At 65.4% G+C, this 113,090-nt stretch carries 104 protein-coding genes, 1 tRNA gene and 3 pseudogenes (1 of these 108 running past the window's edge); 66 read left to right on the forward strand and 42 right to left on the reverse strand.

The genetic code is table 11. The features are described 5' to 3' along the window. Positions 1–55 carry the final stretch of a DUF5677 domain-containing protein gene (locus ACW7G1_RS02220; RefSeq protein ID WP_456978141.1) on the forward strand. Its footprint begins 1,493 nt before the window's first position, so the window shows 55 of its 1,548 coding nt (coding positions 1,494–1,548); its start codon lies off the left edge, out of view; its stop codon occupies positions 53–55. Positions 56–107: 52 nt separating this feature from the next. On the opposite strand, the pseudogene ACW7G1_RS02225 reads toward ACW7G1_RS02220, so the two are convergent. Then, positions 108–446: pseudogene (locus ACW7G1_RS02225) on the reverse strand (nucleoside deaminase); the annotation flags it as partial. Between the two features lie 45 nt (positions 447–491). On the opposite strand from ACW7G1_RS02225, the gene ACW7G1_RS02230 reads away from it, so the two are divergent. From ACW7G1_RS02230 to ACW7G1_RS02240, 3 genes are all read left to right on the forward strand, one after another. Beyond that, positions 492–731: a hypothetical protein gene (locus ACW7G1_RS02230; protein WP_456978142.1), complete on the forward strand. Its 240-nt coding sequence runs from the start codon at positions 492–494 to the stop codon at positions 729–731. Positions 732–937: 206 nt separating this feature from the next. After that, entirely contained in the window at positions 938–2,224 is a 1,287-nt protein-coding gene (locus ACW7G1_RS02235; RefSeq protein ID WP_456978143.1) for an SDR family oxidoreductase, read from the forward strand. A gap of 4 nt (positions 2,225–2,228) precedes the next feature. Then, positions 2,229–2,690: a DUF2269 family protein gene (locus tag ACW7G1_RS02240; protein WP_456978144.1), complete on the forward strand. Its 462-nt coding sequence runs from the start codon at positions 2,229–2,231 to the stop codon at positions 2,688–2,690. A 75-nt stretch (positions 2,691–2,765) separates the two neighbouring features. On the opposite strand, the pseudogene ACW7G1_RS02245 reads toward ACW7G1_RS02240, so the two are convergent. After that, a pseudogene (locus ACW7G1_RS02245) lies at positions 2,766–3,029 on the reverse strand (nucleoside deaminase); the annotation flags it as partial. A 204-nt stretch (positions 3,030–3,233) separates the two neighbouring features. Between ACW7G1_RS02245 and ACW7G1_RS02250 the strand changes: the two are divergent. The 3 genes from ACW7G1_RS02250 (at position 3,234) to ACW7G1_RS02260 (ending at position 7,574) form a co-directional block, all read left to right on the forward strand. Then, positions 3,234–3,611 (forward strand): BlaI/MecI/CopY family transcriptional regulator, encoded by a 378-nt coding sequence (locus tag ACW7G1_RS02250; protein WP_456978145.1) that lies wholly within the window; start codon positions 3,234–3,236, stop codon positions 3,609–3,611. Positions 3,612–3,781: 170 nt separating this feature from the next. Next, positions 3,782–5,152, forward strand: coding sequence for a peptidoglycan DD-metalloendopeptidase family protein (locus ACW7G1_RS02255; protein ID WP_456978812.1), 1,371 nt, complete (start codon positions 3,782–3,784; stop codon positions 5,150–5,152). Positions 5,153–5,333: 181 nt separating this feature from the next. Beyond that, positions 5,334–7,574 carry a TonB-dependent receptor plug domain-containing protein gene (locus ACW7G1_RS02260; RefSeq protein WP_456978146.1) on the forward strand — a complete coding sequence of 747 codons (2,241 nt, stop codon included), beginning with the start codon at positions 5,334–5,336 and terminating at the stop codon, positions 7,572–7,574. Positions 7,575–7,691: 117 nt separating this feature from the next. Here ACW7G1_RS02260 and ACW7G1_RS02265 read toward each other — a convergent pair whose 3' ends face one another. Beyond that, on the reverse strand, positions 7,692–8,147 hold the full coding sequence (locus ACW7G1_RS02265) for a nucleoside deaminase (protein WP_456978147.1): 456 nt from the start codon (positions 8,145–8,147) through the stop codon (positions 7,692–7,694). Between the two features lie 165 nt (positions 8,148–8,312). On the opposite strand from ACW7G1_RS02265, the gene ubiE reads away from it, so the two are divergent. The 3 genes from ubiE (at position 8,313) to ACW7G1_RS02280 (ending at position 11,987) form a co-directional block, all read left to right on the forward strand. Beyond that, entirely contained in the window at positions 8,313–9,107 is a 795-nt protein-coding gene (gene ubiE / locus ACW7G1_RS02270; protein ID WP_456978148.1) for a bifunctional demethylmenaquinone methyltransferase/2-methoxy-6-polyprenyl-1,4-benzoquinol methylase UbiE, read from the forward strand. A gap of 73 nt (positions 9,108–9,180) precedes the next feature. Further along, positions 9,181–11,130 carry a M1 family metallopeptidase gene (locus ACW7G1_RS02275; protein ID WP_456978149.1) on the forward strand — a complete coding sequence of 650 codons (1,950 nt, stop codon included), beginning with the start codon at positions 9,181–9,183 and terminating at the stop codon, positions 11,128–11,130. Between the two features lie 134 nt (positions 11,131–11,264). Then, positions 11,265–11,987 carry a hypothetical protein gene (locus tag ACW7G1_RS02280; RefSeq protein WP_456978150.1) on the forward strand — a complete coding sequence of 241 codons (723 nt, stop codon included), beginning with the start codon at positions 11,265–11,267 and terminating at the stop codon, positions 11,985–11,987. A gap of 90 nt (positions 11,988–12,077) precedes the next feature. On the opposite strand, the gene ACW7G1_RS02285 is transcribed toward ACW7G1_RS02280, so the two are convergent. Continuing rightward, positions 12,078–13,010: a carbohydrate kinase family protein gene (locus tag ACW7G1_RS02285; protein WP_456978151.1), complete on the reverse strand. Its 933-nt coding sequence runs from the start codon at positions 13,008–13,010 to the stop codon at positions 12,078–12,080. A gap of 275 nt (positions 13,011–13,285) precedes the next feature. On the opposite strand from ACW7G1_RS02285, the gene ACW7G1_RS02290 reads away from it, so the two are divergent. From ACW7G1_RS02290 to ACW7G1_RS02345, 12 genes and pseudogenes are all read left to right on the forward strand, one after another. Further along, positions 13,286–14,332 (forward strand): rod shape-determining protein, encoded by a 1,047-nt coding sequence (locus tag ACW7G1_RS02290; protein WP_456978152.1) that lies wholly within the window; start codon positions 13,286–13,288, stop codon positions 14,330–14,332. A 37-nt stretch (positions 14,333–14,369) separates the two neighbouring features. Next, positions 14,370–15,314 (forward strand): annotated as a pseudogene (gene mreC / locus ACW7G1_RS02295) (rod shape-determining protein MreC); the annotation flags it as partial. Between the two features lie 14 nt (positions 15,315–15,328). Beyond that, positions 15,329–15,814 (forward strand): rod shape-determining protein MreD, encoded by a 486-nt coding sequence (mreD, locus tag ACW7G1_RS02300; RefSeq protein ID WP_456978153.1) that lies wholly within the window; start codon positions 15,329–15,331, stop codon positions 15,812–15,814. A gap of 3 nt (positions 15,815–15,817) precedes the next feature. Beyond that, positions 15,818–17,764, forward strand: a complete 1,947-nt coding sequence (gene mrdA, locus ACW7G1_RS02305) for a penicillin-binding protein 2 (protein ID WP_456978154.1) — start codon at positions 15,818–15,820, stop codon at positions 17,762–17,764. Further along, a complete protein-coding gene (gene rodA, locus ACW7G1_RS02310; protein WP_456978155.1) occupies positions 17,761–18,873 on the forward strand; it encodes a rod shape-determining protein RodA in 1,113 nt (370 codons plus the stop codon). The genes mrdA and rodA overlap by 4 nt, the downstream gene beginning before the upstream one ends. A gap of 80 nt (positions 18,874–18,953) precedes the next feature. Continuing rightward, a complete protein-coding gene (gene mltB, locus ACW7G1_RS02315; RefSeq protein WP_456978156.1) occupies positions 18,954–20,099 on the forward strand; it encodes a lytic murein transglycosylase B in 1,146 nt (381 codons plus the stop codon). Further along, positions 20,096–21,478 carry a septal ring lytic transglycosylase RlpA family protein gene (locus ACW7G1_RS02320; RefSeq protein WP_456978157.1) on the forward strand — a complete coding sequence of 461 codons (1,383 nt, stop codon included), beginning with the start codon at positions 20,096–20,098 and terminating at the stop codon, positions 21,476–21,478. Before mltB ends, ACW7G1_RS02320 begins: the two co-directional genes overlap by 4 nt. A gap of 78 nt (positions 21,479–21,556) precedes the next feature. Then, on the forward strand, positions 21,557–22,774 hold the full coding sequence (locus ACW7G1_RS02325) for a D-alanyl-D-alanine carboxypeptidase family protein (RefSeq protein ID WP_456978158.1): 1,218 nt from the start codon (positions 21,557–21,559) through the stop codon (positions 22,772–22,774). A 70-nt stretch (positions 22,775–22,844) separates the two neighbouring features. After that, positions 22,845–23,123, forward strand: coding sequence for a DUF493 family protein (locus tag ACW7G1_RS02330; RefSeq protein WP_456978159.1), 279 nt, complete (start codon positions 22,845–22,847; stop codon positions 23,121–23,123). Then, positions 23,111–23,860, forward strand: a complete 750-nt coding sequence (lipB, locus tag ACW7G1_RS02335) for a lipoyl(octanoyl) transferase LipB (RefSeq protein WP_456978160.1) — start codon at positions 23,111–23,113, stop codon at positions 23,858–23,860. The genes ACW7G1_RS02330 and lipB overlap by 13 nt, the downstream gene beginning before the upstream one ends. Then, a complete protein-coding gene (gene lipA / locus ACW7G1_RS02340; RefSeq protein WP_456978161.1) occupies positions 23,857–24,888 on the forward strand; it encodes a lipoyl synthase in 1,032 nt (343 codons plus the stop codon). The genes lipB and lipA overlap by 4 nt, the downstream gene beginning before the upstream one ends. A gap of 240 nt (positions 24,889–25,128) precedes the next feature. Then, a complete protein-coding gene (locus ACW7G1_RS02345) occupies positions 25,129–27,372 on the forward strand; it encodes a carboxy terminal-processing peptidase (protein WP_456978813.1) in 2,244 nt (747 codons plus the stop codon). Between the two features lie 98 nt (positions 27,373–27,470). On the opposite strand, the gene ACW7G1_RS02350 is transcribed toward ACW7G1_RS02345, so the two are convergent. From ACW7G1_RS02350 to ACW7G1_RS02365, 4 genes are read right to left on the reverse strand one after another with little or no spacing between them, the layout of a single operon-like run. Further along, the gene (locus ACW7G1_RS02350; protein ID WP_456978162.1) at positions 27,471–28,781 is read right to left on the reverse strand and encodes an ABC transporter permease; all 1,311 of its coding nucleotides are present in this window, start codon (positions 28,779–28,781) and stop codon (positions 27,471–27,473) included. A 54-nt stretch (positions 28,782–28,835) separates the two neighbouring features. Next, positions 28,836–29,993, reverse strand: a complete 1,158-nt coding sequence (locus tag ACW7G1_RS02355; RefSeq protein ID WP_456978163.1) for an ABC transporter permease — start codon at positions 29,991–29,993, stop codon at positions 28,836–28,838. 7 nt (positions 29,994–30,000) lie between these two features. Next, entirely contained in the window at positions 30,001–30,693 is a 693-nt protein-coding gene (locus tag ACW7G1_RS02360) for an ABC transporter ATP-binding protein (RefSeq protein WP_456978164.1), read from the reverse strand. Positions 30,694–30,747: 54 nt separating this feature from the next. Further along, positions 30,748–31,977 (reverse strand): efflux RND transporter periplasmic adaptor subunit, encoded by a 1,230-nt coding sequence (locus tag ACW7G1_RS02365; RefSeq protein WP_456978165.1) that lies wholly within the window; start codon positions 31,975–31,977, stop codon positions 30,748–30,750. Between the two features lie 131 nt (positions 31,978–32,108). Between ACW7G1_RS02365 and ACW7G1_RS02370 the strand changes: the two genes are divergently transcribed. From ACW7G1_RS02370 to ACW7G1_RS02385, 4 genes are all read left to right on the forward strand, one after another. Then, positions 32,109–33,038, forward strand: a complete 930-nt coding sequence (locus tag ACW7G1_RS02370; RefSeq protein ID WP_456978166.1) for an ABC transporter ATP-binding protein — start codon at positions 32,109–32,111, stop codon at positions 33,036–33,038. Beyond that, a complete protein-coding gene (locus tag ACW7G1_RS02375) occupies positions 33,035–33,817 on the forward strand; it encodes an ABC transporter permease (RefSeq protein WP_456978167.1) in 783 nt (260 codons plus the stop codon). The genes ACW7G1_RS02370 and ACW7G1_RS02375 overlap by 4 nt, the downstream gene beginning before the upstream one ends. Positions 33,818–33,826: 9 nt before the next feature. Then, positions 33,827–35,077 (forward strand): sensor histidine kinase, encoded by a 1,251-nt coding sequence (locus ACW7G1_RS02380; protein ID WP_456978168.1) that lies wholly within the window; start codon positions 33,827–33,829, stop codon positions 35,075–35,077. Positions 35,078–35,159: 82 nt separating this feature from the next. Beyond that, a complete protein-coding gene (locus ACW7G1_RS02385; protein WP_456978169.1) occupies positions 35,160–35,762 on the forward strand; it encodes a response regulator in 603 nt (200 codons plus the stop codon). An 11-nt stretch (positions 35,763–35,773) separates the two neighbouring features. On the opposite strand, the gene ACW7G1_RS02390 is transcribed toward ACW7G1_RS02385, so the two are convergent. Genes ACW7G1_RS02390 through ACW7G1_RS02420 form a run of 7 tightly spaced genes read right to left on the reverse strand, consistent with a single transcriptional unit; the run spans position 35,774 to position 42,036 of the window. After that, positions 35,774–37,153, reverse strand: coding sequence for a leucyl aminopeptidase family protein (locus ACW7G1_RS02390; RefSeq protein WP_456978170.1), 1,380 nt, complete (start codon positions 37,151–37,153; stop codon positions 35,774–35,776). After that, positions 37,150–37,884, reverse strand: coding sequence for an HAD family hydrolase (locus ACW7G1_RS02395; RefSeq protein ID WP_456978171.1), 735 nt, complete (start codon positions 37,882–37,884; stop codon positions 37,150–37,152). The genes ACW7G1_RS02390 and ACW7G1_RS02395 overlap by 4 nt, the downstream gene beginning before the upstream one ends. Next, a complete protein-coding gene (locus tag ACW7G1_RS02400) occupies positions 37,877–39,010 on the reverse strand; it encodes an AI-2E family transporter (protein ID WP_456978172.1) in 1,134 nt (377 codons plus the stop codon). The genes ACW7G1_RS02395 and ACW7G1_RS02400 overlap by 8 nt, the downstream gene beginning before the upstream one ends. Continuing rightward, the gene (locus tag ACW7G1_RS02405; RefSeq protein WP_456978173.1) at positions 39,007–39,444 is read right to left on the reverse strand and encodes a hypothetical protein; all 438 of its coding nucleotides are present in this window, start codon (positions 39,442–39,444) and stop codon (positions 39,007–39,009) included. The genes ACW7G1_RS02400 and ACW7G1_RS02405 overlap by 4 nt, the downstream gene beginning before the upstream one ends. A 53-nt stretch (positions 39,445–39,497) precedes the next feature. Then, on the reverse strand, positions 39,498–40,169 hold the full coding sequence (locus ACW7G1_RS02410) for a phage holin family protein (protein ID WP_456978174.1): 672 nt from the start codon (positions 40,167–40,169) through the stop codon (positions 39,498–39,500). Between the two features lie 9 nt (positions 40,170–40,178). Next, a complete protein-coding gene (locus ACW7G1_RS02415; protein ID WP_456978175.1) occupies positions 40,179–40,565 on the reverse strand; it encodes a hypothetical protein in 387 nt (128 codons plus the stop codon). A 31-nt stretch (positions 40,566–40,596) separates the two neighbouring features. Beyond that, a complete protein-coding gene (locus ACW7G1_RS02420) occupies positions 40,597–42,036 on the reverse strand; it encodes a Do family serine endopeptidase (RefSeq protein WP_456978176.1) in 1,440 nt (479 codons plus the stop codon). 391 nt (positions 42,037–42,427) lie between these two features. On the opposite strand from ACW7G1_RS02420, the gene ACW7G1_RS02425 reads away from it, so the two are divergent. The 4 genes from ACW7G1_RS02425 (at position 42,428) to ACW7G1_RS02440 (ending at position 55,412) form a co-directional block, all read left to right on the forward strand. Then, positions 42,428–44,611 carry an adenosylcobalamin-dependent ribonucleoside-diphosphate reductase gene (locus tag ACW7G1_RS02425; protein ID WP_456978177.1) on the forward strand — a complete coding sequence of 728 codons (2,184 nt, stop codon included), beginning with the start codon at positions 42,428–42,430 and terminating at the stop codon, positions 44,609–44,611. Positions 44,612–44,918: 307 nt separating this feature from the next. Further along, on the forward strand, positions 44,919–45,368 hold the full coding sequence (locus ACW7G1_RS02430; RefSeq protein WP_456978178.1) for a histone H1-like repetitive region-containing protein: 450 nt from the start codon (positions 44,919–44,921) through the stop codon (positions 45,366–45,368). A gap of 77 nt (positions 45,369–45,445) precedes the next feature. Next, positions 45,446–46,297, forward strand: coding sequence for a TSCPD domain-containing protein (locus ACW7G1_RS02435; protein ID WP_456978179.1), 852 nt, complete (start codon positions 45,446–45,448; stop codon positions 46,295–46,297). Positions 46,298–46,718: 421 nt separating this feature from the next. After that, the gene (locus tag ACW7G1_RS02440) at positions 46,719–55,412 is read left to right on the forward strand and encodes a GH36-type glycosyl hydrolase domain-containing protein (protein ID WP_456978180.1); all 8,694 of its coding nucleotides are present in this window, start codon (positions 46,719–46,721) and stop codon (positions 55,410–55,412) included. A gap of 36 nt (positions 55,413–55,448) precedes the next feature. Here the strand turns inward: ACW7G1_RS02440 and ACW7G1_RS02445 are convergent, their stop codons facing one another. After that, positions 55,449–56,816, reverse strand: coding sequence for an APC family permease (locus ACW7G1_RS02445; RefSeq protein WP_456978181.1), 1,368 nt, complete (start codon positions 56,814–56,816; stop codon positions 55,449–55,451). 80 nt (positions 56,817–56,896) lie between these two features. On the opposite strand from ACW7G1_RS02445, the gene ACW7G1_RS02450 reads away from it, so the two are divergent. Further along, positions 56,897–57,670 carry an N-acetylmuramoyl-L-alanine amidase gene (locus ACW7G1_RS02450; RefSeq protein ID WP_456978182.1) on the forward strand — a complete coding sequence of 258 codons (774 nt, stop codon included), beginning with the start codon at positions 56,897–56,899 and terminating at the stop codon, positions 57,668–57,670. On the opposite strand, the gene ACW7G1_RS02455 is transcribed toward ACW7G1_RS02450, so the two are convergent. Further along, the gene (locus ACW7G1_RS02455; RefSeq protein ID WP_456978183.1) at positions 57,667–58,866 is read right to left on the reverse strand and encodes a PQQ-dependent sugar dehydrogenase; all 1,200 of its coding nucleotides are present in this window, start codon (positions 58,864–58,866) and stop codon (positions 57,667–57,669) included. The two genes, ACW7G1_RS02450 and ACW7G1_RS02455, sit on opposite strands and share 4 nt — an antisense overlap. 10 nt (positions 58,867–58,876) lie before the next feature. Then, positions 58,877–59,374: a hypothetical protein gene (locus ACW7G1_RS02460; protein WP_456978184.1), complete on the reverse strand. Its 498-nt coding sequence runs from the start codon at positions 59,372–59,374 to the stop codon at positions 58,877–58,879. A gap of 142 nt (positions 59,375–59,516) precedes the next feature. On the opposite strand from ACW7G1_RS02460, the gene ACW7G1_RS02465 reads away from it, so the two are divergent. The 6 genes from ACW7G1_RS02465 to ACW7G1_RS02490 all read left to right on the forward strand — a co-directional run bounded on the left by ACW7G1_RS02465 (position 59,517) and on the right by ACW7G1_RS02490 (position 62,899). Next, a complete protein-coding gene (locus ACW7G1_RS02465) occupies positions 59,517–59,699 on the forward strand; it encodes a CPXCG motif-containing cysteine-rich protein (protein WP_456962515.1) in 183 nt (60 codons plus the stop codon). A gap of 274 nt (positions 59,700–59,973) precedes the next feature. Beyond that, positions 59,974–60,327: an EF-hand domain-containing protein gene (locus ACW7G1_RS02470; RefSeq protein WP_456978185.1), complete on the forward strand. Its 354-nt coding sequence runs from the start codon at positions 59,974–59,976 to the stop codon at positions 60,325–60,327. Between the two features lie 84 nt (positions 60,328–60,411). Next, positions 60,412–61,152: an HAD family hydrolase gene (locus ACW7G1_RS02475; protein WP_456978186.1), complete on the forward strand. Its 741-nt coding sequence runs from the start codon at positions 60,412–60,414 to the stop codon at positions 61,150–61,152. 100 nt (positions 61,153–61,252) lie between these two features. After that, positions 61,253–61,678, forward strand: a complete 426-nt coding sequence (locus ACW7G1_RS02480) for a hypothetical protein (protein ID WP_456978187.1) — start codon at positions 61,253–61,255, stop codon at positions 61,676–61,678. A gap of 53 nt (positions 61,679–61,731) precedes the next feature. Beyond that, positions 61,732–62,181 (forward strand): hypothetical protein, encoded by a 450-nt coding sequence (locus tag ACW7G1_RS02485; RefSeq protein WP_456978188.1) that lies wholly within the window; start codon positions 61,732–61,734, stop codon positions 62,179–62,181. Between the two features lie 28 nt (positions 62,182–62,209). Then, a complete protein-coding gene (locus ACW7G1_RS02490; RefSeq protein ID WP_456978189.1) occupies positions 62,210–62,899 on the forward strand; it encodes a hypothetical protein in 690 nt (229 codons plus the stop codon). On the opposite strand, the gene ACW7G1_RS02495 is transcribed toward ACW7G1_RS02490, so the two are convergent. The 3 genes from ACW7G1_RS02495 to msrB form a co-directional block, all read right to left on the reverse strand. Beyond that, positions 62,896–63,612 (reverse strand): DUF1499 domain-containing protein, encoded by a 717-nt coding sequence (locus ACW7G1_RS02495; RefSeq protein ID WP_456978190.1) that lies wholly within the window; start codon positions 63,610–63,612, stop codon positions 62,896–62,898. The genes ACW7G1_RS02490 and ACW7G1_RS02495 overlap by 4 nt on opposite strands. Before the next feature lie 88 nt (positions 63,613–63,700). Next, positions 63,701–64,357, reverse strand: coding sequence for a peptide-methionine (S)-S-oxide reductase MsrA (gene msrA, locus ACW7G1_RS02500; protein ID WP_456978191.1), 657 nt, complete (start codon positions 64,355–64,357; stop codon positions 63,701–63,703). Positions 64,358–64,440: 83 nt separating this feature from the next. After that, complete coding sequence (gene msrB / locus ACW7G1_RS02505) at positions 64,441–64,965, reverse strand: peptide-methionine (R)-S-oxide reductase MsrB (RefSeq protein ID WP_456978193.1); 525 nt, start codon at positions 64,963–64,965, stop codon at positions 64,441–64,443. A 345-nt stretch (positions 64,966–65,310) separates the two neighbouring features. Between msrB and ACW7G1_RS02510 the strand changes: the two genes are divergently transcribed. Genes ACW7G1_RS02510 through arsS form a run of 5 tightly spaced genes read left to right on the forward strand, consistent with a single transcriptional unit; the run spans position 65,311 to position 70,804 of the window. Continuing rightward, positions 65,311–67,464: an FAD-dependent oxidoreductase gene (locus ACW7G1_RS02510; RefSeq protein ID WP_456978194.1), complete on the forward strand. Its 2,154-nt coding sequence runs from the start codon at positions 65,311–65,313 to the stop codon at positions 67,462–67,464. Between the two features lie 3 nt (positions 67,465–67,467). Next, positions 67,468–68,235: a glycosyltransferase gene (locus ACW7G1_RS02515; RefSeq protein WP_456978195.1), complete on the forward strand. Its 768-nt coding sequence runs from the start codon at positions 67,468–67,470 to the stop codon at positions 68,233–68,235. Further along, the gene (locus ACW7G1_RS02520; protein ID WP_456978196.1) at positions 68,232–68,918 is read left to right on the forward strand and encodes a TIGR04282 family arsenosugar biosynthesis glycosyltransferase; all 687 of its coding nucleotides are present in this window, start codon (positions 68,232–68,234) and stop codon (positions 68,916–68,918) included. The genes ACW7G1_RS02515 and ACW7G1_RS02520 overlap by 4 nt, the downstream gene beginning before the upstream one ends. A gap of 40 nt (positions 68,919–68,958) precedes the next feature. Then, the gene (locus ACW7G1_RS02525) at positions 68,959–69,837 is read left to right on the forward strand and encodes a sterol desaturase family protein (RefSeq protein WP_456978197.1); all 879 of its coding nucleotides are present in this window, start codon (positions 68,959–68,961) and stop codon (positions 69,835–69,837) included. Further along, entirely contained in the window at positions 69,830–70,804 is a 975-nt protein-coding gene (gene arsS / locus ACW7G1_RS02530; RefSeq protein WP_456978198.1) for an arsenosugar biosynthesis radical SAM (seleno)protein ArsS, read from the forward strand. The genes ACW7G1_RS02525 and arsS overlap by 8 nt, the downstream gene beginning before the upstream one ends. Positions 70,805–70,826: 22 nt before the next feature. On the opposite strand, the gene ACW7G1_RS02535 is transcribed toward arsS, so the two are convergent. The 3 genes from ACW7G1_RS02535 to ACW7G1_RS02545 form a co-directional block, all read right to left on the reverse strand. Beyond that, positions 70,827–71,624 (reverse strand): anti-sigma factor family protein, encoded by a 798-nt coding sequence (locus ACW7G1_RS02535; RefSeq protein WP_456978199.1) that lies wholly within the window; start codon positions 71,622–71,624, stop codon positions 70,827–70,829. Positions 71,625–71,629: 5 nt separating this feature from the next. Next, a complete protein-coding gene (locus ACW7G1_RS02540; protein ID WP_456978814.1) occupies positions 71,630–72,148 on the reverse strand; it encodes an RNA polymerase sigma factor in 519 nt (172 codons plus the stop codon). 140 nt (positions 72,149–72,288) lie between these two features. Then, positions 72,289–73,377 (reverse strand): alkene reductase, encoded by a 1,089-nt coding sequence (locus ACW7G1_RS02545; protein WP_456978200.1) that lies wholly within the window; start codon positions 73,375–73,377, stop codon positions 72,289–72,291. Between the two features lie 171 nt (positions 73,378–73,548). On the opposite strand from ACW7G1_RS02545, the gene ACW7G1_RS02550 reads away from it, so the two are divergent. From ACW7G1_RS02550 to ACW7G1_RS02560, 3 genes are all read left to right on the forward strand, one after another. After that, a complete protein-coding gene (locus ACW7G1_RS02550) occupies positions 73,549–74,496 on the forward strand; it encodes a LysR family transcriptional regulator (protein WP_456978201.1) in 948 nt (315 codons plus the stop codon). A gap of 156 nt (positions 74,497–74,652) precedes the next feature. After that, positions 74,653–75,654 carry a cytochrome D1 domain-containing protein gene (locus ACW7G1_RS02555; protein ID WP_456978202.1) on the forward strand — a complete coding sequence of 334 codons (1,002 nt, stop codon included), beginning with the start codon at positions 74,653–74,655 and terminating at the stop codon, positions 75,652–75,654. A 31-nt stretch (positions 75,655–75,685) separates the two neighbouring features. After that, positions 75,686–75,997, forward strand: a complete 312-nt coding sequence (locus tag ACW7G1_RS02560) for a high-potential iron-sulfur protein (RefSeq protein ID WP_456978203.1) — start codon at positions 75,686–75,688, stop codon at positions 75,995–75,997. Here the strand turns inward: ACW7G1_RS02560 and ACW7G1_RS02565 are convergent. Continuing rightward, complete coding sequence (locus tag ACW7G1_RS02565; protein ID WP_456978204.1) at positions 75,954–76,226, reverse strand: putative quinol monooxygenase; 273 nt, start codon at positions 76,224–76,226, stop codon at positions 75,954–75,956. The genes ACW7G1_RS02560 and ACW7G1_RS02565 overlap by 44 nt on opposite strands. 26 nt (positions 76,227–76,252) lie before the next feature. Then, on the reverse strand, positions 76,253–77,083 hold the full coding sequence (locus ACW7G1_RS02570) for an SDR family oxidoreductase (RefSeq protein WP_456978205.1): 831 nt from the start codon (positions 77,081–77,083) through the stop codon (positions 76,253–76,255). Positions 77,084–77,181: 98 nt separating this feature from the next. Between ACW7G1_RS02570 and ACW7G1_RS02575 the strand changes: the two genes are divergently transcribed. After that, positions 77,182–78,078, forward strand: a complete 897-nt coding sequence (locus ACW7G1_RS02575) for a LysR family transcriptional regulator (protein ID WP_456978206.1) — start codon at positions 77,182–77,184, stop codon at positions 78,076–78,078. 85 nt (positions 78,079–78,163) lie between these two features. On the opposite strand, the gene ACW7G1_RS02580 is transcribed toward ACW7G1_RS02575, so the two are convergent. Further along, entirely contained in the window at positions 78,164–78,865 is a 702-nt protein-coding gene (locus ACW7G1_RS02580; RefSeq protein ID WP_456978207.1) for a response regulator transcription factor, read from the reverse strand. 259 nt (positions 78,866–79,124) lie between these two features. Here ACW7G1_RS02580 and ACW7G1_RS02585 point away from each other — a divergent pair, with 259 nt between their 5' ends. The 5 genes from ACW7G1_RS02585 to ACW7G1_RS02605 all read left to right on the forward strand — a co-directional run bounded on the left by ACW7G1_RS02585 (position 79,125) and on the right by ACW7G1_RS02605 (position 84,481). Next, a complete protein-coding gene (locus ACW7G1_RS02585) occupies positions 79,125–80,555 on the forward strand; it encodes a sensor histidine kinase (RefSeq protein WP_456978208.1) in 1,431 nt (476 codons plus the stop codon). A gap of 144 nt (positions 80,556–80,699) precedes the next feature. Continuing rightward, on the forward strand, positions 80,700–81,722 hold the full coding sequence (gene dusA / locus ACW7G1_RS02590) for a tRNA dihydrouridine(20/20a) synthase DusA (RefSeq protein WP_456978815.1): 1,023 nt from the start codon (positions 80,700–80,702) through the stop codon (positions 81,720–81,722). Between the two features lie 201 nt (positions 81,723–81,923). After that, on the forward strand, positions 81,924–82,286 hold the full coding sequence (locus tag ACW7G1_RS02595) for a PepSY domain-containing protein (RefSeq protein WP_456978209.1): 363 nt from the start codon (positions 81,924–81,926) through the stop codon (positions 82,284–82,286). Between the two features lie 89 nt (positions 82,287–82,375). Next, positions 82,376–83,059 carry a response regulator transcription factor gene (locus ACW7G1_RS02600; RefSeq protein ID WP_456962492.1) on the forward strand — a complete coding sequence of 228 codons (684 nt, stop codon included), beginning with the start codon at positions 82,376–82,378 and terminating at the stop codon, positions 83,057–83,059. Positions 83,060–83,086: 27 nt separating this feature from the next. Next, positions 83,087–84,481 carry an ATP-binding protein gene (locus tag ACW7G1_RS02605; protein ID WP_456978210.1) on the forward strand — a complete coding sequence of 465 codons (1,395 nt, stop codon included), beginning with the start codon at positions 83,087–83,089 and terminating at the stop codon, positions 84,479–84,481. Between the two features lie 52 nt (positions 84,482–84,533). On the opposite strand, the gene ACW7G1_RS02610 is transcribed toward ACW7G1_RS02605, so the two are convergent. Then, positions 84,534–85,286, reverse strand: a complete 753-nt coding sequence (locus ACW7G1_RS02610; protein ID WP_456978211.1) for a M90 family metallopeptidase — start codon at positions 85,284–85,286, stop codon at positions 84,534–84,536. A 3-nt stretch (positions 85,287–85,289) separates the two neighbouring features. After that, positions 85,290–85,556, reverse strand: coding sequence for a hypothetical protein (locus tag ACW7G1_RS02615; RefSeq protein ID WP_456978212.1), 267 nt, complete (start codon positions 85,554–85,556; stop codon positions 85,290–85,292). 229 nt (positions 85,557–85,785) lie between these two features. Here ACW7G1_RS02615 and ACW7G1_RS02620 point away from each other — a divergent pair, with 229 nt between their 5' ends. From ACW7G1_RS02620 to ACW7G1_RS02655, 8 genes are all read left to right on the forward strand, one after another. After that, complete coding sequence (locus ACW7G1_RS02620; protein WP_456978213.1) at positions 85,786–86,778, forward strand: biotin--[acetyl-CoA-carboxylase] ligase; 993 nt, start codon at positions 85,786–85,788, stop codon at positions 86,776–86,778. Further along, entirely contained in the window at positions 86,778–87,539 is a 762-nt protein-coding gene (locus ACW7G1_RS02625) for a type III pantothenate kinase (RefSeq protein WP_456978214.1), read from the forward strand. Before ACW7G1_RS02620 ends, ACW7G1_RS02625 begins: the two co-directional genes overlap by 1 nt. Before the next feature lie 36 nt (positions 87,540–87,575). Beyond that, a complete protein-coding gene (locus ACW7G1_RS02630; protein ID WP_456978215.1) occupies positions 87,576–88,295 on the forward strand; it encodes a hypothetical protein in 720 nt (239 codons plus the stop codon). Between the two features lie 12 nt (positions 88,296–88,307). Next, positions 88,308–88,383: transfer RNA gene (locus ACW7G1_RS02635), tRNA-Thr, on the forward strand. 15 nt (positions 88,384–88,398) lie between these two features. Continuing rightward, positions 88,399–89,322 (forward strand): arginase, encoded by a 924-nt coding sequence (gene rocF / locus ACW7G1_RS02640; RefSeq protein WP_456978216.1) that lies wholly within the window; start codon positions 88,399–88,401, stop codon positions 89,320–89,322. 173 nt (positions 89,323–89,495) lie between these two features. Beyond that, positions 89,496–89,660, forward strand: a complete 165-nt coding sequence (locus ACW7G1_RS02645) for an entericidin A/B family lipoprotein (protein ID WP_456978217.1) — start codon at positions 89,496–89,498, stop codon at positions 89,658–89,660. 212 nt (positions 89,661–89,872) lie between these two features. Next, entirely contained in the window at positions 89,873–90,073 is a 201-nt protein-coding gene (locus ACW7G1_RS02650; protein WP_456978218.1) for a CsbD family protein, read from the forward strand. Between the two features lie 156 nt (positions 90,074–90,229). After that, positions 90,230–91,561, forward strand: a complete 1,332-nt coding sequence (locus ACW7G1_RS02655) for a tryptophan--tRNA ligase (RefSeq protein WP_456978219.1) — start codon at positions 90,230–90,232, stop codon at positions 91,559–91,561. 73 nt (positions 91,562–91,634) lie between these two features. Here the strand turns inward: ACW7G1_RS02655 and ACW7G1_RS02660 are convergent, their stop codons facing one another. The 3 genes from ACW7G1_RS02660 to pdhA form a co-directional block, all read right to left on the reverse strand. After that, entirely contained in the window at positions 91,635–93,026 is a 1,392-nt protein-coding gene (locus tag ACW7G1_RS02660; RefSeq protein ID WP_456978220.1) for a dihydrolipoamide acetyltransferase family protein, read from the reverse strand. 67 nt (positions 93,027–93,093) lie between these two features. Next, complete coding sequence (locus ACW7G1_RS02665; protein ID WP_456978221.1) at positions 93,094–94,125, reverse strand: alpha-ketoacid dehydrogenase subunit beta; 1,032 nt, start codon at positions 94,123–94,125, stop codon at positions 93,094–93,096. After that, positions 94,122–95,195, reverse strand: a complete 1,074-nt coding sequence (pdhA, locus tag ACW7G1_RS02670) for a pyruvate dehydrogenase (acetyl-transferring) E1 component subunit alpha (RefSeq protein ID WP_456978222.1) — start codon at positions 95,193–95,195, stop codon at positions 94,122–94,124. Before pdhA ends, ACW7G1_RS02665 begins: the two co-directional genes overlap by 4 nt. 147 nt (positions 95,196–95,342) lie before the next feature. On the opposite strand from pdhA, the gene ACW7G1_RS02675 reads away from it, so the two are divergent. Both ACW7G1_RS02675 and ACW7G1_RS02680 read left to right on the forward strand, forming a co-directional pair. Beyond that, positions 95,343–96,230 (forward strand): tryptophan 2,3-dioxygenase, encoded by an 888-nt coding sequence (locus tag ACW7G1_RS02675; protein ID WP_456978223.1) that lies wholly within the window; start codon positions 95,343–95,345, stop codon positions 96,228–96,230. A gap of 218 nt (positions 96,231–96,448) precedes the next feature. Beyond that, the gene (locus ACW7G1_RS02680) at positions 96,449–98,068 is read left to right on the forward strand and encodes a peptide MFS transporter (RefSeq protein ID WP_456978224.1); all 1,620 of its coding nucleotides are present in this window, start codon (positions 96,449–96,451) and stop codon (positions 98,066–98,068) included. Between the two features lie 288 nt (positions 98,069–98,356). Here ACW7G1_RS02680 and ACW7G1_RS02685 read toward each other — a convergent pair whose 3' ends face one another. Beyond that, positions 98,357–98,878, reverse strand: coding sequence for a MarR family winged helix-turn-helix transcriptional regulator (locus ACW7G1_RS02685; RefSeq protein ID WP_456978225.1), 522 nt, complete (start codon positions 98,876–98,878; stop codon positions 98,357–98,359). 141 nt (positions 98,879–99,019) lie between these two features. Here ACW7G1_RS02685 and hppD point away from each other — a divergent pair, with 141 nt between their 5' ends. The 4 genes from hppD to ACW7G1_RS02705 all read left to right on the forward strand — a co-directional run bounded on the left by hppD (position 99,020) and on the right by ACW7G1_RS02705 (position 103,520). Next, on the forward strand, positions 99,020–100,111 hold the full coding sequence (hppD, locus tag ACW7G1_RS02690; RefSeq protein WP_456978226.1) for a 4-hydroxyphenylpyruvate dioxygenase: 1,092 nt from the start codon (positions 99,020–99,022) through the stop codon (positions 100,109–100,111). Positions 100,112–100,158: 47 nt separating this feature from the next. Continuing rightward, on the forward strand, positions 100,159–101,463 hold the full coding sequence (gene hmgA, locus ACW7G1_RS02695) for a homogentisate 1,2-dioxygenase (protein WP_456978227.1): 1,305 nt from the start codon (positions 100,159–100,161) through the stop codon (positions 101,461–101,463). A 128-nt stretch (positions 101,464–101,591) separates the two neighbouring features. Beyond that, positions 101,592–102,278 (forward strand): lectin, encoded by a 687-nt coding sequence (locus ACW7G1_RS02700; protein WP_456978228.1) that lies wholly within the window; start codon positions 101,592–101,594, stop codon positions 102,276–102,278. Positions 102,279–102,569: 291 nt separating this feature from the next. Beyond that, positions 102,570–103,520 (forward strand): calcium/sodium antiporter, encoded by a 951-nt coding sequence (locus ACW7G1_RS02705; protein ID WP_456978817.1) that lies wholly within the window; start codon positions 102,570–102,572, stop codon positions 103,518–103,520. Between the two features lie 16 nt (positions 103,521–103,536). Here ACW7G1_RS02705 and ACW7G1_RS02710 read toward each other — a convergent pair whose 3' ends face one another. The 6 genes from ACW7G1_RS02710 to ACW7G1_RS02735 are packed head-to-tail and all read right to left on the reverse strand — an operon-like array spanning position 103,537 to position 109,450. Then, positions 103,537–103,923 carry a Na+/H+ antiporter subunit G gene (locus ACW7G1_RS02710; protein WP_456962474.1) on the reverse strand — a complete coding sequence of 129 codons (387 nt, stop codon included), beginning with the start codon at positions 103,921–103,923 and terminating at the stop codon, positions 103,537–103,539. Beyond that, a complete protein-coding gene (locus tag ACW7G1_RS02715) occupies positions 103,920–104,162 on the reverse strand; it encodes a K+/H+ antiporter subunit F (protein WP_456978818.1) in 243 nt (80 codons plus the stop codon). Before ACW7G1_RS02715 ends, ACW7G1_RS02710 begins: the two co-directional genes overlap by 4 nt. A gap of 53 nt (positions 104,163–104,215) precedes the next feature. Beyond that, complete coding sequence (locus ACW7G1_RS02720; protein WP_456978229.1) at positions 104,216–104,707, reverse strand: Na+/H+ antiporter subunit E; 492 nt, start codon at positions 104,705–104,707, stop codon at positions 104,216–104,218. Further along, a complete protein-coding gene (locus ACW7G1_RS02725; RefSeq protein ID WP_456978230.1) occupies positions 104,704–106,257 on the reverse strand; it encodes a monovalent cation/H+ antiporter subunit D in 1,554 nt (517 codons plus the stop codon). The genes ACW7G1_RS02720 and ACW7G1_RS02725 overlap by 4 nt, the downstream gene beginning before the upstream one ends. Beyond that, positions 106,254–106,622, reverse strand: coding sequence for a Na+/H+ antiporter subunit C (locus tag ACW7G1_RS02730; RefSeq protein ID WP_456978819.1), 369 nt, complete (start codon positions 106,620–106,622; stop codon positions 106,254–106,256). Before ACW7G1_RS02730 ends, ACW7G1_RS02725 begins: the two co-directional genes overlap by 4 nt. Continuing rightward, positions 106,622–109,450: a monovalent cation/H+ antiporter subunit A gene (locus tag ACW7G1_RS02735; RefSeq protein ID WP_456978820.1), complete on the reverse strand. Its 2,829-nt coding sequence runs from the start codon at positions 109,448–109,450 to the stop codon at positions 106,622–106,624. Before ACW7G1_RS02735 ends, ACW7G1_RS02730 begins: the two co-directional genes overlap by 1 nt. 181 nt (positions 109,451–109,631) lie before the next feature. Between ACW7G1_RS02735 and ACW7G1_RS02740 the strand changes: the two genes are divergently transcribed. Further along, positions 109,632–110,489 (forward strand): NAD-dependent epimerase/dehydratase family protein, encoded by an 858-nt coding sequence (locus tag ACW7G1_RS02740; protein WP_456978231.1) that lies wholly within the window; start codon positions 109,632–109,634, stop codon positions 110,487–110,489. A 42-nt stretch (positions 110,490–110,531) separates the two neighbouring features. On the opposite strand, the gene ACW7G1_RS02745 is transcribed toward ACW7G1_RS02740, so the two are convergent. From ACW7G1_RS02745 to ACW7G1_RS02755, 3 genes are all read right to left on the reverse strand, one after another. Continuing rightward, complete coding sequence (locus ACW7G1_RS02745; protein ID WP_456978232.1) at positions 110,532–111,419, reverse strand: DMT family transporter; 888 nt, start codon at positions 111,417–111,419, stop codon at positions 110,532–110,534. A gap of 132 nt (positions 111,420–111,551) precedes the next feature. Then, on the reverse strand, positions 111,552–112,028 hold the full coding sequence (locus tag ACW7G1_RS02750) for an Mpo1 family 2-hydroxy fatty acid dioxygenase (protein ID WP_456978233.1): 477 nt from the start codon (positions 112,026–112,028) through the stop codon (positions 111,552–111,554). Between the two features lie 19 nt (positions 112,029–112,047). Continuing rightward, entirely contained in the window at positions 112,048–112,989 is a 942-nt protein-coding gene (locus ACW7G1_RS02755) for a phosphoribosylaminoimidazolesuccinocarboxamide synthase (RefSeq protein ID WP_456978234.1), read from the reverse strand. Between the last annotated feature and the right edge of the window lie 101 nt (positions 112,990–113,090).

The raw sequence follows: 113,090 nt of genomic DNA on the forward strand, positions 1-113,090 counted from the left end.
CAATGAGAGTTCGATAGGTTCCATCGTAGGATCTCACGACCGCACGGCGGGCTAGAACCGCCGCCTTATCGAGTGTCAGCAACTGGTCGGAAGCAGCCACTCAATAATCACTCCTCCCCAATATCCTCGTTCCACAATTCCGGATTCTCCGCGATATACCCCTGCATCATCTCGATGCATTCCCGGTCCGCGAGGTCGATGACCTTTACGCCGGCTTCGCGCAGCCAGTCGATGCCGCCGCTGAACGTCTCCGATTCGCCGACTACCACGGTGCCGATGTTGAACTGCCGCACCAGGCCGCTGCAGTACCAGCACGGGGCGAGGGTGGTGACCATGATGGTGTCGCGGTAGCTGCGCTGGCGGCCGGCCTTGCGGAAGGCGTCGGTCTCGCCGTGGATGGAGGGGTCGTTTTCCTGCACGCGTCGGTTGTGGCCGCAGCCGAGCAGGGCGTGGCAGTCGGGAGTGGCGATCATTCGGATGGGCCGTATGGAGTGGATGGGCTGATCGTCGTGGTGGTGACGGCATTGGTGATGGCTGCATGGGCATGGAAGGGTGCCGCCGACCTACGCCCATGGTTGCTGGCGGCCAGTGTCGAAGTGGTCGTATGGCAGGCAGGACGGTTGTTGATTCGCCAGCGCTATCGCCTGTTCGGCGCACCCGCGGGCGCCTTGTGGTGGCCTGTTGCTGATTCCGTTGGCGCAGCTGACCATTCCGAGCGTCTATCGCCATGAGTTGCGGACGGGATTGCTGCTCGCCGCCGCCGGGTACATTCCGTATGTCGCACTGCAGATGATGCGCAGGATCAAGCGCCTGCGATCAGAGCGTGTGCGGCCTGCAGGGTGAGGCTTTCTTTTCGATAAAGCCGCCACATGGGCGGGCGTAATTCCGCCAGTCCAATCGGTAAACTGCCGCCATGGATGACGTAGGCGATACGAAAATGGTTGCCCCTCCCGTGGTGCTGGTGGTCGGTGGCAATGGATTCCTCGGGGGATTCGTTGTCGCCGCCTTGCGCGCCCGGGGCTACCGGGTGCTGCGCGGGGTTCGGCCGCGCACGCGGGTGGACGAGGACGAGCGGGCTTGCGACTTTTCCCACATGCACCGCGCCACCGACTGGCATCCGGTGCTGGTTGGCGTGGATGTGGTAGTCAATGTCGCGGGTATCTTGCGCGAAGCGGGGGCGCAGACATTCGAGGCGATCCATGTCACCGGGCCAACCGCGCTGGCACAGGCCTGCGTGGATGTGGGGGTCGCGAAGTTCATCCAGGTCTCCGCACTGGGAGCGGCGGAAGACGGGGAGTTCATCGCGTCCAAGCACCGTTTTGATGCGGTCTTGTTGTCGTTGCCATTGCAGGCAGTGGTGCTGCGGCCGTCGGTGGTGTTCGCGCTGGCCGGTTCTTATGGCGGCACGTCCCTGTTGCGGGCGTTGGCGGCATTTCCGGGGTTCCAGTTGTTGCCGGGTGCTGGCCGCTGGTTGATCCAGCCGGTCGCCGCCGGGGACCTCGGCAAACTCACCGCCCAAGCGATGACGACCGACAAGGTCGGCATCTACGAAGTGGGTGGGCCGCAGCCGATGACGCTGCGTGAGTATCAGTCCCGCTGGCGTCGCTGGTTGCGGTTGCCGGGTGATCGGGCCTGGTGCGTGCCGGAGGCGTGGGTGTCGATCCAGGCCTGGATGGGCGAGCGGCTGGGCCGTGGACCGGTCGGCGAGACCATGTGGAACATGCTGCGCCGCGGGAACATCACCGCGCCGGATGCAGGCACGCGTTTGCACGAGGATTTCGGGTTCACGCCGCAAGGGTTGGCGGATGCGCTGGCGCAACGGCCGAGCCAGGTCCAGGACCGCTGGCAGGCGCAGTTGTATTTCCTGGCGCCGGCACTGCGTCTGTGTGTCGTGGCTCTTTGGTTGTTGTCGGCCTGGGCCGGCCTTGGCACGTCGTCTGAGGTGATTGAAGGGATCGTTGCCGGGACTGTGCTGGCCGACTTTGCAGCGGTGCCGATGGCGCGCGCCGGAGGCATACTGGATGCCGTCCTGGGTCTGTGGCTGCTGTCGGGTTGGCGGCCGCGAACGGCGTTGATATTGATGGCCCTCAGCGTATTGGCGTACACCTTGATATTCGGCCTCCTGTTGCCGGCAACCTGGCTGGATCCCTTGGGAGGACTGGCAAAAAATCTCGTGGTACTGCCGGCACTCGCCGTGCTCTGGGTATTGGTGGATAGGAAGTGAGCCGATGTATCTCTGGATGAAATGGGTGCACATCCTGTCCTCCACCCTACTGTTCGGGACGGGCTTTGGCATCGCGTTCTTCATGTGGGTTGCGCATCTGCGTGGCGATGCGCGGGTGATTGCCGAAACCGCCCGCACGGTGGTCATCGCCGATATGTGTTTCACCGCCCCCGCCGTGGTGGTGCAGTTGCTCAGTGGCCTCTGGCTCGTGGATGCGCTGGGCCTGCCGCTGTCAACGCTCTGGGTTCGTGCCGCATTGTTGCTGTTCTTCGTGACTGGCGCTTGCTGGCTGCCCGTACTGTGGCTGCAGAAGTGTGCCCGGGACCTGGCCCGGCAAGCCGTGGAGGACGGCGTCGCCCTGCCCGCGACCTATCACCGCGTGATGCGCTGGTGGTTCGTGCTGGGCTGGCCGGCATTCATCGCGGTGATTGCGATTTTCTGGCTGATGGTGACGAAGCCCGGTTGAAGCCCGGTTGAAGGCGGGCTCGGCGGGTCGGGCATCTTCGTGCAGACGTCTGGATTGGCCAGAGTGGATGAAGCTTCACTCCTCCCCAATATCCTCGTTCCACACTTCCGGATTTTCCGCGATATACCCCTGCATCATCTCGATGCATTCCCGGTCGGCGAGGTCGATGACCTTGACGCCGGCTTCGCGCAGCCAGTCGATGCCGCCAATGAACGTTTCCGATTCGCCGACCACCACGGTGCCGATGTTGAACTGCCGCACCAGGCCGCTGCAGTACCAGCACGGGGCGAGGGTGGTGACCATGATGGTGTCGCGGTAGCTGCGCTGGCGGCCGGCCTTCGCACGGTTTGATGGTGCCTGCCGACGACGGCAGTTGTGGCATGTCACTGCGACAGGCGATGGCGTCGTTGCTGGTCAACGCCCCGGTCATGCTGAGTTTTTCGCCACGCTTGCAAGGTGGTGGTGCGGTCGCGGCAAGAAGCAATTGTCTGCGTGCGACAATTGTCGTAAGGTTGCGACATCCGTCAGGACAAAGACAACGCGATGCTACGCCCCTCTAATGCCGAGCTGGAGTTACTGAAGTGCTTGTGGAGACGCAACGCGTGCAGCGCTCGTGAGTTGCACGATGGCGTCGTGGGTACTCTCGGCTGGTCCTACTCTTCGACTCGGAAAACGTTGGACCGGATGGTCGAAAAGGGACTGGTTTCTGAATCCAGCCATCACGGCCTGAACGTTTACAGGTCAGCCGTCAGCAAAGTCTCGATGCTTGCTGCGCTGAGTCGGGACTTTGCCAAGCGTGTACTGGAGATCGACGGGCCATTGCCCATCCAGGCGTTTGCCGATAGTCGTCTGCTGAGTGAGCAGGAAATCGAGCAGCTCGAGACCATGCTGCAGAAGCCTGATCCGGACGAGCAGCCGTGAATCCGCCTGAAGTCGGGTTCTGGGTGCTCACCCTCACCTCGTGTATGGCCATGGGCGCGATGGCGTGGGCAGGGGGGCGATACTTCCACGCCGCGCTGCGCGTTTCTCACGCATCGCGAGGCTATTGGATATCCGTGTGGGCACTTGCCGTGGTGCCGCCCTGCTTGGCGATGGCACTGCAGTGTCTGCTACCGGATCACACGCTTGCTTCGTTGCCCACGCCACTACCGCTCGACGAAGCGCCTTATCTAGCCGCTTGGTCCTCGGGGCTGGGTTCGACGACACGGATCGACGAGGGTGTTCGGACAGCGAACACCTGGCTGGAGCTGTTGATGTTGATGGCCTACTTGGTCGGCGCGGCCGCCAGCGCCCTCCGCTGGGCCAGGGGAACGGCTGCGGTAAAGCGTATCGTGCAGAACAGCCGCTCGTTCGACCGGTCAAGAGTCGGGGCCCTGACGAACCTGGAGGCACAGCGCCTCGATGACTGCGGAATCAATCTATTGATGACGGAAGATCGTGTCAGCCCATTCGCGCTGTGCTGGCCGCGGTCAACCATCATCATTCCCGTGGCGCTTACCCAGCGCTTGAGTGACGCGCAGCTGCAAATGGTGCTACGTCATGAAGCGGCACATATTTCAGCCAGAGATCCCAAGCGTGCGGCGATCCTGCGTGCCGTCGGGGTTCTGTTCTGGTTCAATCCGTTCCTGCCGCGGATCGTGCACCGTATTCAGATGGCTGCAGAATTGTGCTGCGATGCATCTGCAGTAGCAGGTGATACGCACGGACGTCGTGCCTATGCCGAAGCGTATTTGAGCACGCTGCGCATCAGCGCATCCTCCTTGATCCCGGTTTCAGTTGCGTTCTCGGCATGGGATCCCGCTCTCCACAAGCTGAGGATCAGCCACATGATCCAAGGGGACCCACGTGGCGGACCACGATTGCTTATGCGTGTTTTGCTCGGCGGATTGGCGTTGACGGCCGGCGGTGTCCTCGCGACGACCCACCTCGGCGCTGCAGACCTCCGCCGAACAAACGGAACCAGCATCGGGACTGCTTTCGTGACATCCAACACGCGGACAGAAGATGCGCGAGCGTCAGCAGTCGAGGCTGCGTTTTCGCGAACCGTCCCTGCACTGCCGCAGCAGCGAACTTTCAGGTTTCCGCTCGCACGTCCCGAAATCACCGGCGCCTTTGGTGAGATGGGAAGCGCACGCGCTCGCGCGCATAGGGGCCTGGATTTTCGCGGGCGACGCGGTACACCGGTTCATGCACCGGCTGCCGGCACCGTCGTCGCAGCGACGGCCCTCTACGGAGGGTCCCCCAACTACGGAACCGTTGTCGTGCTGGACCACGGCGACGGATGGCAGTCTCTGTACGCGCATCTCGATGGGTTCGATGTCTCGGTGGGCGACCGCGTCTCCATCGGTGATCGGCTCGGACGAGTCGGTACCACGGGGAAAGTGACCGGCGCGCATCTGCACATGGAGTTGCTGTTGAACGGGCAGCGGGTCGACCCCCAACCCTTGTTGGTGAGCGGATAGCCCACCGTTTCGCGGCGGGCTCGCACGGCCGCCACACCATTGCTACAACCCTGCTCTGCCGATTCATGAGGGCAGCGGCTGAGCTTTGCCTGCCCGCAGGACCAAACACCCGACGAGAACACTTCGAATGCTATTTCTAGACAACAGGTGGAACGTCCACCATGGTCGACTGCGTTTGCACATGGGCCTCCTCGCTATATTGCTGCCGATGGCAGCCCCGTCCCATGCGTCGTTAGCCTCCCAGACGATCGACGACACGCGGTCCTCAGCCGCCACGAAACCCGCTGTCGCGCCCGCTCCCACCGAGACCATTGCATCCACCACCGCCGCAACGCCCGACGGGGAAAACAACGTATCGGTCACCGACCTGTCCACCCTGACCGTAACCGGGGCCGGCTATGACCCGCGGCGCGACGACACCGCGGCCAGGATCGTGGTGGACCAGCAAGAGCTGCTTAGGCACGGCGACATCACGCTGACCGACGCACTCAAGCGCCTGCCGGGAATTACCATCGGCTCGTCAGGCGGCATCTCGCTACGCGGCTTGGGCAACGGCTACACGCAAATTCTGGTCAACGGGCTAAAGCCGCCCGCGGGCTTCGACATCGAATCATTGTCGCCAGAAATGATCGAGCGTATCGAGATCATCCGTTCGGTGACGGCCGACCTACGCGCCGAGGGCATTGCCGGCACCATCAATATCGTGTTGACCCAGGGCGCACGCAAGGACAGTAGCCAACTCAAATTGGGCTTGGGCAGCTCGAACGGTAAGTGGCTTCCGAATCTGAGCTGGCACCAGTCGCGGCAGGACGACTACCGAAGCTATACGCTTAACGCCACGGCTACCCGGCGTGAATTCCTGGTCGAGGAAAGCGGCACCGAAACGGGCCAGGACGCCATGGGCGTGGACAACTTGCTGCGTACCACGGCAGTGCGCGCGGAAGGCTTCCGCGATGTCTTGTCCGTTGCGCCCAGCCTCAACCTGGAGCTGGAGAACGGCGCCAACTTCTCAATTCAGGGTTATTTCGATGCCAGCAATTACAACAAGTACGTCGATGTCGACTGGCACACCCTGCACGGCCCAGAACTCAAGCATGTGCGCTACAACCAGTTCACCAGCATCAACGTTGTGCAGCTGCGCGGCGACATCAGTTGGACCTACGATTTCGAGAACGGCGGCAGCTTCACCACCAAACTGAGCTTGGGTGGCAATCGGGAGGAGTCCGAGTTCCGCGAACAGGGCTACGCCGTCAACGGCACCCAGAATCTCGAGGATCATACCGACGGCCAACTGCACGTCCACGGTGCCAACTCCACCGGCAAATACTCGTTTGCGACACTGGGCGACCATCGCCTCGAACTGGGCTGGGAAGGCAGCGTCGACCGCCGCCGAGAGAGCCGCGTGCAGCGTCTTCTTCCGGTCGGCGGCGAGTCGGAGTACTTCAGCGACCTGTCCTACGACGCGCAAGTCCGACACCTGGCCTTCTATGGGCAGGACGACTGGACCCTGACCCCGCACTGGTCGATGTACTTGGGTTTGCGCGGGGAACGCATCGAAACCATCAGTGGCGGAAACGAGTTCGACCGGATTCACAACCGCGCTACCATACTCTCGCCGGTGCTGCAGTCGTTGTGGAAATTACCGGGCAGCAACAACGATCAGATCCGTCTGGGTGTGAGCCGCACCTACAAGTCACCAACCTTGCGGCTGCTAATCCCGCGTCCGTATACCTCCACCAACAACCGCGCTCTCAATCCCGACCGGCAGGGCAACCCCGACCTGCGGCCGGAATTGGCTACCGGCCTAGACTTGGCGTACGAGAAGTACTGGAGCAACGGCGCACAGCTAAGCATGGGCGCCTATCTGCGTGAGATCGAAGGCGTCATCCGCAGCGAAACCGGCCTGATCAATGGTCGCTGGGTTTCATCGCCATTCAACGGCGACGATGCCACTGCGTGGGGCCTGGAGATGGACACCAAATTCAGCCTGAACAAGCTGTTTAGCGGCGCGCCGGCGATGGACGTCCACTTCAATGTGACGCGCAACTGGTCGGAAGTAGACGGCGTGCCCGGTCCAGACAACCGCCTGGACCAGCAACCCAAGCTTAGCTCCACCTTGGGCACGGACTACGAGGTCAGTCCGGTCTGGACGGTGGGTGCGAGCTATACCTACCGTAGCGGCGGCTCCGTACGCACGAGCCTGTCCCAGATCGATAGCGAATCGGCCCGACGCGAGTTCGATGCCTATTCGCTGTGGACGATGTCCGACAAGACCAAGCTGCGCCTGAGCGTGAGCAACATTCTCGAGCAGGACGTCGTCACCGGCACGAAACACTTCTACTACGAGGTAGGCACACAACAGATTGAGCGGCGCCGACAGACGCCAGTGATCGTTCGCGCCCAACTGGAACTGAAGCTCTGAATATCATTGTCACCTTTCGCTCACGTTGATAACGTCTCTACGCGACGCGTTTTCGAGGAACGCCAGTAGGGTGCAGTTTTGAGTGTCCGCTCATGCCGGGAGCGGTCACCGAGCTAATCACTCCTCCCCAATATCTTCGTTCCACACTTCCGGATTCTCCGCGATATACCCCTGCATCATCTCGATGCATTCCCGGTCCGCGAGGTCGATGACCTTGACGCCGGCTTCGCGCAGCCAGTCGATGCCGCCGCTGAACGTCTCCGACTCGCCGACCACCACGGTGCCGATGTTGAACTGCCGCACCAGGCCGCTGCAGTACCAGCACGGGGCGAGGGTGGTGACCATGATGGTGTCGCGGTAGCTGCGTTGGCGGCCGGCCTTGCGGAAGGCGTCGGTCTCGCCGTGGATCGAGGGGTCGTTTTCCTGGACGCGGCGGTTGTGGCCGCAGCCGAGCAGGCGGCCGTCGGCGTGGTACAGCGCGGCGCCGATCGGGATGCCGCCTTCGGCCAGTCCCTGGCGGGCTTCGGCGACGGCGGTGGCGAGCAGGGCGTGGTAGTCGGCAGTGGCGATCATTCTGAGGGGCCGTAAGGAGTGGGTGGGCTGATCGTCGTCGTGGTGGCGCCGGATGTCGAGGACGGTCGGCTGAAGTGAGTGCGCGTCCGTGCAGGGGTGAGGGCGTCGTGGCGCCGGTATTGGGTGGCCGGCGACACTGCCGGTGGGCGGTGCGATAATCGGCGCATGAACGATCCGACCCGGCACGACCCAGGCTCCGCAACGCCGCCAGACAGCGCTCCCGGCACCACCCACTTTGGTTTCCGCGACGTCCCCACCGGGGACAAGCAGAAGCTGGTCGGGGAGGTGTTTTCCTCGGTCGCCGGCAACTACGACCTGATGAACGACCTGATGTCGATGGGTATCCACCGGGTCTGGAAGCGCTACTTCGTTGCCACCGCGCAGGTTCGCCGTGGCGACCGGGTGCTTGACCTGGCCGGCGGCACCGGCGATATCGCGTTGCTGTTGAAGGATCGCGTCGGCGATGCCGGTTCGATCGTGCTGGGCGACATCAACGGCGAGATGCTGCGCGTCGGCCGCGACCGCATGACCGACAAGGGCAAGGTCGCCGGTTTCGAATACGTGCAGATGAACGCCGAGAAGCTGCCGTTTCCCGATGCCAGTTTCGATCTGGTCACGATCGCGTTCGGCCTGCGCAACGTCACCAACAAGGATGCGGCGCTGGCCGAGATGCACCGGGTGCTGAAGGTCGGCGGGCAGGCGCGGGTGCTGGAGTTCTCTGAAGTGAAGTTCGACTGGTTCAAGCCGATCTACGACTTCCACTCGTTCAAGGTATTGCCGCGGCTGGGCAAGTTGTTTGCCAACGATGCGGACAGTTACCGGTACCTGGCCGAGAGCATCCGCAAGCACCCGCCGCAGGACGAGTTGAAGGCGATGATGGCCGCAGCCGGTTTTGCGCGATGCGACTACCGCAACCTGTCGGCGGGCATCGTCGCGGTGCATACCGGCTACAAGGTCTAGCCAAACCGGCACTTCGCACCGGCTATCGGTCGACGCTACACTCGGGGACTTATTTGTAACCGTGGGCCCGCCAATGCGTTCCTCGATCCTGACCCTGTGTTTTGCTGCCGCCGTGGTAATGGCTGGTTGCTCGCGCGACGCCGCGCCGGGCGCCGATACCGCCGCCCAACCCGATGCCGACGCGGTGACCGCGCCGGGTGCCGAGTACGACTCGCTGTCCTATGCCGAGCCTGACAAGGTCCGGATCAAGGACTTGGCGCTGGCCCTGGATGTCGACTTCAACGACAAGCAGATCAGCGGCAGCGCGACCTACCAGTTGGACTGGGTGGATCCGGACGCGACCGAGCTGGTGCTCGATACCCGCGACCTGACCATCGAGAAAGTGGTCGGCGAGCGCAGTGACGACAAATGGGTCGACCTGAAGTTCGAGCTGGCCGACGCCGACAAGCGCCTGGGCAGCAAGTTGACCATCCAGGCCCCGGATCGCAGCGAGCGCATCCGCGTCACCTATCACACCGCGCCGCAGGCTTCGGGCCTGCAGTGGCTGACCCCGGCGATGACCGAGGGCGGCGAGCAGCCGTTTATGTTCAGCCAGTCGCAGCAGATCCACGCACGCTCCTGGGTGCCGCTGCAGGACACGCCGCGGGTGCGCTTCACCTATACCGCGCACGTGACCAGCCCGGAGGACGTGATGGTGCTGATGAGCGCCGACAACGACCCCGAGGCCGAGCGTGACGGCGACTACACGTTCGCGATGCCGCAGGCGATCCCGTCCTACCTGCTGGCCATCGCCGCCGGTGACTTGGTGTTCAAGCCGATCTCCGAGCGCAGCGGCGTGTGGGCCGAGCCGGCGATGGTGGACAAGGCCACGGCCGAGTTCGCCGATACCGAGAAGATGATCGAGGCGACCGAGGCGCTGTATGGCCCGTACCGCTGGGGCCGCTACGACATCCTCGTGCTGCCGCCGTCATTCCCGTATGGCGGCATGGAGAACCCGCGCCTGACCTTCGCCACCCCGACCGTGATCGTCGGCGACAAGTCGCTGGTGTCGCTGATCGCGCATGAGCTGGCCCACAGCTGGGCGGGCAACCTGGTCACCTTCTCCAGCCCGAAAGACCAGTGGATGAACGAGGGCATCACCAGTTACGTCGAGAACCGCATCATCGAGTCGTTGTACGGCAAGGACTTCGCCAACATGGAAGCGGCGATCGCGCAGAACGAGTTGCGCAAGACCATCGGCGACATGGAACCGCAGGCGCAGTCGCTGGCGATCCGTCCCGACGTGCACGTCAAGGCCGGCGATACGCTGACCGCCGTGGCGTACGACAAGGGCGCGTGGTTCATGATGTTCCTGGAGCACCGCTTCGGCCGCGAGGATTTCGATCCGTTCCTGCGCGGGTACTTCGACCACTTCGCGTTCCAGTCGATCCCGACCACCACCTTCATCCAGTACGCCAAGGACAACCTGCTGGCCAAGCACCCCGGCAAGGTCACCGAGGCCGAGCTGGACGAGTGGATCTACGGTCAGGGCATTCCCGAGTCGGCGCCGGTGACCGAGTCACCGCAGTTCGACGCCGTGGACGAGGCACGCAAGGCCTGGCTGGACAGCGGCGAGCTGCCGGCCACCGACGCGACCGCAAAGTGGAGCACCCAGGAATGGCTGCACTTCATCGAGGGCCTGCCGGAAACGCTGGACCACGAGCAACTGGTGGCGCTGGACGAGGCCTACGAGTTCACCGGCACCGCCAACGGCGAGATCGCGATGCGCTGGTATCCGTTGACCGTGCGTAGCGGCTATCCGGAAGCCAATGAGGCGATTGCCGAGTTCCTGGCCCGGGTCGGCCGCCGCAAGCTGATCATGCCGACCTACGCGGCGCTGGTGAAAACGCCCGAAGGCCTGGCGATGGCCGAACAGATTCTGGCCGAGGCGCGGCCGGGCTACCACCCGATCACCACCGGCTCGGTGGATGCGGTGATTGCCGAAGCCAAGGGCGATGACACGGTGGAGACGCCGGTCGATTGATGCGCGCGGCATAGTCCATCAAGAACAACACGACCGCCTCCGAGGCGGTCGTGTTGTCTGGGCCGTCCGGACCACTGGCCAGGTGGCGGCGGCTTACGGCAATCTGGTCCCAATGAACACCAAGGAGTCGCGCAATGAGCAAGATCACATCGGCGTTGTTGCTGGCAGCGACCATCGCGCTGTCGGCGTGCCAGCCCGCGCCTGATCCGGAAGCCGTGCGCGCCCAGCAAGCCGCCGCGGCAGAGCAGCAGGCCGAAGCCATGGCGGCGCAGTTCGACGAGCAGTTCGTCGCCGGCAATTGGGATCTGGCCAAGGCCCATGGCGACGTGCTGTTTGCCGAGTATCCCGATAGCGCGGCGGCGGCGCGGATCAAGGCCCAGCATGCCGAGGCGGCGGAGAAGGCGCATGCGGCACGCGAGGCACGACGCACCGAGGCGCTGTGGGCATACCAGAGCCAACTGGTCGGCGCCAAGCAGCAACTGTCAGCGGCGATCTATGCCAAGGACAACGTCGAGACCGATGGGGCGACGGCACGGCCGGTGCGACTGATCTTCCGCGATCACCCCGAGTGGGGCGACAGCAGCTATATGGTGCTGGAGGCGGGTGATTTCGATTGCTACGGGGGTTGCCGGGTCACGGTCACGGTCGATGATGACGAACCGCGACGCATGGCCGCCAGCCGGCCCGACACCGATGACGCGATTGCGATGTTCATCGAGGACGAGGCCGCACTGTGGAAGCTGGCGAAAACCGCCGAAGTGATCTCGATCGAGTTCCCGGTCAAGGCCGGCGGGACGCGGACTGCCGTGTTCGAAGTCGGCGGCCTGGATCCGGCCCGGCTGCCGGACTGGAACTGACCGGCACGCGCTCGATCAGAACGTGCTCGATCAGAGCGTGCTCGATCAGAACGTAATCGATCAGAACGTAATCGATCAGAACGTAATCGATCAGAACGCGTAGCCAAATTGCTGGCGGAACTGCCCGGCGAATCCGGCCGCGTCGAAGCGCTGGTTCTGGGTGCCGGGGTGCTCGACCTTGAGTGCGCCCATCAGGTTGCCGACCCGGCCGATGGTCTCCCAGTCATAACCCTTCTCGATACCGAAGATCAGCCCGGCGCGGAACGCGTCGCCACAGCCGGTCGGGTCGGTGATGCGGCGCTCATGCGCGGGTGGGATATCCATGCTGGCGCCGTCGGCGTGGATCACCGCGCCCTTCGGCCCACGGGTGGCGATGTAGGCCTTCACCTTGCCGGCGATCTGCTGCTCGCTCCATCCGGTGCGCTCCTGCAGCAGGTTGGATTCGTAGTCGTTGACGGTGACGTAGTCGGCCAGCTCGATGAAGTTGCGCAACTCCTCGCCATTGAACAGCGGCATCGCCTGGCCGGGATCGAAGATGAAGGGAATGCCGCCCTCGGCGAATTCCCGCGCGTTCTGGATCATGCCGTCGTAGCCATCGGGACTGACGATGCCGATGGTCACGCCGGCCACGTCGCGCACGTGGTTCTCGTGCGAGCGCATCATCGCGCCGGGGTGGAATGCGGTGATCTGGTTGTTGTCCAGATCGGTGGTGATGAACGCCTGCGGGGTGAACAGCTCGTCGATCACCTTGACCTGGTCAAGCCGGATCTGCTGCTGCTCGAACCAGCCGCGATAGGGCCCGAAATCCTGGCCGACGGTGGCCATCGGGATCGGGTCGCCACCGAGCAGCTTGAGGTTGTAGGCGATGTTGCCGGCGCAACCACCGAACTCGCGGCGCATCCGCGGCACCAGGAACGAGACGTTCAGGATGTGCACCTTGTCCGGCAGGATGTGGTTCTTGAACTGATCGGGGAACACCATGATGGTGTCGTAGGCCAGCGAGCCGCAGATCAGGGCAGACATCGATAATCACACTCCGCAATTGCCGGCCGTCGTGGCCAGGCAGGATGAAAATGGGGGTTGGCGGGCCCGACGGAGGCCACGCCGCCCGATAGCGTAGCGGCTGCTACGGCCGTCGACCAGTCAAACGAGCCATCGGCGGTGGCCGGGGTGGCTTCGGGCGGAATGACCAAAACAGGTACAAAGCGCCGGAGAGCGCCATTTCTCCTTGCCCGGCAAGGGGGCGGTTGCTACGCTAGCCGACCGCCCCGGCACCCCATTTCACGGCCCAATCGACGATGTTCAAGAAGTTTCGCGGCATGTTCTCCAACGACCTGTCCATCGATCTGGGCACGGCCAACACCCTGATCTACGTACGTGGGCAGGGCATCGTCCTCAACGAACCATCGGTGGTCGCGGTGCGCCAGGACCGGATTGTTGGCGGTAACCGCACCGTGGTGGCCGTGGGTACCGAGGCCAAGATGATGCTGGGCCGGACGCCCGGGCACATCACCACAATCCGGCCGATGAAGGACGGCGTCATCGCCGACTTCACCTATACCGAGGAAATGCTCAAGCATTTCATCCGCAAGGTGCACAAGTCGCGCTTCCTGCGGCCCAGCCCGCGGGTGCTGGTGTGCGTGCCGTGCGGCTCGACCCAGGTCGAGCGCCGCGCGATCAAGGAATCGGCCGAGGAGGCCGGTGCACGCGAGGTGTACCTGATCGAAGAGCCGATGGCGGCGGCGATCGGCGCCGGCATGCCGGTGACCGAGGCGCGCGGCTCGATGGTGGTGGACATCGGCGGCGGTACCACCGAGGTCGCGGTGATCGCACTCAACGGCGTCGTCTACGCGGCGTCGGTGCGCATTGGTGGTGACCGTTTCGACGAGTCGATCATCGCCTACGTGCGCCGCACCTACGGCACCTTGATCGGTGAGGCGACCGCCGAGCGGGTCAAGGAAACCCTGGGTTGCGCGTACCCGCAGGAAGAGAACGCCAGCATGGAGATCACCGGCCGCAACCTGGCCGAGGGCGTGCCGAAGATGATCACCATCACCTCCAACGAGGTGCTCGATGCGCTGCGCGAGCCGCTGGCCGGCATCGTCACCGCGATCAAGCTGGCGCTGGAGCAGACCCCGCCGGAGTTGGGCGCGGATGTCGCCGAACGCGGCATCGTGCTGACCGGCGGTGGCGCGTTGCTGGCCGGCTTCGACCGCATGGTCAGCGAGGAAACCGGCCTGCACGTGCAGGTCGCCGATGATCCACTGACCTGTGTCGCCCGCGGTGGTGGACGGGCCCTGGAGTTGGTCGACATGCACGGCAACGAGTTCTTCGCACCCGACTGACCCCTTCACGAGCAAGACGGTTCCCGATTAAGCATCAGTGCCTTCCTACGCCAGCCCCACCACCCCCAACCGTCCTGGTGAAGTCGCCGGCACGCTGTGGTTGCTGGCGTATCTGACCCTGGCGGTGGCGTTGATCGTGCTGGACCACCGTGGCGGCTGGCTGCACCAGGCGCGCTACCAGGCGTCGGCGTTGGCGCAGCCCTTGTGGGCCGTGGCCGGCTGGCCGGGACGGATGGTCAGGAAGCTCTACGATGACGCCGGCACGCTGGCCCAGTTGGGCACGGAGAATCAGCGTCTGCGCAATCAACTGCTGGTCAACAGCGCCCGCATCGCGCGTCTGCAGACGCTCGCATCCGACAACCATCGCCTGCGTGGCCTGCTGGATGCGGCCGATAGTGGGAGCCTGGATGTGCAGCTGGCGCCGATCCTGGACGTCGACCTGGATCCGACCCGGCAGCGGCTGGTACTCGATGCCGGCAGCAACGACGGCATCCACGTTGGCCAGAGCGTGATCGATGCCGGCGGCCTGGTGGGGCAGGTCATCGCCGTCACGCCGATCCATTCGACCGTGTTGCTGCTGACCGATCCGTCCCATGCGGTGCCGGTGGCGGTGGCGCGCAACGGTGTGCGGCTGGTGGCCTACGGCGATGGCCGCAGCGACCTGCTGCGGGTACCGAGCATTCCCCTGTCCAGCGATATCCGGGTCGGTGACCAGTTGGTGACCTCCGGGCTGGGCGGACGGTTTCCTCCGGGCTTCCCGGTGGGGACCATCCTGTCGCTGCACCCGGATCACAGCCGTGCATTCCTGTTGGGTGAGATACGACCGGCGGCCCAACTTGACCGCGGGCGCGACGTGCTGCTGTTGCGCCTGGTACCGGCACCGGTGACTGACATCCCGACGACTGACATCCCGGTGACTGGCAACGGCGATTCGACCGACGCGACGGACGCGGCCGACGCACCCGAGCCGTCTGAAACACCTGCGCAGGTGCTGCCGTGAGGCGCTCGCGTCCGGCCTGGTTGCTGCCGCTCAGCGTGGTGGCCGGCTTGCTGGCGGGCCTGCTTCCGTTGCCGCCTTCGCTGCTGCCGCTACGACCCTTCTGGCTGGCGCTGGTGGTCGCTTACTGGGTCATCGAAGACCCCGAGCGGCTGGGGCTGGGCTTTGCCTTTGTCGTAGGGCTGCTGGCCGATATCAGTTTTGGCAGCCTGCTGGGCGAGCACGCCCTGCGTCTGGTGGTGATTGCGTTCATCCTGCAACGCTTCCGCGCCCGGATACGGTTCTTCCCGTTGTGGCAGCAGGCGTTGGCGATCGGCGGGTTGTTGCTGAACGACCGCGTGGTTGCCGCCGGCATCCACGTAGCGCTCGGCATCCAGCCATTGCCGATGATGTTCTGGCTCGCCTCGTTGACCGGGATGTTGTTGTGGGGCCCGGTGTTCCTGCTGCTGGACGCGCTGCGCTTGGGCAGCTGGCGCAGGAGCTAGGGCATGCGCCGTTTGCGCAAGGTGGTCAAGAATCCGGCGGCGGAATCCGGGCAGTTCCGCCGGCGTGCCGGGGTTGCGTTCGCCGGCGTGGTGCTGGCGCTGGGCGGGTTGGCACTGGGGTATTTCAGCCTGCAGGTCTGGCAGTACGAAGACTACGCGACACGCTCGGAGCAGAACCGGATCAAGCTGCAGCCGGTGGTGCCCGGGCGTGGCCTGATCTACGACCGCGACGGCCGGATCCTGGCCGACAACGTGCCGGCATTCCGCCTGGAGGTCACTCCCGGCGAGGCCGGCGACCCCGACAAGTGGCTACCGGAGCTGGCGGGCATCGTCGAGCTGTCGCCGCAGGACATCGAGGAGTTCCTGCAGGCGCGCAAGGTGACCCGTGGGTTCAAGGCGATCCCCCTGAAACTGCGCGTCACGCCGGAAGAGGTCGCCCGGTTCGCGGTCGACCGCTGGCGTTATCCGGGAATCGAGGTGGTGTCATACCTCAATCGCCGTTACCTGTACGGCGAGTTGCTGGCCCACGTGATCGGTTATGTCGGCCGGGTCGATGTCGAGGACCGGCAGACCATGGGCGAGGCGGGCATGTTGTTCAGCCATACCGGCAAGACCGGGGTGGAGCGTTTCTACGAGCAGGCGTTGCGCGGCAAGGTGGGGTACGAGAAGGTCGAGACCAATGTCGATGGTCGACCGATGCGGGTGGTCGGGCGGGTGGCGGCGACCCCGGGGGCGGACTTGCAGCTGTCGATCGACGTGGACCTGCAACGGGCCATCGTGGCGGCATTTGGCGATGCCGACGGCTCGGCGGTGGCGATCGATCCCAGGACCGGCCAGGTGCTGGCAATGGTCAGCCTGCCGTCGTACGACAGCAATCTGTTCGTCAACGGCATCTCCCATACCGACTACAACGGGCTGATCAACAATCCGTCGCGGCCACTGTTCAACCGCAACGTGCTGGGTGGTGGCCCGCCGGGATCGACGGTCAAGCCGATGGTGGCGCTGGCCGGGGTCGACAGCGGTCTTCGCACCCCCGACGACAAGACCTTTTCCAGCGGCGAGTTCCACATTCCGGGACAGAGCCGTGGTTATCGCGATTCGCACCGCGGCGGCCACGGTTGGGTCGATCTGCGCGATTCGATCTCGCAATCGGTCAACACCTACTACTACAAGCTTGCCCTGGACATGGGCATCGATATGTTCGCCCAATACATGCATCGCTACGGGTTCGGCGAGAAGACCGGTATCGACCTGGCGGGAGAGACCGACGGGGTGGTGCCGTCGCGCGATTACAAGCGATCAATCAGTACCGAGCCGTGGTACCCCGGCGAGACGGTGATCTCCGGCATCGGCCAGGGCTACTGGATTGCCAGTGCGCTGCAACTGGTGCGTGCCACCGCGGCGATTGCGAACGGCGGCGACCTGCACGAGCTGCGACTGCTGCAGGCCCGGCGCGACCGCTACGGCGCCCCCTGGCAGCCGCTGGCGGAGACACCCAGCTCACCGATCACCGACAACCCCGGGCATCTGCGTGCGGTACAGGAAGGGATGGTGGCCACCGTCAACGGACCCCGCGGCACGGCCCGCGCGACCGGCCGCGGCGCGCCGTACACCATCGCCGGCAAGACCGGCACCGCCCAGCGCTCCAGCCGCAAGGGCAACATCAGCCGTGATCCGCACTCGCTGCCTTACCACCTGCGTCATACCGCGTTGTTCATTGGATACGCACCGGCGGAAGAGCCGACGATCGCGATCGCGGTGGTGGTCGAGCACGGCGGCTACGGTGGCAGCGCCGCTGCGCCGATCGCGCGTGCCGGCTTTGATGCCTGGTTGTTGGGCAAGATGCCGGATGGCCTGGCGCCGCTGGACGACAGCGCGACCGAGCCGGCAACCGATGCGCCGCTGGATCCATCAGCGACCGCCACCGCCGAGGAGCCAGCTACGCCATGAGCGTGATCCTGCGCTGGTTGTTCGACCTGCTGCGGCGCGGCGTGCGCACGCTCGACTGGCTATTGCTGGGGGCGTTGCTGGCGCTGATGGCGATTGGTCTGGCGGTGCTCTACAGCGCCGGTGGCCAGTCGACTGCTCTGGTGGTGGCGCAGGGTTCACGGTTTGCGGTGGGGCTGGGTGCGCTGTGGCTGCTTTCCCGGTTGCCGCCCATCCAGCTGCGCAACTGGACCCCGTTGGCCTATGGCATCGCATTGGTGCCGCTGCTAGTGGTGCTGTTTATCGGTCAGGGCCGCCACGGGGCTCACTGGATCAACCTGGGGCTGTTCTACTTCCAGCCCGCCGAGCTGCTGAAGCTGGCATTGCCGATGATGGTGGCGTGGTATCTCAACCGTCAGCCGCTGCCGCCGCGGTTCTCCGTGGTGCTGGTCGCGGCCGCGATCATCATCGTGCCGACCGGACTGATACTGCTGCAGCCGGACTTCGGCACCGCCATGCTGGTGGGCATCAGCGGTGCGTTCGTGCTGTACCTGGCAGGACTGTCGTGGTGGTGGTTCGGTGCCGGCTTTGGTGCGGTTGCCGCCAGCGCGCCGGCGGCGTGGTTCTGGTTGCTCAAGCCTTACCAGAAAGACCGCATCCTGGTGTTTCTCGATCCCGAGAGCGACCCGCTGGGCGCCGGCTGGAACATCATCCAGAGCAAGATCGCGATCGGCGGCGGTGGCTTCACCGGAAAGGGCTGGGGTGAGGGTACCCAGGCCCACCTCAACTATATTCCCGAGCACACCACCGACTTCATTTTCGCCGTGCTCAGCGAGGAATTCGGCTGGATCGGCGTGGCAGTGACGTTGACGTTGTACATGTTCGTGGTGGGGCGCTGCCTGTGGATTGCCGCCCAGGCGCGCGATGGGTATTCGCGACTGCTGGCCGGATCGCTTGGCCTGGCATTCTGCGTCTATGTGGTGGTCAACGGCGGCATGGTGGCCGGGTTGATGCCGGTGGTGGGGGTGCCGATGCCGCTGCTGAGTTACGGCGGCACCTCGGCGGTGTCCTTGCTGGCGGGCATGGGCGTGGTGATGGCAGTGCGCGCGCATCGACCGGTGCACGGGCGTTGAGACAACCCCACCTGACTCATGGCGTCGTGATACGTCTTCAACGGTTCTGGGACTTTCGCGTGCGTGGTAATCTCGCCGCGATGACACGCCAACTCGCCAGTCGCGCCCTGCTATGTGCGCTCCCGCTCGTGCTGGTGGCCTGCGCCACGCAGACGCCGCCGCCGACTCCTCAATCTGAGCCGCCCCAGATGGCCGAGCCGGTGGCGCCGACGCCACCGACATCGACGCCGGTGGTGTCCAATGCGCAGCCGATCGAACAGGCGGTGCCGGTCTTCGTGCGCACCGCAGCGGCCAAGTACGACGTTGATGCCGATTACATCACCACGGTGCTGGGCCAGGCGGAGATCCGCGACAGCATCATCACCGCGATGACGCGCCCGGCAGAGGCCAAGCCATGGAGCGGCTATCGGCCGATCTTCATCACCCAGGGCCGGATCGACCAGGGTCGGGCGTTCCTGGCCAAGCACCGTGATGCGCTGGCAAAGGTCGAGGCCGAGTACGGCGTCCCGCCCGAGATCATCGTGGCCATCCTGGGCGTGGAAACCAGCTATGGCGGCAATGCCGGCAGCTACCCGGTGATCGATGCGCTGTACACGCTGGGATTCGCCTACCCCCGCACCAACCTGCCCGGCAAGATCGAGCGTGAGAATACCCGCGAGGCGTTCTTCCGCGACGAGCTGGCGCAGCTGTTCGCGCTGGGCAAGGAGGCGGGTTTCGACATCACCACCAAGAAAGGCAGCTATGCCGGGGCGATGGGCTGGGGCCAGTTCATGCCGTCCAGCTACCGCGACTACGCCGTTGATGGCAACGGCGATGGCAAGATCGACCTGTTCAATGACCTGGACGACGTGTTTGCATCGGTCGCCAATTACTTCGTGGAAAAGGGCGGCTGGCAGCGCGGGGAGCCGATCACCGTGCGTGCGATCCGTGCCGGCGATGCGCAGGACTTCGAACCCGAAGGGCTGGAGCCGCGCTATACGCTGGACCAGCTGGCCGCGCGCGGGTACACGCCGGCGGTTCCGGTGACCGGGGCGGGGGCGGACACTGCGACCCTGCTGAACCTGGATGGCGTGGATGGCAGGGAGTACTGGTTCGGGTTCCAGAACTTCTACGCGATCACCCGCTACAACATCTCCAAGCATTACGCGATGGCCGTTTATCAGCTGTCGGAGGCCATTGCCGGACGTGAGATCCCGGTCGCCGGCACGGGCCAGCCGGGCGCATGAAGCGGCTGCTGGTCGCGATCCTGGTCATCGGTCTGGCGTCCTGCGCCAGTGCCCCTGAAAAGCCGGCCACCGCGCCCGGTGCGGCCGCCGACCAGGACCGCGGCACCAGCAGCAAGCGAAAGTCTCCCTACCCTGCTGCCAAGGAGGACCTGAGCAAGCGCGGCGATTACACCGCCGGCGGCCTTTACGCGCCGCACATCGCCGATTCCGCACCCGATGTGGATATCGACGTCTCGTTGATCCCCGAGCCCACAGTGGTGGCCGTGGACCGGTCGCGTTACGGCAACCGGTCGACCTACAGCGTGCTGGGCAAGAAATACCACGTCATGGACGACAGCGAGGGCTATGTCGAGCGTGGCAAGGCCTCCTACTACGGCAACAAGTTCCATGGCCGGCGCACTTCCAACATGGAGGTGTACGACATGTACGCCTTCACCGCTGCCCACAAGACCCTGCCGCTGCCCAGCTTTGCCCAGGTCACCAACCTGGACAACGGCAAGACGGTGGTGGTGCGGGTCAATGACCGCGGACCGTTCCACGAAGGCCGGGTGATCGACCTGAGCTATGCCGCCGCGCTCAAGCTGGGCATCACCCAGGCCGGCACCGGGCGAGTGGAAGTGCGCGCGCTGCAGCCCGGCGAGGGTGGCTCGACCTACGCCGGCGACGCCCCCGCCACCAATGACACAGCCGCCGTTGCCGCGGCCACGCCAGCGGCGCCGGCCAGTTCGATGGACAAGCTGGTGGCGTCGTTGCCGGTTGCGGCCGCCGGTGCGGTCAAGCTGCCACCGGGGGTGAGGATTGCCACCGGTAAACCGAGCCCCGCTGCCGGTGCGGCGGAAAGCCCGGCGACAGCTCCGGCGGTGGCCGCTGCCTCTACCGCCGGCACCGTCGCGGCGCCTGGTTCGACGGCGCAGCAATGGCGTTTCGACATGAACCAGGACGGCAGGACCATGACGGCCGAGGAATTCGATACCTGGATGCAGCAGCGCCGGGTACGCGTCGCCACCGGACGGCCGGGAAAGCCCGATCGCGCCGCCACCACAGCCAGCCCGGTGACCGACCACCCTGCCAGTCCGGCCCAGGCCGCCGCGGAGGTGGCCAATGCCGTGGCCGCTGGCGCTACCGCGTCCGATGCGCGCGTGTCTGACGAGAGCGTGACCTTGCAGGTCGCAAGTTTTGCCGGGCGTGACAATGCCGATCGCGCGTTGGCAATGTTGCGCGGGGCCGGTATCGCCGATGCCAGCCTTCAGGACGCCAAGGCCAATGGTCAGCGTGTCTGGCGCCTGCGCGTCGGCCCGCTGCACGCCGATGCCGCACCGGCGTTGGCCAGCCGCATTGCCGGCCTGGGCTTTGGCGCACCGCAACGCGTCATCGAATGATTACCCCTTCCTTCCAGATGTCCCGATAAAGATATCCCGATACACATCGGCCGCGCGTCGACCCGGAGCAGTTCAACGATGAAGTCCCCAACCGTCTTTCGATCGATCAGTCTTGCCGCACTGGCCACCTTTGCCGTCGGTCTGGCCTTTGCCCAGACGCCCGCGCTGCCAAAGCCGGCGGCGCTCGCGCCGGCCAGCGAATCGCTGCCGGTGCCGCCGCCGCCCGAGGTGGTGGGAGAGGCATGGATCGTGATGGACGCGGCCAGCGGCAATGTGTTGGCGGGAGAAAATATCGACGTCCCGTTGCCGCCGGCCAGCATCACCAAGGTCATGACCAGCTATGTGATCGCCGCCGAAATGGCCGGCGGCAAGGTCAAGGCCGACGATCAGGTGAGGATGACCGAGAACGCCTGGCGCAAGGGTGGTGCGGGCACCGATGGCAGTTACTCGGGTTTCCAGGTCAACCAGTCCGCGCCGCTGCTGGAGATGGAGAAGGGCATGGTGGTGCAGTCGGGCAACGATGCCGCGATTGCGCTGGCCGAGCATGTCGCCGGCAGTGAAGATGCGTTTGCCGCGCTGATGAACCAGTACGCCGAGCGCATCGGCATGAAAAACACCCGTTTCGTCAATGCCACCGGTCTGACCGACGAAGGCCACGTGTCCACGGCCCGCGACCTGGCGTTGCTGGGCCGGGCGCTGGCGTTGAATTTCCCGGAGACCTACGCCTACAACAAGATCAAGGAATTCACTGTCGGTCCGATCACCCAGCCCAACCGCAACGTGCTGTTGTGGCGCGACAAGAGCGTGGATGGCATCAAGACCGGGCACACCTCGGCCGCCGGCTACTGCCTGATGGCCTCGGCCAAGCGCGGTGACCAGCGGCTGGTTTCGGTGGTGCTTGGCTCAAGCTCGGAAAAGCAGCGCGCCGATGACAGCCAGGCCCTGCTCAACTGGGGATTCCGCTTCTACGAGACGCACAAGCTGTATGACGCGGACACCTCGATTGCGACCCAGAAGGTCTGGAAGGGCACCGCCGACGAGGTCCAGCTTGGGGTGGCCGAGCCGTTGCTGGTCACCTTGCCGCGGGGCAAGTACGAGCAGCTCAAGCCGACCATGGATGTACCCAAGACCCTGGTCGCGCCGATTGCCAAGGGCCAGGCGATCGGCAGCGTGAAGGTCACGCTGGACGGGAAGGTCATTGCCGAGCGGCCGCTGGTCGCGCTGGCCGCGATCGAAGAAGGCGGCTTCTTCAAGCGCCTGTGGCACGAGCTGCTGATGTGGTGGGAATCGGTCTGAGTAGGCGCTCATGACACAGCGTTCCCGCTGACAGCTTGGGTTGGCGGCGGGCCGTACCCATAATTGACCGATGGACATAACCTCTGACAATCCCGAACACGGGTTCCAGTTTCCCGGTGAATTCCAGCTCAGCGCCATGGGCGCGGCCGATATCGGACTGGAGCAGGAACTGCCGCAACGCTTGCTCGATGCCGGTATCGAAGTGCGCAGCGAACGCATCGACTGGAAACACTCGTCCAACGGCAAGTACGTCTCGGTGCGGATCGTGTTTCTGGCGGACAGCCGCGCGCAATACGATCTCGCCCATCAGGTGCTGCGCGACCACCCGGAAGTAAAGTGGACGCTGTAGTTGCCACGCAGGATCCGCCGCTCCTGCGGCCTGCCGCCAAGCTGCGTGACCTGGCGGGCCGCCAACCCTACGAGCCGGTCTGGCGCGCGATGCAGGCCTTTACCGACGCGCGCGATGGCGACACCGCCGATGAGCTGTGGCTGGTCGAACATGAGCCGGTATTCACCCTCGGCCAGGCCGGCAAGCCCGAGCACGTGCTGGCCGCGGGCGACATCCCGGTGATCCATGTCGACCGCGGCGGCCAGGTGACCTACCACGGTCCCGGGCAGTTGGTGTTGTATCCGCTGCTGGACCTGCGCCGGCTGAAGATCGGGGTGCGCGAGTACGTGTGCCGGATCGAGCAGTCGGTCATCGACACCCTGGCCGATTGGAACATCACCGCGGTTCGCCGCGCAGGCGCGCCCGGGGTCTATGTGGCCGGCGCCAAGATCGCCGCACTGGGTATCCGGGTGCGACGCGGCTGCACCTTCCACGGGCTGGCGCTCAATGTCGACATGGACCTGTCGCCATTCCAGCGCATAAACCCCTGTGGTTACGCGGGGTTGCAGGTGGCCTCGATGGTAGACTTTGGCGGTCCTTCGGGACTTGAAGCGGTCAAGCCGGCGCTGGTCGGACACCTGGCGAGCCAGTTTGGACTGGCGGTCGAAGCCGCCGCGAATGAGTTTCTCCCGCCTTCATCCAGTCCCCCGGTGGAGATGGCGCCGGCGGCCAACATCAAGAGCACTGTATCGCCATGACCGACTCCGCCAGCACAGGCGCCGCAAAATCCATTCCGCTGGCCGTTGTTGCCAATGACGCCCCGGCGCCGCCGCAGCTCACACCGCTGCAACCCGGCGTGAAGCAAGTGGCCGGCGACAAGATCGGCCGCTCACCGGTGCAGTTTGCCGACGCGCCGGTATTGCGCAAGCCATCCTGGATCAGGGTCCGGATTCCGTCCGGAAATGCGGTCGCCAAGCTCAAGGAGAAGTTGCGCGAGAACCGCTTGATCACGGTCTGCGAGGAAGCCAGCTGCCCCAATATCCACGAGTGCTTCAGCCATGGCACCGCAACCTTCATGATCCTGGGCGAGGTCTGCACCCGTCGCTGCAGCTTCTGCGACGTCGCCCACGGCCGCCCCCAGCCCCCGGACCCGGCCGAGCCGCTGCACCTGGCGCAGACGGTCAAGGACATGGGCCTGAAATACGTCGTGGTGACTTCGGTCGACCGCGACGACCTGCGTGACGGTGGCGCCAGCCATTTTGTTGACTGCATCGTGGCCATCCGCGAGTTCAGTCCGCGCACCAAGATCGAGATCCTGACCCCGGACTTCCGCGGCAAGGGCCGGATGGACCGTGCTTTGGAGATCCTGGCCAGTCACCCGCCCGATGTGTTCAACCACAATCTGGAAACGGTGCCGCATCTGTATCGCAACGTCCGTCCGGGCGCCGACTACCAGTGGTCGTTGACACTGCTGAAGAAGTTCAAGGCACAACATCCCGACGTCGCGACCAAGTCCGGGATCATGCTCGGCCTGGGCGAGACCATGGAGCAGGTGCAGGAGACCTTGCGTGATCTGCGTGCGCACGACGTCGACATGATCACCATCGGCCAGTACCTGCAGCCCAGCGCCCATCACCACCCGGTGATGCGCTACTGGACGCCGGATGAATTCAAGCAACTGGAAGTATTCGGCATGGAACTGGGCTTCAGTCACGTCGCCTCCGGCCCGCTGGTGCGCTCGTCCTACCATGCGGACCGTTCGGCGGCGGAGGCCGGTGTGGCCTGATGGCGGTATCGGGTTCCCACCCGGCGCACCTGCCGGGCAGCCAAACGCGATCAAACTGAACCAAAACCATCATTGAAGGGGTTGATTGCGCCTGTTTCGGGGTTTTCCCGGGCCGATGTCGTGACAGCGGCAGCAACTTTAGGCACTGTCGACTTGTCCAAGATATTTGCAACCTGAGTTCCATGGCCCCGCGCCAGGCCTATCCCCCCTTCACTATTGGCCGCCCAGCCCTATTCCATGATCAACACTCCCCTGCTTGCGTTGCTGCTGACCGCGCCCCTGGCGATGTTGGGGCATGCCGACACCACTTCCCCATCCGTCGCGCCCATGCCGGTAGCGCCGCCAGTGACCCAGGTCGCCGCGGAAAAACCCAGCCTGAGCATGGACCTGCCAGACAACGTGACCCCCGACCAGGCCACGGCGGCCAAGCTGGTCTACGGCTTGTTGTCCGACAGCCGTTACGCCTATCGGCCACAGCCGCTTGACGATGCGTTGTCGGCCGACATGTACACGCGCTACCTGGAAGCGCTCGACGGCGGCAAGCAGTTTTTCACCCAGGCCGATATTTCCAGTTTTGACCAGTACCGCACCGAGCTTGACGACGCCATCAAGAGTGGCCAGATGCAGCCGGCATACGAGATCTTTGATCTCTATGGCAAGCGCGTGATGGAACGGGTCGCCTATGCCCGCGCATTGTTGAAGCAGGACATGTTCGATTTCTCCGGCGATGACCGTTTCCATTACGACCGTGAGGATGCGCCTTGGGCGGCCGACGCGGCCGAGCTGGATCAACTGTGGAAGCAATCGGTTCGCAACGACTGGCTGCGCTTGAAGCTGGCAGGAAAGGAGGCCGACAAGATCCGCGAGACGCTGGACAAGCGTTACGGCAACCTGGCCGAGAACATCACCCAGTTGGAGGGTCAGGACGTGTTCCAGACCTTCCTCAACAGCTATACCAGTGCGATTGACCCGCACACCAGTTACTTCACGCCGCGCTCGGCGGAGAACTTCAACCTGTCGATGTCACTGTCGCTGGAAGGCATCGGCGCGGTGCTGCAAAAGCAGGACGACATCGTTGCAATCCGCGAGATCGTGCCCGGTGGGCCGGCCGACAAATCCGCCATCCTGGCGCCTGGTGACCGCGTGGTTGGTGTCGGCCAGGACGAAGAGGGTCCGATGGAAGACGTGATCGGCTGGCGCATCGACAACGTGGTCGAGCTGATTCGTGGGCCCAAGGACTCCCAGGTGCGCCTGGACATCATCCCGGCCGAGGCCGGGCTGGACAGCAAGCCGGTACGGGTGCTGATCACCCGCGACAAGGTGCGGCTGGAGGACCAGGCGGCGAAGTCGAAAGTGTTGGAAATCGAAGGCGAGGGCGACGTCCCGGACCAGCGGATCGGCGTCATCGAGCTGCCCGGTTTCTACCAGGACTTTGAAGGTCGCCGGCTGAACAAGGACGACTATGCCTCCGCCACGCGCGACGTTGCCAAGCTGCTGGCCGAACTGGAGGCCGATGGCGTGGATGGTGTGGTTCTGGACCTGCGCAACAACGGTGGCGGGTCATTGAACGAGGCGATCGAGTTGACCGGTTTGTTCATCGATCAAGGACCGGTGGTGCAGGTGCGCGAGTCCGGCGGTCGGGTCAGTGTCAATGGTGACGAGGATCGCGGCGTGGCGTGGGATGGCCCGTTTGCGGTGCTGGTCAATCGGGGTTCCGCATCGGCCTCGGAGATCTTCGCCGGTGCGATCCAGGACTACGGCCGCGGCCTGGTGATCGGTGAGACCACCTTCGGCAAGGGCACCGTGCAGAACCTGGTCGACCTGGACCGCTGGCCGGCGACCGAGGAAGAGCGCTTCGGCCAGGTCAAGCTGACCGTCGCCCAGTTCTTCCTGCCCGATGGCAGCTCGACCCAGAACAAGGGCGTGGTGCCGGACATCAACTTCCCCGCCTCGGTCGATGCCAGCGAATACGGCGAGAGCACCTACGACAACGCGTTGCCCTGGACCCGGATCGCCGGCGTGCCGCACGTCAGCTACGGCAACTTCCAGCCCTTGTTGCCGAAGCTTGAGACCCTGCATGCCGAACGGATTGTCGAGAGCCTGGAGTTCACGTGGTGGAACGAGGATGTCGCCAGGTTCCGCAAGGAAGCCGACAAGACCTCGATCTCCTTGAACGAGCAGGAGCGTCGGACCGAGCGTGATGCCAACGAGGCGCGACGACAGCAACGCCAGGACACCCGCAAGGAGCTGGGCCTGGCGCTGGATCCGCTGGCGCTGGCTTCCGCTGACGACGGCCTGACCGCCAACGAGCGCGACATCATCAAGGACACCGCGCGCGAGAAGGCGGCCGAAGATCGTCCCGACCCGCTGCTGCAGGAGTCCGCGGCGATCCTTGCCGACGCGATCTACCTGCTGGGCAACGACGCGCAGCTGTCCAGCGTGGTGCTGCCGCAGTCGACCGTTGTTGGCAGCTGGGCCGACTGAAAACGAGCCGACGTGATAGCGCAAGTCACCAGACAACACGGGCGCCGTCGGGTGCCCGTGTTGTTTTGGGTCAAGTGGGCTTCGACAGTGCGTTTGCTTCAGGCTCCCCGCAGAGCCTCCGTCACCGGCAACCGCGCCGCCCGCAATGCCGGGAACAGCCCGCCCACCAGGCCGATGCCCAGCGCCCACTTCAAGCCGGTCCACAGCAGTTCCGGAGAGACCTTGAACTGGAACACCACCTGGCTGAAGTTGTTGCCCAGCGTTGACACCGTGTAGCCGTTGAACACCAGCCAGGCGATCAGGCCGCCCAACACCCCGCCCAGCAGGGCGAGCAGCATGGTCTCCAGCATCACCGCCATCACCACCGGCAGGCTGCGGAAGCCGATCGCGCGCATGGTCGCGATCTCGCGCGCGCGTCCGGCGACGGCCGCGTACATGGTGTTGAGGGCGCCGAAGACCGCGCCAATGGCCATGATCGCGCCGATCGCGGTGCCCAGGATGCTGATCAGCTTGGTCAGCTGTCCGGATTGCTTGGCGTAGTAATCGTGGGTGGTTTCGACGTCCAGCTTCAGCCGTGGGTCGGCATCCATTGCGGCCTTGAGCTGCTCGAAACCGGCCTTGCCTTCGGTGCGCACGGTGATCGACTGGAACGCGTTGCGCCGGTAGGCCGCGGCGATGGTTTCCGCATCGCCCCACAGCTCCGAGTCGTGGGCATCGCCGGAGGCGAACGTGCCGACGATGGTCCACTCCTGGTTGGCGAAATCCAGCGTGTTGCCGACCTCCAGGCCGGCGAACTGCGACTGCGCGCCCTGGCCGACCATCAGCTCATGCAGGCCGGCGCCGAACTTGCGGCCCTCGATGATGCGGATGCCGTCGCGCACCTCCCAGGCCTCTTCGCCGACTCCGCGGAACTGCGCGTTGGCATCGCTGCCATCGGCGCGTGACGGCAACGCCACCACCTGTGACAGTTCCGCCGACAACAGCGGCTTGCCGTCGGCGCCCTGCTGGATGCCGGGCAGGTTGGCGACCAGTGGCACCTGCTCGCGCAGGATAATCGAGTTGGTTTCCGCTTGCGAGCCGCCGCGCAGGATGATCGCGGTGTTGTCGCTGCCGGTCGCATCCAGAGTGGCCTTGAAGCCCTCGCCCATCGCCAGCATCGCGACCAGCACGCCGACCACGCCGGCGATGCCGATGATGATCACCGAGGAGGCCCCCCAGCGCTGCGGCAGGCTGGCGATGCCGATCCGCGCCGCCGCCAGTGCGAGCCGGCCGGCATGGGTGAACGACAGCCACAGCCCCAGCAGCACCGCTACCGCGAGCACGGCGTACCAGGGCAGCATGGTCCACACGGCCAGCCCGACCAGCAGCAACAGGATCGACAACAGATTCCACAGCCATTGCTTGTTCATGGTCCGATCCCCGAGGCGTTGTTCATTGGAGTGGGCAGGCCGGTCCGAGCCATGTCAGCGTCCCGCGAGCGCGTCGACGATCTTCAGCCGCTTCGCCCGCAATGCCGGCAACAGGCCGACGACGATGCCGATCGCGACCATCAATCCCAAGCCGACCAACCAGGTCTGCGCGGGTACCTGCGGCAGCGAGATCATGCCGCCGCTGGCGGCGGCGAGACCGGGCATGATTGCCGACGCCAGCCCCAGCCCGATCAAGCCGCCCAATACCACCAGCAGCACCGACTCCACCATCACCAGGGTCAGCACGGTGCCATCGGTGAAGCCCAGGGTTTTCAGCGTGGCCAGCTCCGGCACGCGCTCGCGCACCGCCTGGGCCATGGTGTTGCCGGTCAGCAGCAACAAGGTGAAGAACACCGCGCCCATGATCGCGCTGACGATCAGGCCGATGTCGGCGAACTGTTTCGCGAACGCCTGCTGGAACGCGGACTCGGTCTGGCTCTTGGTCTCATGGTCGGAGTTGGCCGACAGCGCATCGATCGCCTGCGCGATCCGCGAGGCCTGCGCGGGGTTGCCGATCTGCACGGTGAAAAAACTCACCTGGCTCTTGATGTAGTCGTTGGCCTCGTCGAAATACTTCCAGTGCATCATCAACTGGTTTTCGGCCCCCGCGTTGTCGCGGTCCCTGGCGCGGTAGATCGCGCTGACCTGCAATGGCCAGTCATTGCTGCCGTCGCGCGGAAAGATCGTCGCCTGCAGCGGGATGGTATCGCCCAGCTTCCAGTCAAACTTGTTGGCCAGCGCCTCGCCCACGGCGGCCCCGGTGCGGTTGGCTCGGAACGCCTTCAGCTGCTCCGGCGGTACTTCGAAGTCGCTGTAGACATCGAAGTAGTTGTCGGCCACCGAGAAGTTGGGAAAGAAATTTTTCGGGTCCTGGTAAATGCCGCCGAACCACATCGCGTAGGTCACCTCCTGCACGCCCGGGACCGCCTCGATCTGTGGCAGCAGGCGGGTCGGCAGGGTCTGGGTGATCGACAGGCGCGAGGCAACGATCAGCCGGTTGGCACCGTCCACGCTGCCGCCGGAGTTGAATGCCACGCGCACCGAATCGAGCATCCCGAACAGCATGAAGGCGGCGATCACCGATAGCAGCGTCAACAAGGTGCGGGTCTTGCTGCGGAACAACTGGGCCCAGATCAGCGAGAGGTATTTCATGGCCGCCTCAGTGCGCCATCGCCGGTGCGTCGACCAGCTCACCCTTGTCCAGGTGGATCGTGTGGCTGGCGTACTCGGCGGCCTTGGGGTCGTGGGTGACCATGATGATGGTCTTGCCGTGCTCGCGGTTGAGCATCTGCAGCAGCTGCAGGATCTCCTCGGCTGAATGGCGGTCCAGGTCGCCGGTCGGCTCGTCGCAGATCAGGAAGGTCGGGTCGGAGACAATGGCCCGTGCAATCGCCACGCGCTGCTGCTGGCCGCCGGACAACTCGTTTGGCTTGTGCGTCTTGCGATCGGCCAGACCGACCAGCTGCAGCGCGATATCGGCGTTGCGCTTGCGTTGAGCGCTGCCCAGGTGGGTCAGCAACAGTGGCAGCTCGACGTTCTTCTGCGCGGTCAGCATCGGCATCAGGTTGTAGAACTGGAACACGAAACCGACGTGGCGGCTGCGCCAGTTGGACAGCTGCCCGGCGCTCATCCGGTCGATGCGCTCGCCTTCGATCTCGATCTCGCCCGAACTGGGGTTGTCGAGCCCGCCGATCAGGTTGAGCAAGGTGGTCTTGCCCGATCCCGATGGACCCATCAAGGCGACGAAATCGCCTTTCGGGATGTCCAGGTCGAGGCCGTGCAGCACCTGGATCTTCTCGGGACCACGCTGGTAGGTCTTGGTGAGGTTGCGAATGCTGACCAGGGGTGACATTGCGTTTTCCTCGATGGGTTGTCGGCGGGTGTCGCCGATGTAGCTGTCTTGGTTCTAGTTGTCTTGTTCGGCCATGCGTACTTTCGCGCCGTCCTGCAACGCCTCCGGCGGGTCAAGCACGACGGTCTCTCCGGCACTCAGGCCCGATATCACCTGGCGGTCGTCGCCCAGCGCCCGCCCGGTTTCCAATCTGCGCTGCACAACCGTGTCGTCGGGGTCGAGTACGAACGCCACGTCCTGGCCGTCGCGTTCCACAATCGCCGCCGCCGGCACGCGTACGCCTTCCGGTTGCTGCGAAGCGGGGTCGGGCGCCTCCAGGAAGCTCACCCGCACGCCCATCTCCGGCACGATCCGTTCGTCCTGCTCGTGCAGGGCGACCCGCACTTTCACCGTCGCCTTGCCGCGGTCGGCGGTGGGCACGATTGCGATCACCTCGCCGGGAATCTTCCAGTCCGAGTACGCGTTCAGCGTCGCCTCGACCGGCATCCCCGGCTTGACCCGGCCGATGTAGGCCTCGCCGACGTCGACCTCGACCTCCAGCGAATCCATGTCCACGATCGTGCCGATGCCGGTACGGGTGAAGCCGCCACCGGCCGACAGCGGAGAGATCATCTCGCCGGGCTGGGCCGCCTTGGCGATCACCACCCCGGCAAACGGCGCGCGCACCACGGTGTTGTCGACGCCGTTGTCGGCGATGGCGAGCTGGTCGACGGCCACCTGCGCCTGGCGCTGTGCGGTCAGCAGCTGCGCACGCAACGCATCGCGCTCGGCCACGGCCTGGTCGTACTGCGCTTGCGATACCAGCTGCTGTTTGACCAGCGGACCCAGACGGGTTGCACTGGCTTCGGCTTCGCGCAGACGGGCCCGGGCGCCAGCAATCTGGCTGCGCGCCGCGCCAAGCTGCGCGGTGGCAAGCTCGCGCTGGGCGGCGGCATCGACCGGATCCAGTGTCGCCAGCACCTCACCGGCCTCGACATGCTGGCCTTCCTCGATCAACACCTCACGCACTTTGCCGGTGATCTTGGACGATACCGTCGCCATGCGCCGGGCGACCACGTAGCCGCTGGCATCGAGCACCGAGCTGGAAGCACTGCCGCTGCCGATCGCCACCACCGGCGCGGTCTGTACTTCGATCCCGGTATCGCGGGCCAACGCCCATGCGCCGATCGCCAACGCTGCCAGCGCAATGATCGCCAACGCAATCCATAACCCACGCCGCGCTGGCGGTGGTGCGGCTTGGCGGTCGATGCGCAGCTCCTTCAGCAATTCGGCGTTGGTATTCATCAGAAACAGCCTAAACGCCCACCGGGGCGGCGTCACGTGACGGTTGTCATGTGAAATGGGTGATCTCCGGGACTGCCGGTGCCGCCGCGCGCTGCCTATCGTGGCTGCATCCCGCAACCGAGATGCACACGATGGATGATTGTCAGACGGAACTCGCCAGCCTGCGTGGGGTGCGCAAGCATTACGGCAAGGTGCTCGCACTCGATGGTGTCGACCTGACGCTACATGGCGGCCAGGTGCTGGCGTTGCTGGGCGCGAACGGTGCCGGCAAGACCACCGCAATCGCCGTGCTGCTGGGGTTGTTGTCCGCCGATGCCGGCGAGGTCGCGCTGTTCGGGCAGTCGCCGCACCGGCTCGCCGCGCGCCGGCGCATCGGGGTGATGCTGCAGTCGGCCGGCATTCCCGACACCAGCACGGTCCGTGAACTGCTTGACCTCACCCGCAGCTATTACCCGCAGCCGCGCAGCGTCGCCGAGTGCGTGGCACTGGCTGGACTGGATGGCCTGCTGAAGCGACGTTACGGGCGGTTGTCCGGCGGCCAGCAACGCAGGGTGCAGTTTGCGCTGGCGGTGTGCGGCAATCCGCAGTTGCTGTTTCTCGACGAACCCACCACCGGGCTGGACATCGAGGCGAGGCAGATGTTGTGGCAGGCGATCCGCACGATGGTCGAAAACGGCTACGCCGTATTGCTGACCACCCACTATCTGGAAGAAGCCGAGGCCCTGGCCGATCGCGTGGCGGTGCTGCATCGCGGCAGGGTGATCGCCACCGGCGGCATGGACGAGATCCGCATGCATGTCGCGCAACGGCGCATCCGCTGCCTGTCGGCGCTGGACGCCGCGCGCATTGCCGGCTGGCCGCAGGTACGCAGCGCGCAACGCCGGGACGCGCACATCGAGATTGTCACCGACGACGCCGAGGCCGTGGTGCGCCGGCTGCTGGCCGATGACCCGGCGCTGGGCGGGCTGGAAGTCCAGCGCGCCGGACTCGCCGAAGCCTTCATCCATCTCACCCGCGACGAGGGTCACGCCGCGTCGTTATCCACTGCCGAGGCCGCATGATGAACCCCCCTGCATCCACCACGCCGTTCGCCGACCTCCCGCATCCGCCATGGCGCAGCTACCTGCTGGAAGCGCATTGCGAGTTCCGCCGCATGCTGCGCACGCCGTCGTTCGTGCTGCCGCTGCTGTTGTTCCCGGCGCTGTTCTACCTGCTGTTCGGCGTGGTGCTCAACCGCAGCGATGGCGGACAGGCGACGCGGTATCTGCTCGCGACCTACGGCGTGTTCGGTGTCATGGGCACCGGCCTGTTCGGCTTCGGGGTGACGGTGGCGATGGAGCGCGATCGCGGTTTCATCGCCTACAAACGCGCGTTGCCGATGCCGCCGGGCGCGTACCTGTTCGCCAAGATGGTGATGGCGATGCTGTTCTCGGTGATGGTTTCGCTGCTGCTGGCCGTACTCGCGGCGACGCTGGGCAAGGTGTCGCTGGCGGCGTCACAGTGGTTGTTGTTGTTTATCGTCAACGTGATCGGCGTGCTGCCGTTCTGCGCGCTGGGCCTGTACATAGGCACGGTGGGCGGGCAGGGTTCGCCGGCCGTGCTCAATCTGATCTACCTGCCCATGGCGTTCATGTCCGGATTATGGATGCCGCTGTCGATGCTGCCGCCGGTGATGGGCGCCATCGCGCCGGTGTGGCCGTCCTGGCATCTGGCCCAGGTCGCGCTGAAGGTGATTGGCATGGACTCAGGTAGCGGATTGCTGCTGCATGTGGCGGTACTGGCGGGCGTGACCACGGTGTTCTTCGGGCTTGCACAGCGCCGGCTGCGGCGGATCGGCTGATGCGGGATCATGGATCGTGATCAACCGGAAGCCTTCGTGATGTGGAAAGCCCTGCCTGCGTGGTTGTCGCCTGCGCCGGACTCGCTGGTGGCGATCGCACTGCAGCGCGGCAAGTCGCCGTGGCTGCATGCGATTCACCTGCTGTGGTCGGTGTGGGTGTTCCTGACGCCGCTTTTTGGCGGCGGTTTCAGCTGGCAGTGGGCGGCGCTGACGCTGGCCTCGTACCCGCTGTTCCTGCTGCTGTTCGCGCTGGCTCTGCTGATGCCACGGCGCACCGCGTACCGCCCGGCGCTGGGCATGATCGCGCTGAGCATGGTGTTGTTACCGGTGTATCCGTCGGGGCTGAGCTACTTCATCTTCGGCTGCGTGATGCTGCACGGCAGCACCCGGACGATGCTGGGCTACCTGGGTCAGTTGCTGCTGCTGAATGCCGCGTTCTGGGCGCTGGCGTGGTGGATCGGTTATCCGCTGGGGGTGATGGTCTGGATCCCGGTACTGACCGTCATCATCGGTGTCATCGTCAACGTTGAACACATCAGCCAGGAGAAGGACGCCGCACTGAAGCTGTCGCACGACGAGGTGCGCCGGCTGGCCGCGACCGCCGAGCGCGAGCGCATCGGCCGCGATCTGCACGACCTGCTTGGCCACACTTTGTCGCTGATCACCCTGAAGCTGGAGCTGTCGCGCAAGCTGGCCGACCGCGACAGCGCGGCCTCGCGGCGTGAGGTGGAGGAAGCCGAACGCATTGCCCGCCATGCGCTGGCCGAAGTGCGCAGCGCGGTCACCGGCATCCGCGCCACCGACCTGGCCGCGGAGCTGGCTTCGGCGCGTCTGCTGCTGGAATCCTCGGCGGTGCATCTGGACTACGACGCGCCGCCCGGCCTGCCGCTGGAGATCGAGCGCGGGCTGTCGCTGGTGCTGCGCGAGGCGGTCACCAACATTGCCCGCCACGCCCATGCCAGCCAGGCGCAGGTCCGGTTTGCGCTGGTCGATGGCAGTGTGCAGCTGGACATCACCGACAACGGCCGCGGTGGCGTCGTGCGTGAAGGCAACGGATTGAGCGGCATGCGCGAGCGGGCCTCGGCGCTGGGTGGCACGCTGGACGTGGAATCATCCAAGGGCCACGGCACGCGCCTGCGGATCCGCGTTCCGATGAAGCCGGTGCATACCAGCGTTGCGGGACCGCACGGCGACGACGGCATCGCCCCGTCCGATACGGCCGATACGTTCCGCGCGGCGGTGGGTCTGGGCGCAACATGACCAGGCACGACATGACTGGCCGCGACAGGAAAGGAGATGCCACGGCCATGAAAGCCACGATGCCCCACCGCGGGCCCAACCCATGATCCGCATTCTGCTGGCCGAGGACCAGGCGATGGTGCGCGGCGCGTTGTCGGCCCTGCTCGGGCTGGAGCCCGACATCGAGGTGCTCGGTGCGGCCGCCGATGGCGAGAGCGCCTGGCGCGAGTTGCAGCGACTGCAGCCGGACGTGCTGGTCACCGATATCGAGATGCCGGGCCTGACCGGGCTGGAGCTGGCCCAGCGCATCCAGCGCCACGGGCTGCCGGTGAGGGTGGTGATCGTGACCACGTTTGGCCGCGCCGGATTCCTGCGTCGGGCGCTGGACGCCGGCGTGGCGGGATATCTGCTGAAGGACGCGCCGGCCGAGGACCTGGCCCAGGCGCTGCGCACGGTGCATCGCGGCGGCCGCGCGATCGACCCGCAACTGGCGCTGGATGCGTGGACCGACGCCGACCCGCTCAACGATCGTGAGCGCCAGGTGCTGCGGTTGGCCGGCGAGGGCATGCCGGCCACCGACATCGCCGCGCAACTGCAGCTCTCGCACGGCACCGTGCGCAACTATCTGTCCGAGGCCATCGGCAAACTCGGCGCCGGCAACCGCATCGAGGCATACCGGTCGGCGCGGCAGAAGGGCTGGCTATAACGCCCGGCCGATCAGTGCCCGGCGCGCGCCTGCAACATCGCGAACGCGGCACGCAGACCCTGGGCCTCACCACCCGGCGGGTGGCCGGGACGGTCGGCGTCGTTCCAGCTGTAGACGTCCAGGTGGGCCCACTTCTGCCCGGCGGGGACGAAGCGTTCCAGGTACAGCGCGGCGGTCACGCTGCCGGCCATTCTGGACGGGCCGGCGTTGGCGATGTCGGCGATGTCACTGGTCAGGTAGCGCCAGTACGGGCGCCACAACGGCATCCGCCACAGCGGGTCACGTTGCTGCTGGCCGGCCTGCAGCCAGGCGTTGGCGAGCTCGTCATCGTTGCTGTACAGCGCCGGCAGGTCGGGGCCGAGCGCCACGCGCGCGGCACCGGTGAGGGTCGCGAAGTCGATCAGCAACTCCGGCGATTGCTCGCCGGCGTAAGCGAGCGCGTCGCCGAGTATCAGCCGGCCTTCGGCATCGGTGTTGTCGATTTCCACGTTGATGCCGGTGCGGGTGCTGATCACCTCGCCGGGGCGGAAGGCATCGGGGCCAATGGCGTTTTCCACCGCCGCCACCAGCAGGGTGATCCGCAGGGGCAGCTTGCGCACCATGATCCATTCGGCCAGTGCAATGGCATGCGCCGCGCCGCCCATGTCTTTCTTCATGTTGCGCATGCCGGCGGAAGCCTTCAGGTCCAGCCCGCCGGTGTCGAAGCACACGCCCTTGCCGACCAGGGCCACGTGCGGATGCGACTGGTCGCCCCAGCGCAGCGCGATCAACCGTGGCGCGCGGTGGCTGGCGCGGCCGACGGCGTGGATCGCGGGGAAGTTCTGCTCCAGCAAATCCTCGCCGCTGACCACCTCGATGGCCGCGCCGTGGCGCTCGGCGATCTCGCAGGCGACCTGCTCCAGCTGGTCCGGGCCCATGTGCTCGGACGGCGTGTTGACCAGGTCGCGCACCCGCACGCAGGCGGCCAGTGCGTCATGCACCTGGGCATCGCCGTCGACCTGCAACAGCGCCGGTTGGCGCAGGGGCTGCTTGTAGCGGTTGAAACGGTAGGCGCCCAGCCCCCAGCCCAGCTGCAATGCGGCCAGCACGGCGGGCTCATGCTCCCCGGCAAGGTGGAACGTGCGTATCGGCAACCCGAGTGGCAGGTGGCCATAGCTGGCCGGATCCAGTGGGTCGCCGATGCCCGCCACCGCCCCGACGATCGTGCCATCGGTCCCCGGCAACACCAGCGCCGTGCCGGGTGCTGCGTCGAAACCCTTGGCCGCCACCCAGCTACCGGTCGGCGCCGATTGCGTCGACAGCCAATCGGTCAGCTGACTGCGGTCGATGACATGCAGCGGGAGGGTGTCGATGGCCGCGTCGGCGTTGATGAAACCGGTGGTTGTGCTCATGGGGAAATGGGGTCCTGGTGGTGCGTCGCGTCGAGCCAGTCGGCCAATGCGGCAAGGGTGGAAAATTCGAGGTCGGGCCGGATGTCGCTGCGCTGCCAGGACCGGGTCTTGCCGGAGGCATCGGGGCGATTGATCCAGCAGGTACGCAGACCGGCGCGGTGGGCGCCAACGACGTCCATCCGGGGATCGTCACCGACATGCAATACGTATTGTGCCGCGACGCCAAGCTGGTCGCAGGCGGCGTGGAAGATGCTCGCTGCCGGCTTGGCCGCGCCGTGCTCGCTTGCGCCCAGCTGGAACGCGAACAGGTGCATCAGCCCGATCGTGTGCAAACAGGCATTGCCGTTGCTGAGCGCGGCCAGGGGCAGTTTGGCCGCCAGTCGCTCCAGCGCCGGCACGCTGTCGGCATAGTGGTCGACGTCGCAACGCGCGGCAAAGTAGGCGGTATACGCATCGGTGGCCAGGTCGACATCCTCGCCTGCCAGCACCAGCATTCTTTCCAGCATCCACTGGCGCTGGGCAGTCATGTCATGGGTCAGGTGCGGCCGTTCGGTGTTGGCGACCTGGCGCAGTCGTTGGCGCTCGTCCAGCGGCCACATGCGGGCGGCGCGTGGTGCGTGCTCCACCAGCCACGCGTCGAGCGCGAGTTCGGCACCGACGATTGCCGGCATGACCGGCCAGATCGTGTCGTCGAGATCAAGGGTAATGGCGTGGACCGGGAAGCTATTCAAGCAACTTCGCCCAGCCTTCCAGACCATCGATCCGCGCCAGCACGATCTTCACGCATACCAGCAGCGGTACCGCCAGCAGCAAGCCGATGATCCCCCACAGCGAACCAAAGACCATCAGCGCAAGGATCAATACCAGGGGCGACAGCCGCATCTGCCGGCCGAGCACGACCGGCGTCAGGATCTGGCCTTCCAGGGTATGCAGGAACAGGTAGATGCCGGCCGGCAGCAACGACATCCACAACTCGTCAAAGGCGACGAACCCCATCATCAGCATGATGATGATGCCGATCAGCGGACCGACGTAGGGGGCGAAGTTGAGCACGGTGGCCATTGTCCCCCACAGCAGCGCTTCGGCCAGCGGCACCTGCAGCAGGTACAACACGCCAGCCAGCGCCAGCCCAACGGCGATGTTGATCAAGCTGATGGTCAGCACATAGCGCGAGATTTCCCGTTCGATGGATTGCATGATCTCCACGCTGACCCGCTTTTGCTGGCGCGTGGGCAGCAATGACATCGCATTGCGTTGCAGGTTCTCGCCGTAGACCATAAAGAAGAATGTCAGCAGCACCACCGCCAGTCCCGATGCCAGCATCAACGGCGTCGTCGTCAGGGCCTTGTAGGGATTGTTGACTTCGGTGCGGACCACGCGCACCGGCTCACCGGTGTCGGCGGCCCGGGCGATATCGGCGGCAGCCTCGTTGGCGGCCTGCATCGGCTTGGTCATCTCGCGCAGCTTGGGTGCCAGTTGGCGCAGCTCGCGCGGGACCTGCCGGGCCCATTCGGACGCCGGCTCGACCAACTGGACGCCCAGCGCGGCGGTGCCGGCCATGCCGCCCACCAGGACCAGCAGCGCCCCCAGCGCGCGCGGGATGTAGAGCCTGCGCAAGCCGCGAATGATCGGGTTGCCGATCAGTGCGAAAAATACCGCCAGCAGGATCGGCAATATCACCGTTTGCGCCGCCCACAAGGTGAAGCCGACCGCGAGGATGGCCAGGATCATCAGGGCGGCCGATGCGCGTGGCCGCACGGACGACAGTGAGGGTTCGGCCGGATCGGGCTGGGCGCCGACCACCGTCGAGCCGGTGGCTGGCTCCGGCGAACCTGGCGCCGGTGTCGGGGTGGTCATGGCCCGGTCGCGCCGCCGGCCTGTCGCGCCGCCGCCGCGGCGCGCTCCAGGAAGTCGTGGGCGAGCCGCTCGCTTGCGGCAGCGGCAGGGTCCGGACCCGGGGTGGTTCCGGCCGCGACACCGACTGCCCGCTGCGCCGTCTGTTCGGCTTCCTCGGCCGTCTGGCTGGCAGCGCTCGCGGTGGTGCTGGCGAACAGGCCGGTCAACAACGACACGATCCGCACCACGCCACCATTGCGGGCGGCACTGCGAAATGGTTCGCCGCGACCCACCAGGAACCCGCCGGCCAGTCCGGCAATCACGATCCGTCCGGGTGTCCACGCCGACTTCCAGCTGTCCCTTAGCTGGCGCAAGTCGGCGCCGACGCGGCGCTCGTTCGCCTCCAGGGCGTTCTCGGCCTGGGCGACCTTGGTGATGAGTTTGTTGAAGCTCATGACGCTGCAATCCCCTGCATGGTTATCCCGTCAGTGTGGTGCCATCGACGGGGTCATGGCGGCGTCACAGACACGCCTTGTTCGTCTTTTGCCGGTTTACCGTCGGGTTGCTCGTGGAGCCGCTGCCGGGCGACCTCGCGCGCCGAGTCTGGTGATTCGGGACCGGGGGCGAAATCGGCCAGTTCACCGATCCCCAGCCGTGCCAACTGCCGTCGTGTCGCCTGCAGCCGGGTATGTTCGAAATAGCGCATGGCCATCCACGCGGCGATCGCGGTGACTGCCACGCTGAATAGTGCCGAAATCAACAGCGCCACCGCCCACGACATGCCCACCGGCCCCTTGAGCACGACCACCAGCGTAGTCATCAGCAGCAGCCACGCCGAGCCGCCAAAGGCGATGGCGACGCCGGTAAATGCCAGCGCCCGGCCCAACGCGCTGCGTGCCAGCGAGACGTCTGCGGCCACCAGCGAGCGGAGCGACTTGGCAGTAGCGCCGGCAGCGTCGAGGCTGGCCCGCCCGGTGAGGCCGAGCTGGCGGATCGCCTCCAGCAGGTCGGGGTCGACCTGATCGGAGTCGACATGATCCGACTTGCTCTGGTCCGATCCGGCATCGTCCGCGCGTGCCTCGTCCTTGGCGGCGCGCGTGTGAAGCCGCTCCCGCATCGATTCGCGGGTAGCGGCATCAATGGACGATTGCTGGTCGCCTGGCGCGGCGGTTCCGGACATGCCCCGGGGCTACCTGTCGTTGCTGCGGCCAAGCTTGGAGATAATCCAGCCGGCGGCAAAGGCAGCACCAAATGAGGCGATCGGGCGTTCGCGGATCAACTCCGCGGCGCTGTCGATCAGGTCACGTCCCTTGTCCATCAGCACGTCGGCCTGCTCGCGCATCGCGTCGCCCGCCTGTTCCGCGGCGGCGATACCCGCCAGGGCGCTATCGGCCATTTCCGACTTGATCTGGGCCCGGCCGAGCTTGAGCTCGTCGCCCGCAGCACTCGCGGCACCCTTGATGGCTTCGCCGCTGTCGCGCGCTGCCTGCTTCAGGTGGCTTCCGGCTTCGCCCAGATGGCTCTTGAGGTTCTGCGATGACAGGCCGGGGTTCGGTGTGGTGTCGGTGGTGCTCATTCGGGTGCTCCAGGGTTGGGGTGGTGTCGGGTCACTGCATCGGCAGGACGCCGCGTCGATTGCCGCGCACGATCTGCAGCACCAACTGTGCCGGAGTCGGTGTGAAGCCCGCGCGGAAGCCGGACAGGTTGTCGAATTCTCCGCCGCCGCTGGCGACCACGACGTCGCCCACGCGCAGGCCGTTGCTTGCCGCCCGACTGCCTCCGGCCACCGACTCGACCCGCACTCCGGATATGCCCGACTGGCGCAGTCGCTCGGGCAGTTCGCTGAATACCGCGCCGCCCAAGCGCGGGTCCAGGTCCAGTCCGGTCAACGTGGTCGGCTGTTCACGCAGGGTCGCGGTCACCTGCAACGGCTTGCCGTCGCGATGGATGCCCAGCACCACCTGGCTGCCGATTGCCTGCAGGCCCTCGAAATTGCGCAGCGCATCGCGGCTGTCGATTCGCTCGTCGTTGGCGGACAGGATCACGTCGCCGGGTTGCAGCCCTGCCGTCGCCGCCGCCGAGTCCTCGAACACCCGCGTCACCAGCGCGCCACGCGCGTCCTCCAGGTGCAGCGCCTTGGCCAGCCGCGCGTCGACGTCCTGTGCGTCCACGCCGAAAGTGCCGCGGCGCACCTCGCCGGTGGTGACCAGCTGGTTCATCACGTTGCGGGCCAGGTTGGCCGGGATCGCGAACCCGAGGCCGATGTTGCCGGCCATGCTGCCGCGCGGGTTGAAACTGGCGGTGTTGATGCCGACCAGCTCGCCGCGCAGGTTGACCAGTGCGCCGCCGGAGTTGCCCGGATTGATGGAGGCATCGGTCTGGATGAAGTTCTGGTAGCCCAGGCCCCGCAAGCCACTGCGCCCGACCGCGGAGACGATCCCGGAGGTGACGGTCTGGCCGATACCAAACGGGTTGCCAACCGCGACCACGAAATCGCCGACCCGCAAGTCGGCCGAATCGGCCAGCGCGACCTGCTGCAGGTCTTGTGCGGGGATCTTCATCACCGCCACGTCGGTATCCGGGTCGGAGCCGACGAACTCCGCCTCCAAGGTGCGGCCGTCGGCGAGCGTTACGGTGACCTGTTCGGCACCCTCGATCACATGGTGATTGGTCAGCACCAGTCCGCGCGCCGCATCGACGATGACCCCGGAACCCAGCGACCGCTCGATCCGCTCACGCGGGACATGCGGGAACATCCGCTGGAACAGCGGGTCGTTCGCAAACGGACTGCGGATGCGCACCCGGTGTTTGGTCTGCACGCTGACCACGGCCGGGGTCACCTGTGCCAGCATCGGTGCCAGCGAAGGCAGGGGCTGGCCGGCGACCGCGGTTGGCAACGCTGCGACCGTTGGCGTTGCCATCGGCGCCGGCGCCACGGGTGACGCAAGCGCCGGGGCACGCGCGCCAAGCATGACCGCGGTGGCCACAAACCCGCCGAAACACGCCGCCAGGGCGAGCGCGAGCAGGGTCTTTGTCGAAGTCGCCATGGTCCGCATGCAGGTTCCCTCAAACACAATATCGGCAGCAAGCGGACAAGTGTGACGCAATCGCATTGAATCTTCGATAAAGTCCGGCTCCCGGGGTGACAGGCCCGGCTTGCCAGTGGCCCATTACAGGGTTCGGCGGCGCAGGAGAAGCGTTGACTTGGCGCCAGTCCAGAGGTAGCTTGAACCTCCGCCTGGGACACAACATGTTGTGGTTTACCCAGCGCCAGCAACCCAAGCATTAGGGGTTAGCCATGTTCAGCACCCGACAGGAAATTCCATCAATATGCACCGCTGGCAGGGTTGCCGCGGGCTCGGTGGCGTTGCCTGTCGGGCCCACGATCGCAAGTGCGAGCGCCCGCAACGGCGACCATCACCAGGAGACAAGGCAAGCATGAGTACGGTGCGCCTCGAGGCAGTGAATATCGATACCCCCAACAACGACCAGGCAGGCAGGGACGTGGCCAGAAAGGACATTCCGATGCAGCCGGCGTCCCTGGATATCTGGGACAAGAAATACCGGCTGATGACCAAGGATGGCGTGGCGGTCGATGCCGACATCGACGCCACCTACCGGCGCGTGGCCAAGGCCCTGGCCGGGACCGAGCCGACCGCCGAGTTGCAGCACTACTGGAACGAGCGGTTCACCTGGGCGCTGCGCCGCGGGGCGATCCCGGCTGGCCGCATCACCTCCAATGCCGGCGCGCTTGAGCACAAGCCGGCGACCAGCACGATCAACTGCACCGTGTCGGGCACGATCGAAGACTCGATGGACGGCATCTTGGAGAAGGTCCACGAGGCCGGACTGACCCTGAAAGCCGGTTGCGGCATCGGATACGAGTTCTCGACCCTGCGGCCGCGTGGCGCGTTCGTTGCCGGTGCTGGTGCGTACACGTCGGGGCCGATGTCGTTCATGGATATCTACGACAAGATGTGCTTCACGGTTTCGTCCGCCGGCGGTCGCCGCGGCGCGCAGATGGGCACCTTCGACGTGTCCCACCCGGACGTGAAGGACTTCATCCGTGCCAAGCGCGAGGACGGTCGGCTGCGCCAGTTCAATCTGTCGTTGCTGATCACAGATGGCTTTATGGAAGCGGTGGCCGATGACGCCGACTGGCCGCTGGTGTTCCCGGTCCATGTCAAGGAAAAGACCGAAGTCGACCTGGACGACGCCGCGCAGGTGGTGTGGCGCGAGTGGCCGACCCACCGCAACTATGTCGTCCGCGACGACGGTCTGGTGGCCTGCAAGATCTACGGCCACATCAAGGCCCGCCATCTGTGGGACATGATCATGGTGTCCACCTATGACTACGCCGAGCCGGGCTTCATCCTGATCGACCGCGTCAACGAGATGAACAACAACTGGTGGTGCGAGGACATCCGCGCGACCAATCCTTGCGGCGAGCAGCCACTTCCCGCCTACGGTGCCTGCCTGCTGGGCTCGGTCAACCTGACCAAGTTCGTGCGCAACGCGTTCACCGACCAGGCGGTGTTCGACTGGGACGAGTACAAGGAGGTCGTGCGCGTGTTCACCCGCATGCTCGACAACGTGGTCGAGATCAATGGCCTGCCGCTGGAGCAGCAGCGCAACGAGATCCTGCGCAAGCGCCGCCACGGCATGGGCTTCCTTGGCCTGGGCTCGACGGTGACCATGCTGCAGATGAAATACGGCTCGCAGCAGTCGTGCGAATTCACCGAGCAGATCGCCCGCGAGATGGCGGTGGCTGGTTGGGAGATGGGCCTGGAGCTGGCGAAGGAGAAGGGTCCGGCGCCAATCATGGATGAGACCTTCAAGGTCGACGCGGAGATGTTGCGCAAGCGTCCGGAAATGGTGGGCGACGGCTGGAAAATCGGCCAGCAAGTCACCGGCAAGGTCCTGCACGCCAAGTACAGCCGCTACATGCAGCGCGTCGCCGAAGTCGCCCCGGAGCTGGTGGCCGAGCTGGCCGAGGTCGGTTCGCGGTTCACCCATCACAGCTCGATTGCCCCGACCGGCACCATCTCGCTGTCGCTGGCCAACAACGCCTCCAACGGCATCGAGCCCAGCTTCGCCCATCACTACAGCCGCAACGTGATCCGCGAGGGCAAGAAGTCCAAGGAGAAGGTCGACGTGTTCTCGTTCGAACTGCTGGCCTACCGCGCGTTGGTGAACCCGGCCGCGATGCCGTTCTCCGACGAGCCGGAAACGCGGCTGCCGGACTACTTCATCGCTGCCGACGACGTCACTCCCAAGCAGCACGTCGACGTCCAGGCCGCCGCGCAGAAGTGGGTCGACAGCTCGATCTCCAAGACCGCCAACGTCCCGACCGATTATCCGTACGAGGACTTCAAGGAAATCTACACCTACGCCCACGCGCAGGGCCTGAAGGGCTGCACCACGTTCCGCTTCAACCCGGCCGCCTTCCAGGGTGTGCTGGTCAAGGAGGCCGACCTGGAGAGCACGACCTACCGTTTCGAGCTGGAAGACGGAACCGTGGTGGAGGCCAAGGGCAACCAGGAAATTGAATACGACGGCGAAATGCACTCCGCCGCCAACCTGTTCGATGCCTTGAAGGAAGGGTATTACGGCAAGTTCTAGCGGGTTGTTAGGGATGCTGGCTGGTTGACGGGACGCGACACGAATTCATGGTGTCTTGCACCCGTCCCGGGTATACGATCGCGTGGCAACACGAGGTTCCACTGGGTTACCCGACAAGCCAGCAAGACGCCCGTCAGGAGGGCACATGAGCAACGGTAATGGAGTGACGAAAACCCTTTCCCAGGCAGCCGACACCGCAAGGGAAACCGCCGGCAATCTTGCCGCCACGGTAGCCACTACGGCCGAGGCGGCCGTGGCGAAGGTCCGTAGCAGCGCCAGCCGCGTACGCAAGGCCGCCAGCAGTGGCGTGGACAACACCAAGAAGAAGTTGGCCAAGGCCAGCGCCGAGGCAAAGAAGGAGGCGCTGGCACGCAGGTCCACCGCGGGTAAAAAAGCGGCCCCGAAGAAGGCAGCGTCAAAAAAGGCGCCAGCCAGGAAGGTAACCCCGAAGAAGGCGACCGCGAAGACGACCAGCAAACCGGTCGCAAAAAAGGCCGTGGCCAAGAAGGCTGTCGTCAAGAAGTCCGCCGTCAAGAAGGCGACCGTCAAGAAGGCAGTCGCAAAGAAATCGTCGGCCAGCAAGCCGGTCGCAAAGAAGTCGGCGACCAGGAAGGCTGTCGTCAAGAAGTCCGTCGCCAAGAAGGCGCCTGCGAAGAAAGCCACAACCAGGAAAGTCGTCGCCAGCAAAGCGCCAGCCACCAAAGCCGTCGCGAGCAAGAAGACCGCAGCACCCAGAACCACAGCAAAGAAACGATAAGCCGCGCCCGGTCTCTCCTCGCGGGAGGCCGGGCCGGATGTACCCGAATCAGGCAGCAACGCACCAGGAGTTGGCCGATGGCCATGAAGATCGAACATAAAATCACCGGTTACAGCGTCGTCACCGCCGATGAGAAGGCGCAGGAGGTGGTGAAGTCCGATGCCGCCGCTCGCGAGGCGGCCAGCGCCGCAAAGCCGGGCACCAATGTCATCCAGATGCACGAGAAGATCGAGCGTCCCGAGACCCTCATCGGCTCGACCTACAAGCTCAAGACGCCGCTGTTCGAGCACGCGTTGTACGTGACCATCAACGACATCGTCCTCAACGCCGGCAGCGAGCACGAGCAACGCCGCCCGTTCGAGATCTTCATCAACTCCAAGAACATGGACCACTTCCAGTGGATCGTGGCGCTGACCCGGATCATGTCCGCGGTGTTCCGCAAGGGCGGCGACGTGACCTTCCTGGTCGACGAGATGAAGGCGGTGTTCGATCCCAAGGGCGGCTACTTCAAGGCCGGCGGCGTCTACATGCCATCACTGGTCGCCGAGTTGGGTTGCATCGTCGAGGAACACCTGAAATCGATCGGCCTGCTGCACGACCCGGAAATGAGTGACGAGCAACGCGCGATGATCGCCGAGAAGCGCGCCGCCTACGCCGCGCTCGGCTCAAAAAAAAACTCTGACCTGAGTGCAAACGCGGGACCAGACGCGCTCAACGACGTCCCGGCACGCGATGACCACAGCGGCGAGCTGTTTCCCGAACCGCGCATCAGCGCCCCGGCGCGTGCCGAAGACGTCTCTGTCACCGGCGATGGCGGGGTGTCATTCCCGCCCACCGCATCGATGTGCCACAAGTGCAGCGCCAAGGCCGTGGTGATCATGGATGGTTGCGCGACCTGCCTGAATTGCGGCTACTCCAAGTGCGGCTGAGCCAATAGCCGACGCGATGAAAAAGGGCCGCTTGTGTGATCAGCTCAAGGCGATCCTGAGCGAAGCCCTGCGCCCCTGAAGGGGGATATCCAAGCAACTGTCGTCGTTCCCGCGAAGGCGGGAACCCAAGGACGTCAGGCGCGTGAACAGCAAGGTCGCTGGATCCCCGCTTTCGCGGGGATGACGGGAGAGGGGATGACGGGAGAGGGGATGACGGGAGAGAGGGGAAGACGGGAGACAGGGGAAGACGGGAGACAGGGGAAGACGGGAGACAGGGGAAGACGGGAGACAGGGGAAGACGGGAGACAGGGGAAGACGGGAGACAGGGATGACGGCTTGCCCGTTTCACGAAGCCTTGGTGCCGCTGGTGCCAGCATGACCGGACGCGTGATTGGCGCGGGTTGCCGGGACATGCAGGTCAATGACGGATCAACGCCCGTTGGCGAGCAAGGGACGAGGCGTGCTGGATGTCATCACGCGCCGTTTCCGAGCCGCGCCGGTTGCGTCTGGCGAGCCACCGCTGCGCGGGCAGTTGTTCAGTGCCGAACGTATGGAGCGTCATGGCCGCGAATTGGCGGCCAGCCACCAGCTCAGTGAGCAGCACCACGCCGACTTGCTGCTGGAGCGACTGACCGATAACCAGCAGATACTCGAGCGCACCTGCGACACGCTTACCGAGGCGGCTCAGGCAAGCCGCCGGCTGACGCCCGCCGGCGACTGGTTGCTCGACAACATCTACCTGATCCAGGAACAGATCGCGTTGGCGCGACGGCATCTGCCCCGGGGCTACAGCCGTGAATTGCCGCGACTGGGCAGTGGCGCCTCGGCCGGCCTGCCTCGCGTGTACGACATCGCGCTCAATGCGGTCTCGCACAGCGACGGCCTGATCGACGCGGAGAGCCTGAGCCGTTTCGTGGCGGCCTATCAGTCGGTAACCCCGCTCACGCTGGGCGAGTTGTGGGCGGTCCCCATCATGCTGCGCCTGGCGCTGATTGAAAGCCTGCGGCGGGTCAGCGCCGGCATCATGGCCGACCGTAGCGACCGTAACCTCGCCGATCTGTGGGCGGACCGGCTGACCGAGATCGCCGCGTCCGATCCCAAGAGCCTGATGCTGGTGATCGCCGACATGGCGCGCTCCGACCCGCCGCTGGCCACGCCCTTCGTGGCCGAGCTCGCCCGTCGTCTGCAGGGGCGCAGCTCCGCGTTGGCACTCGCACTGACCTGGGTGGAGCAGTGGGCGGCCGACAGTGACCAGACCATCGAGCAGATGGTGCAGGTGGAGAACCAGAACCAGGCCGCCGACCAGGTGTCGGTGAGCAACGCCATTGGCAGCCTGCGATTCCTGTCACGACTGGACTGGCAGGAGTTCGTCGAGACGATGAGCGTGGTGGAGCGCACCTTGCGCAAGGATCCCAACGGCACCTATGGGCTGATGGACTTTGCCACCCGCGACCGCTATCGGCACATCACCGAGCAGATCGCGCGACGCGGCGGGCTGGATGAGATCGACGTGGCCCAAAAAGCGTTGCAACTTGCCCGCGCCCAGGCGGCACAAACCGATGCCGACGACATCCAGGCCCATGTCGGCTATTACCTGGTCGATGACGGGCGTCCGTCACTGGAGGCGGCGCTGTCTGCTCGCTACGGCGTGCGCGGTTCGATGCGCAAGACGGCCCGCCGGGTACCGCTGTTGGCGTACACCTTGCCGATTGCTCTGATCGTTGCATTCTTCACCAACGGGCTGGTGCTGGAGGCGCAGTCGGCATTGCCGGGCATCGGCTTTGCGTGGCTGGTCGGTGTGTTGTGCGTGATTGCCTTCAGCGAGCTGGGCGTCGCCCTGGTCAACTGGGCCTCCACCTTGCTGGCGACCCCGACCATGCTGCCGCGGCTGGATTACTCGCGGGGCATTCCGACTTCGGCACGAACCCTGGTGGCGGTGCCGACGATGTTTGGCAACCTGGCCCAGCTGGCGGATCTTGCCGAGGCACTGGAAGTGCGTTTCCTCGCCAATCGCGACCCCAATTTGCACTTTGCGTTGTTGACCGACTTCTTCGACGCCGACCAGCAGACGCTGCCACAGGACGCCGCCTTGCTGCAGGCCGCGCGCGATGAAATCGCATCGCTCAATGAGCGTTACGCCGATGGTGACGACGACATCTTCTTCCTGTTCCACCGGCCGCGGCAGTGGAATCCGCGCGAACGTCGGTGGATGGGCCATGAGCGCAAGCGCGGCAAGCTGGCGGCCCTGAATGCCTACCTGCGCGGCGGCGCGGGCGAGTGCTTCATCAGCGTGGTGGGCAACACCGCGGCGTTGGGCAACGTGCGCTACGTGATTACCCTGGACACCGACACCGGCTTGCCGCGTGACGCCGCGCGCAAGCTGGTCGGGACCCTGGCCCACCCGCTCAACCGCGCCCAGTTCGACGGCAAGCGCGGCGTGGTGACCCGCGGCTACGGCATCCTGCAGCCACGCGTGGGCATCAGCATGAGTGGGCAGGCGCGGTCCTGGTACGCGCGATTGTTTGGCAGCGAGCCGGGCATCGATCCGTATACGCGGGCGGTGTCGGACGTCTACCAGGATCTTTTCAGTGAAGGCTCGTTTGTCGGCAAGGGCATCTACGACATCGACGCGTTCGATACGGCGCTGGCCGGCCGGATCCCGGACAACCGGGTCCTGAGTCATGACCTGCTGGAGGGCTGTTACTCGCGTGCCGGCCTGGTCAGCGATGTGCAGCTTTACGAGGACTATCCCGCGCGCTATGCGGCCGATGTGAAGCGGCGGCATCGCTGGATCCGCGGCGACTGGCAGCTGCTGCCCTGGATCTGTCCCTGGATGCGTCGGGGTGACGGGCGCATCGGGCGCAATCCGCTGTCGATGCTGTCGCGCGGAAAACTGGTCGACAACCTGCGACGCAGCCTGGTGCCAGCGGCGATGACGGCGTTGCTGGTACTGGGTTGGCTGTTGGGACCCAACGCGGTGGCGTGGACATTGTGGGTGTTGCTGATCGTCGTGGTGCCGCCGCTGCTGGCCTCGCTTATCGAGCTGGCCAGCCGGGCGCCCGACCTGCCGTGGTTTGCGCACTTGCGTCACGTGGCCGGCAATGGCTTGCGCAACTTCGCCCATGCGCCACTGACAGTGGCCTGCTTGCCCTACGAGGCATTCTTCAGCCTGGATGCGATTGCCCGCACGCTATGGCGCACCGGGTTGTCGCGACGCCGGTTGTTGCAATGGAGTCCGTCCGCCGAGGTGGATCGCTCGCTGGGCGATGGCTGGGTAACCACCGTGCGCATGATGTGGTTCGCCCCGGTGTTCGCGGTTGCCGTTGCGCTGGCGGTGCTGGTGCTGCAACCGGCGGCTTTGCCGGTGGCATCGCTGGTACTGGGCTTGTGGTTGCTGTCGCCGATGCTGATGTGGTGGCTGGGGCGGCCGCGACGCGACGAGGTGGCCGTGTTGTCGCAGGAGCAGACGCGCTTCCTGCGCCGCCTGGCACGGCGGACCTGGGCGTTCTTCTCCACCCATGTCACCCGCGACGACCACTGGCTGCCACCGGACAACGTGCAAGAGCATCCTTCGTTGCTGGTGGCGCGACGGACCTCGCCGACCAACATTGGACTGTCGCTGCTGGCCAACCTGGGAGCCTTTGATCTTGGTTATGTGCCGGTCGGGGTGGTGATGGATCGCAGTGCCAACACCCTGGGCACGCTGGAATCGATGCCGCGCTACCGCGGGCACTTCTACAACTGGTACGACACCCAGACATTGCAGCCGTTGCCGCCGCACTACGTATCCAGCGTCGACAGCGGCAACCTCGCCGGACACCTGTTGACCTTGCGTCAGGGCTTGCTCGCGCTGGCGGACGCGCCGCTGGTGTCGCCGATGGCATTGCAGGGACTGGCCGATACCCTGGACGTGTTGCGCGAGTCCGAGGGCGACATCCCCGGCGGCGAGACGGTCAACAACCTCGAGCGCGTGCTGCAGTCCGCGTTGGCGTCCCCGCCGGTGGAGCTGGCCGAAGCGGCCCGGTTGTTTGATCGCTTGCACCAGCTTGGCGATGACATCCGGCGCGACCAGGCCGCCGGGTTTGGCGAGTCCGGCGAGTGGGTCCAGGCATTGATGGACCAGTGCCGGATGGTGTCCGACGACCTGGTCTGGCTGGCGCCGTGGCTGGCGGCAACGGCAGGCACCGACCAAAGCGATGCCGCCGCGGTGAAAGGGATCCCGACCCTGCGCCAGCTGGCCGCCAGCGACCTGCCGGTGGCGGCGGCCAGGGCTGGGTTGCGGATCACCGAACTGGAGCGACTGGCCCACGTCGCCGGCCAATGCGCGCAGCAGGAGTATGGCTTCCTGTACGACCCGGCCCGGCGCCTGCTGTCGATTGGCTACAACGTCGAAGAGCATCGGCGTGATATCGGCTTCTATGACCTGCTTGCGTCCGAGGCGCGCCTGGGCAACTTCGTCACCATCGCCCAGGGACAGTTGCCACAGGAATCGTGGTTCGCGCTGGGGCGTTTGCTGACCGAGGTCGACGGGGAGCCGACCTTGCTGTCGTGGAGTGGCTCGATGTTCGAGTACCTGATGCCGCAACTGGTGATGCCCAGCTACCGCGGCACCTTGCTTGACCAGACCGCGCGCAATTGCGTGGAACGGCAAATCGGCTACGGTCGCCAGCGCAATGTCCCCTGGGGTATCTCCGAGTCGGGCTACCAACTGTTCGACGTGCGCATGAACTACCAGTACCGCGCCTTTGGCGTGCCGGGACTGGGGCTGAAGCGCGGCCTCGCCCAGGACCTGGTCATCGCTCCCTACGCCAGCATGATGGCGTTGATGGTTGCGCCCGAGGCGGCCCGCGAGAACCTGCAGCGGCTGACCCGCAAGGGGTTTTCTGGCCGGTTCGGGCTCTACGAGGCGATCGACTACACCGCCTCCCGCCTGCCGCCGGGGCAGGACCATGCGGTGGTGCAGTCGTTCATGGCGCACCACCAGGGCATGGGCTTGTTGTCGCTGGTGTACTTGCTGTGTGAGCAGCCGATGCAGAAGCGCTTCATGGCCGACCCGGAGTTCCAGGCAACCTTGTTGTTGCTGCAGGAGCGGATTCCGCGCACCGGGATGCTCCATCCCCACGCGGGCGAGGTCGCCACTGCCGGGTTGCGCACGGAGGTCCATGAGACCCGGTTGCGGGTGTTCCGCAGTCCGGACGTGCCGCGTCCGGCGGTGCAGATACTGTCCAACGGGCGCTATCACGTGATGCTGAGCAGCGCGGGTGGCGGCTACAGCCGCGCCGGCGAGATGGCCGTGACGCGTTGGCGCGAAGATGGCACCCGCGACCACTGGGGCAGCTTTTGCTACGTGCGCGACGTGGCCGATGGTCACTTCTGGTCGACCGCCTTCCAGCCCAGTCGGGTACCGGTGGAGGGTTACGAAGCGATTTTCTCGGACGCCAAGGCCGAGTACCGCGGCCGCATGCGCGACTTCGAGATGCATACCCAGATCACCGTCTCGCCCGAAGACGATATCGAGTTGCGCCGCTTGCGGATCACCAACCGGGCCGGCGTGGCCCGCAGTGTCGAGATCACCAGCTACGCCGAAGTGGTGCTGGCGCCGGCGATTTCCGACGAGCTGCACCCCGCCTTCAGCAACCTGTTCGTGCAGACCGAGCTGGTGCCCGAAAAGCAGGCCATTGTCTGCACCCGGCGCCCGCGCGCCCACGACGAAGTCCCACCGTGGATGTTCCATCTGCTGGCCGTCCACGATGCCGATATCGACGCGATTTCCTATGAGACCGATCGGGCGAAGTTCGTCGGCCGTGGCAACTGCCTGCAGTCTCCGGCGGCGATGACCGCGCACGACGAATTGTCGGGCAGTGACGGCTCGGTGCTGGATCCGATCGTTGCCATCCGCTGCCGGTTGACCCTCGCGCCGGGGCAGACTGCCAGCATCGATATGGTCTCCGGGGTGGCGACCACGCGCTCGAGTTGCGCGGCTCTGGTGGGCAAATACCGCGACCGGCGTCTGGCGGACCGCGTGTTCGACCTCGCCTGGACCCACAGTCAGGTGGTCCGCAACCAGATCAATGCCAGCCAGGCCGATGCCCAACTGTACGAGCGGTTGGCGGGTCTGGTGCTGTATGCGAACCCGATCCTGCGGGCAGGCCAGGCGGTGTTGCTGCAGAACCGTCGTGGCCAGTCCGGGCTGTGGGGGCAATCGATCTCCGGCGACTACCCGGTGGTGCTGCTGCAGATCGCCGAGGCGGCCAACATCGAGTTGGTCCGCCAGTTGGTCCACGCGCATGCGTACTGGCGCTTGAAGGGGCTTGCCGTCGACCTGGTGATCTGGAACGAGGACCAGGCCGGCTATCGCCAGCAACTGCAGGACCAGATCCTGGGTCTGGTCGCGGCGGGGGTGGAGGCGCACGTGATTGATCGCCCGGGCGGCATCTTCGTGCGGCCCACCCACCAGATATCGCAGGAGGACCGGATCCTGCTCCAGTCCGTCGCACGGGTCATCCTCAGTGATGCGCGCGGCAGTCTGTCGGAGCAACTGGGTCGGCGTCCGAGTCCGGTGCCGTCGATACCGTTGCTGGTGCCGGCACCGATCCAGTACGAGCTGGTGGACGCCGAAAATGCCTGGCCACCCGGCGAGGACGGCGGTATCGACCCGACAGCCGGACCGGCCGATGACCCCTGGCCATTCGACGTCGGGGCGTCGACCCGGATCCTCGACAATGGCATCGGCGGCTTCTCGCCGGACGGGAGCGAGTACATCATCGACCTGGCTCCCGACCAGACGACCACGGCGCCCTGGTCGAACGTGCTTGCCAATGCCCACTTCGGTTGCGTGGTGAGCGAGAGTTCTCCGGGCTACACCTGGAGCGAGAACGCGCACGAGTTCCGGCTGACACCGTGGCACAACGACCCGGTCACCGACGCTGCGGGCGAGGCGTTCTACCTGCGCGACGAAGACACCGGCCGGGTCTGGTCCCCGATGCCGTTGCCTTGTCGCGGCAGCGGCCAGTACCGGACCCGGCACGGCTTTGGCTACAGCGTGTACGAGCACGTCAACGATGGCATCGCCAGTGAGCTGTGGATCTATGTCGACCTGCACGAGGCGGTCAAGTACAGCGTGCTCAGGGTCGCCAACCGCTCCGGCCGGCCACGCCGGCTGAGCGCTACCGGCTACGTCGAATGGATCCTCGGCGACCTCCACCCCAAGACCCAGATGCACGTGGTGACCGAGGTGGATGGCGATACCGGGGTGCTGACGGCGCGCAATCCCTACAACACGGAATTCGAAGGCCGGGTGGCGTTCTTTGATGTTGATCCGGTGGCCGGCGAGCGGACCATTACCGGCGACCGTCTGGAGTTCCTGGGTCGCAATGGCACCCTGCAACGCCCCGCCGCACTGCAGCGCGAGCGGTTGTCAGGCCGGTTGGGCGCGGGACTGGACCCGTGCGCGGCGATCCAGGTGGTCCTTGAGCTGGGCGCCGGCGAAAGCAGTGAAACGGTATTCCGGCTGGGCATGGGAAGTGATTGGGGCGCTGCGGTGGCGTTGGCAACCCGCACCCGCGGCACGGACCCGGCACACGATGCACTGGATGCGGTGCGGATGTACTGGAACCGGACCCTGGGCACGATCCAGGTGCAGACGCCGGACCCGGCATTCGATGTCCTCGCCAACGGCTGGCTGCTGTACCAGACCATCGGCTGCCGGTTCATGGCGCGCAGTGGCTACTACCAGTCCGGCGGCGCCTTCGGTTTCCGTGACCAGTTGCAGGATTCCATGGCGATGGTGCATGCCGAGCCGGAACTGGCCCGTGGCCACCTGCTGCGCAGCGCGGCCCACCAGTTTCCCGATGGCGACGTGCTGCACTGGTGGCATCCGCCGCTGGACCGCGGCGTGCGCACGCGATGCTCGGATGATTACCTGTGGCTGCCGTTGGCGGTGTGCCGCTACGTGGAAGCGACCGGCGATGCCGACGTACTCGACGAGGTCGTGCCCTACATCGAGGGCCGCCCGGTCGGCATCGACGAGGAGTCCTACTACGACCTGCCGCTGCGCTCGGCGTTGCGACAGGACCTGTACCGGCATTGCGTGCGCGCGATCAAACGCGGGCTGGAGCTGACCGGCGAGCACGGGTTGCCGCTGATGGCGACCGGCGACTGGAACGACGGCATGAACCGGGTGGGCGAGCGCGGTCGCGGCGAGAGTGTCTGGCTGGGCTTCTTCCTGCACCACGTGCTGGTCCAGTTTGGTGCCCTGGCGGCCGGGCGCCGCGACGATGGTTTCGCCCGCGACTGCGCCGCGGCCGCGGAGCAGTTACGCGGGAACCTGGAGAAGCACGCCTGGGATGGCGACTGGTACCGGCGCGCATGGTTCGACAACGGCGTGCCGCTGGGTTCGGCGAGCAGCGACGAGTGCCGGATCGATTCGATATCGCAAAGCTGGGCGGTTCTGTCGGGCGCGGGCGACCCGGAGCGCACGCGCCGTGCCATGGCCTCGCTGGACCACTACCTGGTGCGTCGCGATGCCGGCCTGATCCAGCTGCTGGATCCTCCGTTCGACAAGACCGTGCAGGATCCGGGCTACATCCGTGGCTATGTGCCCGGGGTGCGTGAAAACGGCGGCCAGTACACCCACTCCGCCGTGTGGGCGGCGATGGCGTTTGCGCAGATGGATGACACCCAGCGGGCATGGGAGCTGATGCGGATGATCAGCCCGCTCAGCCACACCGGCACCGCCGAAGATGTGGCGGTCTACAAGGTGGAGCCCTATGTCATGGCCGCGGACGTGTATGCGGTGGCGCCGCATGTCGGCCGTGGTGGCTGGACCTGGTACACCGGCTCGGCCGGCTGGATGTACCGGTTGATGGTGGAGTCGTTGCTCGGCGTACGCAGGGAAGGGCGGCAGTTACACATCGAGCCGCGCATGCCATTGGATTGGCCGGGCTTCACGTTGCGCTATCGATTCGGCGAGACCAGCTACCCGATCACCGTGCGACGCGCCGGAGCCGGCGAGCCATCGCGGATGACGGTCGACGGCGTGACACAGGACCAGTTGGTAATCGAACTGCGCGATGATCGCGAAACCCACGCCGTCGAGGTCTGGCTGCAGCCGTGACAAGCCGGCTGCAGCGGGTGGATCGGTGCGCCTGCTCTATGGCGCCGGCTTGCGGCGGAAGTGATAGATCACCGCGCCGATCAGTATCGCGATGGCGCCGGCGATCAGGTTTTCCAGCTTGGCACTGGCCAGCAACGCCACCGACAGTGCCGTCGCCGCCACCGGGATCAACACGCCGCCCGGCAATCGCATGGCCTGCGGCTCGTTGCCATGACGGCGGCGCAACACGATCACCGACAGCGCGGTGCCGATGTAGGTGACCAGACGGGCCACCACCGACAGCAGTGCCAACTCCACGAACGAGCCGGTCAGTGCCAGCACCAGCGACACCACGCCGATCGCCACCACAGCGTTGGCCGGAGTGCGGAACCGCGGGTGGATCCTGCCCAGTGCCTTCGGGCCATAGCCGTCATCGGCCAGTGCCAGCAGGTAGCGCGGACCAAACATGATCGTGTTGCTGTTGGTGCCCAGGATGGAGATCGCCGCGCCGATGGTCAGCAGCCACGCCAGACGCTCGCCGCCGAAGCGCGCCGCTGCATCGGCCAACGGGGCCGTGGATTCGCCCAGCCCCGGCAGGGTGCCCAGCGCGACCCACTGCACCGCGACATACACCAGGGTGACGGTGACGATCATCGCCAGCAGCGCAAATGGCACGTCGCGGCGGGGGTTGCGGTACTCGCCAGCGGCCGCAGGCAGGTTCTCGAACCCGGCGTAGGCAAACAGCAGCAGCAGTGCGGCCTCGCCCAGGTCGGCCAAGGGAATCGGGCCGGCCATTGGCGAGGCCAGCGAGGTGTCGACGTAGAACGCACCGATCGCCACGAACATCAGCAGCGGCAGCAGCTTGGCAATCGCCAGCAGCACCCCGGTGCGCGCGGCGGTGCGCACGCCCACCACGTTGACGACCACCAGGAACACCAAGGAGCCGACCACGATCCCGATCCGCGTCGAACCACTTGCCGCGGCGGGCCAGAAGTGGGTGACCGCCTCGGCCAGGCCATTGCTGAGTGCGGCGGCGCTGGCAATGCGGGTCAGCACCAGCATCCAGCCGATCTCGAAACCAACGAACGGCCCGAACGCTTCACGTGCGTACAGATAGCCGCCGCCGGGTTGGTCAAAGTAGCTGGAGGCCTGCGCGTAGCAAAGCACCAGCAGCGACACTGCCAGCCCGGCCAGCAGGATCGCCCAGAGACTGGCCGGCCCGAGCAGCAGGGCTGCGGCGGCGGGAAGCAGGTAGATGCCGCTGCCGATGACGTCGTTGACCGACAGCCCGAACAGCTGCCAGCGGCCTACGGCGCGCAGCAATTCGGGTTGCTCGCCCGGACCGGGCGGTATGGCGGTGGAGCGGTTTGATGGCGTGCTTTGCAAAACGCTCTCCACATCGGTTGGCGATGCCCAAGAGTGCATGAACGCGCTGCTAGCGTCCATGCAGCGTGTCACTCGTCGTGACGGTCGGTTTGGCTTACCGTAGTTCCATGCAGGTACTCATGAAGACTTGTCGGATCGTCATTGCCGCAGCGCTGCTTGGGTTTCTGGGTGCTTGTGCCAGTGTGTCCAGCCACAACCCGCTCGCGCAATGGGAGGGCTCGCCGAACCACGAGCCACGCCGGGCCCGGGTGATCGTGCTGCATCACACGGCGATGGACAGCGCCCGGGGCGCGATAACGACGTTGCAGACGGCCAATTCCGGTGGCCCGGTGAGTTCGCACTATGTGATTGGCGACGACGGGCGGATCTACCAACTGGTCGCCGAGGACCAACGGGCCTGGCACGCGGGCGGCAGTCGCTGGTCCGGGATCAGCGACCTCAACTCCTATTCGATCGGCATCGAGCTGGACAACAACGGCCATGAGCCTTTCAGCACGCCCCAGATCGATGCATTGCTGGTGTTGCTGGAGGATCTCACCACGCGGCTGGGGATCCAGCGCCACCTGGTGGTGGGTCACGGCGACGTCGCGCCCACCAAAAAAGACGATCCCAGCGGGCTCTTCCCCTGGCAACGCCTGGCGGAATCAGGCTTTGGCTTGTGGCCCCGGGACCGGCTTGCCGCGCCGCCCCCGGGATTTGATCCATGGGCCGCATTGCGCCTGGTGGGTTACGACCTGCGGGACCGGTCGGCCGCACTGGCTGCCTTCCACCGCCACTTCCGTGCCAACGACGGCACCGAGTGGCTGCCGGGCGATGCCGAAATCCTGTACGACCTGCAGTTGCAACTGATGGACACGCCGGTGCTGTCCACGCCAACCGCCCTGCCGCGCTAAGGCGTCGGGACCTCCGAAGTCGCCGTTTCCGTAGCGGTCACGGCCGGGCTCAGGCGCAACAGTCGACCGTCCTGGCCATCCTCCAGCAGCCACAGGTTGCCCGCCGGGCCTTGCTCGACTTCGCGGATGCGTTTGCCCATGTCGAACCGCTCCGCCTCGTGCACATCGCCGGGCGTCAACTCGACCCGGATCAGTGCCTCGGACGAAAGACCGGCGATGAACGCGTCGCCTTGCCACTGCGGAAACGCGTCGCCGGAATAGATGACCAGGCTCCCCGGTGAAATGACCGGGGTCCAACTGGTCTGCGGTGCGTTGTACTCGGGCTGGGTGTCGTGGTCGGGGATCGGCCGGCCGTCGTAGTGATCGCCATTGGAGACGATCGGATAGCCGTAGTTGCCGCCACGCACGACCTGGTTGAGCTCGTCACCGCCGCGCGGGCCCATCTCGATGTTCCACAACGCGCCCTTCGCATCAAAGGCGATGCCGAGTGGGTTGCGGTGGCCGAGGGACCAGACCTGCGCTGCGACATCGCCCTGGTCGGCGAACGGGTTGTCTTTCGGGGTGCTGCCGTCGGCGTTGAGACGGACGATCTTGCCGAGATTGGATTGCAGGTTCTGCGCCGGATCGAATTTCTGGCGCTCGCCCGAGCTGATCCACAGATAGCCGTCGGGCCCGAACGCCAGCCGATGGCCGTAATGACCGTGACCCTGCACCTTGGGCACCTGGCGCCAGATCACTTCCAGCCCGGTCAGCTTGCCGCCACCTTGCTGGTCGAGCACCAGCGTCGCACGGGCTACCGCAGCGCCACTGGTATCGCCCTTGCCGGCCTCGGCATAACTCAAATAAACCTGTTGGTTGTCGGAGAAGTCGGGTCCGAGAATCACGTCGCCCAGCCCGCCCTGGCCTTCGTCGACCACGTCGGGTACGCCGCTGATCTGGCCGACCTCGCCGCTGTCCAGTTGCACCAGCTTCAGCGCGCCGCCTTTCTCGGTGACCAGCAGCCGGCTTCCGTCGGGCAGGAAAGTCATGGCCCAGGGGGCGTTGAAGTGCGCGATGGCGGTGACGGCAAGCGCGTCGCCGTCGGCCGTCGTCATCGTGTCCCCACCCTGCGGCTCGGTCGGTGTGCTGATGCCATCGGCGGGATGGCACGCGGAAAGCAATGCCACTGACAGGGTTGCCATCAAACGCATGCGCATGGGTCGATTCTCAGGATGGGATGGAGGTGGCCTCGAACGGTAACGCTACCGCGCCGGTGGCGATAATGCGAGGGTGCGCGGCGGCCAGCAGCTCCTTGTCGCCATCGACCAGCACCAGGATATTGCCGGCCTCGATCTCGTCGTGGAACTTCTGTCGCACCGGGTCGGGGATCGACGAGCCGACCAGTGCAGACGACCAGCTGCCCACCGCAGCACCGGCCACCGTTGCGGCGGCCGCGCCGATCATGGTCACGCCCAATGCCGGGATGGCGACCGCAACCAGACCCGCCAACAGGCCGGCCCCGGCGCCATAACCGGCGCCGCGCATTGCGGCGGGAATCATGTCGGTGTCGGCTTCCTTGCGTTCCTGCGGGATCACGTCCATCTCGATGTCCGAGCGCGCCACCAACAGGATGTTGCTATCGGGTACCCCGGCGGCCAGGGCAGCGTCGATGGCCGCGATCGCGGCCGGCATGTCCGGGGTACTGAATACGTGTCGGTGCTTCATGAGTCGCTTCCTCCACTGTTGCGATCCAGCATCGCCCCGGTGCGGTGATCCAGTGGTGAACACCGCGTTGGCGTGGTGTTCCCGGCTTCCGTGGCATTGTCCAGGTGGGCCGCCGATCGCCCGTCACGCACAGGAGCTGCCCATGTTGCCCACCGCCACTGTCCACTGCCCGTATTGCGGCGAGTCGATCCAACTGCTGATTGATGACTCGATCGAGGAACAGCGTTATATCGAGGACTGTCAGGTGTGCTGTCGCCCGATCCGGGTCGCGGTCGACATCGTGGATGGCGAACTGCAGGTGGGGACGGCGGCGGAGAACGAATGAACGCTTCGGCGGCTGCGTGAAGGTTGTGTTGGGTTCAGCAACATCAAAAGGGTCGAAGCCGCCGAAGCGATGTCGGGCATCACGGTTTTCCGGCTGCGCGGAGCATCCGCCGCGGTGTCCTAGCGCCAAATTCGGGGCCGATGGTTAAACCAACGTTGTCGTAACGATTGACCCATGGCGACGGTTCATGGCGCCGTGCGCAAGGTGCGAGTCGTGCGGCAGGAATCCCCCGTCCTGCAGCGCCATTCCCATCCTTGTCCAGGAGACATGATCCATGAAGATTTCGACCATCAGCCTTGCCTTGGTGGCTGCGCTGGCCGCACCGCTCGCCTTTGCCCAGGACGCCACCACGGCCGACCCCGTAGAGGGCGCAGCGGCAACACCGACGCAGCAGGCGGTACCCTCGGAGAAGAAAAGCTGGAATGACGTCGACACCAATGGTGACGGCGCGCTGAGCCAGGCCGAGGCGGCGTCGGTGCCGGCACTGGACGCGGTATTCGCCGAGGCGGATGTCGACGCCGATGGCTTGCTCACCGCCGATGAGTACAAGGCCTACGTTGCCAAGATGCAGGGCGGTGCCGGTGCCGAAGCGGCCGGCGACGCGGCAGCCACCGACTCGGGTCAATAACAGCGGCGGGTTCAACGCCCATGCGTATTGAAGGGCGGCCCACTGGGTCGCCCTTCGGCTTTCCGGGTCCGTCATACTGGGGCGATGGAAAGAATCGAGATGGTCGCCTTCGACGCCGACGACACCCTGTGGCGCAGTCAGGATTATTTCGACCAGGCGCAGCAGGAGTTTGAGCAGATCATCGCGGCATGGGTCGATCTGGACGAAGGCCAGTTGCGCCAGCGCCTGTACGAGGTGGAAAGCGGCAACATCGCGGTGTTCGGCTATGGCGTGAAAGGCATGGTGCTGTCGATGCTGGAAGCCGCCGTCGAGCTGACCCAGGCGCGCATCAGCGCCACCGACCTGCAGCGCATCGTCGGGCTGGGCAAAGCGCTGCTGCAACACCCGGTCGAGCTGCTTCCGGACATCCGCGACGCGGTGGAGGCCATAGCCCGCGACTACCCGATCGTGCTGATCACCAAGGGTGACCTGTTCCACCAGGAGGCCAAGGTGCGTCAATCCGGCATGGCCGACCTGTTCCGCCGGATCGAGATCGTGAGCGAGAAAGACCCGCCGACCTATAGACGACTGCTGACCGAATTCGAGCTGCCCGCAAGCCGCTTCCTGATGATCGGCAACTCGTTGCGCTCCGACATCGCGCCGGTGCTGGCACTGGGTGGCTGGGGCATCCACGTGCCATACCACACCACCTGGGCGCATGAGAATGCGGTGCTTCCCGATAGCCCAAGCGTGCCCTCGCGCATGCGTCGGGTTGACGCCGCTGCCGGCTTGCCCGGTGCGGTCGCCGAGCTGGCAGCATTGACGACAATGCCGAACGCCTGCTGAGCGGGATTGGCCGGCCAAGGTCGGCATTGGATGCGTGTTCAGGTGTGTCCCGGCATCGTCGGATCGTGGCTGGAACGGCCGGCCGATAAAGGAGAACCCCATGTCCAATCTATTCCGGTGGCTCGCTCCGGTTGCGCTGGTGGCCGGTATCGGCCTGTCGGCGTTGGCTCCTGTGCCCGCCCACGCAAACGATGGCGACGACCTGGTCCGGGTGCTGGTCAACGCGGCCGATGTGATCTTCAGCAACGGTCATCCGTACTATCAGGACGACTATCGCAACAACCGCCGTGGCTACAACAACCGCCTCATCGTGGTGCGCGACAACCGTGGCAACCCCCGTTATTACCGCTCCAGCCCGCGCAACAACGCCCGCGACGTGAAGTGCAACAAGCACGGCAAGTGCAAGGTCAAGGCGACGTACTACGATCCGCGCTACGACCGGGACCGCAGCCGTTATCGTGCGCGCAATGATCGCGACTCGCGCCGCTATTACAGCCGGTCGTACCGCGACCGGGACGACGATTGAGCGCCGGCAAGGTAGGCTGATCCGTTCCCGCAAACATCCAAACGAGTACGTCAATGAAGACTCCCGGCCTCATCAGGATCGTGTTCCCCGTCGTGGCTGCCGGCCTGCTTGCCATCACTGCGTTGCCGGCCAGCGCCGCCGGACCGGTTGATTGCGAAATGCGCTTCGACATGTCGGGCTGGTCGTTGTTCTACAAGACCGGCTCCGGCAATGGCACGGTCAGCTGCGACAACGGCCAGCGCATGTCGGTGAAGATCAGCACCAAGGGCGGCGGAATCACCGTCGGCAAGACCAGAATCGAGGATGGGCGCGGCGAGTTTTCCGGCGTGACCCGGATCGAGGACGTGCTCGGTACCTACGTCACCGCCGAGGCGCACGCGGGCGTGGGCAAGTCGGCCAAGGCGCAGGTGATGACCAAGGGCGAGGTCTCGCTGGCGCTGGCAGGCAAGGGTGCCGGCTGGGATCTCGGCGTGGCGTTCGGAAAGTTTGTCATCTCGCGTTGATCGTGAGCCCCCTGAAGGGAGTAGAACCATGAAGAACAAATCAACATCCAGGATGCTTGCCGTCGCCGCCGCAGTGGCCGCGTTGTTCGGGGCCGGACAGGTTGCGGCGCAGGACTTCAGCTTCGGCTGGAACCCGCGCAGCGGTGATGTCTGGGTCGACAGCCGGCTGGACGACGTCAACCGCTACGGTTCCCGCTATCAGCAGCCGTTTGTCGATGAAATGGTTCGTTACCACGGTGCCCCGCGCAGCCTGGTGAGCAGCTTGCTTACCGAGCGCAACTGGGCGCCGGGTGATATCTACTACGCGTGTGCGATCGCCCAGATCATCGGCCGCCCATGCCGTTACGTGGTCGATGAGTGGGAGCGCGATCACGGCCAGGGCTGGGGCAACGTTGCCAAGCGGATGGGAATCAAGCCGGGCTCGGCCGAGTTCCACCGGCTCAAGCGCGGCTTCGTCTCCAGCTATGACCGTTGGGGCCGTCCGATCCGGATCGACGAAGATATGTATCGCGACTACCCCGAGCGCGCCCGCGCCGCCCGCCTGCATGCCGATAATGATCGGGGCAAGGGGAATAAGGGCAACAACGGAAATAACGGGAACAAGGCAAACAAGGGCAGCAACGGAAACAACGGCAACAAGGGCAACAACGGCAAGGGCAACAACGGCGGCAAGAAAAACCAGGGAAACAACGGCAACCACAAAGGCCGGGGCAACTAGTTTCCCAGCAGTTCCAGGTAGGCGCGGATGCGTTTGGCGTTGGTGCCCACGTCACTCTTTCCGACCCGTGATACCGAGCGCACGTCGACCTGGCTGCCGCTGCCGGTGACATCCGGTTCGATACGGATCACCACATCGTCCTTGAAGCCGAACCACAACGTGGTCGCGGTGGCCTCGATGCGGCCGCTGGCCGGATCGGCGGCGACGATTTCCCAGTCCATGCTGCGCGCGGTGGACAGCGCGCGCTGGAATGCGTCGGCCGGCGTAACCCCGAGGTGGCGTGTGTCCAGGTCGGGGTAGGCGCTGGCTTGCGCTCGCGCCACCTCCGGTCCGGCATAAGAGGAAGGGTTGGTTGCGGCAGCCCGCAGCGGCAGGATCGCGACGAACGGCGGTGGACGCTCGGTGTCGGTACTGATGTCGTGGATTGGCGGCACTTTTTTGGCCTGCCGCATCCCGTTCCACGGCACGAATGCAACCGCGACACCCAGCAGCAACGCGGCCACCAGCGCGCCGGTCCCGGAGCGCCGGATGCGCGGGATCAGCAACATCACCAGCGCGATCGCCGCGGCGGCCAAGCCGGCATAGGCAGCCCAGCTCATCAGTTTGAAGCCGGTGGGGAATGCCCAAAGTCCCAGTCGGGTGCCCGGCCCGGCCACAGCCAGCAGCAAGACGGCGATAACGCTCAGTGCGAGGGGGTACCGGGTTGCTTTCATGGCGGCTTCCATCGAGTGGCGGTCGGTCGCAGTGTGAACCAGCCCGCGTCGGGATGCGAAGCGACCCCCGTACCGCCTTGATGCCGGGCTAGCTGTCAGACCCCCAAAGCTCCTCAAGGCGCCCGTCGCGGCCGCAACTGAATCGGTAGTACCTGTAACGGATCGGGTTCTTCTCGTAGTAGTCCTGGTGATAGGTCTCGGCCGGGTAGAACGTGGTCGCGGCGACGACCTGGGTCGCGATCGGACGCTCGAAGCGTCCGGAGGCCTGCCACGAGCGCTTGCTGGCCTCCGCGAGGCGCTTCTGGTCCTCGCCGATGGTGAAAATCGCACTGCGGTACTGGCCGCCGATGTCGCAGAACTGGCGGTCGACCGCGACCGGATCGATGTTGTGCCAGAACACCTCCAGCAACTTCTCGTAGCTGACCTGGCGCGGGTCGTACTTCACCTGCACCGCCTCGGCGTGGCCGGTGGTGCCCGCGGAGACCTGCTCGTAGGTCGGGTTGGCGACGGTGCCGCCGATATAGCCGGAGGTGGTCGATAGCACCCCGGGCAACTGGTCGTACGGCGGCTCCATGCACCAGAAGCAGCCGCCGGCGAACACCGCGACGGCGATGTCGGTCGAAGGCGCCGAAGCCGCTGCGGCCTGTTGGGCGTCACTGACACTGCGCTCACCACTGCCCGATTGCGCGCAAGCGGCCAGCGCGGTCAGCAGCGGCAACAGCGCGACCAACACGGCCCGGCGCAAGGGATGTTTCCGCGGCTTGCGCGGCTGCCGGCCACAGCGGGGATTCCGTCGGGTTTGCGAGCCCGGATAGCTGGTCATGGCGGTCATCCCCGCAGTGCTGGAAGTTGCTGGCCTTGCGGCACAAAGCGTAACGCCAGCCCGTTGTTGCACCAGCGCTTGCCCAGTGGCGGTGGGCCATCGTTGAAGATGTGGCCCTGATGGCCGCCGCAGCGGGCGCAGTGGTATTCGGTGCGCGGAATCAACAAGATGAAGTCGCGCTTGGTCTCCATCTTGCCGGCGATGGGCCGGGTGAAGCTCGGCCAGCCGGTGCCGCTGTCGAATTTGTCGTCGCTGTTGAAAAGCGGCAGGTTGCACGCGGCGCACACGAAGGTGCCCAGGCGCTTCTCGGTGTCCAACGGACTGCTGAAGGCACGTTCGGTATCTGCCTTGAACAAAACATCAAAGGCCGCCGGACTGACCTTGTCGCGCCAGAACGTATCGGGATGACCCAGGGCCGACACGACCGGTGTGCCGGGTGGGAGTGCGGGCGGGGCGGCTCGCGAACAGGCAGGCAGCAGTGGCAATGCTGCCATCGCGGCCAAGCCTTGCAGGACGGTGCGACGGTTCATGGACGGTCTCCAGGCGCGGGGGGCGGGCATGTAGCCCGTACGAATTGGTGTCGACTAGGAGTTGGACGTCTGGCGCGGCGGATAATTCCATCTCGGGTAAAAGATCAGCTTGCGGATCAACCAGGTGCACATTTTCGACAATGGCCCCGCACGCCCGTGACGACTGCGGTGGCAATTGGGCTACGTTGTCGGGAGCAGTTGTCATGGCTAATGGTTGGAACCAGTTGCTGGAACCAGTTGTCAGAACCATCGGTTTGCCAGCGTGAACCTTTCCGTCAGCCTGTGCCCGTCATCGGCGTGAACTCTCGCCGTTCCCGTATTTTTTCCTGCCCCCCGGAGCCATCCATGAACCCAAAACCTGCCAATGCCGTTTGGCGCTGGGTACTGCTGCTGGCACTGGTTGTCGCGGTGGTGTGGGCCTGGCAGGCGGGCGCGGGCGACGCGTTGACGCTGAACAACCTGAAGGCGCGGCAGGCCGGCCTGCTGGGCTGGGTGGCGGCCAATGCGTGGCTTGCGGCGGGACTGTTCTTCCTGGTCTATGTCGCGGTCGCGGCGGCGTCGATCCCGGGCGCGGCGGTGCTGACGGTGGCCGCCGGTGCGCTGTTCGGATTGCTGGGAGGCACGCTGCTGGTGTCGTTCGCCAGCACCATCGGCGCGTCGCTGGCGTTCCTGATGGCGCGCTTCGTGCTGCGCGACAGCGTGCGCCGTCGTTACGGCGAGCGCCTGAAGAAGATCGACGCCGGGGTTGAGCGCGATGGCGGGTTCTACCTGTTCACGCTGCGGCTGGTCCCGGTGTTTCCGTTCTTTGTGGTCAACCTGCTGGCCGGGCTGACCGCGCTCAAGCTGCGCACCTTCTACTGGGTCAGCCAGCTCGGCATGCTGGCCGGCACTGTCGTGTATGTCTACGCGGGCACCCAGTTGGCGGAAATACGCTCGTTGGGCGACGTGCTGTCGCCGGGTTTGATCGGTGCCTTCGTGCTGTTGGGGCTGCTGCCGTTGCTGGCGCGATGGCTGACCCGGTGGTTGGCTGCACGACGGGTGTATCGCGGCTTCAAGCGGCCGGCGCGCTTCGACTACAACCTGTTGGTGATCGGTGCCGGCTCGGCCGGGCTGGTGTCGGCGTATATCGGTTCGACGGTCAAGGCAAAAGTCGCGTTGATCGAGAAGGACAAGATGGGCGGTGACTGCCTCAACACCGGCTGCGTGCCGTCGAAGGCCTTGCTGTGCACCGCGCGACTGTTGGCGCAAGCGCGTGACAGCCGGCGTTATGGCGTGCGCGCGATGCAGGTGGACTTCGACTTTGCCGAAGCGATGGAGCGCGTGCAGGCGGTGATCGCGAAGATCGCGCCGCATGATTCGGTCGAGCGTTACACCGGCCTGGGCGTCGAGGTGATTCGCGGCGAAGCGAAGATCGTCTCGCCCTGGGAAGTCGAGGTGGAGGGTCGCCGGCTCAGCGCCCGCAGCCTGATCCTGGCCACCGGTGCGCGGCCGCTGGTGCCGACGCTGCCGGGATTGGACACGGTCGACTACCTGACCAGCGATACCGTGTGGGGCCTGCGCAGCCTGCCGGGGAAATTGCTGGTGCTCGGCGGTGGCCCGGTGGGGTGTGAGCTGACCCAGGTGTTCGCGCGCTTCGGCAGCGAGGTGACCCAGGTGGAGATGGCACCGCGACTGCTGCCGCGCGAGGACGCCGATGCGGCGGCACTGGTGACCGACCAGTTGCGCGCCGACGGCGTGCACGTCGCCACCGCGCACAAGGCCTTGCGGGTGGAAGCCAATGGCAGCGGCGGCTGCCTGGTGTGTGAGTACGAGGGCGCCGAGGTCAGGTTCGAATTCGACACCCTGCTGCTGGCGCTGGGCCGCACCGCCAATGTCGAGGGCTTCGGGCTGGAGGAACTCGGAGTGCAGCTGACCGCGCGCCGCACCATCGAGGCCGATGCGTTGTTGCGGACCAACTTCCCCAACATCCATGTCTGCGGTGACGTGACCGGTCCGTTCCAGTTCACCCACGTCGCATCGCATCAGGCCTGGTACGCGGCCGTCAACGCATTGATCGCGCCGTTGTGGTCGTTTGACGTCGACTACCGGGTGATCCCGTGGGCGACGTTCACCGAGCCGGAGGTCGCGCGCGTTGGTCTGTCGGAGGATGAGGCCAGCCAGCAGCAGGTCGAGGTCGAAGTCACCCGCTACGGCATTGATGACCTCGACCGTGCGATTGCCGATGGTGTTGACCGCGGCTTCGTCAAGGTGCTGACCGCGCCGGGCAAGGACAAGATCCTGGGCGCGACGATTGTCGGTGCACACGCGGGCGAACTGCTGGCCGAGTTCGTGCTGGCGATGAAGCACGGCATCGGCCTCAACAAGCTGCTCGGCACCATCCATATCTACCCGACCATGGCCGAGGCGAACAAGTACGTCGCCGGCAACTGGAAGCGCGCGCATGCGCCGCAGGCGGTGTTGCGCTGGACCGAGCGATTCTTCGCCTGGCGTCGGGGCTGAGCGGTGGATGCCGCGGCGGTGCTGGCGAAGCTGACGGTGGTGGTGCCGGTGGGACCGGGCGACGCGATGTCGGCGCGATTGCGCGCGCAACTGGCGGCGTTATCGTCACAGGTCCGGGTGGTTCATGCGCAGGCGGAGACGCTCCCGGTGGCTCCGGCGGTTGCAACGGCGGTGGCGGGCCGGGGAGCCGGGCAAACCGCTTGCCTGGCTATCGACGAGACCGTTCGCCCGTCGCCGCGCTGGCAGGTCATCGCTGCGCCAGCCGGCCGCTCCACGCAGCAAAACGCGGGTGCGCGCGATGCGGAAGGTGACTGGTTGTGGTTCCTGCACGCCGATTGCGTGTTGGCCGCCGGCACGTTGCCGGCGCTGGCGCGGTTTATCGATCGGGCCGGTGCACCCGATACCGCCGAGGCGGGATATTTTGACCTGCGCTTCCTCGATGACGGGCCGGTATGGATGCGCTTGAATACGCTCGGCATCTGGCTGCGCAGTCGTTGGCTGGGCTTGCCATTCGGTGACCAGGGTCTGGTCCTGCCGCGCGTCGTATTTGAACGCCTCGGTGGTTTCGACCCGGGCCTGGACCGCGGCGAAGACCATGACCTGGTCTGGCGTTTGCGCCGGGCCAACGTGCGACTGCGACCGATTGGCGCAATGCTGTTCACCAGTGCACGCAAGTATGCCGAGCAGGGTTGGTGGTCGACCACGTGGTGGCACCTGCGCGAGACCTGGCGACAGGCCAGGCGCTTCTCGCACAGCGAGTCGGGTCGATGAGCGGCGCGCTGGCGATCTTCGTCAAGACGCCCGGGCGTTCCGGCATCAAGACCCGGCTCGCGGCCGAGTGCGGCGAGGCCTACGCGCTTGAGTGGTATCGCCTTGCGGCTGCTGCCGTCGCATCGGTAGCGCGTGCCGCGCAGCTGCGCTTTGGGGTGACGGCCTATTGGGCCGTGGCCGAAGCCGACGCGCTGGACGCCTGGCCCGGGCTGCCCACCATCGCCCAGGGCGACGGTGGCCTGGGCGCACGCATGGCCCATGTGCACGCGCAGCTGATCGAACGCCACGGCTTCGGCCTGCTGCTCGGTGCCGATACACCGCAGCTTACGGTGGAAGCGATCGCCGGGGCGGTCGACTGGCTGTCGACACCGTCGCCGCGGCTGCTGCTCGGCCCGGCCGAGGACGGTGGCTTCTGGTTGTTCGGCGCCAATACCGTGCCGCCGTTGCCAACGTGGACCGCGGTCCGCTACAGCACCTCTGACACCGCACACGCGTTGCAGCACTCGATGCGCGACTGCGGCGACTGGCGCACACTGGCAACGTTGACCGACGCCGACCACGCCAGTGACCTGGTGGCCGTGCAGCGCGCCTTGGAGGCCTTGCCCGACCCTACGCCGGAGCAACGCGACCTCGCGCACTGGATGCGCGAGCCGCCGGGCTCCATCGTGAGTCCAACGTCGTGACAGGATCATGGAACCATCGCGTCTTGCATTGGATATTCCCGTGAACTATCTGGATGCCATCGTCGGTCACGAAGCGCCACTGCGACTGGGCGGATTCGTGCTGGTGCTGTTGACGCTGGCGGTGGCCGAGCGGGTGTGGCCGGCGCGTGGTGACGCCGTGCCGGCGCGCCGCCAGTGGTCCAACCTGGGGTTGGTGGTGCTCGACACGGCGTTGGTGCGCCTGGCGTTTCCGTTGCTCGCGGTGGTCCTGGCAACCCGGGTACATGTTCGCGGCGGTGGCTTGTTCGGCCTGCTGGATTGGGCGCCGTGGCTGGAGATATCGTTGGCGGTGCTGCTGTTGGATGCCGCGATCTACTGGCAGCACCGGCTGCTGCACGTGATCCCGCTGCTGTGGCCGCTGCATCGCGTGCATCACAGTGATGTCGCGTTCGATGTCACCACCGGAGTGCGCTTCCATCCGCTGGAGATTGGCCTGTCGATGGCGGTCAAGCTCGGGCTGGTCGTCGCGCTTGGGGTGCACCCTGCCGCCGTGGTGATCTTCGAGGTATTGCTGTCGGCGGCCAGCCTGTTCACCCATGCCGACTTTGCCTTCCCGCCACGGCTGGACCGCAGCTTGCGCGTGGTGATCGTGACTCCGTCGATGCACCGCACCCACCATTCGGTGCGTCGCGAGGAAACCGACAGCAACTACGGCTTCAACCTGTCGCTATGGGATCGTGTGTTCGGCAGCTATCGCGTGCGTGCCGCGGAACCCGAACGCAGCATGCCGATCGGACTGCCGCAGTGGCGCGATCCAGCCGAACTGGGGCTGGGCGCGCTGTTGCTGCAGCCGTTCCGGCGTGCGCCACGCCCGCCGGATGCGGCCGCCCCCGTGGTGTCGGCCCGTCCCACGTCATCGAAGGACTCCCCACATGCATGACACCTGGCCGCTACTGCAGAACAGTGACTTTCCGAGGATCCAGCGCGAGCGGCTGGACACGTTGCAGCTCAACCTCGGCTACCTGTGCAACCTCAGCTGCATCCACTGCCACGTCGCCGCCGGCCCGCGCCGGACCGAACTGATGGATCGCGACACCATGGCGCTGGCTCTGGAGGTCGCGAAGCGGCACCGCGTTGGCACCCTGGACGTCACCGGTGGTTCGCCGGAGATGAACCCGGATTTTCGCTGGCTGGTGGCACAGGCGCGTGATGCCGGCCTGCATGTGATGGACCGGCTCAATCCCACCATCATGGAAGAGCCAGGCTACGAATGGGTCGGCGAATTCCTCGCGCAGCATCGCGTCGAAGCCATCGCCTCGCTGCCCTGTCACAGCCAGGTCAACGTCGACGAACAACGCGGGCAGGGTGTGTTCGACGCCTCGATCCGCGCGCTGCAAACACTCAACGCGCTTGGCTACGGCCGTGACGGCAGCGGCCTGGTGCTCAATCTGGTCTACAACCCCAACGGCGCGTTCCTGCCACCGGGCCAGCAACAGTTGCAGGCCGACTACAAGCGCTTGCTGGGTGAGAATTTCGGCATCGTATTCAACCAGCTGTTCGCGCTGGCCAACATGCCGATCCAGCGCTACGGCTCGTGGCTGCTGTCGAAGGGTCATTTCGCGACCTACATGGCGACCCTCAAGGGCGCGCACCGCGACGACAACCTGGACGGCGTGATGTGCCGCTCGCTGCTCAGCGTCGACTACCAGGGTTACCTGTACGACTGCGACTTCAACCAGATGCTGCACCTGCCGCTGGGCGCTACCGGTCCGGCCGTGGCAGGCGCGTCGCGGCCACACCTGCGTGACCTGATCGATGGTCCGCTGACGCGCAGGATTGCCACCGCAGAGCATTGTTACGGCTGCACCGCCGGCCAGGGTTCCAGCTGCGGCGGCGCGTTGGTTTGAAGGCCGTCTGCCGGGCGGGCCGTCAAATGGGTGTGGGCAGCAACGCATCGCGCATTGCTTTTACATCGGAGGTATCGGCACGACTCACCAGCGCGTAGTTGTAACCATTGCCGGACCAGTACGCCGTGGCCAGTTGTCCTTCGCGCCGTTGTCCGCGCAGCAGTGCGCCGGCGTGCGGTGATGGCGGACGGATATAGAAGCTGATGGCGTTGCCCCGCTGGTCTTCATACAGCACCATCGCCGCCGGGCCGCTGTCGGTGGCAGTCAGGCGGCCACCGACGGGATGAAAGCCGGCGCTAGCCAGGTCTGGCAGCCGGGCGGCATCCTGGAAGCGCTGGTCCAGCCATGTCTGCAGCTCGCCCGCATGACGTTGCGTGATATCGAGTTGCACCCGCCGATCCACCACAAACATGCGGTAGGCCTGCAGTGCGTCGGCCATCGGCGCGGCGGCAGTTGGTGCTGCGGCCATCGGTGCTTCCGCGCTGGGCGCTGTCCGGCTGCGCGCCTGCCAACCGCCGATGCCACCTACGCCAAGCGTCAACACCAGTGAGGCCGCCAACGCCAGTCGTTCGCGCCCGCGACGCCGACGTCGTGCGCGGATCACGGCCGGATCAAGATTCGGCTGGCCCGATGACGGCGGCAAGCTGCCCAGCCGGGCGCGCAGTTGCTGCGCGTCACGCTGCCATCCGCGTATTTCCTCGGCCCGGGTCGGGTGGCGATCCAGCCACGCTTCCATACGTGCGCAACCGGCTTCGTCCAGGTAGCCATCGATATAGGCGTGGATCTCGGCTTCGTCGGGGAATGAGCTGGTTTTGGTCATGTCGTTCATTTGAGTAACCGCAACGAAGGAGTCTTCGATACCTCACCATCGCCAAGCCGACGCAATGCTGCGCGCGCCCGTGATAGCCGGGACATCACGGTGCCGATGGGGATATCGAGCAGGCCGGCCACTTCGCGATAGCTGAGCCCTTCCACTGAAACCCAAAGCAACAGTTGCCGCTGCTCATCGGACAAGCGCTCCAGTGCCTGCACCACCGATTGCGCCATTACTTCGCGTTCCACTGACGGCTGCTCAACCGCCGCGCCACCACGAAAGAGCGCCAGCATGCTGGCGTAGCGGCTCGCACGCCGCTTGCTGTCCAGGAACTGGCGATACGCGATGGAAAACAGCCACGGGCGCAGCGCGGTGCTGTCACGCCGGCTGCCCCAGCGCGATATTGCCCGCTCCAGCGTGGACTGGACCAGGTCGTCGGCGCTGCTGGCATCGCGCGTCAGCCAGCGCGCAAACCGTTGCAACCGCGGCAACAGCTCGCGCAACTGGTCGTCAATGTCGTGATCGAGCATGGCCGGATCGACCTCCTGCGGTGTGACCTGTACAGGGTAGACGCTGCCGGCCATCGATTATTCCCTGCGTCAGCAATAAACCGAGCCTCCAATCACAAGCGATCCTGCAGTAGTCCTGCGCGTTGCCGCTTTGCAGCCCGTCATGCTGGTGTCAGCTCGAGGGTGCGGTAGTCGGTGTATCCCCCGGGACCTTCGCCATAAAAGGTCGCGGGATCGGGTTTGTTCAACGGCGCATCGAGCCGGAAGCGTTCGACCAGATCCGGGCTGGTCAGGAAAGGAACCCCAAACGCCACCAGGTCGGCGTGCCCCGCGGCGAGCGCGGCATTTGCCTTGGCCTTGTCGAAGCCGGTGTTGATGATCAACGGCAGCGACGTCATCGGGCGAAACGTTTCGGCGACATGGGTGATCTGAACGCCAGCTTCGAGCGCCTTGACGTTGGGTTCGGTGAGGTGGATATACGCGGCATTCCGGTCGCTGATGCCTCGCACCGCATGGCCGAACGTTTCCAGTTTGTCGGCGTCGTCCATGCCATAAAGAAAGCTCGATGGTGAAAGCCGGACGCCGACATGCTCCGCTGACCAGGCGTCGATGGCGGCATCCAGGGCTTCGAGAAGCAACCTTGCCCGGTGCTCGATCGGGCCACCATAGGCGTCAGTGCGCTGGTTGCTCCCCGATTGCAGGAACTGATCCAGCAGATAGCCATTGGCACCGTGCAGTTCTACACCGTCGAACCCCGCCGCGCGCGCATTTCTCGTCGCCGTGGCGAAGTCCTCGACGATGCCTGGGATTTCCTCAAGGGACAGCTCGCGTGGAACGGGGAACTCCACCCGGCCGCGCGGAAGAAAGAACTCGCCCGAAGCCGCAATTGGCGACGGGCCGACGGGCATCTCGCCGCCACGCATTTCCGGATGCGCCACCCGGCCGCAATGCCATATCTGGTTGAAGATGCGCCCACCGGCGGCATGGACGGCATCGGTAATTTTTCGCCACGCCGCGATTTGATCCGCCCGGTGAATGCCTAGCGCGCGGATGATGCCGTGTGCCTGTTCGGAAATCTGCGTGCATTCGGTGATGATGAGGCCGGCGCTGGCGCGCTGGACGTAATAGTCGCGCATCAGGTCTGTCGGCACACCGTCTTCAGTGGCGCGGGTACGCGTCATTGGCGACATCAGGATGCGATTGGGCAGGGTCAGCGCGTCAAGATCGAAGGGTGTGAAAAGATTGTTCATGGCTGGTACTCCTGTGGCAGGTTCCGTAAAGAAGAGGCAATGGCCTGTCCGCTTCTTGGTCGATGATTGTTGCGCCCGTGGGTATAGTTCGGTTTAGGGTGTTGCCGCAAGAAGCAAGGCTAAGGCCGGAAGCGCGCCCATAGAAGACTTTTTGATGGGAAGTACTGTTCCGTGACAGGGAAAATCGAATCGCTCGACCTCAATCATCTGCGAGTGTTCGAACGCGTTGCCGCGCTCGGTGGTTTTTCCGCGGCGGCGCGGGCACTGGCCCTGCCGAAATCCAACGTCAGTCGCGCGGTCGTGTCGCTCGAAACGGCGTTGGGGGCACGCCTGTTTCAGCGCACCACGCGGCGCGTCGTTCTCACCGCAGCCGGAGAAGCCTTGCGCGAGCGATGCGCTGCGCCATTGGAACGGCTGGAGGACGCGGCGGGATATGTAAGCGGTTTTGCCGCCAAGCCCCACGGGCATATAAAAGTCAGCGCGGGCATCGGGTTCGGCGTGAACGTGCTGAGCGAGCTGTTGCCTGTCTTTGCTGATCGTTATCCCGAAATCCGCATTACGCTCAATTTGACGTCACACCTGGCCGATATGGTCGGGGAGGGGGTGGATTGCGCCATACGGATCGGCTCCCTGCCGGACTCAAGTTTGATCTCCACGCGGCTTGGGATGTTGTCTCGCTATCTGTGCGCATCGCCCGCGTATCTGGAAAAACATGGTGCTCCGGCATCCATCCGCGACCTTGCCGGGCATCAGCAGCACACGATTGAAATGCCCAGCCAGAGCAGCGGTCGTCCTTTTTCCTGGGTGTTCCGGAAGGGCGACGAGACGGTACGTATCGACCCGCAGCCGCGCATGCTGGTCGACGAGGCGCTGACCATCAATGGGCTGATCCTGAATGGTGCGGGCATCGGCATCGTTTCAGCGTATGTCTGCGCCCCGGACATCATGGCTGGACGCCTCATCCGGCTTTTCCCGGATTGGTCGCTGCCAGCGCTGCCGGTAAGTCTCCTCTATCCCAGCCGACATGAGCTCGCACCCGCCGTGCGCGCTTTTGCGGACTTCATGAAAGAGGACGGCACGCGCGGACAGCGCTGGCTGATCGACCCGCGTACCGAATAGGACATTCCGCTCGCTGTTTTCCATTGGGATGGACGCGGAGTTATCCAACCGGCGGTCCCGTCGATGGGTGTAGGTCAGGGAATAAACCTCTGTGGCGTGCGTCTCCCCTGCACGAACCAACTCCCCGATTGCCTCCACCAGCCCACAGGAATCAACATGACCTCCAACAACAACTTTCCGACCGCACGTCCGCATCCGATGCTGGCGAGCCTCGCCGCGGCTTTCGCTCTCGCCTTTGGCGTTACCAGCGCCGATGCCGCCGAACCGCAGGACCTCTTTCCCGCACCGGTCTACGTGACATTGCAAACCAGCAACGCAGTGGAAAGCATGCCGGCGGGAGATACCTGGGATGGGCTGGCCGGCGCCCATTACAACGCCATCAGCGCTGATGGCACCCGCATGCTGGTCAGCAGCAAGGATCTGCCGGAGGCCTATCTGGTGGACGCGCAAAGCGGCGAGAAACTGGACACCTTTGAAATCGGGCCGACGCCCCAGGGCGTGGCAATCAGCCCCGATGGCCGCTGGGGACTTGCAGTCAGTGCCGGCGATGGCACCGTCGCGGCCATCGACATGGAGACGCGGAAGCTGGTCAAGTCGATCGACGTCGGCGAGGTGCCGCATAACGCGCGCTTCACCGCGGACGGCAAGCTGGCCTACGTCACCTTGCAAGGTGGTACCGGCGTGGCCGTGGTGGATATGAAGACGCTGACAAAGATCGACGAGATCCCGGTGCCGGGCATCAAGGGACCGCACAACCTTGACCTTTCCGCTGACGGAAAAACCCTGTGGGTTCGCGATCTTGTCGGCAAGGTCGCCGCGGTCGATATCCAGTCCCAGAAGGTGTTGGCGGTGATCCCGGTTGGCCTCAGCCACGGCGGTATCGACGTGATTCCCGGCGGTCGTTACGTGGTCACTGGCGCGATTGCCGACCACCAGGTGGACGTGATCGATCCGGCCACGCTCAAGGTCGTCAAGCGCATCGAAGTCGGCCAGGGGCCGCATGGAGTTCGTGCCAGCCATGACGGGCGCTGGGTCTACGTCGGCGTCACCGGCACCGACAAAGTCGCGGTGATCGACACCAGGACCCTGGAAGTCGTCAAGCAGGTGCCTACCCATGGCGAGTTGCCGTTCTGGATCACCGTGGTCGGCAACGACTGAGTCCGCCCGATTTTCTCCAGAGGACCACCCCATGACAGACACGTTCATTCCCGACATCTCACGCCGCGTCCTGCTCCGGAAACTGGCCGTGGCCGCCGGCGCGGCCGCCAGCCTGCCGCTGTTGGCCTGGCCCGCGTCGGCACGCGCCGACGCGGCCGCCGACGCCGGCAAGGCGAGCAAATCGGCACTGCAATACCAGGATCAGCCAAAGGGAACATCCGCGTGCGTGAATTGCGCCAACTTCGTACCGGGCAAGGACCCCGGTGCCGATGGAACCTGCATCATCGTCGCCGGCAATATCAGCCCCCAGGCCTGGTGCCTGGCGTATGCGGGCAACGGTTGAGGTGAACGGTTCCGTTGGTCATGACCAGCTCACCATGCCGATCCGCGTCCGCTTGGGTTTCCCAACTTTCCAGCACCCAGCAAGTGGTCTCCTCTTTTGTCGAGAAGGTCTGGTACGAGAGGTGGCCCGTTTCAGATCGAACCTTGCCATTCAACTCGCGCAGGAGCCTCTTGACGCCATCGGCAGACACTTGATCCCTAGTATCGAACCTTGTTCGTAAAGTAACCATGTGAAATTTCCTCGTGTTAGAGCGAGTCAGGAGGTTGCACCAAGACGCGGTTGAACCTTGAACTGGCGGCGGATGGCGCTAAGGAATAGCTCGTCGCCGTCCGCTCGCCGCCTCGTGATTTTGTCGACCGAGTCTTGTCCGGCCGGGTAACGCAGCCGGTCCTGGCCATCGGATGCGGCGGTATAGATCACTTCCGCGACGACGACAGGATCGGACCCTTTCGCCTTGATAGGCTTGTAAGAGTCCATGAATGTCGAGACCAGGTGGCCGTACTGTCTGAGGCTGTCGTCGGTTTTGAGATCGATCCGGATATCGGTCAATGTGTCGCCGGGCTGGACAATCTTTACGGCGATACCCGCTTCGCGTAACTCGAAACTAAGCGCTTCCGACAAGCCCTCGACAGCCCATTTTGAGCCGTGGTAAAGCGTGCCGAGCGGGTAGGTGATCACGCCGCCTATGGATGAGACGTTGATGACCATGCCCTGTCCACGCTCGCGCATGTGCGGCAGGATGGCTTTGATCGTTTCCAGTACACCGAAGACATTGACTTCGAACTGCTCCCGGATCGACTCGATCGGTGTCGCCTCAAGCGGGCCATAGACGGCGAAGCCGGCATTGTTCAGGAGCACGTCGATCGTGCCAAACCGATCCAGACCGGCGGTAACGGCCTGTTTGATCGTATTCGTGTCCGTCACGTCCAGTCGGGTGACCAACACGTTGTCCAGTTGTCCCAGTTCCACCTCTTTGCCAGGGCTGCGCATGGATGCAATGACGTTCCAGCCACGCTCCTGGAAAAGCTTGGCTGTCGTTCTTCCGATGCCGCTGGATGCCCCTGTAACAAGAATTGTCTTGGCCACGCTCGTTCTCCACGTCGGTTAGTGGAGACAGCGTAGGCGGCTTGAATAGGTGAAACTAGGCCACTAATCTAGGATGGGGCAATGAAGGATCACCAGTAATGTCTGAGCCAACACTGCGCGATCTGACCGCATTTGTGGCGGTTGCAACGCAACGCAGCTTTCGACGAGCCGCCGATGAACTGGGGTTGTCGCCTTCTTCGCTCAGCCATACGCTGCGCGGACTGGAACGCGAACTGGGCGTTCGGTTACTCAATCGGACCACGCGTAGCGTATCGCCGACTGAGGCTGGCGAGGGTCTGCTTGCCAGCCTCCGGCCAGTGCTGCGCGGGATAGATGACGCGCTTGCAGGGGTTGACATGTTCCGCGCCTCGCCACGTGGGACGCTGCGCATCAATGCTCCAGAGCCGGCGGCTCGTCTTCTTCTATCCCACGTCGCACCGACGTTCCTCGCCGACTATCCGGACGTTGCGCTTGACCTTGTCAGCGATGGACGACTGGTTGACATTGTTGCGGAAGGCTTTGACGCGGGAATCCGACTGGGCGAGATGGTGCCGCAAGACATGATCGGCGTACGTTTTGGAGGCGACACCCGGTTCCTCGCGGTCGCGAGCCCCGCGTATCTGGCCCGAGCAGGATCCCCGAGCAGCCCAACCGACCTCCAACATTACGCCTGCATTCGTCACCGACTCGCAAGCGGAAAGCTCTACCGGTGGGAATTCGAGCGCCGAGGCCAGGAAGTGACGATTGACGCGCCCGGCGCACTGACGCTCAACAGCAACACGCTGATGGTCGAGGCTGCTGCGGGGGGGTTGGGTATCGCCTTCGTGACAGAACTCTCGGCGGCACACTACCTCGCCGATGGCCGCCTTACCGCAGTGCTGACAGACTGGTGTCCACCATTCCCAGGCCTCGTCCTTTATTATCCGGGTCGTCGTCAGGTATCAACAGCCCTCACTGCGTTTATCGATATCTTGCGCCGCGAGCTTCCCGCCTGAAGGGAAGTGAATGCCGCAAGCGAGCACCGAACACAGCACGACGGCGAGCCAGCCAAGGTTGGGTTTGGCAGTCCAAAACCCACGGTCAGACTGGCGTCAGGACGTAACCGATGCCCCGCACAGCGCGTAGTGGGAGCGCTTCGCCAGATTCGGAAATCACCTTCCGGCGCAGCCGGTGGACCAGCATTTCAAGGCGATGCGGGTCGAAGTCGTGCAGGTCAAGCGTGAGCTGCGTCGTGATGGTCGCGCGGGTGACGGCTTCGCTCGCCGATGCGAAGAGCAGGTGCAGCAGCATGCGTTCGGCTTGGGTCAATGGCACCCTGCGCCCGCTTGGAGCGACCACGCACCAACCCTCAAGGTCCAACTGCCACCCGGTGGCAGCAGGTCGGGTCGGCGGGGCAGTGGTCTCCGCGATCCGTCGCAGGACGCTCCGTACAGTGGCGGCCAGCACGCCGATGTCGACCGGCTTGGTGATGTAGGCATCCGCGCCCAGGTCCAACCCGCGGGCCTGATCCTGGTCCGAACGCAGACGTCCCGTCAGCATGATGATGCCGGCGTTTGTCAGCGTCCGGAGGTTGCGCGCCAGAGTGAAGCCGTCCTCGTCAGGTAGACCGACGTCGAGGATATACATCGAGTAGTCCCGCGACAGCATGCTGCGGTAGGCCTCAATGGCACTACCGACCCCGACCGTGACGAAGCCGGCGTCATGCAGGCCGGGCCTCAGGATTTCGTCACGCAATTCGGCGTCGTCCTCCACCACGAGGATCACCTGTCTGTCGTCAACCACGTCGTTGTCCTCTTGTCCCCGGCATGCAGTGCCGCTGTCACCGCATTAGACTTGCCGTCCCGCATCCTGATGCGCCGCTCGCACCAGTTTCCGCTCTACTCATCCTACGCGGGATTGCGCGTGCCCCCGGCTCGAATGCCCGCTCTGTGATACCCGTCACTTGTATGTCGTGTGTGCAGGAATGCAGGAGGATCGGGCAACGGCCGGCCTGCTGTAGAGTCGCTCCCTCGGCTGCATCCGAGCATGACGAGGGGCGTTCATGAGTACTGTTCTGCCTGCACCAATTCGCTGGATAGGCAATCCATGGCGGGCGTTGTCGGGGTGGCTGTCGCGCGCGCCCATCGACGGTCTGGTCGACCGGCGCAATGCGCCCATGCTGCAGGTCTTGTTGCTGTTGCTGGCGTTCACGCCCCCGTTGATGTGGCTGTATCGCATCTTTGGCGCCGACACCCCATGGCGGCCAGGTGAGACCGCCAGCCTGGTCACCAGCATCGTCATCAGCGTCTTCGCCCTGTTCGATCTGTGGCTGGTACGGCGCGGCCGCTTCCAGGGTGCGGTGCGATTGCTGATGGTGGTGCTCGCGGTCGGGACACTGCTGGGTTACCTCGGCAGCGGATTCGGCGCCAGTCGCTACGAACAGCCGATCCAGGCCGTGTGGCTGATCATCGCCGGACTGGTGATCGGCCGGCGTGCGTTGTGGTTGATGTACGGCTGGATGGTGCTGGCGTTCGCCGTTGGCAGCGTGGTGGATTTCCGTGCCATGGACAACGGCGACGCCGCGTTGGTCGCGGCCGTTGATTGCATCATCGCCGCGTTGATCTTCCTGTTCATCGCGATCGTGGTCGACCGCACGGTGGCCGCACTGCGCGAGAGCCTGCAGGCGGCAACGCTGCGCGGGGATGAACTCACTAGCAGCAACGAGCGACTGCAAGCCGAGATCCTCGAGCGCGAGCGCATCCACGGACAATTGATTCACGCCCAGAAGGTCGAGGCGGTAGGTCGGCTGGCCAGCGGGTTGGCGCACGACTTCAACCACCTGCTCGGACTGATCATCGGGCATGCGGAGCGGGGCCGGCGCGACGATAGCGACCCCGAGTCGCAGAGGAAGGCATTGGCAGGAGTGGAGTCGGCTGCACGCCGTGCGACCGCGATCAGCCAGAAGCTGCTGAACTTCAGCAGACGCGATGTCGCGATGCCGGAAACCTTCGATGCCAGCCAGGCGCTGCGTGACATGCAGCCGATGCTGCGGCAACTGTTCGACCCGACGGTGGCGATCCGGATGGACGTGCCGGAGCAGTCGCTGCCGATCCGCTTCGACCACGCGCAGTTCGACCTGATGATCCTCAACATTGCGGCCAACGCCAACCAGGCGATGGCCGACGGCGGCACTTTCCACGTCGAGCTGCATCCGCCAGCGGCGAAGGATCGGCTGGCGCTCGGCCTGCGCGACACCGGCCATGGCATGGACGAAGCTACCCGAGCGCGCGTGTTCGAAGCCTTCTTCACCACTCGGCCGGCGGGGCAGGGCACCGGGCTGGGCCTGGCCGTCGCCCACGACCTCATTGTCGATGCCGGCGGCTGGATTGAGGTGGACAGCATGCCCGGGGAGGGCACCACGGTCCGGATTGAACTGCCGCTGGAAGCGTCCACCGTGCCATCGCTTGATGCGGATTTGAGCCGTGTACCCTGACGAGCCGTCCTTGCGACGGCGGCTGACGAAGGTCCCCCATGGGTGCTACACAGCCTAGAATGTAGCTCTCGGTTAACAAAAAACCTCCGGAAACTCCCGTAAGTGGCCGAGAACGTGACCCCTGACAATGAGGCTGAAAGCTTGATAGGTCGGGGAAGAGCCCGCTATGAGGCATCGCTGCGTCTTTCCGTCGCCCCGATGATGGACTGGACCGATACCCATTGCCGGGTGTTCCATCGTCTGCTCGCGCCGCATGCGCGGCTGTACACCGAGATGGTCCACGCCAATGCGGTGATCCACGGCAGCAAGACCGAGGAGGGCCGTGCACGGTTGCTGGCGCTCGATCCGGTCGAGCATCCGGTCGCCCTGCAACTGGGTGGCAGCGAGCCGGCACTGCTGGCCCAGGCGGCGCGGATCGGGGCCGATATCGGCTTCGATGAGGTCAACCTCAATTGCGGCTGTCCCTCCGACAGGGTCCAGGCCGGACGCTTCGGCGCGTGCCTGATGCGCGAGCCGGCGCTGGTCGCCGCTTCGGTCGCGGCAATGGTTGACGCGTGCAGCGTGCCGGTGACGGTGAAGTGCCGGCTCGGGGTCGATGATGACCACGACTACGAGCGCTTCCGCGCCTTCATCGACGAGGTTGCCGCCGCGGGCTGCCGGATGTTCGTGGTGCATGCGCGCAATGCCTGGCTCAAGGGCCTGTCGCCAAAGGAGAACCGCGAGGTGCCGCCGCTGCGTTACGACTGGGCGTACCGGATCAAGCGCGAGCGGCCCGACCTGCAGGTGATCGTCAACGGCGGCATCAACGAGGCGACCGAGGCGGGCGCGCACCTGGACCACGTCGACGGCGCGATGCTCGGCCGCGCCGCGTATCACGATCCCTACCTGCTGCACCGGCTCGACGCCGCCTGGTTTGGTGGTGAGGTGCGCCCGCGTGCCGAGCTGTTGCGCCAGTTCAGGCCCTACGTCGAGAGCCAGCTTGAGCGCGGCGTCTATCTCAAGCACATTACCCGCCACCTGCTTGGCCTGTTTGCCGGTCAACGCGGCGGTCGGGCGTTCCGCCAGGTGCTCAGCGAGGGCGCACACAAGCCCGGCGCCGACTGGGGGCTGGTCGGGCGCGCGCTGACGGTCACCGAGTCGTTCCAGTCCGATGCCGCCACGGCCTGACCCTTCCTCTATCGCCTGGGCCTGCAAGGGGGCGCTGCGCTGCTGCGTGGGCGAGATCTATTGACGATGGGCGTCAATGCCCGGCGATACTGAACGGGACCGGGATGTGAAGAAAAAGTTCAGACCGGATTCACCGCCTCGTCACGAGAATGCAAGGCCCTCATCCAGTTGGCTGCGCCTGTTGCGCGGCCCCGGAGCGTCATGTCCCGCCGCGTCGTCATCTTCGCCTCGTTGATTGCCTTCATTGCCACGGCGATGGCGGGCGGTGATGCGTTGGCGCAGCGTACCCGTGACAAGGCGCGCGAGTCGGACCGGGCGGGTATCGAGCGCGGTCAGGCCAGACCGACGCAACGTCGCAGCCACGACAACGAGCGCGTCGCAGACCAGCGCGCGTTGTCCGAGGCCGTGCGTCGGGTCGAACGACGGACCGACGGCGAGGTGATCAGCGCCGAGCGGGTGCCGTACGATGGGCGTGACATCAATCGCATCAAGATCGTCGACTCCAACGGGCGCGTCCGCGTGTATGTTGATGATCCGCGCAATCACGCTGCGCAGGGCGATTGACTGCGTACACGCCACGACAACAACTGAACAGCCATCCTGCGTCGTAACCTCCCCTGTTCAGGGCAGCCGACAGCACCCAAGGAGTAACCATGCGAATCCTGCTGGTAGAAGATGAAGCGCCGTTGCGCGAAACCTTGGCCGCGCGCCTCAAGCGCGAAGGCTATGCGGTGGACGCCGCGCAGGACGGAGAGGAGGGCCTGTACATGGGCCGTGAGGTGCCGTTCGACCTGGGCATCATCGACCTTGGCCTGCCCAGGATGTCGGGGATGGAGTTGATCAAGGCGCTGCGCGACGAGGGCAAGAAATTTCCGGTATTGATCCTCACCGCTCGATCGAGCTGGCAGGACAAGGTCGAGGGGCTGAAGCAGGGCGCGGACGATTACCTGGTCAAGCCATTCCATGTAGAAGAGCTGCTGGCGCGCATCAACGCGCTGGTGCGCCGCGCCGCGGGCTGGAGCAAACCCACCCTTGAGTGTGGCCCGGTAAGCCTGGACCTGGCCGCGCAGACGGTAAGCGTGGACGAGGTCAATGTCGATCTCACCAGCTATGAATACAAGGTGCTGGAATACCTGATGATGCATGCCGGCGAGCTGGTGTCCAAGGCTGACCTGACCGAGCACATCTACCAGCAGGACTTCGATCGTGACTCCAATGTGCTGGAAGTCTTCATCGGGCGGCTGCGCAAGAAGCTTGATCCCGAAGGCAGCCTGAAACCGATCGAGACCGTGCGCGGTCGGGGTTACCGCTTCGCCATCCCGCGCAGCGGCGAATAACCGCGCACCGGCGGTCACCCGCGCACGATGAGTCGGACCCAGCCGCGTTCGCTGCAGGCACGCCAACTGTTGGCCGCCAGCCTGGGCCTGGTGGCCTTCCTCGCCCTGGCCGGTGTCGCGCTCGATCGCGCGTTCCTGGAAACGGCGGAAAGCAACCTGTACCAGCGCATGCGCAGTTATGCCCTGGCGTATGCCGACAGCGACTTTGCCCGTGACGGCACGTTCATCCCGCCTTACATGCCACCGGACCCGCGTTTCGAGCGTCCGGGCAGTGGCCTGTACGCGGAAGTGGTATTGCCCAATGGCAGATGGGACTCCTCGTCCTCGGTCGGTCCGGTATTGCCCGATGGGAACCTGCTGGATGCGCGCCGGGAGACCTTCGAAGGGCCACTGCAGATCACCGAGATCAATGGGCAGCCCGGACAGGCGTATCGCTATGGGCGTGGCCTGATCTACGCCGGTGGCGATGACCCGCGCGCCGAGTTCCCTTACACGATCTATATCCTGGAAGACACCACCGCGTTGAGCCGCCAAGTGGAGGTGTTCCGCGAAGCCTTGTGGCGGTATCTCGGTGGGGCAGGCCTGGTCTTGCTATTGCTGCAAGGGCTGGTCCTGCGTTGGAGCCTGCATCCGCTGCGACGGGTGATCGAGGAACTCAAGCGGGTCCAGCGTGGCGCGATGTCGCGCATGAGCGAGCGCCACCCGCGCGAGCTGGAGCCGCTGGCCGAGAGCATCAACGCCTTTATCGAAAGTGAGCGCGAGAACCTCGATCAGCAGCGAAATACCCTGGCCGATCTCGCCCACAGCCTCAAGACACCGCTGGCGGTGCTGCGTGCGCGGCTGGAAGACGACGCGCCGGAGACCGAGCTGCGCGAGGACGTACTCACTCAACTGCAACGGATGAACGACCTGGTCTCCTATCAGCTTGCTCGCGCCGCATCCGGTGGCCATGCGCTGTTCTCGGCGCCGTTGGACATCGAGCCGCACGCCGAGCAACTGGTGCGCAGCCTGGAAAAGGTCTACGCGCACAAAAGCGTGTTGTGCGAGTTCGACATCGCCGAGGGAGTCCAGTTCAACGGCGAGCCCGGCGACCTGATGGAGTTGCTGGGCAATCTGTTGGAGAACGCATTCAAATGGGCCGATTCACGTGTGTTGCTGACCGTCAAGGCCGGTGGGGATGCGCCCAATCGCCGCCCTGGGGTGGTGATTGCGGTGGAAGACGATGGGCCGGGGATTGCGCCGGAGCAGGTTGCGCTGGTTTTGCAGCGCGGCGTGCGCGGCGACGAGCGGGTGCAAGGCCACGGCATTGGCCTGGCCATCGTGCAGGACATCGTGCGTGCCTATCGCGGGACCCTGGACGTGGCTGAATCCGCAGAGCTCGGCGGCGCCCGTTTCGAGATCCAGTTGCCTCCCCGCTTGTAGGCAAGCATGCGGTAAGCCGGGATGCCGTAAACGGGTGCGCTGTGCCCCGGCGCTATCGCGCAAACGGCGACGGGCCATAGAACCGCACCAGGTGTGCGGCCACCGCCGGCATCGCACGCGCCAGGCTTGCCGGGTCGCTGAAGTGGTACTCGGTCGCCACCGCGAAGAATTCTTCCGGAGCCTGCGCCGCATAGGCATCGATCGCGGTCTCCCGGCCAGCGTCGACCTGGGCGACCAATGTGTCGAAAGCGGCCTGGAAATCGCGCGCCCACTCGCGTTGCCAGCGACGCGGCAGCGGCGGGGTGCCGTCAAGCACGCCGTCGAGGACATCGATCTTGTGGGCGATCTCATGCGCCGCCACGCAGTAGCCGGCGCGCGGATCGGCGCAGTCCGCCATCACGTCCGCCCACGAGAGAATTACCGGACCGGCATCCCAGGCCTCGCCGATCAACTCGTCCTGCCATTGGTGCAAAACCCCGGCCGCGTCGATGTGGCTGCGCTCGACCCGGAACGCGTCCGGATACATGATCAGTTGCGACCAACCCTGCAGGCCTTGCTCGCCGAACTCGATCAATGGCAGGCAGCACAGCGTCGCCAGCAGGCAGCGATCCGCCGGGCCCAGCTGCAGCGTGTCGATGGGGGTGATGGTCTTGGTGCGCAGGAAGCGCGACGCCAGCTGCCGCAACCGTGCCTCGCGTGGCGCATCCAGTCCGGCCAGCCATGGCAATGCGGCGCGGGTTTCGCGCCACAAGACGGGGTCAATCGGGTCGGCAGGGCGCCATAAGCGACGCAGCAAATTGCTCAAGGATCAACGAAACATGCCCGGCACGAAGCTGTGCAACCGGATCGACGGCGAACGGTTGGAGGGGGTCTCGGTCTGGATGCCGGGCTTGATCTTGATGGTCTCGCTGCGGGCTGGAGTGCTGAGATGCATGGCCGGAGCGATCTCATCGGAATGCTGGCTGATGCCGTCATCCGGGCAGCCACCACCGTCGGGCGAGCTCATCTTGACCTCGCGCGCAGCCACGGTCGAACTAATCAGAAGCAACAGTAAGCACAGGGCGATCCGCAACATCTTGGAAACCTCGGCGCAGCGGGATTCTGATCCCGTCGATCCCCGACTATAACGCGAAAACCCGTGGGGTGTAGCAGCATCATGTTGCATCGCAACATGACAACGGTGGGGTGCCCGTGAGCCGGCACTGGTGCGCGTTCGCGCATAATCGAGCCATGTCTCCTTCCGTCCGTTCCTGTCGCCGGCCATTCGCTGTGCGGCCAAATCGCCCGGCAGCGGTGGCGCGCTGATGGACGAGCGGGCGTTGTTGAAGCGGTTGATCCAGGGGCCGGTATCGGGCGATGCGCTGGCACGCGACGGCGGCCAGACCCGCGCCGCGGTCTGGAAGCGCATTGAGGCGTTGCGCCGGGCCGGGGTGGCGATCGATGCCAAGCCGGGCCGTGGTTACCAGCTGGTCGGGCCGTTGGACCTGCTCGATAGCGACGCCATCATCGCGGGGCTGTCGGCGCCGGTGCGCGCGCGAATGGCGTCGTTGGAGCTGGCCTGGACGCTGGATTCGACCAACAGCGAATTGCTGCGCCGACCGTGCGCGGAAGACGGCGGCGCCACCGTGTTGCTGGCCGAGCGCCAGACCGGGGGCCGAGGCCGCCGCGGGCGGGATTGGCATTCGCCACTTGCCGCCCACCTGTATCTGTCGTTGTCGCGCGGCTTCACCGGTGGCCTGGCACGGCTCGGCGGCCTCAGCCTGGCGGCGGGGATTGCCAGTGTCGATGCGCTGCATGGACTGGGCTTCCGTCAGGTTCGCCTGAAATGGCCCAACGACCTGGTCGTGGCGGGACCCGACGGAAGCCTGCGCAAACTGGGAGGGCTGCTGGTCGAGGGAGGTGGCGAACACGCCGGACCGGTGCGGGCGGTGATCGGGCTGGGGCTGAACGTGCGCATGCCCGACGGCGACGCGAGCCGGGTCGATCAGCCCTGGTGCGATCTGTCCGGGTTACAGCAATCACCTTCGCGAAACGCCGTGGCTTCCGCATTGGTGGCAGAACTGGTGACAACGTTGGACGCCTTCGACCGCAGCGGACTGGGGCCGTTGTTGCCGCGCTACGCCGCGATGGATGCACTGGCAGGCGAAGCCATCATCTTGCGCGGCGAAGGCTGCGAGCAGACCGGCACGGCGATCGGCTTGGCGGCGGACGGTGCGTTGCGCGTACGGCTGGACGATGGCAGCGAGAAGTCGTTCCATTCCGGTGACGTCAGCGTGCGCCGGATCGGCGCCGACTGATGGTGCCAACCCCGCACTCGCCGCGACGTTGGCTGTTCGACCTGGGCAACAGCCGGCTCAAGTGCGCGCCGATGGAAGACGACGGCAGTGCCGGTGAGGTCGTCGCGATCGATCATCGTAACGACAACCTGGTTGCCGAGCTGGAGCGGCGCCTGCCCTCGCACATACCGGTCGCCTACCTGGCCAGCGTCGCCTCCGACGAATTGCGGGTGACCCTGTTGCAGGCGCTGTCGCCGCGGTGTGGGCGGATATCGATCGCCCGCACCTCGCGCGGTCGGCATGGGCTTCGAGTGGCCTACGCGGATCCCTCGCGGTTGGGTGTGGACCGGTTCCTGGCCATGCTCGCCACGCATGCACGCGGTGATGGTGCGGCGTTGGTGTGCGCGGTCGGTACCGCCTTGACCATCGACCTGATGGATGCCGAGGGGCTGCATCGCGGGGGCCGCATTGCCGCCTCGCCGAGCTTGATGCGCGAGGCCCTGCATCGGCGCGCACGGCAGTTGCCGGAGACGGGCGGGAATTATATCGAGTTCGCCGACGACACCCTCGACGCGCTGGTTTCCGGTTGCGAGGGCGCGGCGTTGGGGCTGATCGAGCGCAGCCTGGCCATGGCCCGTGAACAGTTGGACGTCGCTCCCACCTTGTACCTGCACGGCGGCGGCGCGCCGGCATTGTTGCCACGACTGCCGCAGGCGCGTTGGGTGCCACGGCTGGTACTGGACGGGCTTGCCCACTGGGCGCGGGTCGAGGATCCCGCCTGACCTCGCGCTGCGGCAAGGGATCGATACAATCGGCGGATGCTGATTCGCGCACTTGCCGTCCTTCTGGTGGTCCTCAACCTTGGCGTCGCCCTGTGGTGGGCGCTGCGTGTGCCTGCGCCCGCCGACGCGCCTGTCATTGCGGCCGGTGTCGCCCGTTTGCAACTGGTGACGGGGACACGGGCCGATCCAGCGATTGTCCAGGTGCCCTCGTCCGCGTCAGCGCAGCAGGTCCCGGCCGAGCCCAGCCAATGCGTTCGCTTTGGGCCATTCGCCGATGCCGGGGCGGCCAGGCAGGCGCAGTTTCGCCTGCAACCGCAGCTGCTGCGTGCCCGGACCCGCAGCTTGTCCGCGGGCACTCCACGCAGCTGGCAGGTGCTGCTGCCCCCATTGCCGAGCCGGGATGAAGCGCAGGACACCGCCAAGCGTGTGCTCGCCGCCGGCTTCAAGGACTACTACGTGATCGGTGACGGTGGCCAGGCCAATGCCATCTCGCTGGGATTGTTCGGCGGCGAGTCTTCGGCGCGCCAGCACGCCGCCAGGGTGGTCGCCGCCGGGTTTGCCGCGCGCGTCATCCCCATCGGCGCGGGACCGGCTGAGCACTGGCTGGACGCAGGCGCCGGGGAAGCATTTGACCCCGTCGACGCACAGGCAGTGATCGACGCCCCCCGCGTCGAGCCGATCGACTGCGAGGTGTTTGATGCCGACCTGCCGGCCGTATCGTCGGCCACGGATCAACCGACCCCGCCGCCGCGTTAGAATGACCGATTCGCCGGCTTAGCTCAGTTGGTAGAGCAACCGCCTTGTAAGCGGTAGGTCGTCAGTTCGACTCTGACAGCCGGCACCAAGTTCTGGAGGCACCATGAACCGTACCTATCGACCCGTCTCGATCATTGGCGCGCCCACGGACGTCGGGGCAGGGGACCGGGGGGCCCGGTTGGGGCCGGAGGCGCTGAGGATTGCCGGGATCGGCGAGGCACTGACGGCGCGCGGGATCGACGTGCTCGACCGCGGCAACCTGGAAGGCCCGCGCAACCCGTGGCAGGGGCCGGTCAATGGTTACCGCCACCTGCCTGAAGTCACCGAATGGAACCGGCTGGTAATGGAGGCGGTGCATGCCGAACTTGCCGCTGGCCGGATGCCGATCATGCTGGGCGGTGATCACGTCCTGGGCCTGGGCTCGGTGACGGCGGTCGCCCGTCATTGCCGCGAGACCGGCAAGACCTTGCGCCTGCTCTGGCTTGACGCCCATGCCGACTTCAATACCAGCGATGTCACTCCCACCGGCAACACCCATGGCATGCCGGTGTCCTGCCTGTGTGGGTTGGGCCCGCGCGAGTTGACCCACCTGGGGGGCGATGCGCCGGCGATCCAGCCGTCGATGGTTCGCCAGATTGGGATCCGCTCCGTTGACGAAGGCGAGAAGCAACTGGTCAAGAAGCATGGCCTGGACGTCTACGACATGCGTTACATCGATGAGGTCGGGATGAAGCAGGTCATGGAAGAGGCGCTGGACGGGATGGACGACAACACCCACCTGCACGTCAGCTTCGATGTCGACTTCCTGGATCCCAGCGTCGCGCCTGGCGTGGGCACCACCGTGCCGGGTGGCCCGACCTACCGCGAGGCGCAACTGGTGATGGAGATGATTGCCGACAGTGGGCGCATGGCGTCGCTGGATATCGTGGAACTCAACCCGATCCTGGACCGGGACAACATGACCGCGCTGGTCGCCGTCGACCTGGTGGAAAGCCTGTTTGGCAAATCCACCCTGATGCGCGGCTGAGCGAGCGCGGCCCGGGTTTTCTGAACGGTTACCGCAGCGGCCGCTGTTGGATTGGTCGCCGACCCCTTGCGGTGCACGCAGGCTTCACATGCCTTCGCGATGATGGTTTCACGGCTGCAGACAACGAGCGCGGCCCAATGTGTAACTGGATCATCTGTCCCGAGGAGAAACCCATGAAGCGATTGATTGCATTGATGTTGTTGTCCCTGTTTTCGATGGGCACCCTGACCGCCTGCCACACGATGGCCGGTGTGGGTGAAGACGTGCAGAAGGCCGGTGATGCAATTGAAGATGAGGCGGAAGGTCACATCGATTGCGATACCTCGACAGAGTGCTGATCGGTCGATTCGATTAGCAGGTTCGCTGCAAAAAGCCGGAGCAATCCGGCTTTTTGCATTTGCGGCAACGGGAGTTTTCACCGACGCCTGCGCTCGTCATCAGCAGATAACGCAACCGTGACGCGGCTTGAACGGGCCGACGACAATACTGGCGTCGCAGTGCTACGGCACTGTCAGCTCTTCCCTTCCCCCAAAAAGCGAGGACAACATCCATGAACAAGGACATCATCTCCGGCAAGTGGACCCAGCTCAAAGGCAAGGCGCAAGCCAAATGGGGCGACCTGACCGACGACGTTTTCGATGTCGCCGAAGGTAACGCCGACTACCTGTCGGGCAAGTTGCAGGAGAAATACGGTTACGACCGCGAACGTGCGGACCAGGAAGTGAAGGACTTCAGCCAGACCCTGGGCTGATCAGACAAGGGCCACGGGGCAACGAGGGTCGTGGTAACTACAGACGGGCCGGGAAACCGGCCCGTTTTCGTTGCGTCGCTCTACGTGGGCGCGAGTGGCCGTCGGTAAAAACCCGCTGCGGGTAAACTGGTCGGCCGTACTCCCAGTCGACTCACCATGCAGCACTCCCGCGTCCTCACCGGCATCACCACTTCTGGCACGCCGCACCTGGGCAACTACGTTGGCGCGATCCGCCCCGCCGTTGCTGCCAGCCGTATCGTCGGGGTGGAAAGCTTCTACTTCCTCGCCGATTACCATGCCCTGATCAAGGTGCAGGATCCGGCGCGGGTGCAGCGTTCAACCCTGGAGATCGCCGCGACCTGGCTGGCGTGTGGCCTGGAGCCGGACAAGGTCTGGTTCTACCGGCAATCCGACGTGCCCGAAACCACCGAGTTGACCTGGCTGCTGACCTGCGTTGCCGGCAAGGGGCTGCTCAACCGTGCCCACGCCTACAAGGCATCGGTCGACAAGAACCGCGAGACCGATGAGGACGACGATGCCGGGATCACCGCCGGCTTGTTCATGTACCCGGTGCTGATGGCGGCCGATATCCTGCTGTTCAACGCGCACAAGGTGCCGGTCGGCCGCGACCAGATCCAGCACATCGAGATGGCGCGCGACATCGGCCAGCGGTTCAACCATCTATATGGCGCGCCGATGGGTCGCGAGTATTTCACCTTGCCCGAGGCGCAGATCGAGGAGCAGGTAGCGACCCTGCCCGGCCTCGATGGTCGCAAGATGAGCAAGAGCTACGACAACACGATTCCGTTGTTCACTCCGCGTGCGCAATTGAAGAAGCTGATCTATTCGATCGTCACTGACTCGCGCGCACCCGGCGAGCCCAAGGATGCCGACGGCTCCAACGTGTTCCAGCTTTACCAGGCGTTCGCCTCCCCGGCGGAGACCGAGGCGATGCGCCAGGCGTTTGTCGACGGCATCGCCTGGGGCGAGGCCAAGCAGGCGCTATTCGAGCGTATCGATGCCGAGGTGGCGCCGCTGCGTGAGAAGTACGAAACGCTGATGGCGAAGCCGGCGGAGATCGAGGCGATCCTGCGCGATGGAGCGGCGCGCCTGCGAGTGGAGCGCGCCGCACCGGCACTGGCAACCCTGCGCGAGGCGGTCGGTTTGCGTGACCTGTCAAAGGCGTCTGCCGAAGCCGTCGGCAAGCTTGCCGTGAAGGGCGTGCTGCCGTCGCTCAAGCAGTATCGCGAAGGCGATGGCAGGTTTTATTTCAAGCTGGTCGATGGCGACCGCGTGCTGCTGCAAAGCGCGGGCTTTGATTCGCCGAAGGACGCCGGGCAGCGCATTGCTGCGCTCAAGCGCGAAGGTTTCGGGGGGGGCGATGCAACGCTGATGCTGGTCGATGGCGTGAGCGCCGACGAGGTCAGGGCGTCGCTCGGTCAGCTCGCCGCGGCCGAGGCCGACAAGGTCGCTGCAAGGAGCACCTGAGAGTGCCGGCCGTTATCCCCGCCGAAGCGGAGATAACGGCGTGGCGGTTTGAAACTCCGCGGTGTCGCGTGCCTCAGTTCGGCGCCGACAGGTCGTCCAGCAGTGCCTTCAGGAACCGCGCCGCTTCGCCGCCGGTGGCCGCGCGGTGATCGAAGGTCAGCGAGATCGGCATCCGGCGATGAACCTCGATGCCACCCATCACTGCGACCACGTCATGGGAGAGCTTGCCGGCACCGACGATGGCGACGGTCGGCGGCACCACCACCGGCGTCGCGTAGCGGCCGGCGAACATGCCGAAGTTGGACAGCGAGATGGTGTAGCCGGACAGTTCGCTGGCCGGGATCGAGCGATCCTCGACCTGCGCGCGCAGGCGCTTGATGGCGCCACGTACGCCGGTCGCATCGAGCATGTCGGCATTGCGCAACGCCGGCACGAACAAGCCGTCGTCGGTGTCCACGGCGATGCCGATATCGACATGCGGGTGCATCGTGCGCACCAGCTTGTCGCCGTCGAACCAGGCATTGAGCGCCGGCACTGCCTTGCAGGCCGCAACGATCGAGCGGATCAGACGCGCGGTGATGTCCTGTTTGCCGATCCAGGCGTGCAGGTCGGCGTCGTCGACCAGCGTGGTGGGCACCACCTTGGCGTGGGCGTCGGCCATGACCCGGGCCATGTTGCGGCGCACGCCCTTGAGCTGCTCGGGCTGGCCACTGGCGGGCACGCCTGGCGGCTGGGTACGCATCGGCTTGCCGGCCTGCGACAGGGTGCTGCGTTGCGCCGGTACGGGGGACGGCGCCGGCGCGCGATCGGCGGCACGCGCCACCGGAGCGGAGCCGAGCTTGGCCGAGCCATCCGCGGCCGCCTGCTTGACGTCGCCCATGGTGATCACGTCATCGGCGCCGGTGGCGGTGACTTGTGACAGGTCGACCTTGAGCTTGCGCGCCAGCGCGCGAACCGCCGGCATCGCCTTGACCCCGCCAGCGTTGCTGGCCTGCTCGCTACGGACCGTGTCGGAGGATTGCATCGCACCGACCACGGTACCGCTGTCCTTGCGCGGCTCGCCCTTGGGTGCCTCGCCGTTCTCCTCGATGGCGCCGCCTTCGTCGGAGGCCACGACCTTGTTGTCCGGCGCCGGGTCCGGGCTGCCGACACTGGTGTCGGGTTGCGCACCACCGTGGCCATGGCCGGTGTCCTGGCCCGCCGCGCGCTGTGGCATCGAGGGGTCGACTTCGAACTGCGCCAGCATCGCGCCGGTGATGATCACGTCGCCAGCCGCGCCGGCCAGCTTCAGCACCTTGCCGGAGACCGGCGAGGGCACCTCGACGATTGCCTTGGCGGTCTCCATCGACACCAGGGCGTCATCCAGACGGATCGTGTCGCCGACCTTGACCGACCATTCCACGATGGTGGCGTCAGGCAGGCCTTCACCGAGGTCTGGCAGGTAGAACGTGTTCTGTGCGGTCATGAGCATTAGTCTTCGTCAAGAATGATCGTCATTCCCGCGGACGCGGGAATCCAGTGCCTCGTTTGCCTCAGCCGGCGGCCATTGCGCGCTTCGCCGCCTCGACCACGCGAGCAACGCTGGGCAGGTATTTCATCTCCAGCCGGAACAGCGGGATGTGGGTGTCGTAGCCGGTGACGCGCTCGACCGGCGCGACCAGGTCGTACATCGACTCCTCGGCCAGGCGGGCGGCGATCTCGGCACCAAAACCGGCGGTCTTCGGGGCCTCGTGCACGATCACACAACGGCCGGTCTTGCTGACCGACTCGGCAATCGTGGCGAAGTCCAGCGGACGCAGCGTGGCCACATCGATGACCTCGGCGCTGATGCCTTCCTCGGCCAGCTTGTCGGCGGCCTCCAGGGCCTCCTTGACCTGCGCGCCCCAGGTCACCAGGGTCACGTCGGTGCCGTCACGCAGCACGTAGCACACGTCCAGCGGCAGCGCCTCGCCGTCGTCGGGCACCAGCTCCTTGTACTGCCGGTAGATGCGCTTGGGCTCGAAGAAGATCACCGGATCGGGTTCGCGGATCGCCGCCAGCAACATGCCGTAGGCGCGCTGCGGCGAGGACGGCATGACCACGCGCAGGCCGGGCACGTTGGTGAAGATCGACTCGTTCGCCTCGCTGTGGTGCTCCGGCGCGCGGATGCCGCCACCCCACGGCACCCGCAGCACCATCGGGCAGGTCAGCCGGCCGCGGGTGCGGTAGCGCATGCGCGCGGCGTGGCAGACGATGAAGTCGACCATCGGGTACATGAAGCCGTCGAACTGGGCCTCGGCCACCGGCTTCATGCCCTGGCTGGCCATGCCGACGGTGAGGCCGGCAATGGTGGTCTCGTCCAGCGGCGTGTCGATGATCCGCTCGGAGCCGAACTGCGCGTGCAGGCCGGCAGTGGCGCGGAACACGCCGCCGTTGACACCGACGTCCTCGCCCAGCACCACGACGGCGTCGTCGGCGCGGATCTCGTAGGCCAGCGCCTGGGTGATCGCCTCGATCAGGGTGATGGCGACAGCGGCCTTGGGCGTTTCGGCGGCCTTGCTGGCCGGTTTGGTGGTGGTGCTCATGCGCGGCCCTCCCGGTCGATGGCTTGTTGGCGTTGTTCCAGCAGGTCGGCCGGTGGATCGGCGTAGAGATAATCGAACATCGCTTCCACCGGCTGTACCGGGGTCTCCAGATAGGCGTTGATCTCGATGTCGACCAGGCGGCCGCACTCCTCGATCCAAGCGGTTTCCTCGGCCTCCGACCACAGGCCCTGGTCGGTGAGGTAGGTCCGCAGGCGCAGCATCGGCTCGCGGGTCCAGCCGGCCTTGACCTCGGCGTCGTCGCGGTAGCGGGTCGCATCGTCGGCGGTGGTGTGGTCGTGCAGGCGGTAGGTCATGAACTCGATCACGCTGCCGCCGCCACCGCTGCGGGCGCGCTCGGTGGCCCGGCGCATGGCTTCCAGCACCGCGATCAGATCGTTGCCGTCCACCTGCAGGCAATGCAGGCCGCCGGCAATGCCCTTCTGGGCCAGCGTCTCCGCGCCGGTCTGGGAGCTGCGAGGCACCGAGATCGCCCAGCCGTTGTTGATCACGCACAACACCAGCGGCGACTTGAAAGCACCGGCCGAGTTCAACGCGGCGTAGAAATCGGTCTTCGACGAGCCACCATCGCCGCAGCAGGCCACCGCGACGCGGTCGAGCTTGCGCAGCTTGAACGACAGCGCCGCGCCGGCCGCCATCAGGCATTGGGTCGAGATCGGCACGCACCACGGATAGTCGTGCGGGGCGTGGGCAAAATCATTGCCGCGCTCATCGCCACCCCAGTACAGCAACACTTCGCGCGGCTGTACGCCGCGCATGAACTGCGCGCCGTACTCGCGGTAGCTGGGAGCGAAAACGTCTTCAGGGCGCATCGAGGCGCCGATGCCGACGTGGGTGGCTTCATGGCCAAGGCTTGCGGCGTAGGTGCCCAGCTTGCCGGTCCGCTGCAGCTTGATGGACTTGCTGTCGAAGGTGCGCACGAACAGCATCTGCTTGAACAATGGCAGCAGCGCCTTGGGGTCGCGAAACGCCTCTGGCAACTCACCGACCGGCTTGCCGTCCTCGCCAAGGTATTGCAGGTACTCGATTTCAAATGTCGCAGCGACCGTCATTACGATGTTTCCCGGGACCATACGAAGGGCGCCAATCATACCCGGCCCGGTGAAAAAAGCCGTTGTGTGGTGCGGCAAGCGGGGTCAGGGCGTGGCAGTTGGGGCAGGCCCATGCGCTACCCTTGCCGTCCACCTGAGGAGCATGCGATGAGCGCGGACAAGAACGAGCGCCAGCTGGAAACCGGCATCCATACCGATTTGTCGGGACGGATGAGTTATGCGGGATACCTGCACCTGGACCGGCTGTTGGATGCACAGCATCCGTTGTCCAGTCCGGCCGAACATGACGAGCTGTTGTTCATCGTCCAGCACCAGGTCTCCGAGCTGTGGATGAAGTTGATGATCCACGAGCTCAAGGCCGCCGCCGGGCACCTGCGCGACGATAAAGTGGGCGCTTGCCAGAAGGCGTTGGCGCGGTGCAAGAAGGTGCTCCATCAGCTGACCGAGATGTGGTCGGTACTGGAAACGCTGACGCCATCGGATTACATGCGGTTCCGCGACATCCTGGGGCCGTCGTCGGGTTTCCAGTCGCTGCAGTACCGCCAGATCGAGTTCCTGCTGGGCAACAAGAATGCCGCGATGCTGAAGGTGTTCGCGCACGATCCGGAGGCGGAGGCGAACTTGCGTGAGGTGCTGGAAAACCCCGGGCTGTATGACGAAGCGCTGAGCTATCTGAGCCGCCATGGCCATGCCGTGCCGGCGCATTTGTTGCAACGTGACTGGTCGCTGGCGCATGTGTCCGATCCCGGGCTGATCCCGGTGTTCGCGCGCATCTACGAGGATTCGGCGACCCATTGGCAGGCCTACCACCTGTGCGAGGACCTGGTAGACCTGGAAAGCCAGTTCCAGCTGTGGCGGTTCCGGCACATGAGCACGGTGTTGCGGATCATCGGCTTCAAGCGCGGTACCGGAGGGTCGTCGGGTGTGGGCTTCCTCAAGCAGGCGCTGGAGTTGACGTTCTTCCCCGAGCTGTTCGAGGTTCGCACCACCATTGGCACCAAACCGGGCAGCGCGCCCGCCGCGGCCGGCCCGTAACCGGATCACATCGGACACATGTCCCCGACGAATTGTTGCATTGCATCATGACCCCGTTCATTTGACGGACACGCAGGGAACCGGTTACACCTACGCGCTTCCGCCCGGTGCGAGTGCCGGGTGGTCCGCTCCGTACTGCGTGCCGTGAAGCGGCCAGTGCAAGTCCAGACAGACGGCCCGCAAGGCAGTCGACCACCGTTTCAGGAGTAGCAAAACCAGTGGCCAGCAATCCAGCACCGTTCGGGGAAGGCAAGACCTTCCTGGGCCATCCGCGCGGTCTTTTCGTACTGTTCTTCGCCGAGATGTGGGAGCGCTTCTCCTACTACGGCATGCGCGCGATCCTGATCTTCTATTTGCTGCAGCACTGGCTGTTCGCGGAAGAAAAGGCGTACATCATCTACGGCGCGTACACCGCGCTGGTCTACATCACCCCGGTGGTGGGCGGTTACATCGCCGATCGCTGGCTCGGGCAGCGCAAGGCGGTACAGTTCGGCGCCATCCTGCTGGTGATCGGCCACGGACTGATGGCGTTCGAAGGGCCCGGACCGGCAAGCGGCCTGGGTGCGGCGGAGATGCAGGGTTCGGCCTACATCGAGGTGTTCTGGCTGGCACTGGCCTTCATCATCATGGGCGTCGGCTTCCTGAAGGCGAATATTTCGGTGATCGTGGGTCAGTTGTACGGCCAGGGCGATCCGCGTCGCGACCCGGCGTTCACGATCTTCTACATGGGCATCAACCTCGGCGCGGCCCTGGGTTCGTTGCTGGTTGCCTACCTGGGACAGACCTACGGCTGGGGTTGGGGCTTCGGCGCCGCTGGTGTCGGCATGCTCCTCGGCTTGATCGTGTTCGTCTGGGGGCGGCCGCACTTGCTCGGTCACGGTGAAGCGCCCGACACCGACGCGCTCAAGCGCCCGGTGCTGGGTGTTCCCCTGGAGTGGATGGTCTACGTGTCTGGCCTGGTCGGAGTGGTGATCGTCTGGGCGCTGGTCCAGTACCAGTCCGTCGTCGGTGGGCTGTTGGGCCTTACGGGCGCGGCCGTGGTGGCATGGTTTCTGTACAACGCGGTGTTCAAGCTGGACAAGATCGATCGCGACCGGATTCTCGCGGCGCTGTTCCTGATCGCGCTGCAACCGCTGTTCTGGGCGCTGTTCGAGCAAGCCGGTTCCTCGCTGAACGTCTATACCGATGAAAACGTCAACCGGGAGCTGTTCGGGTGGACCGTGCCATCGGGCATGTTCCAGTCGCTCAACGCGATCTACATCATCCTGCTGGCACCGATGTTCGCCTGGCTGTGGCTATCGCTGGCAAGGCGTGGTCTGGAACCATCGACGCCGGCCAAGTTCGGCCTTGGCCTGATTCAGCTCGGCGCCGGGTTCCTGGTGCTCGTGGCCGGCGTGGTGGCGACCGGGACCGGCAATCCGACCCCGGTGATCTTCATCTTCCTGATCTACCTGCTGCACACGATGGGTGAGTTGTGCCTGTCGCCGGTGGGTTTGTCGGCCATGACCAAGCTGGCGCCGGCCAGCATGGTGAGCCTGATGATGGGTACGTGGTTCCTGGCCAGCGCGGCAGGCAACTTCATCGCCGGGTTGATTGCCCAGGCGACCAGTGGCAGTGCGGCCGGCGCCATCGAGGGAGCGACGCCGGTGATGGACGTGTATGGCCGGATTGGTTGGATCGCGATCGGTGTCGGTGTCGTGGTGATCCTGATCTCGCCATTCATCAAACGCCTGATGCATGAAGACGTCAAAGACCACCACAACCAGGAGTTGGCCGGTCAGAGCGAAATCGGCGAGCCGGCAGCGGCCGGTACCCGTCCGGACAAGGAACTCAGGTAACACCAGTCCGGTCTGAGCGCGGCCGGTGAATCGGCCGCGCAATCAAAAAGAAAACGGCGACCTCGGTCGCCGTTTCTGTTGATGCCTGCTAGTCATCCCGCTCTTGCCCGTCATCCCGCTCTTGCTCGTCATCCCCGCGAAGGCGGGGATCCATGGACGTGGACCCGTGAAAAGCAACGTCCCTAGGCTCCCGCCTTCGCGGGAGTGACGGTGCTCTGAGATGACGTCCCCAGGCTCCCGCCTTCGACCGCAGGAAGTCCAGTCGGACGCGGGAGTGACGACACTTGCTCAGACATCAGACGTTCCCTGCGACTGCGCCGCAGCGACGTCGATCTCCATCTCGTCCAGGCGATCCAGCCACTGGAACAACTGCTTGCGTTGTGCCGGGTCCATGCCGCCGAACAGGCGTTGCTCGAACTCCAGTGCCATCGGGGCCACCTCGTCGTAAACCCGATAGCCGGCCGCGCTCAGGCGCAGTATCGAGCGCCGACGGTCGTTCTCGTGCAGCGTCCGCTCCAGCCAGTCGGCCTCGATCAGTCGCGCTACCGCCCGGCTGACGGCGACCTTGTCCATCGCGGTGCGCTGGGTGACCTGGTTGGCCGACAGGTCCGGGTACCTTCCCAGCACCGCCATGACCCGCCATTCGGTCATCGCCAGCGAAAACCGGTCTGCATACAGTTGTGCGATTGCCGTGCTGAGCCGGTTGGACAACACCGACAGCCGGTAGGGGAGGAAATGCTCCAGATCGAGTTGTGCATGATCCAGTTGTGGATGACCGCGTTGTGCGGGGCCCGGCTGGTCGCTGTTCATGTTGCACTGCGCCTTGCTTATGGTTTCATATGAAACTATAACTCCAAGTAGCGAGTCTGATGCAAAGCCCGCACATTCCGATGCGCGAGGCGTCCCGATATCCGGTCAATAGTCCGGCCAACGTAATTCCAGGAGTCCCCCATGAGCGCCCAGCCCAACCTTGGCATGCAAGTCACCACGTTCGAAAACCCGCTTGGCATCGACGGCTTCGAGTTCGTCGAGTTCGCCGCGCCCCAAGGTCAGGGCGAGCAGCTGCATGAGTACTTCCGCAAGATGGGCTTCACCGCGGTGATGCACCACAAGACCCGTCCGATCACGCTGTACCGCCAGGGCGGGGTGAACTTCCTGGTCAACGACGACCCCGACAGCTTCGCGGCCGATTTCGCCAAGGCCCACGGCCCGTGCGCGACCGGTTTTGCGATCCGCTTCAAGCAACCGGCCGACAAGGTCTGCCAGACCGTGCTCGGCAATGGAGGCGAGGCGGTGACGGACAAGGCCGACACCAAGGCAGTGGACGCGCCGGTGGTGAAGGGCATCGGCGATTGCATGCTGTACCTGGTCGATCGCTATGGCGACAAGGGCAGCGTCTATGAGGACTTCCTGCCGGTGCAGGGCGCCGACCAGGACCCGAAGGGGTTCGGCCTGACCTTCATCGACCACCTGACCCACAACCTGTACTTCGGCAACATGGCCAAATGGTCGGAGTACTACGAGAAGCTGTTCAACTTCCGCGAGATCAAGTACTTCGACATCAAGGGCGCCAAGACCGGTCTGGTGTCCAAGGCGATGACGGCGCCGGACGGCGTGGTGCGCATCCCGCTCAACGAGTCCAACGATCCCAAGAGCCAGATCAACGAGTACCTGGACGCCTACAAGGGCGAGGGCATCCAGCACATCGCCTGCTTCACCGACGACATCTACGGGACCGTCGAGGCGATGCGCGCGGCGGGGATCGAGTTCCTCGACACCCCGGACACCTATTTCGATGTGATCGACCAGCGCGTTCCGAACCACGGCGAGGACGTGCCGCGCCTGCAGAGGAACAAAATCCTGCTCGACGCCGACCTGGAAACCAAGAAGCGCCTGCTGCTGCAGATCTTCACCACCAATGCGATCGGCCCGATCTTCTTCGAGATCATCCAGCGCAAGGGCAACGAAGGTTTCGGCGAAGGCAACTTCCAGGCGCTGTTCGAGAGCATCGAGCGCGACCAGATCAAGCGCGGCGTGCTGTAGATCGGCGTGCTGTAAACCGTACGGTAAAACAAGGGTCGCAATTCGCCATGAAGTCGAACGGTTATCAATCGGGGTTTGGCAACGAGTTCGCGACCGAGGCGGTGGCGGGGTCGCTGCCGGTCGGTCGCAATTCGCCGCAGAAGGTCGCCCATGGCCTGTACGCCGAGCAGTTGTCCGGCACCGCGTTCACGGCACCGCGCCACGTCAACCGCCGCAGCTGGCTGTACCGGATTCGCCCGGCGGCGATGCACGGGCCGTTCTCGCTGCATGAGCAGCCGCGGCTGCACAGTGACTTCCAGTCCGGACCGGTCACCCCGGACCAGTTGCGTTGGGATCCATTGCCACTGCCCGAGCAAGCCACCGACTTTGTCGATGGCTTGTTCACGGTGGCCGGCAACGGGTCGCCCAGCGCCCAGACCGGCATCGGCATCCATCTGTACGCCGCCAACCGGTCGATGCAGGGGCGGTTTTTCTACGATGCCGATGGCGAACTGCTGATCGTCCCGCAGCTCGGCCGGCTGCGCATCGCCACCGAGTTGGGGGTGCTGGAGGTCGAGCCGCAGGAGATCGCGGTGATTCCGCGCGGGCTGCGGTTCCGGGTCGAGTTGCTCGATCCGCAGGCGCGCGGCTACGTGTGCGAGAACTTCGGCGCGCTGCTGCAGTTGCCCGACCTGGGCCCGATCGGCAGCAATGGGCTGGCGAATCCGCGTGACTTCCTGACCCCGAACGCGGCCTTCGAGGATATCGATGCCCCGGCCGATGCGCCGTTCGAGCTGATCGGCAAGTTCCAGGGCCACCTGTGGCGTGCGGATATCGACCACTCGCCGCTGGATGTGGTCGGCTGGCACGGCAACTATGCGCCGTACAAATACGACCTGCGCCGGTTCAACGCGATCGGCTCGATCAGTTTCGACCACCCCGACCCGAGCATCTTCCTGGTGTTGCATTCGCCCAGCGACACGCCCGGCACCAGCAACATCGATTTCGCGATCTTCCCGCCGCGCTGGCTGGTGGCCCAGGACACGTTCCGGCCGCCGTGGTTCCATCGCAACATTGCCAGCGAGTTCATGGGGCTGCTGCACGGCGCCTACGATGCGAAGGCGGAGGGTTTCGCACCCGGGGGATGCTCGCTGCACAACTCGATGACCGGCCACGGTCCCGATGCGGCAACCTTTGACAAGGCGAGTGGTGCCGAGCTGGACAAACCCGATGTGATTACCGACACGATGGCATTCATGTTTGAGACCCGTGCGGTGATCCGGCCCACCAGCCAGGCATTGGCGGTGCCGCATCGCCAACGCGACTATCAGGCCTGTTGGTCCGGCCTGCAGAAGCACTTCGATCCTGGTTGAGTCCGGCACGTCGAATACGGGCCGGATCGGCATTCGTCGCGATACACCGGCAAGCGCGCGCGCATCGCTTCGCGCCGCATTCACGCCGCCTCGGTAGCCTGCCTTCATCACTGGACGTGGAGTTGTTGATGAAGCCTGGCCTGCCAAAGTCGACCGTACTGTCGCTCGCCCTCGCATTTGCGGTCGCCTTGACCATGGCCGGCTGCAGCGCCGACCGCGATGATGATCCCGGTTTCGCGGACGCGACGACGTCGCCTGCCGACCAGACGGCGGTACTGGATCAGCCCGGCGAGGACATTCCGCCGGCGACCGCGCCGCCCGGCAGCGTGATGCCCGGTGAACTGCCCTCGGCGGCCGAGCCGGCGTCCGGCAAGGCGCGCTTCGACGGCTACGCCAATGTCGATTTCGGCATGGATGCCGAGCAGGTCAAGCAGCTGTGGGACGGCGAGCTGAACGGCAATGCGGCCGAGGGCGAGTCGTGTTTCCACCTCAACCCGGTCGGCCAGCCGAGCATTGCCTATTTCGCGCTGATGTTCGTGGATGGGCGGTTTGCGCGCTATTCGGTCGCCAACGACGAGATGGTGGCGCCCGGTGGAGGCCAGAGCGGAATGGACCGCGAGCAGATCGAAGAACGCTATTCCGGCGAGATCGAGCAGACCCCGCACAAGTATGTTCCGGGTGGCCACTATCTGCGGATCAAAAATCCCGAAGGTGGCGACGGCGTGCTGATATTCGAAACCGATGCCGATAGCACCGTCACCGAGTGGCGGGTCGGCGTCCCGCCTGCGGTCGACTACGTCGAGGGTTGCGCCTAGCGGGGCGTCCCGCTAGTTTTCTGACTCGTCATTCCCGTTTTTCTGACTCGTCATTCCCGCGTCCGACTGGACTTCCTACGGTCGTAGGCGGGAACCCATGGACGTTAACCCGCTGAATGCAAAGTCCATGGATCCCCGCCTGCGCGGGGATGACGGATGAAAGTTTTTTGCGGGGCGCCACACTAACGACGCTTAGCACCGGGGGCGTTTGACCGACCGCAGCAGCCCGGACGCTTCGGCAGGCGGACGTCAGGATAGAATCAGGAATCATTGACCACGGGGATCACCGGGATGCTGGAAACCGTCGGCTTGTTCGTAGCGGGACTGGTGCTGCTCGGTCTGGGCGGCGACTCGATCGTCAAGGGTGCTTCCGGACTGGCGCGCCATTGGGGGTTGTCGCCCTTCGTGGCCGGGTTGATGCTGGTGGCGTTCGGCACCTCGCTGCCGGAACTGGCGGTCAACCTGCAGGCGATCGCCAACGGCCAGCCCGGACTTGCGCTGGGCAACGCGGTGGGCAGCAACATCGTCAACTTCGGCCTGACCCTGGGCGCGGCCGCGTTGGCGGCACCGTTGCTGGTCCAGTGGCGGGCGCTGTCGCCGCTGTTGCTGTGCCTGATCATCGGCACACTGCTGACCATCGTGCTGGGCTGGGATGGCCGCCTGGGGCGGATCGATGGCCTGGTCCTGCTGGCCGCGTTCGTGGCCACGGTGGCGTTTGCGCTGGCGCGATCCCGAGGGGAATCGGCACAGTTGCGCGAGCGCATCGAGGCCTTCACCCGCACCGGTAGCGATCTTGGCCTGAACCTGCTTCGCTTCGGCATCGCCGCCGCGCTGCTGTACTTCGGCTCGCGCTGGGTGGTCGCCAGCGCGCCGGCAATCGGCGCCGAGCTGGGCATGCTGCCGCTGATGACGGGTTTGCTGCCGGTGGCGATCGGCACCGCGCTGCCCGAGGTCGCCGCGGCCGTGATGGCCGCGCGCCGGGGACAGGGCGACATGGTGGTCGGCCACGTGATCGGGTCCAGCCTGTTCAACCTGTTGCTGATCGTGGGCGGAATGGCGGCGTGGAGCACGTTGGCATTGCCGGGCTCGTTCGTGCGCTTCGAGTTGCCGGCGGCGCTGGTGCTGGCGCTGATGCTGTATCCGATGCTGCGTGGTGACCTGTCGATCAATCGCCGCGAAGGCGCGATCCTGCTGCTGGCATTCGTGGCCTGGCTTGCCTACGAGCTGTTGACGCTGGCCTGACCGGGTCGTCGGGCCGTCAGTGAGTGCCGTCAGGCTCACCGTCCGGACGCGGTGGCACGTGGGTGTCTTCGGGCTTGCCGGGCAGTTGCGGGCGCTCGTCCATGCGCAACGACAACGCCGCCTTGGCCATCAGCTGCGCGCTGATCGGCGCGGTGATCAACAGGAACACGCTGATCAACAGCTCGCGCGGCTGCGGGTCGGTCCCGGCGAACGCGTGGTAGCCCACCGACGCCGCCAGCAGGCAGGCGACGCCCAGGGTGCTGGCCTTGGTCGGGCCATGCAGGCGCTTGAAGAACTCCGACAGCTTGACCAGGCTGAAGGCGCCCATGACGGTAAAGAAGCTGCCAACCAGCAGCAACAGCACCAGCGCCAGCTCAAACACGACCTGCAATACCGCGCTCATTCGACGATGTCCCGGCGCAGCACGTACTTGCACAACACCACGGTACTGGTGAAGCCGAGCATGGCGATGATCAATGCCGCCTCGAAATACACCGGCGTGCCCAGGTAGATGCCAAACAGCACCAGCTCGGCGATCGCGGTGACATTGAGCGTATCCAGGGCGAGGATGCGATCCGGCACGGTCGGGCCACGCAACAGCCGCCACAATGCAAACAGCATCGCCAGCCCGATCATGCACATCGAGGCGACCACCGCCGCACCCAGCAGGCTGGTGCCAAAGACCTGGATACCGGTCACGGGAAGATCTCCATCAACGGGGTTTCATAACGACGCTTGATGTCGTTGACCAGTTCCTGGGCGTCCTTGAGGTTCAGCACATGGATCAGCAGGTATCTGCGGTCGTCCGACAGTGCGGCGGTGACGGTGCCGGGGGTCAGGGTGATGAAGCTGGTCAAAACCGAGATGCCGTGGATGTTGGCGATGTCCAGTGGCAACCAGACGAATCCGGGGGTGATCGTGCTCTCGCGGCCGAGTACCAGCCGGGCGACCTCGATGTTGGACATCAGTACGTCCCAGGCCAGGACTCCCAGCATCCTGGGTACCAGCCGCAGGCTTCCGATGCGTGCGAACTCACGATCCAGGCGCGCGGCGAACAACGGGATGAGCAGCCCCAGCAGGATCGCCAGAGAGAACTGGGCCGCGCTGATCTCCGAGACCATCACCAGCCAGAACGCAATGACGGTCAGGGTCAGCGACAGCGAGGGCAGCCAACGCTTCCTGTTCACGGGCTCCTCCGTAGTGGTGAAGTCCCGCGTAGCTGGTCGATGTAGTCGGTTGGCGACATCAACTGATGACCAGCAGCGCGGGTGTAATCAAGGATGGGAGCAGCGGCCAGGCTCATCGCAATACCGTAACCGAGCAGCAGGACGATCGCCGTGGTTTCCAGCCAACGGGTGCCCGGGATGCGCCGCGCCATGCCGGCGCTGCCATCAGCGGCCATCGGCGGATGCTCCTCCGTGCGCCAGAACACACGGCTGCCGGCGCGGGCAAGGCCGACGATCACCATCAAGCTGGTGACCAGGATGGCGGTCCAGGCCCAACCCACATCGGCGGCGGGTACTGCCTGCAGGAACGCCAGTTTGCCGATGAACCCGGACAGCGGCGGTATCCCGGCTACCGACATCGCCGCCACCAGGAACAGCATGCCGACCAGGCTGCGCGGTGGCGTCGGCGCGGGCAGTTCGGTGAAATCGCCGGCGTCGCCGCGGCCCTGACGGACCAGATCGGCGATCAGGAACAGTGCGGCCACCACGAACACGCTGTGGGCCAGGTAATACAACCCGGCGCCAATGGTGTCGGGCTGGCGCAGGCCGAACATGATCAACAACGTCGCTGCCGACAACAGGACCAGGTAGGCCGCCAGCATCCGCAGCCGGGAAGCCGCCATGACCCCCAGCGCTGACACCGCCAGCGTCGCCAACGCGGCGGGCATCAGCCAGTCCCAACCATACCCGGCCAGGCCGCCGGCAGGATCGCCCAGCATCAACGAACCCATCCGCAGCACCGCGTAGATGCCGACCTTGGTCATCACCACGAACAAGGCCGCCACCGCCGCCGGCGCGCGGGTGTAGGTCTCGGGCAGCCACAGGTACAGCGGCAGCAGCGCGGCCTTGGCGCAGAACACCACCAGCAGCAGGCCGATGGTGGCCTTCAGCAGGGTCTGGTCGTGCGCCGGCACCTGGGCGATCTTGCCCGCCAACTCGGCCATGTTGAGCGTGCCCAGCAGGCCGTACAGCAACCCCAGGGCAATCAGGAACAGGGTCGAGGCGGCGACGTTGAAGGCGACGTAATGCAACCCGGCAGCCATCCGCACCCCGCGCCCGCCGCTGAGCAGCAGGCCATAGGACGCGATCAGCATGACCTCGAAAAACACGAACAGGTTGAAGATGTCGCCGGTGAGGAATGCGCCATTGAGGCCCATCAGCTGGAACTGGAACAGGGCGTGGAAATGCGGCGCCCGCCGGTCCCAGCCCGAGCAGGCGTGCAACAGGCAGGCAACCGCGAGCAGGCCGGTGACCAGCACCATCAGCGCCGACAGGCGGTCGACCATCAACGCGATGCCCAGCCGCGAGGGCCAGTCGCCCAGCAGATAGACAAGGATCTCGCCGTCGGCGGAGTGCGCCACCAGGGCGATTGCCACGGCCAGGGTCGCCAGCATCGACACCCACGACACCGAACGCTGCACGGTGGTGCCGACCCGCCGATGCTCGACGAACAGCGAGAGCGCCGCGCCCAACAGCGGGATCAGTACCGGCAGGATCGCCAGGTGGTTCATGGCGGGCCCTCGCGGCCGGTCGGCGGCTCGGGCTCACGACCATTGACGTGGTCGGTGTTGTTGTCGGCGCGGCTGCGCATCGCCAGCACGATGATTACCGCGGTCATCGCGAAGGCGATCACGATTGCGGTCAGCACCAGCGCCTGGGGCAACGGGTCGGTGTAATGCTCCAGCGTGGCGGCAACCCCGTCCCGGATCACCGGCGGAGCGCCAACCACCGGTCGGCCGCCGGAAAAGATCAGCAGGTTGGTCGCATACGACAGCAGGGTCAGGCCGAGGATCACGTCGAAACTGCGCGCGCGCAGGATCAGGTACACCGCGGCGGCCACGAGAATGCCAATTGCGCTGGCGATCGCCAATTCCATCATGCCACCTCCCCGGTGGCAGCCGAGCGGGTCGCCAGGTCGACCGTGCCACGACGGGAGAGCATCTTCTTGGACGGCTTCAGGGTGCCCATCATCGACAGGATCAGCATCGTGCTGCCGAATACCACCAGATAGACGCCGACATCGAATGCGCTCGCACTGGCCAGGCCGATCGTGCCCAGCCACGGCAGCACCAGGTCGTGATGGCCGCTGGTCAGGAACGGATACCCCAGTGCCATCGAGGCGGCGCCGCTGAGCGCGGCCACAAGCAAGCCAATACCGATGCAGCGGATGTAGTCAAACCCGAAGCGTGATTCCACCGAGTTGGCGCCCTGGATCACGTACTGCACCAGCACGGGCACCGCCAGGGTCAGGCCGGCGATGAAGCCGCCGCCGGGCGCGTTGTGGCCGCGCAGGAACAGGAAGATCGATACCACCAGGGTCAGTGGGAACAATACCTGGGCCAGGTCGGCCGGGACCGGCAGTTTGACCGGCTCGCCGGGCATTATTTTCTCCGGGGCGATCCGCGCGCGCCGCAGCAGGGCATGTACGACCAGCCCGGCGATCGCGAACACGGTGATCTCGCCAAAGGTATCAAAGCCGCGGAAATCGACCAGGATCACGTTGACCACGTTGGCGCCGAACGCCTCGGGCAACGACCGCGCCAGCATCTCCCCGGCGATCGTGTCGGCTGGCCGGGTCATCATGGCCCAGGCCAGTGCGCCGACACCGCCGCCGGCCACCACCGCGATCAGTCCGTCCCGGCTGCGACGCAGCCTGGAGCGCTCGGACGGCGAGTCCTTGGGCAGGTAGTGCAGCCCCAGCAGCATCAGCGACAGGGTGACCGTTTCGACCAGCAACTGGGTCAGCGCCAGGTCCGGTGCGGACAGCGCGACGAAGGTCAGGCTTACCGACAGGCCGACCCCGCTCATTGCGATCAACGCCAGCAGCCGGTGGCGGTACAGTGCCACGGCGGTCACCGCGCAGCCGACCATCAGCAACCACAACACCCAGGCCACCAGCGGCATCGACTGGGTGATCCGGTCGACGGGCAGCGGTTGCGGATCGCCCCACGCCGCCACGAACGGAGCCGCGCCGGCGGCAATCGACACCAGCACCAGCGCCAGCATGCTGCGTTGCACACTGTCGTTGGCCAGCATGTGGGTGAAACGCCGCGCCAGGTGGAACAAGGCGTCCACGTTGAAATGGAACAGCCGTCGGCCCAGGGAATTGCGCACGTTGGCGTGCAGGTCGATCAGCCGGCGCAGGCCGAAGTACAGCAGCACGCCGCCGACCACCCCGGCCAGGCTCATCGCCAGCGGCAGGTTGAGGCCGTGCCAGACCGCCAGGCTGTAGTCGGGCACCTGGTCGCCGAGCACGCCGTGGGCGGCCGCCGCCAGCAGCGGGCCGACCGTCCACTGCGGCGCGATTCCGACCGCCACGCAGGTCACGGCCAGGATCGCAACCGGTACCTGCATGAAGCGGGGCGGCTCGTGGATATCGCGGTGCACCGCCCGCGGCCCGGCGCCGAAGAAGGTCTCATGCACGAAACGCAGGCTGTAGGCGACGCCGAACACCGCGAACGCGAGCGCGGCCAGGCTGACCGCCAGTCGCGTCGCATCCGGGCCCGGGAGCTCCAGCGCCTGGGCGAAGAACATCTCCTTGGACAGGAAGCCGTTGAGCAACGGGATCCCCGCCATTGCCAGGCTCGCCACGATCGCCAGCGCGCTGGTGTAGGGCAGGTAGCGACGCAGGTTGCCCAGCCGCCGCATGTCGCGGGTTCCGGTCTCGTGGTCGATGATCCCCGAGGCCATGAACAGCGAGGCCTTGAAAGTGGCGTGGTTGAGGATGTGGAACAGCCCGGCGACCACCGCGAAGGGCGTCGACAGCCCGAACAGCAAGGTGATCAGGCCGAGGTGGGAGATGGTCGAGTACGCCAGCAGGCCTTTCAGGTCGTTCTGGAAGATCGCGTTCCACGCGCCCACCAGCATCGTGATCGCGCCCACCGAGCTGACCACGTAGAAGAACAGGTCGGTGCCGGCCAGCACCGGATGCAGGCGCGCCAGCAGGAACACCCCGGCCTTCACCATCGTCGCCGAATGCAGGTAGGCCGACACCGGGGTCGGCGCGGCCATCGCATGCGGCAACCAGAACTGGAACGGGAACTGCGCGCTCTTGGTGAATACCCCGCCCAGCACCAATGCCAACACCCACGGATACAGCGCGTGGGCACGGATGGTATCGCCGGCCAGCAGCACCGCGTCCAGCTCGTAGCTGCCCACGATGTGGCCGATCATGATCACCCCGGCCAGCAATGCCAAGCCGCCGCCGGCGGTGATGGCCAGTGCCATCTTCGCGCCTTCGCGGGCGTCCTCGCGGTGGTTCCAGAAGCCGATCAACAAGAATGAAGTGATCGAGGTCAGCTCCCAGAACACCATCAGCAGCAACAGGTTGCCGGCGATCACCATGCCCAGCATCGAGCCCATGAACAGCAGCAGGAATGCGTAGAACCGGCGCGCCTTCTCCTGCGACCCCAGGTAGTAATGCGAATACATCACCACCAGCCCGCCGACCCCCAGCACCATCGCGGCGAACATCCACGCCAAGCCGTCCAGCCGCAACGACAGCGCCAGCCCCAGTTGCGGGATCCACGGCACGCTGAAGCGCACCACCTCGCCGGCCAACACCTGCGGCGCCATCGCGACCAACGCCAGCATGCCCAGCAGCGGCGGACCGCCAGCCAGCCACGCCGTGGTCCGCCGGCTTGCACCACGGGCCAATATCACCCAGGCGGCGAAAGCGAATGGCAGGGCTAGCACGAGTGGCAGCAATGTGACTCCAGTAGATGTGTATGCGGTCGCCGCGACTGCGACGCGATACGTGACCGCCGATTCTAACTGACATGCGCCAACTGATACGGCGCGATTTGCCGTCCGGATTCGCCGCGCTGGATGCCGAGCCAGTACCCGCGGTTATGCTGGTGCGCCACAAGCGGTGCAGGAAAAGTCCATGGATGAGGCACTGATATTTGGCGGCAGCGGCCAGATCGGCCGCGCGGTGCTGTCGTGCCTGCCGGCCGAAACCTGGCGGGTGCTCGCCGTCTCGCGCCATCCTCGCAGCGGCGAGGATGGCGTGCGCTGGTTGCTGGGTGAACTGGACGCTCCTCCGCCATTGCCTGCCCGGGTCGACGTGATTTTCAGCTGCGGGCCACTGGATGGGTTTGCCCGCTGGTATCGCAACACCGGGGTCCGGGCCAACCGGGTGATCGCGTTCGGCTCCACCAGCGTGGAGTCCAAGCAGGACTCGGTTGAGCCGGGCGAGCGGGACCTGGCCAACCGCCTGGCACAGGCCGAGCAACAGGTATTCGACATCGCTGCCGCGCGCGGGACCGCCGCCACGATATTGCGGCCGACGCTGGTCTACGGCGCCGGGCGCGATGCCAGCCTGACCCGGATTGCCTCACTGGGACAACGCTGGGGCCGGTTCCCACTTCCCCGCGGGGCCGATGGGCTGCGCCAGCCGGTGCACGTGGACGACCTGGCGGCCGCTGCCGTCGCCTGCCTGGATCAGCCAGCCAGTCATGGCCACGCCTATGCCTTGCCCGGCGGGGAAACCCTTCCGTATCGCGAGATGGTTGCGCGGGTGCTGGCGGCGTTGCAGCCTCCTGCGCGATTGCTGGAGTTGCCGGCGCCGGTGTTCACCCTGGCGCTGCGGCTGGCCCAGGCCGGTGGCCTGGGCAGTGGTCTGGGCGCCGCCGCAGTCGGCCGCATGCGGAGCGACCTGGTGTTCGATATCGAGCCGGCGCGACGTGACCTGGGGTACGCGCCGCGGCGGTTTCAACCGGTTGCGGCGATGTTCCAGCCATAACCGCAGCGACGGCGGGCCAGCCCGTCGCAGGGCGTCGATGCGCTAGATATCGCGCGCCTGCGGCATCGTCCGCGACTTCTTCAGCGCACGGATGGCGACCCCAAGCACGCCGCCGAGCACCATCGCTCCGCCGATGAAAAGCCGCGGGCCCGGCTGGTCACCGTAAAACGCGATACCCAGTCCCACGGCGATCACCGGCACCAGCAACATCCACGGCGTGACCTGGGCCACCGGATAACGCTGGACCAGCATGTAGTACAGGCCGTGGCCGAGCAGCGACGAGATGAAGGCCGCATAGGCCACGCCGACCCAGCCGACCCAGCTCACCGTTGCCAGCGACGCGATCCCGCCCGGCTCCAGCCAGACGCTGATCGCCAGCAACGGCACTACCGAAATGGCGGCCGTCCAACCTTGCATGCTGAAGGCATCCACGCCGCGCAAGCCCCGCATCAGGACCGTGCCGATGGCCAGGAACGCTGCCGCGAACAACATCAGCACCACCGCCTCCCACTGCTCCAGTACCGACGGATCCAGCCCGAGCACCAGCACGCCGCCGAAGCTGACCACGATGGCCAGCCCGGTGCGCCAGGCAAACCGCTCGCCCAGCACCACCCACGCCAGCAGCGCGGTCATCGGGATATAGCTCTGGACCACGATCGCCGGCGATGACAGGTCCCCGGCCAGTTTCAGCGCCAGGAAGCTGAGCCCGAAGTGCAACACGCCCACGCAGATGCAGATCGCGATCAGCCGTGTCCACTGGCCCGGCGGTGGCCGCTTGATCCAGAACACCAGCGGCAACCCCAGTGCAATGAAACGCAACGCGGTGTACAGGAACGGAGGGATCTCCTGCAGCGCAAAGGCGGAGGTCAGAAAGTTGCCCGCCCAGGCCACGCAGACCAGCAGGATCAAAACGATATCGCGCGGAGACATGCAAAGGTTTCCAGTTGGTCGGCCCGTGGGTGCGGGTCGGAGGGCAAAGCAGGAGCACGGTCAGCAGTTTGCCAACCGGAGATGACGGCCGTGGGCGCCCCGAAGGTGTAGCGACAGTGCCGCCCGGTTGTGTCAGTACGTCCAGCCCAGCTTGCGGTAGAGCTTGGACAGCACCCAGGCAGGGCCAATCAGCAGATAGGTCAGGTCGGTCAGGAAGCTGGGTTTGCGTCCCTCGTACTTATGGCCGATGAACTGGCCGATCCAGGCCACCACGAACACACCGACACCCGTCCACAACAGGGTCATGACCCCATAGGCATCGAAGATCCAGCGGCTGACAAACGCCATCAGCACGAACATCGCCAGCATCCCCAATCCAAGCGGTCGCGACTGGCGGTAATAGAACAGGGTTGCGGCGAATATGGCCATCCCGGCCCAGAAGCCGTCCCGGAACCAGCTGCCGGGCGCCGGGATGCACCACAACAGCGCGACCACGCTCCACGCAATGGCCGGCACGCAAACCACGTGGATCCACTGGTTGGTGGCGTTGCGGTGGTCGCCGGAATAATGGGCGAACCAGCGATCAATCGGGCGTTGCGTCGTAGCCATGGTGGGCCTGCCTGTCCAGTCAGTCGATGTTGATTCCCGCCAGCCTCTGCAAGGCGTCAGCGTAACGTGCCCGGGTGCGGTCAATGACCTCGGCCGGCAGCGAAGGGCCGGGCGCCGTCTTGTCCCAGTCCACGGTTTCCAGGTAATCGCGCACGATCTGCTTGTCGTAGCTGGGTGGGCTGGTGCCCGGCTGGTATTCGTCGGCCGGCCAGTAGCGCGACGAGTCCGGGGTCAGCATCTCGTCCATCACGTACAAATGACCATCCGCGTCGGTACCGAACTCGAACTTGGTGTCGGCCAGCAGGATGCCACGCTCGGCCGCGTAGTCGGCGGCAAACCGGTACAGCCGCAGCGTCGCGTCGCGTACCGCCTCGGCCAACTCGGCACCGCACAGGCGCACCGCGGTGTCGAAATCGATGTTCTCGTCGTGCTCGCCGACCTTGGCCTTGGTCGACGGGGTGAAGATCGGCTCGGCCAGCTTGCCGGCTTGTGGCAAGCCATCGGGCAGGGCGATGCCGCTGATCCGGCCGGTACGCTGGTAGTCCTTCCAGCCGCTGCCGATCACGTAGCCGCGGGCGATGCACTCGATGGGCACCGGCTTCAGGCGTTTGGCCACCACCGCGCGCTTCTGGTAGATGCTGGCGTCGACGCCGGCCGGCAACACCGCCGCCACGTCGATGCCGGTCAGGTGGTTGCGCACGATGTGGGCGGTCTTGTCGAACCAGAAATTACTGATCTGGCACAGCATCTCGCCCTTGCCGGGGATCGGGTCGGGCAGCACGACGTCGAAGGCACTCAACCGGTCGGTGGCGACCATCAACAGGTAATCACCCGGTGGGGTGCCCGCCGGCAAACGCTCGGCCGGCAGGTCGAACACGTCGCGAACCTTGCCGCGGTGACGCAATGGCAGGCCCGGAAGGTGGGATTCGGAAAGCGATCGTCGCAGCAGTGTCGTGGACAATTGGAGCCCCTCGGTGGTACGCGCAGCGTTGCAGAACCTGCCGCGGGGCACCGCTGGCTTTCGCGCACGGGGCGCGACAGGGTCGAGCAGTGTACGCCGGC

It is taken from the genome of Lysobacter sp. A378, from assembly GCF_054052125.1.

Excerpts from the sequence above, each read along its gene's own strand:
- ACW7G1_RS02235 (WP_456978143.1), top strand. The coding sequence starts at position 938 with ATGGTTGCCCCTCCCGTGGTGCTGGTGGTCGGTGGCAATGGATTCCTC.
- ACW7G1_RS02240 (WP_456978144.1), top strand. The coding sequence starts at position 2,229 with ATGTATCTCTGGATGAAATGGGTGCACATCCTGTCCTCCACCCTACTG.
- ACW7G1_RS02250 (WP_456978145.1), top strand. The coding sequence starts at position 3,234 with ATGCTACGCCCCTCTAATGCCGAGCTGGAGTTACTGAAGTGCTTGTGG.
- ACW7G1_RS02255 (WP_456978812.1), top strand. The coding sequence starts at position 3,782 with ATGGCACTGCAGTGTCTGCTACCGGATCACACGCTTGCTTCGTTGCCC.
- ACW7G1_RS02260 (WP_456978146.1), top strand. The coding sequence starts at position 5,334 with ATGGGCCTCCTCGCTATATTGCTGCCGATGGCAGCCCCGTCCCATGCG.
- ACW7G1_RS02265 (WP_456978147.1), bottom strand. The coding sequence starts at position 8,147 with ATGATCGCCACTGCCGACTACCACGCCCTGCTCGCCACCGCCGTCGCC.
- ubiE (WP_456978148.1), top strand. The coding sequence starts at position 8,313 with ATGAACGATCCGACCCGGCACGACCCAGGCTCCGCAACGCCGCCAGAC.
- ACW7G1_RS02275 (WP_456978149.1), top strand. The coding sequence starts at position 9,181 with ATGCGTTCCTCGATCCTGACCCTGTGTTTTGCTGCCGCCGTGGTAATG.
- ACW7G1_RS02280 (WP_456978150.1), top strand. The coding sequence starts at position 11,265 with ATGAGCAAGATCACATCGGCGTTGTTGCTGGCAGCGACCATCGCGCTG.
- ACW7G1_RS02285 (WP_456978151.1), bottom strand. The coding sequence starts at position 13,010 with ATGTCTGCCCTGATCTGCGGCTCGCTGGCCTACGACACCATCATGGTG.
- ACW7G1_RS02290 (WP_456978152.1), top strand. The coding sequence starts at position 13,286 with ATGTTCAAGAAGTTTCGCGGCATGTTCTCCAACGACCTGTCCATCGAT.
- mrdA (WP_456978154.1), top strand. The coding sequence starts at position 15,818 with ATGCGCCGTTTGCGCAAGGTGGTCAAGAATCCGGCGGCGGAATCCGGG.
- rodA (WP_456978155.1), top strand. The coding sequence starts at position 17,761 with ATGAGCGTGATCCTGCGCTGGTTGTTCGACCTGCTGCGGCGCGGCGTG.
- mltB (WP_456978156.1), top strand. The coding sequence starts at position 18,954 with ATGACACGCCAACTCGCCAGTCGCGCCCTGCTATGTGCGCTCCCGCTC.
- ACW7G1_RS02320 (WP_456978157.1), top strand. The coding sequence starts at position 20,096 with ATGAAGCGGCTGCTGGTCGCGATCCTGGTCATCGGTCTGGCGTCCTGC.
- ACW7G1_RS02325 (WP_456978158.1), top strand. The coding sequence starts at position 21,557 with ATGAAGTCCCCAACCGTCTTTCGATCGATCAGTCTTGCCGCACTGGCC.
- ACW7G1_RS02330 (WP_456978159.1), top strand. The coding sequence starts at position 22,845 with ATGGACATAACCTCTGACAATCCCGAACACGGGTTCCAGTTTCCCGGT.
- lipA (WP_456978161.1), top strand. The coding sequence starts at position 23,857 with ATGACCGACTCCGCCAGCACAGGCGCCGCAAAATCCATTCCGCTGGCC.
- ACW7G1_RS02350 (WP_456978162.1), bottom strand. The coding sequence starts at position 28,781 with ATGAACAAGCAATGGCTGTGGAATCTGTTGTCGATCCTGTTGCTGCTG.
- ACW7G1_RS02355 (WP_456978163.1), bottom strand. The coding sequence starts at position 29,993 with ATGAAATACCTCTCGCTGATCTGGGCCCAGTTGTTCCGCAGCAAGACC.
- ACW7G1_RS02360 (WP_456978164.1), bottom strand. The coding sequence starts at position 30,693 with ATGTCACCCCTGGTCAGCATTCGCAACCTCACCAAGACCTACCAGCGT.
- ACW7G1_RS02365 (WP_456978165.1), bottom strand. The coding sequence starts at position 31,977 with ATGAATACCAACGCCGAATTGCTGAAGGAGCTGCGCATCGACCGCCAA.
- ACW7G1_RS02370 (WP_456978166.1), top strand. The coding sequence starts at position 32,109 with ATGGATGATTGTCAGACGGAACTCGCCAGCCTGCGTGGGGTGCGCAAG.
- ACW7G1_RS02375 (WP_456978167.1), top strand. The coding sequence starts at position 33,035 with ATGATGAACCCCCCTGCATCCACCACGCCGTTCGCCGACCTCCCGCAT.
- ACW7G1_RS02380 (WP_456978168.1), top strand. The coding sequence starts at position 33,827 with ATGGATCGTGATCAACCGGAAGCCTTCGTGATGTGGAAAGCCCTGCCT.
- ACW7G1_RS02385 (WP_456978169.1), top strand. The coding sequence starts at position 35,160 with ATGATCCGCATTCTGCTGGCCGAGGACCAGGCGATGGTGCGCGGCGCG.
- ACW7G1_RS02390 (WP_456978170.1), bottom strand. The coding sequence starts at position 37,153 with ATGAGCACAACCACCGGTTTCATCAACGCCGACGCGGCCATCGACACC.
- ACW7G1_RS02400 (WP_456978172.1), bottom strand. The coding sequence starts at position 39,010 with ATGACCACCCCGACACCGGCGCCAGGTTCGCCGGAGCCAGCCACCGGC.
- ACW7G1_RS02405 (WP_456978173.1), bottom strand. The coding sequence starts at position 39,444 with ATGAGCTTCAACAAACTCATCACCAAGGTCGCCCAGGCCGAGAACGCC.
- ACW7G1_RS02410 (WP_456978174.1), bottom strand. The coding sequence starts at position 40,169 with ATGTCCGGAACCGCCGCGCCAGGCGACCAGCAATCGTCCATTGATGCC.
- ACW7G1_RS02415 (WP_456978175.1), bottom strand. The coding sequence starts at position 40,565 with ATGAGCACCACCGACACCACACCGAACCCCGGCCTGTCATCGCAGAAC.
- ACW7G1_RS02420 (WP_456978176.1), bottom strand. The coding sequence starts at position 42,036 with ATGGCGACTTCGACAAAGACCCTGCTCGCGCTCGCCCTGGCGGCGTGT.
- ACW7G1_RS02425 (WP_456978177.1), top strand. The coding sequence starts at position 42,428 with ATGAGTACGGTGCGCCTCGAGGCAGTGAATATCGATACCCCCAACAAC.
- ACW7G1_RS02435 (WP_456978179.1), top strand. The coding sequence starts at position 45,446 with ATGGCCATGAAGATCGAACATAAAATCACCGGTTACAGCGTCGTCACC.
- ACW7G1_RS02440 (WP_456978180.1), top strand. The coding sequence starts at position 46,719 with ATGACGGATCAACGCCCGTTGGCGAGCAAGGGACGAGGCGTGCTGGAT.
- ACW7G1_RS02445 (WP_456978181.1), bottom strand. The coding sequence starts at position 56,816 with ATGCACTCTTGGGCATCGCCAACCGATGTGGAGAGCGTTTTGCAAAGC.
- ACW7G1_RS02450 (WP_456978182.1), top strand. The coding sequence starts at position 56,897 with ATGAAGACTTGTCGGATCGTCATTGCCGCAGCGCTGCTTGGGTTTCTG.
- ACW7G1_RS02455 (WP_456978183.1), bottom strand. The coding sequence starts at position 58,866 with ATGCGCATGCGTTTGATGGCAACCCTGTCAGTGGCATTGCTTTCCGCG.
- ACW7G1_RS02460 (WP_456978184.1), bottom strand. The coding sequence starts at position 59,374 with ATGAAGCACCGACACGTATTCAGTACCCCGGACATGCCGGCCGCGATC.
- ACW7G1_RS02465 (WP_456962515.1), top strand. The coding sequence starts at position 59,517 with ATGTTGCCCACCGCCACTGTCCACTGCCCGTATTGCGGCGAGTCGATC.
- ACW7G1_RS02470 (WP_456978185.1), top strand. The coding sequence starts at position 59,974 with ATGAAGATTTCGACCATCAGCCTTGCCTTGGTGGCTGCGCTGGCCGCA.
- ACW7G1_RS02475 (WP_456978186.1), top strand. The coding sequence starts at position 60,412 with ATGGAAAGAATCGAGATGGTCGCCTTCGACGCCGACGACACCCTGTGG.
- ACW7G1_RS02480 (WP_456978187.1), top strand. The coding sequence starts at position 61,253 with ATGTCCAATCTATTCCGGTGGCTCGCTCCGGTTGCGCTGGTGGCCGGT.
- ACW7G1_RS02485 (WP_456978188.1), top strand. The coding sequence starts at position 61,732 with ATGAAGACTCCCGGCCTCATCAGGATCGTGTTCCCCGTCGTGGCTGCC.
- ACW7G1_RS02490 (WP_456978189.1), top strand. The coding sequence starts at position 62,210 with ATGAAGAACAAATCAACATCCAGGATGCTTGCCGTCGCCGCCGCAGTG.
- ACW7G1_RS02495 (WP_456978190.1), bottom strand. The coding sequence starts at position 63,612 with ATGAAAGCAACCCGGTACCCCCTCGCACTGAGCGTTATCGCCGTCTTG.
- msrB (WP_456978193.1), bottom strand. The coding sequence starts at position 64,965 with ATGAACCGTCGCACCGTCCTGCAAGGCTTGGCCGCGATGGCAGCATTG.
- ACW7G1_RS02510 (WP_456978194.1), top strand. The coding sequence starts at position 65,311 with ATGAACCCAAAACCTGCCAATGCCGTTTGGCGCTGGGTACTGCTGCTG.
- ACW7G1_RS02520 (WP_456978196.1), top strand. The coding sequence starts at position 68,232 with ATGAGCGGCGCGCTGGCGATCTTCGTCAAGACGCCCGGGCGTTCCGGC.
- arsS (WP_456978198.1), top strand. The coding sequence starts at position 69,830 with ATGCATGACACCTGGCCGCTACTGCAGAACAGTGACTTTCCGAGGATC.
- ACW7G1_RS02535 (WP_456978199.1), bottom strand. The coding sequence starts at position 71,624 with ATGACCAAAACCAGCTCATTCCCCGACGAAGCCGAGATCCACGCCTAT.
- ACW7G1_RS02540 (WP_456978814.1), bottom strand. The coding sequence starts at position 72,148 with ATGCTCGATCACGACATTGACGACCAGTTGCGCGAGCTGTTGCCGCGG.
- ACW7G1_RS02545 (WP_456978200.1), bottom strand. The coding sequence starts at position 73,377 with ATGAACAATCTTTTCACACCCTTCGATCTTGACGCGCTGACCCTGCCC.
- ACW7G1_RS02555 (WP_456978202.1), top strand. The coding sequence starts at position 74,653 with ATGACCTCCAACAACAACTTTCCGACCGCACGTCCGCATCCGATGCTG.
- ACW7G1_RS02560 (WP_456978203.1), top strand. The coding sequence starts at position 75,686 with ATGACAGACACGTTCATTCCCGACATCTCACGCCGCGTCCTGCTCCGG.
- ACW7G1_RS02565 (WP_456978204.1), bottom strand. The coding sequence starts at position 76,226 with ATGGTTACTTTACGAACAAGGTTCGATACTAGGGATCAAGTGTCTGCC.
- ACW7G1_RS02575 (WP_456978206.1), top strand. The coding sequence starts at position 77,182 with ATGTCTGAGCCAACACTGCGCGATCTGACCGCATTTGTGGCGGTTGCA.
- ACW7G1_RS02585 (WP_456978208.1), top strand. The coding sequence starts at position 79,125 with ATGAGTACTGTTCTGCCTGCACCAATTCGCTGGATAGGCAATCCATGG.
- ACW7G1_RS02595 (WP_456978209.1), top strand. The coding sequence starts at position 81,924 with ATGTCCCGCCGCGTCGTCATCTTCGCCTCGTTGATTGCCTTCATTGCC.
- ACW7G1_RS02600 (WP_456962492.1), top strand. The coding sequence starts at position 82,376 with ATGCGAATCCTGCTGGTAGAAGATGAAGCGCCGTTGCGCGAAACCTTG.
- ACW7G1_RS02605 (WP_456978210.1), top strand. The coding sequence starts at position 83,087 with ATGAGTCGGACCCAGCCGCGTTCGCTGCAGGCACGCCAACTGTTGGCC.
- ACW7G1_RS02615 (WP_456978212.1), bottom strand. The coding sequence starts at position 85,556 with ATGTTGCGGATCGCCCTGTGCTTACTGTTGCTTCTGATTAGTTCGACC.
- ACW7G1_RS02620 (WP_456978213.1), top strand. The coding sequence starts at position 85,786 with ATGGACGAGCGGGCGTTGTTGAAGCGGTTGATCCAGGGGCCGGTATCG.
- ACW7G1_RS02625 (WP_456978214.1), top strand. The coding sequence starts at position 86,778 with ATGGTGCCAACCCCGCACTCGCCGCGACGTTGGCTGTTCGACCTGGGC.
- ACW7G1_RS02630 (WP_456978215.1), top strand. The coding sequence starts at position 87,576 with ATGCTGATTCGCGCACTTGCCGTCCTTCTGGTGGTCCTCAACCTTGGC.
- rocF (WP_456978216.1), top strand. The coding sequence starts at position 88,399 with ATGAACCGTACCTATCGACCCGTCTCGATCATTGGCGCGCCCACGGAC.
- ACW7G1_RS02645 (WP_456978217.1), top strand. The coding sequence starts at position 89,496 with ATGAAGCGATTGATTGCATTGATGTTGTTGTCCCTGTTTTCGATGGGC.
- ACW7G1_RS02650 (WP_456978218.1), top strand. The coding sequence starts at position 89,873 with ATGAACAAGGACATCATCTCCGGCAAGTGGACCCAGCTCAAAGGCAAG.
- ACW7G1_RS02655 (WP_456978219.1), top strand. The coding sequence starts at position 90,230 with ATGCAGCACTCCCGCGTCCTCACCGGCATCACCACTTCTGGCACGCCG.
- ACW7G1_RS02660 (WP_456978220.1), bottom strand. The coding sequence starts at position 93,026 with ATGACCGCACAGAACACGTTCTACCTGCCAGACCTCGGTGAAGGCCTG.
- ACW7G1_RS02665 (WP_456978221.1), bottom strand. The coding sequence starts at position 94,125 with ATGAGCACCACCACCAAACCGGCCAGCAAGGCCGCCGAAACGCCCAAG.
- pdhA (WP_456978222.1), bottom strand. The coding sequence starts at position 95,195 with ATGACGGTCGCTGCGACATTTGAAATCGAGTACCTGCAATACCTTGGC.
- ACW7G1_RS02675 (WP_456978223.1), top strand. The coding sequence starts at position 95,343 with ATGAGCGCGGACAAGAACGAGCGCCAGCTGGAAACCGGCATCCATACC.
- ACW7G1_RS02685 (WP_456978225.1), bottom strand. The coding sequence starts at position 98,878 with ATGAACAGCGACCAGCCGGGCCCCGCACAACGCGGTCATCCACAACTG.
- hppD (WP_456978226.1), top strand. The coding sequence starts at position 99,020 with ATGAGCGCCCAGCCCAACCTTGGCATGCAAGTCACCACGTTCGAAAAC.
- hmgA (WP_456978227.1), top strand. The coding sequence starts at position 100,159 with ATGAAGTCGAACGGTTATCAATCGGGGTTTGGCAACGAGTTCGCGACC.
- ACW7G1_RS02700 (WP_456978228.1), top strand. The coding sequence starts at position 101,592 with ATGAAGCCTGGCCTGCCAAAGTCGACCGTACTGTCGCTCGCCCTCGCA.
- ACW7G1_RS02705 (WP_456978817.1), top strand. The coding sequence starts at position 102,570 with ATGCTGGAAACCGTCGGCTTGTTCGTAGCGGGACTGGTGCTGCTCGGT.
- ACW7G1_RS02710 (WP_456962474.1), bottom strand. The coding sequence starts at position 103,923 with ATGAGCGCGGTATTGCAGGTCGTGTTTGAGCTGGCGCTGGTGCTGTTG.
- ACW7G1_RS02715 (WP_456978818.1), bottom strand. The coding sequence starts at position 104,162 with ATGTGCATGATCGGGCTGGCGATGCTGTTTGCATTGTGGCGGCTGTTG.
- ACW7G1_RS02725 (WP_456978230.1), bottom strand. The coding sequence starts at position 106,257 with ATGAACCACCTGGCGATCCTGCCGGTACTGATCCCGCTGTTGGGCGCG.
- ACW7G1_RS02730 (WP_456978819.1), bottom strand. The coding sequence starts at position 106,622 with ATGGAATTGGCGATCGCCAGCGCAATTGGCATTCTCGTGGCCGCCGCG.
- ACW7G1_RS02740 (WP_456978231.1), top strand. The coding sequence starts at position 109,632 with ATGGATGAGGCACTGATATTTGGCGGCAGCGGCCAGATCGGCCGCGCG.
- ACW7G1_RS02745 (WP_456978232.1), bottom strand. The coding sequence starts at position 111,419 with ATGTCTCCGCGCGATATCGTTTTGATCCTGCTGGTCTGCGTGGCCTGG.
- ACW7G1_RS02750 (WP_456978233.1), bottom strand. The coding sequence starts at position 112,028 with ATGGCTACGACGCAACGCCCGATTGATCGCTGGTTCGCCCATTATTCC.